Here is a 113,459-nt window from a genome sequence, read left to right as displayed (position 1 = left end):
ACATCCGATTTGGCGAGGATGTGGAGGTCCACCGGAGTCATCAGGCCGTGGCATGCAGGAAGAGATCCGCCGTAGAACTCGGGAAGCCCCGTTGTGCTCCTGGCGTGGATATCCACGATCCAGGTGGGTCGTCGTAAGGCGATTAGATGCCCTCGGGGTGTCTTATCAGGCATAGTACTCAGAGGTAGGGAAAGCCTGCCACAAGGGGAAGGACCTGACGGAAGTACGTAGTCCGCAAAGGAAACTCGTACCGGACAAGTACCATGTAGGGCTGGATAATTCGAGCAAACCTCACTGCGGGGAATAGCAACTGGATCTTGTAACGGGTAACTGTGAAGATCCGCGCGGAAGCGAGTGCAACCGAAGAACCGGATGCGGGAAAACCGCACGTCCGGGTCTGTGTGGGGGGCGCCTGGCAACAGGTGTTCCTACCACGAGATTTTATTCCTGTATTTGAAAGATATGGGCTTTCATGGTAGGCAGCTTGTCGTTTTTGACCACAAGTTGAAAATGAAAAGGGCGTATACTCTTAAAATACAAGGAAACAGACGATGGGTATAAGATCATACATGAACAGTCTCTTCGCGTCCAATTCCCTGAGAGCGCCAACCCTTCGTGCGATGATTGAGACATTAAAGCTTCCTTCCGGGAGCAGGGGATTGGATGCGGGGTGTGGCGTCGGTCTTCAATGCATGCTGCTGGCCGAAGCGGTGGGACCCCATGGGCATGTCACCGGACTTGATGTTTCCACGGCGTTTTTGAATCGTGGTGAGGATCTTGTGAAGGCAGCCGGACTGTCGGAACGGATTGCATTCCTGAGAGGGAATGTTGGTGATCTCCCCTTTGAAAATAATGCCTTCGATTGGGCATGGAGCGCGGATTGTATTGGCTATGGTCCCTTGGAACCGCTGCCTTTGATTAAAGAACTGGCACGGGTGGTGAAGCCCGGTGGTATTGTAGCGATTTCAGGCTGGTCTTCTGAACATCTGCTCCCTGGATATCCTCGCTTGGAAGCGCGTTTGAAAGCGACGTCAGGAGGTCTTGCCCCATTTGTCCATGGAAAGAACCCGGAAACACATTTCCTCCGTGCATTGAGCTGGTTCCGCGAGGCAGGGACAGAGGCGCCCGATGCGAGAACCTTTGCCGATAGCTTCCATTCGCCCCTCAGTCCTGAAATCCGCGATGCCCTGATGGACCTTTTTATGATGCGCTGGCCCGATGGGGGGAGCGAACTGTCATCAGAGGACCAGGCCGAGTTCCGGCGGGTGTGCCAACCCCAGTCTCCTGAATTTATACTGAATCTTTCAGATTATTATGCATTTGTCACACAGACGCTATTCTGGGGTAAAATTCCCGGATAGGTCATCATGGACAGCAGATCCGCATAACCGTTTCCGCCGACATTCCTGCCCCGTTTATCGCCATTTCCAAAAAAAGGCCGGACAAACCCGTCAGGGCGTGATGTAGCGGTAGACCGTTTTCTTGACGAGGTTTGAGGGCTTCTGGGCAAGAAGCTCTCGAAGGGCCGCCTCGGACTGGGGATGGCCGTCCATGTTCTGCCCCAGGACCTTGACCAGGGATTCCTGATCCTGGCTTTCGTTGACCGTGAGCACCTCCCGGCCGGCCCAGGCGATGGATTCGCCGGTGGCGGGCATGGATTCCAGGATTTTGAGTGCGGAGGTCCGAACCTTCTGTGATGATTCGGCACTGTAATGGGTTTTGAAGGCATCGAAGGCCGTGTCACCGGGCATCCTTCGGATGGCCTCGTAGGCGGCGATGCGGACATGTTCGTCCGGACTCGTGAAATAGGGTTTGACCCCATCCATGGCATCGGCGCCGCCATAGTTTCCAATGGCCTGGAGGGTCATCACCTGGACGGACGGGTCGTCGGCCCGTTGCAGGTTGTCGACCAGGCTTTTCCCGATCACGGGTTTGAGAGCCTGGTTCAGCTTTTCATCACTGCCCAGGCTGCCGATGGCGTAAAGGCTCATGCTCCCCAGTTCCCGTGCGGTGTCATTCCCTTTGATCATATCCACTGAATTGTAGAAATGCCAAAGGCCGTCAGCCACAAAGGGTTGGGGATATTCAAAGTCATGGATGTAGGCAAGGGCCCGGATATGGGTCAGGTCGCTGTACGCCGTGTTGCCGATGGCTTCGAGCATGGCCCGCTGGGCATCGTCATGGCCGGCCTTGGTGATCAGCCGCCAGAGTTCGAGCTGCTCGTCGTGATCGAAACGGGATTGGCCGGCGTCCGCATCGATCATGCGGATCAGGTCGTAACAGGCCTCAGGGTTCTGTCTCAGGTAGTTGATCATGAATTTTTCCGCATTGAGCCGGTCGGCGGTGGTCAGGGATTCCCGCATGGCCCTGAAGGCGGCAAGGGCGGCGTCAAGGTCGAAATTGGCGGAAAGGGCGGACAGTTCTGGGTCGGTCTCTCTGTATTTTTCCTTGAGATAGGCGGGCGAGTAAAGGGTGGAAAGAGCCTCATCGAAGGTCCCGGCAAACGCCGACGCCGGAGCCTTGTCCCGGCGTTCGGCTGAAAACCGGGTGGTGCTCCGTCCGAGTTTTTTCGTTCCGGTCATGATGTCCGTGACCTCCATCTGCTCCGTGCCCGCAATCCAGGCCCCCGTGATGGGAAGACGCGTTACGATGCGGCTTGTTTCGATGCGCACCCCGGTGGGGGCAAGGCCTTCGGCCATGTCCACATCTTTGTTGAGAAGCAGGGTGTAGGCCGTTTTCTTTTTTTCCACCGTTACGGCGTTTTTTTCGTTTTCCCCATCCGTGAGACGGTATTCGGCCAGGTATTGACCGGATGCGTCGATTTCACGGGTCTGCCAGGTGGTTTTCTTTTCTTTGGGATAGACGGTCTGCATGGCGTAAAGAATCGTTTTGATCATGATCGCCGCTTGTTCGGGAACGCCGGCGGTAAAGACGAAATCGTTCAGGTATCCCTTGGCGTCCATCTGGACGGCAAAGGGGAAGGCCAGGGCCTTGGCGTAATCGGGTGTTTTGTCGTTCAAGGTGAGCCGGACGTCCTCGATGATGCAGGCGACGTTCAGATCCTCACCCGGCCTTTTTGGGTGATAGAACTTCAAAAACAGGTTTCCCGATGTGTTTAACATCAGGTGGACAAAGTCGTCCCTGGAAGATGACGGGGCCTTGGGATCGCTGATCGAAAAAAGATCCGACGCAAGCTCTGTATCTGATTTCAGGACAAATCGGTAAGACAGAACCTCGCCCGGGGCCGGTGAAAAGTCAAACGCAAGATCCTTCGAGAAGGACAGGGAAGGTAGGGCCTTTTCAGGGGCCATCGCTGCGGTATCTCCCGATCCGGCAGGGTTGGATTTGGTGTTTTGCAGATGACTGAAAACCCAGATAAACAGAATGACGGTCGCAACGAAGGCAACCACGGCGGCTAAGGTTCGTTTTTTCATGGTCGGTAGCATCCTTTATAGCTTTTCATTCATGCAGAGTACGAACCGGCTTTGCAGACAGGGAAGATGGGGGTGGTCATCATCAGCCTGCCCATTTCCCATGGCCGTCGTTTTTTCGGTTAAACGTGATGATCTCGTAAAAAGTAAGTTTTTTGACGGCTTCGTCAAACGTGGCTGACGTCAACACCCATGGGCCGGGGCCTGGAAAAAGGCCCCGACGCCACAGGTGATGTGCTGCCTCTACCCGTTGAAATGAAAAACGGGTTATTTATACCGATAGTATGAGAAATCCAATTCGGCCAGGCCACCCCCTTCCGAATGACGGACCTTAATGGAATGGGGGCCTTTTTTCAAGACGACATCAAAAGAATAATTTCCCCATCCACTATGATGCACATGGACATTGTCGATCCAGACATGGAGGTCATCATCCTTGAAGCCCACGAAGCGATACGTCCCATCGGACAAAAAGTCAAAAACTCCAGTCCAGACAACCATAAAATTATCAACGTTTCCTGCGGGCGCACTGCCTTCCCAGTCGTAATCAAGATAATACGTGGATGGTGCAACGAGGCTCCACTGGGCATCCTGGTGCTTGTGATCAAACTTCTTCCCGTAGAAAATATTCGGTTGGAGTTTATCCCAGGATACCTTGCACCAGGCAATGCCTCCCCAATCATCATGGATAACCTTCACACGATGGGTTCCGGGGTTCATGGCTATGGCGTTGTAGTCATAGACATTCCAATCTCTCCAAGTCCCTTCGACCACAAAGGTATTGTCGAGGTAAACCCTCACCCGGTTGTCACCACCGGATCTGAACCGGTAGGGGGCTGCGTCAAAATCAAAATCCCCTTCCCAGATCACCTGGAAACCGGGCCCGAGGGACCAGTCCCCCTGGGGTCCGGAACTGCCCCAGTCCTGCTCCATGTTGGTTCGTCGGTTGATCAGCTGAACAATCAGATTACCTGACGAGTCAACACTTTTTCCGGCATATTCGGTGATGATGCCCTTTTGCCTTTTACCCCACTTGAGAACGGCCGCGGCAAATTCATTTTCTTCCGTATACGCCATGCGGATGATGTGCCAGCCCTGGGGAATATCGGTTGTGACGAGTTCCGACCGGTTGTATTCGGTGTAGGATCCGATCAGTTTTTCATCCACCCATACGGATAACTCGTTGTTATGGGCCATGACAAAGTCGTAGGTGCCGCCATCGAAATAAAAGGCGCCTTCCCAGCGTGCGGAAAAGTAGTCGTAGTTGACATTGGGGTCGTTTGCGGGTCTGCCCCATCCGAAATCGGCCTGGAAATAGTGCTCCCACAGACCGGGGTCCGCCTTGAGGTAGCCGCCGTCATCGCTGATTCGAACCGGGTCGTACTTGAATTGCCGGTTGTTGAAATAGGAGCCCACAAAGGTATTCATGGGAGCCCAGTCCACCTTGAGGTCGGCACCACCCCAATACTCCACATATTCCACCCGGACCTTGTGCGTTCCGGCGGTCACATAGGCGGCAGCAGCGTGGGGCTGGTACCAGACGCCGTTGTTGTTGAGGACCAGCACATCGTCCACATAGATCCGGACCACGTCGTCGCCTTTGGCCGTGAACGCGTAGTTGGTCGATATGGGGAAGGAAAAATCCCCTTCGTATTTGATACTGAAATTATCCGCGTTGACCAGCCCGGGTTTGGGGCTTTTGTCCCCCAGCTTCCAGTTGATCTTGTCCGTGACCTGGTACAGCACAGGATCGCCGGACATATCCGTGTTGTTGTAGTAGAAGGCGGCAAACTGGTCGGGCGAGGTCCAGTACAGACTCAAATGGGCCGGCGAGTGCAGTTCCCTGTAATAGACGGTGAGCTTGTGGAACCCTTCGGTTACGGACTTGGTGAACTGGGTTTCGCCGAAGTTATCGGTCAGGATGTCCTCATCATCCATTTTGATGGTCAGATAGTCGTCGCTGTTTACATAGAAGATGTAGTCTCCGCCCTGGCCGCTTTTTTCTCCCCAGATGAACTTGTCCGCAGCGGAAAATTCAAAGTACCCTTCGTAAATCGCGGAAAAATAATCCACCTGCCCGTTCAGCTCGGACGGGCCGCCGTACCCCCAGTCGGTGGACAGAAACCCGGTCCGTTCCCCGGCCACGGCAGTGCCTGTAAAGTTGTTTTGGGTGTAATAACTGGTGTTGTAGAGATTGGTGGCCCCAAAACCCCTGTACCAGATGGGAAACAGGTTGACCTCCCAGCTGTAGCCGTTCCACGCAATGAGGTAATGCTTGTATTTCCAGAAAAGCGCTCTGGCAAACCCGTAGGCATGCCCGTTCAGCGTGGTCAGGACAACCGGCGCCTTGAGTTCGAAAATGGCAATGGGAACTTCGGGCTTGACCATCATGGAGGGGTTCAATTTCAGCATGATATCGATCAGGGTCAATTCAATCCCCACGCCCACATTGAATCCGGGAGCGCCTACGGACGCTTCCAGAAACCCCACAAGTGAGGCGTAGGGCCCGGCTTCAAGATTCAGTTTGTTGCCTGCCTGGAAGGTGATGGCGCCCCTTATGCCGATCTCACCCACCACGCCCCCTTCAACGGTCAGGGGAATCACGCCCACCATAAAGGTTTTGTGCTTTTTCTTTTCCTTGCGTTTGCAGTATTTTTCGTTTCCGCTGTTGTCCTTGCTGTCCCAGAGTGTGAGGTAACCCATGACACGGAATTCACTGGGCATGGTGTGTCTGTAACCAAAGACCCTGAGCCCGAAGGTCCATATGCCGTAATCGAAATAAGAGTTTTTAAGGCCTGTCTCCGTGAAATCGAAGTCAAATTTCGGTCCGGCTTCAAGGGGCGTGATATCAAGGCCGAAAAGCGTTGCCGTCACTTTTCCGGTTCCGTTGAAATCGACCGCATAGGGTGACTCGTAACCCTCGAAGGTGACGTACATATAGTCAATTTTAGGCCCGATTTCATAACCGATGCCGAAATCATCGTTGCCGTAATTGTTCCCTCCGCGCAGATCGAACAGGTTGCTCTTGGTCGATCCGGGCAGGGCGGTCATCTTGGATGACTTGGCTTCGGGCTCGGGAGCCAGGAACATGATGGGCAGGGTGATGGTGTTGTCGGCCAGGTTGTCGTTGTACTCCTCGACGGTGAGGTCCGGGTCCACTTTAACGGTCAGGTAGCACAGGGTGTCCTCGGACAGGCCCGACAGGGCGTCGTAAGCCTCGGCATTCATATGCAGGCTGTAGGTCTTGCCGGTTTGCTCCTGGCGGTACAGGGAGGCGCAGCGGTCGCCTGCGGGGTACCCGTCCCGGTCTTCGGGGCGGCAGGTGACGGCGTAAGTCTCCTTGTCTTTTTTAAGGAGTACGTTGTATTCGTTGGGCTCGGCCAGGGTCATGGGGTAGGATGTCCCGCCGATCACAAGGTCAAAGGTGATGTCAACCGGCAGCGTGGTGTCCTGGGCCATGGATTCGACTTCGAGGTTCAGGCTCAGGTCGTACTGTTCGGGCACCACGTCGGGATCGGGTTCGGATGCGGGCAGCTCGAAGCTGTTGGTGTAGAGCTCGTAGGACAGAATTCGAAGGTTGGGCAATGTCGGGTTGCCGATGATGGTGGACGCCGAGGCCACCATGAAGTTGTCGGAAAGGTCGCCGTCCGATTCGCCCTGGAGGGCGTCGTCTTCTGCGGTGACATCGTAGGTGTTGATGGCGAACACGGCCGTGTACACGCCGTCGGCGATGCCCTGGGGCACGAGGAACGTGTGTTCCACATAGGCCTTTTTGTTGCCCGTGTCCGGATAATACGTGACCGAGGTGGTGGTGTCTTTCTGCTGTTTGACCATCGGCCCGTCAACCGTTCCCCGGAACCCGAGTCTGTCGATGACGAGGCTTGTGAGTTCGTAATCCGCCACAAAGATGTCGTCCACCACGAAATCCCCGGGGTTTCCGGCCTTGAGGTAAACGCTCACATAGGTGTTGTACTTGGGCACCGTGGCTTCGATGTCGAAGTGGATGGTGGAGGAGAGGCCCGCCTGGGCCGTGTCCTCGATCCAGACTTCGGTGAATTTCAGGTTGCCGGCTTCGAAATCCGGCACGTAGGTGTCATCGCCCACATCGTCGGTGACAATGGACAGATCGGCGGTCAGCGATTCGAAGGAGATGCCCAGCTGGGAGCCCTGGGGCACCGTCAGCGTGAAGTTGCCGTCTCCGTCGGTGACGGCTGTGCCGATCAGACGGCCGGTCTTGTCGTAGGCCCGGATTTCCTCGTCCGCCATCCGGTTGCCGTCCGCATCGGTCACGTAGCCGCTCTGGTCGTAGCCCGTGGTCACGGTGTAGGAGTTGGTGTCGGTTTCGTCGCGCTGATAGATATAGATATCCCAGCCGCCCTCGCCGCCGGGGCGGTCGGATTCGAACACGATGTACTGGGCGTTGGGCGTGGCCTGCATGCCCCAGTCGTTATAGGCCGTGTTGAGGCCCGGCAGGTAGATGAACTCGCCTGAACTGAGTTCCATCAGTTTGATGTAGTCGGTGGTGTCTTCGTAGTAGGTGCACAGCACGAACCGCCCGTCCACCCCGATCATCCCGTCGTTCCAGTATTCTTCGTTCACGCCTTCCGGCAGTTCGAGCAGACGGCCGATGGACAGATCGCAGACGAACATGTCCGAGCTGCCGATAGAATCCGGACGGTCATAGGCCACGAACGAGAGCAGGGAGGCGTCATGGGACAGGACCGGAGCCTCTTCGTCCGCTTCGGTGTTGACCCAGTTGTTGGTGATGGGGGCCATGGCAAGGTCGGTGATGCTGTATAGATAGATGTCCCAGCTTTCCCCCACGCTGTCCGGCCGCCGGCTTTTGAAGGCGATCATGGTGCCGTCGGCGCTGATGGAGGCCTGGCGTTCCTCGTATTCGGTGTTGAGGTCCGGCAGATCGATAAAATCCCCCGCCTCGATGTCGTAAAGATAAATATCCGGGTTGCCGGAACGGTTCGAATGGAACACGACCAGCCGACCGTCCCCGCTGATTGAGGGATGCTCGTCCTCGAAGGCGCTGTTGAGGCCGGGCAGGTCGATCAGGCCCTGGCCGATCTTGTAGACGAACACGTCCTTGTCCCCGTTTCGGGTGCTCTGGAAGGCGATGGTCTGGCCGTCGATGCTGACGGTGGGGTAATCGTCGTCGCTTGAGCTGTTGAGTCCCGGCAGGGCGATGTAGTTGCGGCCTTTGGTCAGGTAGTCGCCCTGGAGGGCCGGAATGTCCTTCACGTGAAGCAGGGCCGGGTAGCCGCAGGGGCCCCCGAACTGGTAGTCGACGGAGGCGAACCCCACGACGAAGCTGTCCATCCAGCGGTCGGCGGAAAGCACCGCCTGGCAATGCTGTTCCGATAGATCGGTCACGAGGATTTTGTCGACGGGGTAAGCCCCCATCTCGACGGGGAGAATGTAAACGTCACCCGCAAAGAAAAGGCCGACCTCGGAGGTTTGCCCCCATCCGATGATTTCCGAATACCCGAGGCTGCGGGCGGTTTCGTAGTCCAGGATCAGGGTGTCGTTGAGTGTCGTGCTGAGCATGACCAGGTTGCCGTCACCGCTTGTTTGTCCCGTGTCGGTTCTGGCGATGAAGGTCACATCCATGTTGGTGTAGCTCTTGCCGACCGGGTCGATGGGATCGGTCACGCCGTCCAGGTAGGTCTCGAACACGTATTCGCCCTGCCCGCGGGCGAGGGAGGTCAGCGGGGTTCGGCCGATGGTCAGGCCGGGAGTGAGCGACAGGCCCAGGTCTTCGCCATCGATGAAGCAAAACTCGATAAACAGCATTTTCGGGTTGAATTCGTTCTGGATATTGCCTCTGAATCCGATCACCCCGTCCACGACGGGCAGGTCGGACCGGCCGACCAGGGCGTTGTAATCACTCTGGCGTGGGATGACGGGGGCCGTCGTTTGCGCAGTCTCTCCGCCCACGGTGATTGCCGTGCAGATCTGCTCGGCGGCGTTGAGGGTGCCGTAGGGCAGGGTGACGGATGTGGGGCCGTTGCAGCGGTTGCCTGTGGGGGCCCGGTCCGCGAACAGGATCATCCCGGACACCCCCGTGTCCAGAAGAAGGGTCAGCTCGGTGCCGTCGTCCGTGGTGACGGCTATGGTATAGGTCCCCGAGGCTTCATCGCGGGTAAGGGGGAGGCTCTGTTCGGGCAGGTCTTCGGGTGCCGGGGTCTCCTGGTGTTGGGCATCGGCCGACAGGGTATAGGCATAGATGTCCGATCCGCCCAGGCCGCCGGGCCTGCTGGAATGGAACAGGATGCCCCGGCTGTTGCCGGTGAAGCAGAGCCCCTCTTCGTCGAATTCGGAATTGAGACCGGAGAACAGCTCCAGCCGTCCGGTCTCCCGGTTGTAGATCAGGAAATTCCGGTCATAGAGTTCCATGGCCGGATTGTGGCGGTTGGTGTGGAAGGTGAGGTAGGTGCCGCCGGGACTGATCACGGCATCCATGTCCCAGGAGTCCCCGTTGATGTCTGAAAGAGAATCGAGGGTGTGGGTTGCGACATTGTACAAAAACACGTCCGAATCGTAGTTGCCGCCCACATAGGTGTCGCGGTCGAAGGCGATGAGGGTGCCGTCTTCGTTCAGCACCGGATCGAACTCGCCGTCGCTGGTGTTGAGACCGGGCAACGGCACCAGAGACTCGGTCACCCGATCGTACAGGTAGATGTCCGATCCGCCCTCGCCGCCGTCGCGCTCGGACCGGAACGCGATGAAACGCCCGTCGGTGCTCATGGTGGGTGTCCGGTCAAGACCCAGGGCGTTCAGGCCCGGGGTGTCGACAAACACGCGGTTTTCAATATCATACAGATAGATGTCCCAGTCGCCGCTGCGGTTGGAGTAGAACGCCAGGTAACGGCCGTCTCCGGAAAGGGACGGGTCGGCGTCATCGCCCGTGCTGTTCAGGTTGGGGTAGGTGAGGAGCCCCTCGCCTTTGCGCCACAGGTAGATGTCCCAGCCGCCCATGCCGCCGGGGCGGTTGCTTTGGAAGGCGACAAGGTCGCCGGTCTGGTCGGCGGTGGGGAACTGATCGTCCCCGATGGAGTTGAGCCCGGAAAGATCCTGGTAGTTGAGGGGGACTCCGGGCCGGGTCTGCCGGTAGGCTTCGGCCAGGTTGGGCCGGAACAGCATGAGGATGGTTCCGTCGGGGCCTCCGCTCTGGTAGTCCAGAGAGGAGAAGCCCACCACGTAATGCTGCCAGCGGTCAATGCCCAGAACGGCCTCGTAGGTCACGCCCATCCGGCTCAGGGGCGCCACGCTGATTTCGGAGACCTTGAACTTGGGATAGATGGTGATGGTGCTTCCCGCGCCCACCAGGTTGAACTCGATGTCCTCGTCGTCGCCGATGTTCCAGGTCCGGGTGAATGAATCGTAGCCCAGGGCCTTGGCCACCTCGGTGTCGAGAACCAGCTTGCTGACTGCGCCGCTGTCGAACAGGACGTCAAGCTCGCCGGTGTTGGCCTCGCCGAACCGGCTCTTGGCCCGGAACGGCGCCTGGAAGTCGGCGTAACTGGCCTCGGCCGGTCGTTCGGGATCGAGGAAGGTGTAGGTTTTGGCCTTGAACACGTACTGGGGCTTGGCCCGGTCCAGGGTGGCCATGTGGCCGAAGGATACCGACGCCGGCCCCGTGGGGGGGAGGTTCAGCTCGAACCTGTTGACGGCGGGCGAAAGGGTCTTGAGCGGGGCGTCCGGATAGTCGGTGCCGCTGCTGATCGATACCCCCTGGGTCCGCCTGAGGCCGATGATGCCGTCCGCCTCCTTGGCCGTGAGCGAGGGATCGTTCGACGACGTGGGGGACGTGACCACCATGATGGTCATGTCCGGATCGGAATACGCCCCCACGCGAACGGCGGCCTGGGCCAGGAACCCTTGCCGGGTGGTGCTGGCGTAACTTTTGGTGAAGGGGGTGGCCGAGACCTCGACCGTGGTGTCGACGGACAGTCTGTCCGCAAAGACCAGAAGGGCGTCCGAGCCGGTGTCCACCAAAAGGTTCAGGGTCTGGTTGCCCACGTCCACGGGGATCAGGAACTGGTTGTTGCTCTTGCGGATCAGGGGAATGGTGGTCTCGGTGCCTTTGTAATGGCTGCTGCATCCTTCGTCGACGAGGCCGTTCTGGTCGTTGTCCACGCCGTCGCCGCAGATCTCCCGGGAATCCGGGTAGATGGTGGCGTTGGTGTCGTCGGGGTCCGTGCTGTCGGCCACATAGCCGTCGGGGCGGCTGTAGGCCTCGGTGGTCTGTTCCTCATCACCGAATCCGTCGCCGTCCGCATCCCGGTACCAGGTGAAGATATCCGGCGTCAGGCTGGAAAGATAATTGCGCCAGTTTTCGAGGTTTTCGATTTCGTCGTTCACCTCCGGGGGAAGGAAGTAGGAACCGTGATCGACCCAGGCCCGTCCCCTGACCGATGAGCCCAGGGGGTATTCGGTATCGCCCGTCGCCCTGGCCCTGACGGAGGAATCGTCTTCCGCGAACACGGTGACGGCATCGAGGGTGTCGTTGATGTCGGCCAGGATTTGTGAGGCGGCTCCGATATCGTTGTCCGTTCCATAGCTGAAGACACCGCCCAGCCAGATGCCGGCATAGCGGGCCCCGGTTGTCGATGTGAAGAACCGTCCGGCATCACGGATCAGCGTGTTGCGGACACTGGCAAGGCGCGTCGCGTTCTGGCCCGGTGTGGACACCTTGGGCGCCGTGAACCGTTTGTAGGCGAGAAACACGTCGATCCAGTCAATCATTTCCCGGTAGAGCGCATGGTAGGCGGCCTCATCCATGAGGGCAGGGTCCACCTGATCGAGGGCATTCTGGAAAAACGTCTGGGGCGGGGTGCATCCCAGTTTGAGCACCCGGTAGGCGATGGTGGGGAAATAATAGGCCCCTTCCGCATCGGGTTGACCCAGGATCGGCGCGCTGATGGCCGACTCGATGTCCGCCCCCTGGCGGGCGATGTAGTCCGTAAGCCTGGCCACGGTCAGGCGTTCGTAGGGGACGTTGGCCACCCGGTAGAGGGCCTGCATCACCCGGCTTCTGATCCGGAAGTATTCGTCGTGGGCGTTCACCGGAGTCTGGCTGTACCACCGTTGCGTGAAGGTGTGGCCGTCTAAGGCCGCAAGACCGTCCCGATCGGTGACCGGCAGGGCCATGAACGAGGCCAGGGCCTTGCCTGCAAGAACGGTGAGGTAGGCGATGCAGGTGTCTGTATCCCCGGCCAGATGTTCGAGGGCGGCAAGATGCCCCGGATCGGACAGGGTGTCGGCCATCTGCCGGGCAAAGGCGAAGGCCCGGGCGCTGTCGGTCAGAAGATCCGACGCCGTGATCGTCGAGCCTGTGGTGTAGGACGGCGCATCGGGAAGAACGCCGATGAGGACGGGGGAGAATCCGTCGAGGGTGAAGGTCATGCGGTTGGTCAAAGGATCATAGCTGTCCGGAAAAAGGATCTGTTCGACCTTGGTGGCTCCGTTGATGTGGATCAGAACCGTTTTGTCCGGGTCCAGGGCCACGGCCGGATGGTAGATCACCGTGACCGGCGCACTGGGTTCCAGCGTCAGCCGGATGTCGAAGGCCGCGGCGATGGTGATGCCTGAAAGGGCCGTTCCGGCAAGGCCGTCGTGATCGAGAACGGTGATGTCCATGCGTGAGGCCGAATCAAAAGACCGGGCTCCGGGCCGTATGGTCAGATCCCCCAGCGTCTCGGACGCGGTGCTGCCGGCCGGGAAACTGTGCCGGTAGGTCGCAAGGACGCCTGCCGTGTTGATCGGAAGGGTCAGGTCCTGTGACATCCCGCCCAGGGAAAGCCCGATGACGGCCTGGCCCTGGACGTCGGCGGCTCCGGAGACGACCGTTATCGTGTTACCGCTCACGGTCACGCTGTCGGGACCGTCAAAGGACGTCACCGACACGGCGACCCCTGCTTCCGTCAATTCTTCGGGCAGGGGGATGGTGGTGGTCGATCCTTCCGTGAACACCACCGGCCAGTGAACCGAGAGGATGCGGGCGAACAGGGCGAGGGTGTATGCCGAACCGGGTTCCGCGTCCGGGTCCGTAAAGTGTTCTTTGATAAAGGCTGCCAAGGCGTCCACCGCATCGTTCCCCGTGGACCGGGGCAGTCCCGCCCGGGTAACCCGGATCGATCGTTTCATGAAGGAAAGGGGGCTTGTTTCGGGGTCTTCGGTACGGGCCACGGCGTAAGCCGCTTCGGTGTAGGGACTGACGGCGGTAAGGGCGGAGGCATAGGTGCCGCCTGCCGCCAGCATGTCCGCCCCGGAGATCAGGGAGCGGAGGGTCAGGCCGGTGTCCGGGTGGGTGGCCGTGAGCACATAAAGGCTGTCAGAGGAAATCATCGTTCGGCCGACGGACAGGGTGAAGGTGCCAGAGGCGCCGCAGGTGGCCGAGGCAAGGACCGTATCGTCACCGTCCTTTCTGAGGACCACGTCTGCTCCGGGAATGTCCTGGTCATTGACCCGCCCGGCCACGGAAATCGTGGGGGTCTGAGTCTGTCCGCCGCCCCCGTCGCTGCATCCGGTTGCCCAGACAAACATCAACATCATCGCAGCACAGATCCCCTGCGTCGTCCATCGGTTCATAAACGCCTCCCACCTTGCTGGTTTGAAACACGGTTGACGGCTTCGTAAAACGTCCGATATCTGCGTTACGCGTCAGCCCTCGTCACTGCGGCGTACCCTAAGTACGCCTCATTCCTCGGGCTTCGCAAGCCTTGATCTCGAACATTTTACAAAGCCGTCCAAAAATTGACTTTTTACGAGACCATCACGGTTATTGCCTGAAATCCCCTTGGTTACGATTCCTGACGCCGGTGAAGGCGGCTTGCCATCGCGTGTTTCACACGTCCTTCAAGGCGAGAACGCTGTTGAACCGGGCGGCGTCTGTTGACACAGAACACCGGCAAGGCCGGATGACAAGCCCGGTTCGTCCCACCCGGACGGGGTTCCGGATGGACTATGAAACGCTGTTTTACTTTTTTCGGCTCGCTTTCTGAAAACCTTGACGAAAAAAAATGACGGCTCCGTAAAAAGTCCGATATCTGCGTTACGCGTCATCCCTCGTCACTGCGGCGTACCCTAAGTACGCCTCATTCCTCGGGATTCGCAAGCCTTGATCTCGAACATTTTACGAAGCCGTCTGAAATTCGACTTTTTACGAGTGCATCAAAATTGACCCCGGGTTTTTTTCATTTCCGGCTTCTACCGTCAATTTTCCGGCTTCTGCCGTTAGACAAGTCTAATTTTATCGATTATAACAAACTTTCTTTTCGACCTTAGTGAAAGGAGCATCCATGGGAACGATCGATGAGGATCTGAAAAAGCTTGCCGGAGGTGTCCGGCGGATTCACGACGATGTGGATCATCTGGAGATGGATCTCGACACCCTGGCCGACGATGCCGATATCGATCCGGATCAGATTCCGGCGCTTGCGGAGCTGAGGGATCATGTGAACGATCTCGATGACCGGGTCCGCGAGATGCTTCGTCGGTACGGGAGCCGCGAGGACGGAAAGCCGGTCCGGAGGGCCTCGCTGTGAGGACCGGACCTGACAGGGGAAACGCGTGTGCGGGGATGCCCCCGGCACGTTTTCTGTCCGCACCCGACGGTCGGGCGGCGGCAACAACCGACACACCGGAAACGACCATGACAACGACACAACCGAACCGAGACGAGACGCGCACCCTGCCCGGAGACCACGACCCCGTGATGGACAAGCTCTTCGGGCTTTACCGGGACCTCTTTTACCATGACGGGTACGGGACCATCCGGGTCGAGATGCGCTATCTCAAACGGGGGCAGAAGGAGATCCTTCTGATCTGCGGCAAGGAGTATCGCTTCGTCGTGGACGCCCCGGAGCGTCAAACCACGTAACACCCCGTAAACCCACTCCTTCCTTTTTCGTCCCCGCACCCTGCGGGGGCGGAAACGGGGCGGGTCAGGGGATGGGAAAAAATTAATCTGGTTATGCACGTCCCTCACGTTGGAGGTGAACTTTCTATTGTTAAACCACCCGTTCGCGTTGCTCACTGAAGGACACGAAGAGCACGAAGAAGGTTGTAGACACTGTGTTTTCTTCGTGAGCCTTCGTGCTCTTCAGTGAGCGTAGCGAACGGGTGGTCAATAAACGCTTTGCTTTGCTCAGCAACCGTACCGCGAGAATCTGTCAAATATAAGGGTATTGATTAAGCGCTTGAAGGGCCACTTGAGCCAAACGCATAACCAGAAAAAGAAAAATCATGCATCGCAGACCCCGTGGCGGGGTTGTGATCCGAAACCAAGGCAAGACGAGCCGTCGGCAGGCGGGGGATATGCCCCCCGTCCCGGTGCGCCGCTCCCTTCGGACCGCTCCCGCCAGGGTTCGTCCGTTGGGGGTAAACCCGCGTGCCCGCCTGCGGCCTGATCATGAACACCGGGCTTTCCCCGTTGGGGCGGCCCGTAATCAGGTACAGGTTTTTAACCCACAACGTATTTAAAAGGAGAAAAAAATGAAACGCTTCTTCAAACGCCTTTTCGCCCCCCTGCGGAAAAAAGTAAAGGAAAACAAAGGCTTCACCCTTCTCGAAATTCTGGTCGTCCTGACCATCATGGGCTTTTTGATCGCCATGGTGGCTCCCCGTCTGGCCGGCATCTCCGGCGGCGCCGTGGACACGGTGTGCGACAGCAACCAGAGTCGTATGATTCAGATGGTATCCGCCTTCTACGAACGAGCAGGTAAAGCTCCGAACAAGCTGACCAATATCGTTGTTCAGGACGTCACGGCTGGCACCTATGCAATACCGACCGTCAGCGACGGCAATGAGGACAACGGCCCTGAGACCTTGTCTGATGAATTTGCAGAACGCGTCGCCCCGGAAATTCATTACCTTACCGCTGCTGAAGTTGATGACTTGGCCGACATGGGTATCCGCCGGGTTTTCAATCTCAACTCCTATGACAATTCAGGTATTGCCGCGGCTGACCAGGGTACTCCGATGGCTGAAATGCCTCTGGCAGCTGGTATGGGTGTTATGATGTCCGGGATTGGAGCCGCTCTTGGTGCTGATTTCACCGCTCCGGCGGCAGATATTACCAATTACGGTGAGGGCGATTTCCTCGGACGTATTGTTTTCGGCTTTGGTCCCGAAAACAGCATTGTCACATCCGGCTTGGTCGCTAATGCAGCTCATTGCCCGGGTGGAATTCAGAATGCTGACAACGTGACCTACAACGACTACAACATAGTCCTTCCCCGTCTGCAGGGCACAGTTGATCGTAATGCAGCTCCTGCGATTCCCGATGCGGCTACAGGTATTTCCGGCTCACAATATCTTGCCTTTGGTTACACCGAAGATACCGCAAGCGGTACAGCCGCCACGGCTACGGTTGCAGCCAATGGCACTATCACAGGTATTTCAGCCGGTTTCAAGGCCCGTCTTTTCAGCTTTGAAGCCCAGGAAGCGTATGCATACGCCACCATGTGCCCCGAAGGCCATATGTTTCCGGCTGACGACTCAGACTTTTGGGCGGTTGATGTTGACGGTACCCTTGGTATCACCACGCCTTAACCGTATGTCATGACCGCTATAGTGAATGGCGGTATAGAGAAACCATTATCCCGGCGGGGCGCTTGCTTCGCCGGGATTTTTTCAAAAAATAATCTTATTTAAACCAGTTGCCCTGAGACGAGGGTGATGGAGCTTACATTCAACACCACCATAATGTATCCGATGGTGAAATAAATAACTAAAGAACTGACACGTTACACGCAGGAAGTCATGAAAACACAGCGGCCACTCCCCATCACAGGGTTCAATCCCCTTGCACCCCCAACCCATTTGCCCCGCTTTTTAAAAGCGGGCCGCCGGAGGCCCCTGTTTTTCATTTTTTCCATCTCTTTCAACAGCAACCCGTTTTTACCCTTCACCCCTCTCCGTGCCCTCCGTGTCTCCGTGGTGAACTCCAAAAACGGCTTCACCCTCCTCGAGGTCCTGATCGTCCTGTTCATCCTCGGCCTTCTGGCGGCCATGGCGGTCCCGGCCATGGGCATTCTGGACAATCGGGAGCGGGAGAGGATCACGTTGGAGCGCATGGACCTGATCCGGCGGGCCATCCTGGGGCCGCCGGATTGTTTCGACGATGCGGGGCGGCCGGTGATTGGGGGGTATGTGGGTGATATGAAGGCCTGGCCGGAGTTGTGGGAGGCTAAGGCGGAGATCCGGCCGGATTTTGCGGGTATCGGCTGGGAAAATCCCTCGGCCATGACGCCGGGCCTGGGCCAGGGACCCGATTATGCCGTGGACCCCGCGTTCGTATTTTTCCGCCCCTCGGGCACCTTTGAAAACAAACGGTTCCGCTGGAACCGGCCTTACCGGAAGCTGTACGACATGCCCACTCATCAGGACCACATCGGGGGCCTTGAAACGGAAAACGAGGGCCAGCCCCGGGGCCTCTGGACCCGCTACCCCGAAGACCTGCCCTTTGATCTGCCCGGCCATCCCATGCCGGGGGCGGATCTGGGGGAGGGGTGGAAGGGGCCTTACCTGCCGGTCCCCCGGGACATGGTTCTGTCGGATTCCCAGTCCTGGGCCGAATCCGACGGGCAGTACGATATGCTGGAGCCCGTCTTTCACCTTTCCGGGCCCCACGCGAATCATGAAACCTGGGAAGACGGAAACAACGCCCCCCTTGCGGAACTGGGCGAGCATTTCGATGAAAAGGAATCCTTCCGGATGCTTGAAACCGACGGCCGCCTCAGCGACGGCTGGGGCCGGGCCCTGCGGTTTTTTATCACGGCGGACCGGGACGCGCCGGGGCAAACCGTGTTCTGGATTATCTCCGAAGGCCCGGACGCCGAGGGCAGCTACCCGTCCAAGGGCACCTGCACCAGCCACGTCTGGACCGTGGATGCCGCCGACACCATGGGACAAGCCTACGACGCGGATGACGAAAGGAACCGGGACAACCTGGTTATGAAACTCTACTCCCGGGATTTTGCGGCCCTTTTGGGCGAGGAGGAAAAACGGAAGATCCGGGACACCGAACACATTCTGGACACCCTCGTCATGGCCCTGGCCGGAGACAGCCCCGCAGGCGACAACACCGGTTTCACCGGCAATCTGTGCCGCCGGCCCCGTCTTTTTCAATGGGAGGATAACGGAACCCCGGACCCCACGGATGACCACTGGGACGACCGCGACGTCAGTGACGCGGCCTACACCAGGGGTCAGCCGGTGGAACTCTGGACCCGCACCCCGAACAGCGCCGATCCGTCGGATGACGTTTCATCGTCCCTCTGGGGCCTGGGCTTTCGGTACCGCCATCTCCCGGCGCCGTCAGGCACCGGAGGCGGCGCTGTGCTGCGGGATGCCTGGGGCCGGGAGATTCTGTGCTTTTCCCATACGGGAGACGGGGCCTTTTTTATTCTGTCGACGGGTCCGGACGGACGCTATGATTTCGGCGATCCTTCCGACCCGACCTTCGACCTGTCGGCGGTGACGTACGACCCTGCGGCGGCGGACAACGCGGACAATATCGTCCGGATTCTGAACGACGAGGTGATGGGCCCCGGGTTCTTCCGCCTGGACCGGCTGGTGGTGCTGAACGCCGTGGCCGGGGTGACCAGAAGCCGGTTTTTTCGAAGCGACGAGGCACCGGTGGCCGGGGTGGACCTTCTCACGTGCTCGGCACTGATCGACCATGACGGCGATACGGTGGCCGACGACTGGGTGGCGGGGGACGGCAGTCCCTTAAACCCGGCCTTCCGGTACGATGACACCACCGCCGTTTCCGCCAAAGCCGGGGCCCGGTATCTCGTTATCTGGAACGATACGGATGGAAACGACCAGATCGACACCGGGGAATATTATACCCATGTGATTTACACCGTCGGTGTTCGGGCCACGGGCGGGCAGGTCGGGACGTTGACGGTGGATACGGCGGATTTTGAGGCGTATTGACGGGGAATACATATGGGAACGTTGATTTATTAATAAGGATGGGGGCCGGATTGGTGGGCGCAGCCCACCCTACGAAGCGCGCCTTTCCCTGCGCAAACCTGTCGTAGGGCGGGCTGTGCCCGCCGAATGGCCCGACTCCTTATGACATGCGACGCCGCCCGCCATGAAAAAGGCGATACGCTGAGCATAAAAAGACATAACCATTGGCCGGGCGGTCCGGCAATGCAGACGCGGGATAGAAGCAGGGCAATCGAAAGTATGATTTTTAAAACACATAGGCCCCTTCCTGCGGGACGGAGTCATGCCGTTCACGTTCACGAGCACGAGCACGTTCACGATGGTGGTCGAACATGTCTCGGCCTACCGTACTCGTGCTCGTGAACGTGAACATGCACGTGAACGAATGCTACATGCAGCTGCCCTGGTCCCACCACCCCGTCCGATTGCGGGGGGTCGTTTACTAATAAGGAAATAACCATTGGCCGGGTGGCCCGGCAATGCAGACAAGGGATGGACGATATTCTCCTCTCCGGTTTGGGTTGCCCGGCAATGAATCATGGCCTTGAAACCGGAGATTGTTTTTTAAGAAATGGTAAAGACCATGTGGGCGGGACTCAAACAAACACTGCTGGCCGTGGAGGTGTCCGGAGACATCATCCGGGCGGCCCTCGTGGAAAAACGGGGTCGGCGTTTTGACGTCATCGACGTGGCGGCCATGTCCCGGCCCGATCCCCGGGATGACCTGCCGTCGGTGGATGCGGTCAAGGCCCTGGCCGAGCGTCTCCAGCACACCATGGGAAAGGTGGTCTTCGTCACCCCCATGGCCCGGACCTTCGACCTTGTCATGGACCGGGACAAGGTCAAGGACCTGTCCGCCGCCCAGCTGAAAGAAGCGGTCAAATGGGAGGTGGAACCCTACACCGGCATCACCGGCACCAACGCGCTCATCGGGGTGGAGCCGGTGAAGACGGCAAAAACCTCCCACGATGAACTGAATGTTCTCGACGAGGACATTCCGGTGTCCGTGAGCGTGTCCGCCATGGAACGCAACGTGTACCGGGCGCTCAAGGCCCGGTTCAAGGTGGCGGGGTTCCGTCTTGTCCGAGTGTATCCGCCGGACGTGACCTTCTTCATGGTGCCTGCCGTTGACGGAACGGATTCTCCCCGGGCCGTGCTCGAAATCGGCGAGGATTATTCGAACTTCGCCCTTCTGGACGGCCGGGTTCCCAAGCAGATCAGCACCCTGTCGTTGAGCCGGGAGTCCATTGCCGCCCATGTGCACGGCGAGATGGCGAGCGTGGAGCTGGAAGAATCCCTGCGGTTCATGGCCCGTCAGATTCCCGGGCCCGAGCCCCTCATCGTCACCGGCGTGGGGGCCGGGGACAAAGACGTGGTCGATTTCGTGGCCTCGTTCTGTCCGGGCGGGGCCGTCCCCCTTGTCCTTGCGCGGAAGGCCCAGTTGACAGGAGACCGGGACAACCCCTCGAACGCGGCCTATGCCGGGACCGCCGGGGCGGCCGTCCGGGAACTACTGGGACGGCGCGAACGGTCCCTGGGCATCGACGACCGGGAAGACCCCGTCCAGAAACTCAAGAAAAGCGCCTACATCATCCCCCTGGCCACCTCCCTTTTCATGGCAGTTCTGCTTTTTGTCCATTACGGCTACATGAAGCACAAGGAGGATGTGTACGAAACGCAGATCAAGACCCTGAAGGCCCAGCTTTCCGAGCGCAAGGCCGCCGTGGCCGAATACCAGGCCCTGCTCAGGGAGGACCGCGAGCTTGAAGAACAAATCGAGTTTATGGAGCGGAAACTGGCCTTTGTCCGGGGCAAGGCCGACGACGATGTCAGCGACCTGATCGACAGCCTGGACGGCATGGCCGACGCCGTGACCCGCCAGGTGATGCTGGCGGGCATTGTCCAGAACTCGCCCACCGAATTTACGGTCACCGGCTCGACCTTCGACCTGTCGGGGATCAGCGGGTATACGGCGGAACTCCAGAAACGTCCCTGGTGTGTGGCCGCCGAACTGGTCAGCCTCAAGGCCGCCGACGGCGGGCGGCACAGCTTCGAACTGAAGGTCACCACCGGGAAAAAAGAGGGCGCATGAGAAAACTGTCACAATTCGAAAAACTGGGCCTGGTGGCGGCGGTGATCGTGGCCTGCACCTATTTCTACATGAAGCGGGTCTACGAACCCCAGGAAAAGGTGCTGAAAAAGACCGTGGCCACTCTGAACGGGGTGATCAAGGAATTCAACGCCCTTGCCGAGGTGCCGCCGGTCCATGCCGTGAAGGCCCGGATCAAGAAAAGGAAGGAAGAACTTGCGGAACGGGAGCAGAGCCTTGAAGGGATGACGGTCCAGACCGGGGCCCAGCGGGAGGTGACCGAACTTCTGGGCCAGATCGTGGACCTGATCCGTGCGCGCAACCTGACGGTGAAGGCCCTCGCACCCGCCAGGGAAAAGCTTAAGGAACCGCTGTACGAATGGAACGTTTTTTCCGTGGACATGGAAGGAGATTTCGGAAAATTCACCGATCTTCTGGCCCGGCTCCGGAATCTGAATGATCCGGTGAAGATTGACAAGGTGGCGATCGGACGGGGCGAGGGCCGCGATCTTTCGATCCGTTTTAACGTGATGATATGACCAGGGATAAGACCATGAAACGAACCAGAATGACGGCAGGCCTTTTAATGCTTCTCGTCTTTTCGATGACGGGGGCGGGGGGCGGCCTGGCCGATACCGGACGGAACCCCTTTGAGGAGCCCTCCAAACGGGAAAGCCTCTACAATTATTCCAGCGCATTTCGGAATCTGTCCCTTTCGGGCATCCTTCGCTTCGAGGAGACGGACCGGTGCATTGTCAGGGTGGCCACCACGGGACGGCTTTCCGTCCTGGGGACAGGCGACGAGGTGAGGGTGCGGCTGGGCGGGCTGACCCACACCTTCAGTGTCACGGACATCCGGGAGAAAACCGTGACCTTCACGGATAAAAACCAGCGCAGGTACGAGGTGGAGATACCATGAAATGCATGAATTTTTTGTGGATTCCGGTGATCGCCCTGTGTGTGGGCACAGCCGGATGCGTGACGGGAAAAGCCAAGGACATTCCGTCCATGAGAGATGCGTTCAAGACCCGGGCCGAACAATCCGGCGTTGCCGGGCCGGAAACCGACGCAGGCACCATGGATCCCGAACGGCCCATTGTCCGGATCATCACGGGTCAGGTGATCGAGAGCCCGGAGGAGGCGGCCCGGCTTCTGGAACAGACGGGTGAACGCTCCCCGGCCGGACCCATGACCCGGCTGAGGTCCGTGATTCTGCGCAAGGTGCCGGTCCGTGTGATCGCCGAGCTTCTGACCGACCTGTCCGGCGTGAACGTGGTGGCCACCCGCGGCGTTTCGGACCGGCCGGTGTCCCTGTATCTGAAGGACCTCTCCGTGGGTGAAGCCCTGGATGCCCTCTGCCGCCTCAACGACATCTGGTACCGTCAGGACCGGGGGGTAATGACCCTGATGAGCCGGGAGGAGTTTGTCAGCGACACGGAAAACCGCCAGAGCGACCAGACCCGGGCCTTTTTCATCCGATACACCAACGCGGCGGACATGGCCAAGGTGATTCAGAGCGCCATGGGGGACCAGGTGCATCTGGCCGTCATCGACGATGAAAAGATTTACGGCCACATCGACCCCGAGGAAAAGGCCGAAGTGGGCGGGTCATCGGACGAGGATCTGGCCCTGAAAGGAAAGGCCGCCCTCGACGGGTCCATCGCCTCCGGCAACCCCCTTCTTTCGGTTCAGCCCTTGTCCGCAGCAGCCGCGCCAGCCGGTGACACGGAGCGGGACAAGCCCCTTCTGGCCATCCTGACGGTGTTCAAACGAAACAACTGCATTCTGGCCCGGTCCCTGGACGTCCGGTTGCTCGATGAGATGGAAAAGATCGTCGAAACCCTGGACACCCCCACCAGCCAGGTGCTTCTGGAGATCAAGATCCTCCAGCTGACCCTGGATGACGGGTTCGAGAGTTTTTTTGAATTTTCGAATACCGACACCGGCGGTTCGGGCTGGTTCGGTGCCTACCAGTCGACCATCGGCATGGGCGGCAGCAGCGTCATGGGGGCGAACACCCTGTCCATGGTCCTCAACAGCGATCACCTGAACGCGAGGATCCGGTACTTCAAAACCGAAGGGAGGGCCGAGACCGTGTCCACGCCCTTTCTGATGGCGGCCAACAACAGCAAGGTGGAGTTCTTCGTGGGCGAGGAAACCCCCCTGCGGGACGACGTGACCACCTCCACCGTGTCCTTGGGTGAAAACAACGTGGTCACCACCTTCGAGGTCGAGATCGTGCGGGAGGAACTGGGCACCGACGTCGAAATGACCACCTTCATCAACGAGGACGGCACCGTGACCCTGGAATTCGAGGCGAAAATCGACAGCGCCATCCTCAATTACAGCACGGTGGGCGTGGTCAACGACCGGACCGGCGACGTTGTCCAGTTTCCCCTGGACGGCACCAGCAAGAGCGAGATCAAATCCATCCTCACGGCGGCCTCGGGCCAGTCCATCGCCATCGGCGGCATCATCAAGGAGACCCTCGATCTCACCGACAACAAGGTGCCCATCCTGGCCGACATCCCCCTTCTGGGATTTTTCTTCAAGGAGACCAAGAAGACCCGGAAGAAAACCGAAACCGTCATCGTGCTCACGCCCCATGTGATCGACCATCCGGCCCGGGGCGGACGGGTCACCGATGATTTCCTGGGGCGCAAGAGCTCCCACCAGACCATCACCCGAAACCGGGAAAACATCCTCGCGCCGTTGGACGCAGCCAGAGGGGAGGGCGGAACATGATGATCGAAGACGAGGCGACGTTTGAAACCCGTCGGCCGAACGACATGACGGACCTGTTCCGGGAAACTCTGAAGCGCAAGGCCTCGGACCTTCACCTGACCGCGGGCATGCCTCCGGTGTTCCGGATCAAGGGCGAGCTTTCCCCCATGGCCTGCCCGCCCTGCGCGCCGGAAGAGATCGAGACGCTGATCGGAAGCGTACTTACGACCCGCCACCGGGAGGTGCTTGCCCGGAACAAGAGCGTGGACTGTGCCGTGAGCGTGCCCGGTGTGGGTCGCTTCCGTATTGCGGCCTATTATCAGCGTGGCGCCCTGTCCGTGGCGGTCCGTCTGCTCCACAACGGCATCCCCACCTTCGAGAGCCTGGGCCTGCCCCCGAGTATCGCTCAACTGGCAAAGCTCCGGGACGGCCTGATCCTGATCACCGGGGTCACCGGTTCGGGCAAGAGTACCACGCTTGCGACCATTCTCGATGACATCAACGCCACCAGCCGTAGGAATATCATCACCATCGAGGACCCCATCGAGTACGTGCATCAGAATAATCTGTCCATCATCAACCAGCGGGAGCTTCACACCGACGTGCCCAGCTTCGCCGACGCCCTGCGGGATTCGTTGCGCGCCGATCCCGACGTGATCCTCGTGGGGGAAATGCGGGATCTTGAAACCATGCGCACGGCCATCGCCGCCGCCGAAACCGGCCACCTGGTTTTTTCCACCCTTCACTCCCGGGATACCATGTCCACCATCAACCGCCTGGTGGGGGCCTTTCCCGCCGGGGAGCAGGCCCAGATCCGCCAGCAGCTTTCCTCCACCTTGAAGGCGGTGGTATCCCAGCGCCTTCTGCCCACCGCCTCGGGCACGGGCCGGGTTCCGGCGGTGGAAATCATGCTCAGCACACCTGGCATCGCCAACCTGATCCGTCACGGCAAGGACGACATGATCTATTCGGCCGTGGAAACCGGGGTCCGCCAGGGCATGCAGACCATGGAACAGTGCCTGATCCGCCTGATCGAGGAAGGAAAGATCGGCCTGTCCACGGGCCTTGCCGCCGCCCGAAGCGAGGACGCCCTGAAAAAACGCCTGTACACCCGGGGCATCCGGGACACGGATATGGACACGGGGAGGGCGATGTGATTCCCCTTGACCGTTTCGGAGAGTTTCTGGTGAAAAAGGGGGCCATCACCCGGGAGGCCCTGTCCGGCCTGCTGTCGACCCAGCGCATGGTGCGGGAAAAGATCGGCACCATCGCCATGCGGGAAGGGCTGATCGGCGAGGAGGATCTGACCCGGTACCTGTCCGAGTATCTGGGCATTCCCCTGTTCCGGGAATCGGTGGAGACCATCGGCAAAGACGTGATCCGGATGATTCCCGCCAAGATGTGCCTCAAGGCCGATGTGCTTCCCGTGGGCATCGGCGCCCAGGGGGAACTTCTGCTGGCATGCAGCGGCCCCCTGCCCAAGACCATGCTCCAGACCCTGTCCCGGCTGTGCAAGCGTCAGGTGCGCCTGACCCTCACCTCGGCCCGGCAGCTCAAGAACCTCCAGAACCTGTTTTTCAGCCGTCAGTTCGATACCACCATCACGATCCGGCCCGCCGCCGAGGTGGAGGACAGTGCCTTTGTCATCGAGCTGTTCGAGAAAATCATGATCCGGGCCATCACCTCCGGGGTGTCGGACATCCATGTGGAACCGGAAAAGGACGAACTCTCGATCCGCTTCCGCCTGGACGGCATGATGCACAGAACCGAGCGGCTGCCCGCGGACCTGGCCGCCAAGGTGGTGGCGCGCATCAAGATCCTGGCGGGCCTGGACATCGCCGAGAGGCGCAAACCCCAGGACGGGTCCTTTTATTTCATGCCCCAGAGCCTGGATGTGTCGATCAACGGGGCAAACGTCCGGGTCAGCACCCTTCCCGTGGTCAACGGGGAAAAGGCGGTACTTCGGCTTCTGCCGCCCCACGACGAGCGGATTGACCTCGACACCCTGGGCATGGGCACGGACATGCTCGAGGGGTTCAAGTCACACCTCTCGATGCCCCACGGGATCATCCTGGTCACCGGGCCCACCGGGTCGGGCAAGTCCACCACCCTCTACGGTGCCCTCCAGATGCTCCGCGACGAGACCACCAACATCACCACCATCGAGGACCCGGTGGAACTGACCGTGCGGGGCGTCAACCAGACCCAGGTGGACAGCGGAGAGAAAATCTCCTTTGCCGGGGCCCTGCGGGCCATTCTCCGCCAGGACCCGGACATCATCATGGTGGGGGAAATCCGTGATGCGGAAACCCTGACCATTTCCCTTCGGGCCGCCATCACCGGGCACCTGGTGCTGACCACCCTTCATACCAACGACGCGCCCAGCGCCTTCAACCGCATGGCGGACATGGGGGCCGAACCCTTTCTCGTGGGGGCCTCGGTCCGGGCGGTGCTGGCCCAGCGTCTGGCCCGCATGGTCTGCCCCCACTGCGCCCGGACGGTGATGATCACGCCGGAGGAGATGGCCATTCTGCGGATCAAGGGCGATCCCTTTCCCATCAAACGCGGAGACGGCTGCGAACACTGCCGGAAAGGTTACCGGGGCCGCCTGGGGATTTTCGAACTTCTGGAGGTCGATGAAACGGTCCGGGGCATGATCGTTCGTCGTGAGCGGACGGAAACCATAAGGGACTATGCCCTCGAGCATCTTTCGTTCATCACCCTCCGCCGGGACGGCATCCTCAAGATGAGACAGGGCCTGACCACCCCCGAGGAAATCATCCGGGTCACCATGGAGTAGACGATGGCTGTTTTTCGATATAGCGCCGTGAATTCAAGCGGCGGAAAAGTCAGGGGAAAGACCGAGGCCTACGACGAAAACGCGGCCGTGGATCGTCTGAGGCGGACGGGGCTCACCGTCATCGACATCAAACGGGTCGAAGGCGGTGCGGGGGGGACGTCGATGCTTCATCGCCTGGGCTTTGTGAGAACCGCCGATGTGGTCTTGTTCTTCCGGATGTTCGCGGCCCTCATCGGGTCCCACATTCCGATTTCCGAGGCCATGGGCATTCTTCACGAGCAGTTCGAGTCCCGGAAGTTCAAGTGGGTGCTCGGTGAAATCAAAGCCTCCATCGAGGGCGGCGACCCCCTGTCCACGGCCATGGCTGCCCATCCCACGGTGTTCGACGATCTTCTGACCGGTATGATCCGGTCGGCGGAGCTGGGGGGCATGCTCGACGTGGTGCTCGAGCGCATCGCCGTCATGCTGGAAAATCGGGCGGCCCTCAAGCGGAAGCTGATCATCAGCATGATCTATCCCGGCGTGGTCGTGGTGGTGTCCCTGGGCGTGGTGATCTTTCTGGTGACCTTCGTGATCCCCAAGTTCTCGACGCTGATGGGCGGTCGGAAACTGCCCGCCAACACCCAGTTTCTGCTGGATACGTCGGATTTTATCGTCACCCACGGCCTGGCCCTGGGTATCGGGGCGGGCGGCCTTGCGGCTCTGCTGGTCCTTTGCCTGACCGTTCCCGAACTTCGGTTCTGGGTGGACCGTTACCGGATGCACATTCCCGTGATCGGGCCGGTGTTTCGCTTTGGTGTGGTGGTGCAGTTCGCCGAAAGCCTGGCCTCCCTCCTCAAAAGCGGCATCACCCTGGTCGACGCCCTGAGGGCCGGCGGCGATACGGTCAGCAACCTGGCCGTGAGGCGACATCTGGTCATGGTCAACGACAAGGTCCAGGCCGGGGAACCCTTGAGCGCGGTACTCGAAAATGACCCGTTCTTTCCGGTGATGGTGAGAAGCATGGTCAAAGTGGGCGAGCATTCGGGCCTGATGGACGAGGCCTTCGACACCGTGGCCCGCATCTTCGACAAACTCCTGGCCGACAAGATCGCCCGGATGAGCGCCATGCTCGAACCCGCGTTGATCATCGTGCTGGGCGGCGTGGTGGGCTACGTGGCCTGGGGCCTGGTGGCCGGGATGCTGGCCATGTATACGGCCGGATCGTGACGGGGATTGAAGGGCCTCGGGATTTTTGCCTCCGGCGGCCCTCCGGGGGCCAGGGTTTTGAAAACCCTGGACAAACAGATTGTGAGCGGTATGGCCGTCCATTACCGGCGACGGTTTATGACACAAAGAAAATAGGAGGAACATGACATGACAAAAAGAAAAACAGGGGCCTTTCTGGTGGGCCTTGTGCTGACGGGGTTCGTGTTGGGGTGCGGAATGTCGGATTCCGGCGGGTCCGTGGTGGCACGGTACAAGGGCGGGGTGCTGACGGCGGAGGACCTTGCCGCCCATCGGGAGATTCTGGAAAAACAGAAACAGTTCAGGGACAAACCTGAGCAGCTGACCCCTGAATTCGTGTTCGATCACGCCGTGAACATGGAAATGATCATCGCCAAGGGGCTCAAGGAAAACCTGCACCTCGACCCCCGGATCAGGGCCGAGCTTCATCGTCAGATGTCCGAGCTGTTTCTTAAGGTGATGCAGGACCGGCTGGTGGAAAAAATCGACCGGGACAGCCTGACCGACGAGATGGTCCGGGCTCACTACGACGAGCACATCGAGGCCTACACTACCCCGGAGACCTACGGCATCCGGCTGATCGCCCATGACGACCCGGCCTTTCTCGCGGATCTGAAGGCAAAGATCGAAGAAGGTGATGTGGCGTTCGACGACGCGGCCAGGACCCATTCCAGCGACGAGAAAACCCGGAGCAGGGGCGGTGATGCAGGGACAAGAGCGTTGTCGTCCTACCGTCCCGCCTGGCGGCCCGTCATCGAGGCCCTGTCCGTGGATGGCCTGTCCGACCCCTTTGCCTACGAGGATCGCTATTACCTGATTCAGCTCACCCGCAAGACCGAAAAACAGGTGCAATCCTTCGATGAGAAAAAGGAATACATCCGAAACGATCTTCTCTACGCCCGGTACCGGGAGGCCTGGCAGACCTGCTACGATGGGCTCAGGAAGGAATTCAGGCTGATGGTCGATGACCATGAACTCGGGCATTTCACCGACGGAAAATGCGCGGCTGACCACAAGGAGGAACACCATGACGACCCTCAGGCCTAACGCCTTTGTTTCATCCATGCTGTGCCTGCTTGTTCTGATTGCCTGCCTGCCGACGTCCGCCCTGGCCCACAGCACCAAGGGTCGGGTCAAGGTGCCCCTTTCTCTGGACCGGCCCGGAGTGGACGATGTGGCCTTTTACGTGGAATCCTGCGTCCACCGGACCCTTTATGACGACGGCACCGCCGGGACGAAAAACCGCTACGTGGTCGATCGTTTCCTTGGGGTGGACCAGGCCGGGGACCGGCTGACGGTGACCTTTGCGGTGCTGGACAAGAAAACCAACGGCACCGTTGACGGCGACCTCACCCTGTTGCGCGGCGAGGACGGGATCTGGCGTCATCGGCTGAAAGGCCGGGTCCTTCCCGTCGAGGTCCATACCTACGTGACCGCCGGAACCTATTACTGGAACGCCTACGGCAACGTGATCACCCTGATTCTCGGGGTGTCGGGCGTGGGCCTGGCGGCTCTTCTGGTCTATCGGAAATTCAGAGGGCTTCACCTTTCCAGGGCTGCCGAGGAATCGGTGGACGTGTGTTGAATGATACGGATCGGGCCTTAGTGGTGGGCACAGCCCACCAAATGCCCAGATTCCTTGTTTGAGTCGCGTGAAAGGATCACACCATGATCGACATCATACGCCGCCTGATCGTCTCGGGTCTCGCCCTGGGGGTCATTGCGGGCAACGCGGATCAGATCACCGAATTTTTTGACGACACCGTTTTGCAGGCACGCCTGCTGGCCACGGCGGCGGATCTGAGAAGCATCGGCCTGATGCTGGATCACCATTTCCTGAAGCGGGGGCGGTATCCCCGTGACGCGGATTTCCTGGCCTGGATGGCGAGGACCTTCAAGGAAAATCCGGTCCACACCCTGGGCCTCGATCACTGGGAAAGGCCCCTGATCTACGAAAACCGATTGTCGGGCAAGGGCTTCGTTCTGAAAAGCACCGGCCCGGACGGTCTTGCGGACACGTCGGACGACATGATCATTACCGGCCCGTAAACGGCGCCGGAAAAAGGAGAACACCATGGACATCTCTGTATCGGAAACCCGCGTTTCGAAGGTGGACGCCGCAACGCCGGAACGTATAAAACGTCGGCGTTATCTGGTGGACAAGCCCCTTCAATTGACTGTTGCCGCCAACATGCTTCTGATCATCGGTCTGTGTACGCTGGTCACGGCCATGGGAACGGCCTCGTTTTTTCTTTACGTCCTCACCGATCAGCTGGTCTGGAGCCTGGACCGGATTTATCTGGTCCGTGTGGGCATCATCCTTGTGTTCATGGCCGCCGGGGTCGTTGTCTGGACCGTTTTGAGGGTCCACAGCATAACCGGCCCAATTTACAAGACGCGGATGATTCTGAGAGACGCGGCCATGGGCCGTTTTCCGGCAAGGCCGGTCCGGTTCCGCAAAGGCGATGCGTTCATCGGTCTGGCCCGTGATCTCAATCTCTGTCTTGAGGTGATGCAGGCCGACCGTGAGGCTCTGGACCGGCAAGGGAAAAACGAGGGCGGGCCTCCCCCCGTCAGGACGAACGCATGCAGCGGAGGCCGGAAAGAAAAGAGGGCCTGAAACCTTTGGGGTGTTGTGTCAACCACCCGTTCGCTGGGCTCACTTAGGAATACGACGAGTATGAAGAAAAACAGTTTTTTATATAAACCGTCCGGAGTGAAATTCTGCGGACCGACAAAAAAGGGGAAACAGACGATGAAGAAAAAAGAACAACAATTCGCAGTTGGGGAAACGGCCCCCGGTGGGGCGAAAGGCTTCACCCTTCTTGAAATCCTTGTGGTTTTAACCATCATGGGATTTCTGATCGCCATGGTGGCGCCCCGGCTGGCCGGGGTGTCCTACGAGGCGTCGGAAACCGTGTGCGATTCGAACAAGAACCGGGCCAAAACCTTTGTATCGGCCTTTTACGAAAAATTCGGGCGCTATCCCAACGGCCTGACCAACCTGGTGATGACCGACGGCGCATCCCTTGCCGATGCCAATGCGGCTGCTGTCGGCTATCAGATTCCCTATTGCTCGGACGATGACCCGGACAACGGCCCGGAGGTGATTCATTCCAGTCACAACAAATCCTATAAATTCATGATTCATCGCTTGAACGCGGCAGAGGCGGCCGAATTGAAGGGCCTGGGCATCACCACCGTTTACAATCTCAACGATTACGCCGATAACGCGCAGGATCTGGGCGGGCTCGCCGCCGCAGGCCGGAGCGCCGCAAACACGGACGGTGACCGGGTGACCAACTGGGTCGGCATCACGGCCATCACCGTCAAACGTCCCCGGCTGGAACCCTGTCCCATCGAGGCCGGCGTGGGCGTGGCCATGGGCGGCGCGGGCATCGACCGGGCCGGAACGACCCTTCGCTATGTCCAGGTGGAACGGGGCTGGGCCGAGCCGGATTTGTTCGGCCGGATTATCTTCGGCCTGGGGCCCGAATCGGAACTGGTCAGCTCGGGCATCGTGTCCAACGCGGCCCATTCGCCGGGCTCGATCCAGAACAACGACAACTTCAGCTGGGGCGGGTATTTCCTGATTCTTCCCCGGCTGGCGGCGACGGCGGCGCGGTTTGCGGAAACGGGTCTGACCTACACGGCGTTGTGGGGTTCAGGCAACCTCAACTACGCCCGGCTGTCGGCGGACAATCTGGCGGCCCTGGCCTGGCACAAGGATAATGCGCCTGGGACAAATTACGATATGAATGCCAATAATGATCACTACCGGCACCGCACCAATCTCAAACTGGGCGACGCAATGGAACCCTGGGATTTCGACACCACGCGTCAGCGGTTCGACGATGTCTGGGGCATCGATCTGATGAACTCCAACAACGTGCTCAACGGCGGTTAGGCCGAGACGGGGCGGGAACGGGTGGGCCGTTCCCGCCTGCGTGTCGGCGGTGTTTACAGATTACGGTTATACACTTGACTCCATCGGCTCTTCAATCGCTTGGTGAATGCCATTAGCTTAAAAAAATCTCGTTGTCCAGTTGATGGCCACGCTTTGCTTTGTCCATTATGGTTTTAAATGAATGACATTGGGCTCACTCTGGATTTGATTTTGTCGAAGTGTCGATAAGGCGACAGGCTTTTCCTTGGGGAAAACAACACGTTTATTGACCACCCGTTCGCTTCGCTCACTGAAGAACTCGAAGGGGCACGAAGAAAAACACACTATTTACGCTCTGCTTCGTGCTCTTCGTGGCCTTCAGTGAGCAACGCGAACGGGTGGTTTAACAATAGGGCAAGGGGGCTAACCATATGTTTTTTGACCTGCTTCAACGGCACGAGAGGACATGATGAAAACACACACAGACAGTTGGTATGCGTCACTTTCAACACGTCAGAAAATCTGGCTGGCCGGCACCGTTTTGTTGATGGCGACGCTGGTCGCGGTCGGAATCGTCGTCGACCGGTCGTCCCGGTCAACAGTCATGGAGGCCCTTAGCGTCGACATGACGATCAGGGAGCTTGCCTCCCGGCTGGGCATGACCGGTCAGGGCCTGGCCCGGGATCTGGATCTTTCCCTTGCCGCTCCCAAAAACAGGCCCCTTGCAGAGCTTGGCGTCACCCAGGCTGATTTCGATCATGCCCGGGACCATATTCTGTCCCACACCGAGCGGCACCTGAAATATTTCGTGTTCGCGGCCCTGGTGCTTTTCGGGCTGGTTTTTCTTGCGGTACTCGGACGGCCCGAGGGCAGCCCTGTGAAGGACCGGGCGTCCTGGTACCCGAGGGCGCCGTACATCCTCTGCCTTCTTTTCGCCGTTCTTGGGGCGGGGTTCGCTCTGGGCAAGTCCCCCAATCCCATGGAGGGGGCAGTCAAGGTGTTCAAGTCCATGGTGGGCCTGTATCCCGATCCCTGGGTCAAGGCGGCGGCCCTTTTGTTTTTCCTGATCCTCGCCCTTGTCGGCAACAAACTGATCTGCGGCTGGGCCTGCCCCTTCGGAGCCCTTCAGGAGCTGATCTACAGCCTGCCTTTTTTCAAAAACATCAAAGCCCGGAAAATATCCTTTGTCCTGACCAACACCGTCCGGGCGTTTCTGTTCATCCTGATGTTGTTGGTTCTGTTCGGAATCCTGGGCGGGAAAAAAGGCTTCGTGCTGTATCACACCATCAACCCCTTCAACCTGTTCGAACCGGAATTCGAAAGCGCCGGGGTCATCGGTATCCTGATCCTGTCCCTTTTGGGGTCGCTGCTTGTTTACCGTCCTTTCTGCCTGTTTATCTGCCCCTTCGGTCTGTTGTCCTGGCTGGTGGAACGGTTCAGTCTCTATCGGATCACCATCGACCGATCGGCCTGCACCCGCTGCGGCGCCTGCGCCCGGGCCTGCCCCCTTTCCGCCGCCAAAGATCGGGTGAACGAATCCTTCATCCAGGCCGACTGCTTCAGTTGCGGCAGATGCCTGAACGCCTGCCCTCACGATGCGATAAACTACGAAAAAAAAAGATTGACAAACCGAGGGACGGAAGGGTATATGCCTCAAAGAAATAGACGCCTCTAACAAATAAAGATTAATCTTATTGAATTAAGGTTCTATTACAAAATGAAAGAAAGCAGGAATTGTATGGGTGTCCTGCCATTATATGATTCATAAAACCTGCGGCATGGTTCAGGATGCCGGGACACGGGGAGGAAAGATGGTACAGTTGGCGCGATGCATGGATGACGAAGCGGTCGATTGCGTGGAACGTGAGGTCTGCGAGAAGCCCTGCGGCTCCTCGGGGTTTCCCCTTGCGGAGGGCCTTCCCCTTCGTCTGGCCATGGAAGGCGATGTCGTGAAAATTGTCGGCATCGAAGGACGGCGGGGCTGTCACGACCGGCTGGCTGGCCTGGGTCTGGTGGTGGGTTCGGTCGTTCAGGTACTCAAGAACCCCATGTGCGGGAAAATGGTGATTCGTCATGATAACGTCCGTCTCTTCCTCGGGGGGGGGATGGCCCAGAAAATACAGGTAACGGCATTAGGGAAAGGAACGATATGAACGCGACACTTCGGGATATGGCCGTGGGCGAAACCGCGACGGTTTCCGGCTATGTCAAGGGCAGCACGGGTTACCGTGAAAGACTTCTGGCCATGGGGTTGACCAGGGGAACGGCCATTTCGGTCAGCCGCATCGCTCCCATGGGGGATCCGGTGGAAATCAGCGTGCGGGGATTTTCCTTGTCGCTTCGAAAAGACGAGGCTGCGGCCCTGTTGGTCGAGAGGGGGGTAAATCATGGCTGATCATGTGATTGCGGTGGTGGGGAACCCCAATTGCGGTAAAACGACACTGTTCAACGCCCTGACCGGGACCCGTCAGCGGGTGGGCAACTGGCCCGGCGTGACCGTGGACCGCAAGACCGGTGAATACAGACACGAGGGAAAGGCCATCGAGGTGGTGGACCTTCCGGGAATTTACTCCCTGTCCGCCGTGTCCCTGGATGAGGTGGTGGCGAGAAACTACATCCTTTCCGGGGAAGCCGAACTGATCGTCAACATTGTCGACGCCTCCAACCTGGAGCGGAACCTTTACCTGACGGTCCAGCTCCTGGAAATGCAGGTGCCCCTTCTGGTGGTGCTGAACATGATGGATGTGGCCAAAGAAAACCGGGTCCGGATCGATGTCGACGCCCTTTCCAAACGACTGGGCTGCGGGGTGGTTCCCATGGTGGCGTCCCAGAACAAGGGGCTCGATGAACTGCGGTCGCGGATCAACATCGCCGCGGCCCAAAAGAGGATTTCTTCGGTCGAGGTCGCTTACCCCGACACGATCCGCGAGGCCGTGGACGATCTGTCTGTCTCCATTCGTGAAAAGGCCCCGGCCATTACCTGCAACAGGCGTTACGCCGCGGTGAAGCTGCTGGAGGGAGACGCCGCCCTCGGCGAACTGGCCGGGCCGGATCTTCTGAACGAGCGCGATACGCTACTTGATGCCCTGGAGGAAAAACTCGGCGAGGAAGCCGACATTCTGATCGCCGATGCCCGGTACACCCTGATCGGCCGCCTGACCCAGGATGCGGTCAGGCGGGAAGGGCGCCTGGGCAAGAACCTGTCGGACAGAATCGACGACATTGTTCTTAACCGGGTGATGGGCATTCCGATTTTTCTTCTGGCCATGTACCTGATGTTCATGCTGACCATCAATGTGGGCGGGGCCTTCATCGACTTTTTCGATATCTTCACCGGTACGGTTTTTGTGGACGGGTTTGGTCACCTTCTGGGCCTCGCCGGTCTGCCCGAATGGCTGATCGTGATTCTGGCCGGCGGCATCGGCGGCGGTATTCAGACCATCGCCACCTTCATTCCGCCCATCGGATTCATGTTCCTCTGCCTCTGCTTTCTGGAGGATTCGGGATACATGGCACGGGCCGCCTTTGTCATGGACCGCTTCATGCGGGTCATCGGCCTGCCCGGTAAATCCTTCGTGCCCATGCTGGTGGGTTTCGGCTGCAACGTTCCGGCCATCCTGGCCACAAGGACCCTTGAAAACCAGCGGGACCGGACCCTGACCATCATGATGAACCCCTTCATGTCCTGCGGGGCCAGGCTCCCGGTATACGCCCTGTTCGCCGCGGCGTTTTTCCCGGTGGGCGGGCAGAACCTGGTGTTCGGGCTTTACCTGATCGGTATCGCCTTTGCCGTGCTGACCGGTCTGATTCTCAAAAACACCCTGCTCAAGGGCGAAATCACGCCCTTTGTCATGGAGCTGCCGCCCTACCATCTGCCGACGGTGCGGGGTGTGCTCATGCGGGCCTGGGACCGTCTCAAGAGCTTTATCTTCCGTGCGGGCAAGGTCATCGTTCCCGTGGTCATCGTGCTGAGCTTTCTCAATTCCCTGGGCACCGACGGGTCCTTCGGTCATGAGGACAGCGATTCCTCGGCCCTGTCCGTGGTCGGAAAAGCCATCACCCCGGTGTTCGCCCCCATGGGTCTTACCGAGGAGAACTGGCCGGCCACCGTGGGGATCTTCACCGGAATTTTCGCCAAGGAAGCGGTGGTGGGGACCCTGGACGCCCTGTATACCCAGATGACGGTGGCGGAAGAGGGCGCTGAAGCGGCCGGGGAAGGCGTTGACTTCTGGGGCGGCATCGTCGAATCCTTCGCCACCGTCCCCGAGAATCTTCTGGGCGTTCTGGGAACCCTGACCGATCCGCTGGGTCTGTCTGTGGGAGACATGAGCGACCAGGATGTCGCGGCTGAAGAGCAGGGCGTCAGTTCGGGCACCTTCGGCACCATGGTCCGGATGTTCGACGGGCGGATCGCGGCCTTCGCCTACCTGCTGTTTATTCTGCTTTATTTCCCCTGCGTGGCGGCCATCGCGGCGGTCTACCAGGAAACCGGCATAAGGTGGACCCTGTTCGCCGGAGCCTGGACCACGGGTCTGGCCTGGACGGCCTCGGTGATGTTCTATCAGATCGCCACCCTCGGCCGTCACCCCGTCACGTCCCTGGCCTGGATCATCGGGCTCGTCGCCGTTTTCGCGGCGGTGGTGATCGTGATGGGCCGCCTTGGCGGTCAGAAACCAAAAACGGTGACCGGTGTCCTGAAAAAGGCCGGAGTCTGAGGAGAAAGATAACGTGATGACTCTTTCCGACATAAAACAATACGTGATCGCCAACAGGCGGGTCAATCTGGACGATCTGGCCCTGCATTTCGATGCGGATCCCTCGGCCGTCGAGGGCATGATGGATGTCTGGGTCCGCAAGGGCCGGGTGTCCCGGTCGGACATCAAGCCTCTGTGCACGGGGGGCTGCTCCGCCTGCACCCAGTGCGGGAGCCGGTTTGTCATCTATGAATGGGTGCGTCCCGACTGAACGGTACGCCTTTCATCTCCATCGGTCCGGAGCCGGGGGTATCGACGATGCCTCTGACCCCGGACCACCCAACCTGCCCAACCGGCGATTGCTTTTTGATCGCAATTCCTTTACACTGTCCTCACATGTTTTTTCCCTGGTCCTAATTCGATTCTCAGAGCCAACAGTCCCTCCATGGAGCCATCGGCGATGCCGTCTGCGGTGGGACCACCATCATGACAGGTATTATGACATATACACCTGAACCCATTGTCCCCTCTGACGCGAGCCTGACCGACATCGTCCAGCATGTTATCGACCATGGCCATTTTGCCCATATCCGGTTGGACGCCCGCTTGCGGGTGATCCTGTGGAATGATTCCGCCCGGCGTTTCTGGGAGATAACCGAAGACGATGCCCTGGGCCGGGCCGTCACGGACGTCTTGACCGTGGACAACGCCGGGCTTGACCTTGGCAGTCTGCTGAGCGATTTTGCCGATCGGCCCCGGATCATTCTGGACAGCTCGGCATTCATCAAGGACGATACGGAAATCTTCTGCGAATGGCACTTTTTCCCCTTGTCGGAGCCGGGTGGCGCCCTCGCCGGGGTGATGATACTCGTTGAGGACCTGACCCCGTCCATGGAACTCCAGAACCGGATCGGCGAACTGGAGCGGTTGAACCTTAAAACGATTTTTCAGACGGCGCCCATCGGGATCTATCAGGCCGGCATGGACGGCGATTTCCTGCGCGTGAACCCCGTATTGGCCTGGATGATGGGCTACGAGTCCATCGACGAACTGATGGTCGAACGGCCGGGGATCGGCCAGGATTTTTTCGCGGATCCGAAAAAGCGCCGTGAATTCTTTTTTCACCTGATGGAAGCCGAACAGGTCCATCATTTCAGGGCCCGTGTCATCCGAAAGGACAACAGCGAATTCTGGGGGCTGTTCCATGCCCAGATCACCCTTGATGCCTCGGGTCGCCGGGACGGGTTCTACGGATTCATCACCGATATCACCGCCACGGTCCGCGCCGAAAAAGAACTTCAGAACGCCATCGAGGTGGCCGAATCCGCCACCCGCGCCAAAAGCGAGTTCCTGGCCAACATGAGCCATGAAATACGGACGCCGCTCAATGCCGTCATCGGGTTCACCGACCTGGTCCTCAAAACCCAGCTCAACGAGAAACAGCGGGACTATATCCGTAAAGTCAGCATTTCCGGCAAGACCCTTCTGGGCATCATCAACGACATCCTCGATTTTTCAAAGATCGAGGCGGGCAAAATGGAACTGGAGTCCAGGGATTTCTTTCTCTATGACGTGCTCAACAACCTGTCGGACATGTTCGCCAACATCGTCATGACCAAGGGCATCGACCTGATCATTTCCATGTCCCACAGCGTGCCCCAGGCCCTGGTGGGGGATTTTTTCCATCTGACCCAGATTATGATCAATCTGATCAACAACGCCGTCAAGTTTACGGAAAAGGGGGAGGTGGTGGTCTGGGTGTCCATGGTGGAGCAGACAGACACCCGGGTCAAACTTCAGTTCTCGGTCAGCGACACGGGCATCGGCATGACGCCCGTCCAGCTCGAAAAACTGTTTTCCTCGTTCAGTCAGGCGGATTCCTCCACGGTCAGAAAATACGGCGGAACGGGTCTGGGGCTGTCGATTTCCAAACGCCTGGTGGAACTGATGGGCGGGGAGGTCTGGGTCAAGAGCGAAAAGGACCACGGCAGTACCTTTGCCTTTAACGTGGTATTGGATCGTCGGCCCGAGGCGGACACGGCCCCGGGACAGGTTCCCGATGACATTCGGGATCGACGGATTCTGGTTCAGGACAGCAGTCCCGCCGGCCGTGAGGTGATCATGATGCTCCTCATGGGATACGGGTTCCGGGTGATGACCATCGACGCCAAAGACGATGCCCTGCTGGAGCTCGAACGGGCCAAAGACGCGGGGAACGCCTATGATCTGGTGTTTCTCAACTGGCACGGGGCGGCACGTCATGCGGTCAAGACCGCCCGGATGATCCGCAACTGGGAAAAAAAGCTCGAAGGGATGCCGGGGGCTGATCCGGTGAGGATTCCGATTGTCATGACCATGGGGTTCGGCCAGGAGGAGGACCGTCAGCGGGCCCTGTCCGCCGGTGCAACGGCCTTCGTGTTCAAACCCGTCAAGCAGACCGACCTGATTAACGTGATCATGACGGCCTGGGGTCATGATCCTCTCTACGACACGGACCCCGATACGGACGAACAGCTGGGCCAGGCCCTGCGGGAGAGGCTCCGGGATCTGTATATTCTGGTGGTTGACGACAATGAGATCAACCAGGAAGTGGCCCGGGAAACCCTCAAACGTCGGGGGATTCGGGTGGACACGGCCTCAGGGGGCGTTGAGGCCCTGGACATGATCCGAAAAAACGGTCTTGAAAAGGATGAAAAGGGCCGCCTGATCTACCCCTATGATCTGATTCTGATGGATATCCAGATGCCGGACATGGACGGCTACCAGACCACCTGCGCCATCCGGGCTCTTGAAAAAACATGGGTGGGCGATACCGGCGTGCCCGGGCTGATGCCGGTGATCGCCATGTCGGCCCACGCCTTGTCCTCGGAACTGGAAGCCAGTAGGGAATCGGGCATGAACGATTATGTGTCCAAACCCATCGACCCCGAAGCCCTGTTCGAAAAAATCGCCGAATGGGTCCGCCCGCCGTCGGAGCGTCCCCATCGGGGCGACTCCGTCGACGAGGTTATGGACGAACCGGTGACCCTTCTTCCCGACCATCTGCCGGGGATCGATACGGATCAGGGCCTGGCCCGGCTGGACGGCAACGCCTCCGTGTATCGCAAACTCCTGTTGAGCTTCTACCGGAACAACCGATCGGCCGTCGATGAGATCCGTGCGGCCCTGGACGCGGGTGACAATGAGCGCATCCGGCAGACGGCCCACATGATCAAGGGGGTTTCGGGTAACCTGGGGATGACCGATCTGTTTCTGGCCGCCGGGCATCTGGAAGAGGCGGTGAAACAGGGCGGCGGCACCGACCTCGACGGGCCTGTGGACCAGATCTGCCTTTGTTTGCATAAGGTTCTGTCCGGTCTGGAGGCCCTCGATGCGGCGGTCTCCTCGGAAACCGATCCCGCACCGCCGGATTCGGCCGCCTGCCCGGCCGCGGACGCCCAGACGATTCTCGTGGTCGACGATGTCCCCGAAAACGTGGATGTTCTGGTGACGCTCCTTAAGTCCGACCACGCGACGATGGCGGCCCATGACGGTGAACAGGCCCTTTCCATCGCCCGGAAGCGGCCCCGTCCGGATCTGATCCTCCTGGATGTCAACATGCCGGGTATGGACGGGTTCGAGGTCTGTCGTCAGTTGAAGGACGACGAGGCGACCTGCGATATCCCGGTCATCTTCATCACCGCCGAGTCTGAGGTTGCCGATCAGATCAAAGGGTTCGAGGCCGGGGCGGTGGACTATATTTCCAAACCGATCGTGCCGGTGATCGTGAAAATGCGGGTGAAAACCCAGCTCGAAATCAAACGGAACCGGGACAGACTGTCGGCCCTGTCCACCATCGACGGGCTCACGGGCATCCCAAACCGGAGACGCTTCGACGATATTCTCGATCGGGAGTGGAACCGCTGCATGCGAAGCGGCGCCTTTTTGTCCCTTATCCTGATGGATATCGATCATTTTAAATTGTACAACGATCATTACGGCCATCAGGCCGGCGACCTGTGCCTGAAAAAGGTGGCAAGCGCCCTCTCGGAAAGCTGTATGCGGGAGACCGACCTGGTGGCCCGATACGGCGGCGAAGAGTTCGTCGTGATCCTTCCGGAGACGGACCATCGCGGCGGGACCATCGTGGCGGATCGCATCCGAAACAACCTCACCGCCCTGTCCATCCCCCATGCCCATTCCTCCGCCGCAGACCACGTCACCATCAGCCAGGGCCTGGTCACCATGGTCCCCCACGACGATTCAACCCCCCATGCCCTTGTCGAAACGGCGGACCAGTGCCTCTACCAGGCCAAGGAGGGGGGACGAAACCGGGTGGTGGGGTTGACGCTGAGTTGAGACGGCGGCGTAAGACATCGTGAATGAAAAACCCCTGTCCCCCGGTAAGAAACCGGGAGACAGGGGTGGGGCTTGGGGGGGATCAGGCCAGAAGGCGCTTGACCGAAGCCACGATTTCGTCTGTGGCGTCGGGGCCCTTGGGAATGTAATCATCGGCTTCCATGTTCATGCCGTCCTGATGGGAATAGCGGGTCGAGGTCACATGGTCGGCCACGGCGGTCAGCATCAGGATGGGGATGTCTTCGTATTCCGGGTTCTTTTTGAGCTCGGAGCAGACCTGATACCCGTCCTTGTCGGGCATCATGACGTCGAGAACGATGGCGTCCGGCCTTCTTGCCGCGACTTTTTCCAGGCACTCGTTTCCGTCATAGGCCACGTCGGTGTCAAAGCCTTCTTTCTGGAATCGTTTTTTGAGGATTGAAACCAGATCGGGTTCGTCGTCTACCAAAAGTACTCTTTTTTTGTCGCTCATAACCATCTCCTTCATGTGTTGAAAAAAACCAGCGGTTGCGTGGTACCCGTCGTAAACGGAATCTATGTCAGTTTAGTGTCGGCCTGGGCCAGAGACCGGCCTGCTTCACGATTTCCGGAACCTTTTCCTCCCATTCGATGGCCATGATGTGAAAGCCCCGGACGCCTTCGACCTGCTTGAGGCGTTCGATGGATTCGATGCAGATCCTGATGCCTTCTTCGGCCTGTTTTTCCTTGGGGGTGTCGCTCATCCGTTTGACCACCTCGTCGGGGACGTCCATGCCGGGCACGCGGTTTTTCATATACTTGGCCATGCCGGCGTTCTTGAACGGGGTCAGCCCCGCCAGGATGTAGACCTTTTCATGGAGACCCCGGTCCCTGACCTGCTGCATCCAGCGTTCGAATTTGTCCAGGTTGTAGATGCACTGGGTCTGGATGAATTCGACCCCGGCCGCCACCTTTTTCGCCAGACGCGGCACCCGGATTTCAAAGGGATCGGCGAAGGGGTTGGCGGCGGCCCCCACAAACATCTTCGGGGGCCTCTTGATCTCGTCGCCGCCCAGGAATTTCCCCTCGTCCCGCATGTACCTGACCGTCTGGATCAGCTGCATGGAATCGAGGTCGTGGACGTTCTGACCCGTGGGGCAGTCTCCGAAACTCTGGTGGTCGCCGGACAGGCAGAGGATGTTGGTGATGTCGAAGGAGGCCGCGCCCAGGATGTCGCTCATCAGGGCGATGCGGTTCCGGTCCCGGGTGACCATTTGCAGCACCGGTTCCACCCCCATCTGTTTGAGACGGATGCAGGCGGCCAGACTGCACATCCGGGTCATGGAGGTCTGGTTGTCGGTGATGTTCACCACATCCACGTAATCTTTGATCATCTCGGCCTTGCGGGTGATGACCTCAGGGTCGGACCCCCGGGGAGGGCCGCATTCGGAGGTGACGGCCAGATGCCCTTCGGCGAGAATACGTTCAAGTTTGCTTTCTGTTTTGACCGGTCGTTTTTCGCTCATGCCTGGAGATCCTCCCTGATGTGCTTGCGCGGCCCCCCGGCCCTGTCCGCGGACCAGTCCTTGATGGGGGCCAGGGTTTCATACCGATCCATCTGACCCAGTGCGGTCAGCCTGTCGATGATCAACTGCCAGGCGCAGGGGACGTCCTTGTTGATTTCGCAGGATCCCTTGGTCGACCCGCCGCAGGGTCCGTTCATCAGCCGCTTGGCGCATCGGGCGATGGGACAGATTCCTGCGGTGACGCCCAGAAGGCAGTTGCCGCAGGCCTGGCAGCGTTCAGTCATGACCCCCAGGCTTTCGACGGCCCCGAGGAAGATGGTGTTGAGCCCGGGGTAGACGATGGTCTTCGAATATTTCTCGGCGATGAATTGAACCCCGATGCCGCAGGCCGTGGACAGGACGGCGCCGGCGTTATTCAGGCGTTCTTCCACCGGTTCGAAGAACTCATGCTCGCACTGGCGTTCGATGCCGCCGTGGGTGATGGTCATGGCCACCCCCTCCTGTTCGGCCTTGATGCGCAAAAGGGCGGCCAGGGTCTCGGCCTCCTTGTTGCCCCCTTCGTGGCAGACGGCCACGCAGGTGTTGCAGCCCAGGACGTGAATATCCGTGTGGGTGCGAACCATATCCCAGATTTCGTCAAGCGGTTTCTGTTTTCCCACGATCATTGGTTTATCGCTCCTTTTGTCTGTTCTTTCCGGTTCCGTATGGCCATTCTCACGGGAGAGGGTCCCAGGTCTCTGATCTTTTCGGTGAACTCACGGCAGATTTCAGCCCACCTTGGCCCCATGGCCGCAGAGAGGTTGTACATCGCAAGACGGTCGGGATCGATGCCCACCTCCTCAAGAAGGTGTTTGGTGTGTTTGACCCGTTTGGCGGCGTTGGTATTTCCTTCCAGGAAATGACACTGTCCCTCCAGTCAACCGGCCACGAAGATGCCGTCCACCCCCCGCTCGAAGGCCCGCAGGATATAGGACCGGTCCAGCTTGCCCGTGCAGGGCAGACGGATGACCCGGACGTTGGACGGATAGGACAGCCGCATGACCCCGGCCAGATCCGCCGCGGCAAAGGCGCAGTAATGGCAGGCAAAGGCCAGAATGGTCGGCTCCATCCCCTCGGGCCAAGCCGTTTTTTTCTCAATGGACGGAGGCGGGGTCGGGTCAAGGGATTTAACGGGTTCAGCCATCGATGTCCTCCATGGGTTAAACGGTTTTCAGGCGATATTCTCGGTCAGCGCGTCGATCATGGCCAGGATCTGATCATCCCGGAAATTGTTGACCTGGAACGCCTTGGCCGGGCAGATGCCGCTGCATATACCGCATCCCGTGCATTTGACCTCGTTGTGGCTGACCTTGCCGTCCTCGTCGATGTACGGCGAGCCGTAGGGGCAGACACGGAAACAGGCCAGGCAGGACATGCACAGGTCCCGGTTGTGTTTGGAAATGATGCCGGACACGGCCAGTCTGTCGTGGGACAGAAGCACCCCGGCCCGACCGGCGGCCGACAGGGCCTGGCTGATCGTTTCGGTGATGTTTTTCGGCGCGTGGGCCAGCCCCGCCACATAAAAACCTTCCGAGGGGAAATCCACGGGCCTCAGCTTGACATGGGCCTCGAGGAAAAATCCGTCGGCGTTGCGGGTCAGTTTGTACATTTTTCCGATCTCTTCGCTGCCGGGGTTGGGGCGAAGGCCCGTGGACAGCACCAGATAGTTGGCGTGGAAGGTCACGGGCCGGTTGATCATATCGTCGTGGGCGGTGACGGAAATGCCCCAGCCGGTGGCTTCCACCTGCGGTTTGTTGTCCGGTTCGTAGCGAACGAACAGCACGCCAAGGTCACGGGCCTTGCGGTAGTAGTCCTCGGAAAGGCCGTAGGTCCTCATGTCCCGATAGAGGATCACCACCTGGCAGCCCACGTTTTTTTCCTTGATGGCAACGGCATTTCTGACCGCATCCCTGCAGCAGATTCGGGAGCAGTAATTGAACGGCTCCTCCCGCGAGCCCACGCACTGGATCATCACATAGGTCGCTCCGGGTTCGGGGCCTTTGTCCTCGAGGGCGTTTTCCAGATCTCTCTGGGTGATGACCCACTGACTCTGTCCGTACAGGTATTCGTCGGGCCGGTATTCCATGCCGCCGGTGGCCACGATGACGGCGCCGTGGTCAAAGCGGTCGCCGTTGGTCAGCCGGGTGGTGAAATTGCCCACATAGCCTTCGGTGGCCGCCACCGTCGTTTTCATATGAACCGTAATGCCCGGATGGCTGGTCACCGCCTGGATCCGCTCTTTGAGAAAGGCCGCGACATCGCCGCCTTCCACGGTGTGACGGACCTTTCGGATCAAGCCGCCCAGGCGATCCTCCTGTTCGACCAGATGCACGGCAAAGCCTTGATCCCCCAGAGCCAGAGCCGAAGTCATGCCGGCAAGGCCGCCTCCGATGATCAGGGCCGACGGGGTCACCGGCACCGAATCGGTGAACAGGGGTTCGAACCGACCGACCTTGGCCACGTTCATCCGGACAATATCCATGGCCTTGTCCGTGGCCGTATCCCGCTCGCCCATGTGACACCAGGAACACTGCTCCCGGATATCGGCCAGTTCAAACAGGTATTTGTTCAGACCGGCCTGTCGGATGGTTTCCTGGAACAGGGGCTCGTGGGTCCGGGGTGTGCAGGAGGCCACCACCAGGCGGTTGAGGTTCTTTTCCCGGATCAGGTCCTTGATTTTGTCCTGGCTGTCCTGGGCGCAGGCGTACATCATGTCTTCGGAATGAACCACGAAGGGCAGGCGGGCGGTGGCATCGGCCACGGCCTTGACATCCACGGTCTGGGAAATGTTGATGCCGCAGTGGCAGACGATGACCCCGATGCGCGGCGGCTGGTCATGGATGTCCGATTCCGGGGGTAGTACCGCCTCGCTGACCTCACTGTGCCGGGCCTCGGCCAGCAGGGCCATGGTCGAACCGGCCACGGCGCTGCCCTGCATCACCGTTTCGGGGATGTCCTTGGGCGCCTGAAAGGTGCCGGTCACATAGATGCCGTCCCGGCCGCTGTTTACCGGGGCGAAGGGGGTTGTGTCGGGAAAGCCGTGCTCGTTCAGGGTGATGCCGAAGGTGCTTGCGAATTCCCGGATATGGCGATGGGGTTCAAGGCCGATCGACAGCACCAGCATGCCGAAGGATTCATAAACCAGCTTCCCGTCCGGCATGGCGTAGCGCACGATCAGATCCCCGGTTTTCGGGTCTTCCCGCACATCGGAAATCATGGCCCTGCGGTAGGTTACATGGTATTCGTTTTTGGCGCGGTCCACATATTTGTCGAAATCCTTGCCGTAGGCACGCATGTCCATATAGAAAATCGTGGGTTCGATGTTTTTGTCGTGCTCTTTGGCGATGACGGCCTGTTTAGTGGCATACATGCAGCAAACCGATGAACACCAGGGGTTGGCGTTATGGACGTCCCGCGAGCCCACGCACTGGAGCCAGGCGATTTTTTCTGGATGCTTGCCGTCACTGGGCCGTTTGATTTCGCCGGAAAAGGGCCCCGAAGCGGATAAAATCCGTTCGAATTGAAGGGAGGTGATCACGTTGTCCCACCTGCCGTAGCCCAGTTCCTGATGCAGCCAGGGGTTGTGCCGCGCAAGGCCGGGAGCGAGGATGACGGCCCCGGTCTTGAGTTCGTAAGTCTTTTCCGTATCCTCGAAATTGATGGCCCCGGCCGTACAGATTTTTTCACAGATCCGGCATTTGCCTTTGGTCAGGTACAGGCAGATTTCCGGGTCGATGGCCCGGGTGTTGGGCACGGCCTGGGAAAATTCCGAATAGATCGCCTTGCGTGTGGTCAGGTTCTGTTCGAATTCGCTGAATGTTTTGGTGGGGCATTTTTCTTCGCAGGCCCCGCAGCCGGTGCATTTGTCCGGGTCCACGTACCGGGGTTTCCGGCGGACGGAGAGGGTGAAATCACCGGCCTGCCCCGTGATGCCGGTCACCTCGGCCAGGGTGTGAATGTCGATGTCCGGATGCCGGGCCACCTCGACCATTTTCGGGGAAATCATGCACATGGAACAGTCGCCGGTGGGAAAGGTCTTGTCGAGCATCACCATGGTGCCGCCGATGGTGGATTCCTTCTGAATGATATGAACCTTGAACCCGCTGTCGGCCAGGTCAAGGGCCGACTGCATGCCGCCGATGCCGCCGCCGATGATGGCCACGGAGCCCCGTTTTCTGTTTGCCGTATCGCTCATATGAGATCAAGCTCCTTTACAAGCCCTAAGGTGTCGATAAAATGCCTGTGGCCGTTGAGTTCCTCCAAAGGAATACCCATGGCGACGCCGATCAGTTCCGTCAAAAAATAGACCGGCAGCCGTTTTTCGATGCCGAATTTTTTGCAGAACGCATTCTGGTAGGCGTCCATGTTCAGCTGACACATGGGGCAGGTGGTGACGATGCAGTTGAAGCCGCTTTCCACAGCGTTTTTCATGATTTTGCCCATCAGGTTGAGGGCGGTTTCCGTGTCGTTGATGGCGGCCGAAGCACCGCAGCAGGCGGTTTTGTAGCTCCAGTCACGGGTGCCGGCGCCGATCAGTTCCAGGATTTTTTCCATGCCCTGGGGATTTTCCACGTTGTCCGAGACCGGAACGTCGTAGGCGAACCGGGTCATGCAGCCGTAGTAACAGGCGGGCTTCATGCCCGTAAGGGGCCGGGTGATTTTGGAGTCGAACCTTCCCGTGGACGCGGCGTCGAGCAGCAGTTCGAGGATGGTCAGCAGCGTCAGGGTGTTGTCGACCTTCGCCGCCAGCTCGTTGTTTATTTCGGAAAGAAGCGCCTCGTTTCGGGCAAGACGCGTTTTTGCCATCAGGTGGCTGGAATAGCAGCCCGAGCAGGGGATCAGCATCCGGTCGAAACCGGACTGCTCGGCGATGCCCAGGTTGCGGGCTGGAAGGGCGACGGCGAGAAAATCATCGAATTTTCCTGCCGATGTGGCACCGCAGCAGCTCCAGTCGTTGATTTCGATCAGGGTGATGCCAAGCTCCTTGAAAATTCGCCGGGCCTGAAGATCGTAAAACTGCGATGACTGATGAAGCGAACATCCGGGATAATAGGCGACTTCCATGGTTACCTCGCGTCTGAGATTGAGCGTCAAAACAGAGTGATACGGATCAGACCTTTTTCGGGCGGGCGTGGATCTGCGCCTGCCGCTCTTTTTTCAGGTGAGCCTTTCGCTTGACGGCGATTTTATAGAAGGTCTTGACCTCTTTACGCCCCCGTGACGTATGGAGCTTCAGGTGCAGGCGCTTTTGCCGGATCATGTCCCGCCCTAAAGCGATCTGTCCGGCGATTTCCCGATAGGCCTTTTTGAACTGAAACGTCATCAGGTATTTTCCGATGTTTTTCAGTTCGTAGTACCCCATGAACTCCATTTCGTTGACCCGGCCCCAGCGCGTGCAGCCCTGCACAAAGGCGTCATGGAAATAGGCAATGGTCGGGTTCTGGGGAATCACGTCCTCTTCGCGGGACATTTTTTTCAGGGTTTCGGTGACGCGCCCGCACTGGATGGTGTTGGGGCAGCGTGTGCCGCAGGTGTAGCAGGACACGCACTGCCAGACCAGAGGGTTGTTGACGGCCTGGTCGCGATCGCCGAGAATCACCATGCGGATCAGGCGGTCCGGCGTGATGCCCGTTTCTTCGCCCACGGTACATCCCGAAGCGCAGCGTCGGCATTGATAGCAGGCGTAAAGGTTCTGCCCGGAACGTTCTACCACTTCATCGATAAACGATTGGGCGGATCGGGGGTTGTACGTGAGGGCGGGTAGCGTCATCGATACTCCTCATATCAGCGGGTTGAAACGGTAACACTCCGGAATAAAGGGCTTATCGGACGGCGAACGTCAGGCAAACGCCTTACTCCGGGTCATGAATGCACCCGTTTGACAAACACGAGACACGTCCGGAAACGCAATGTTTCCAGGACATCCGGCATATCAGATAAAACGTGAATCTACCGCAAAGACAGACAGCAACAACGTCGGTATGAACAATATTAACGAAAAGAATAGTTGTTTTTATTTTCTTAAACAATATTTGAGGATCATCGCTTAGTCAATAGCTCTTTTCAAAAAAATCAAAATCTTCAGGCCGCCCGTCGGGCGCCGGCAAGCCGACGGGCTTTGACGAATCAGGGAAATCGCGGCGTTTGTCAAAAGGTTCTGTTTCAATCACGTCATCCAAACCGGTATAGGAATCGTTCGTTTCTGTCGTCAGGGTTGATGTCGATTTGGAAGGCGACGAAAAGCGGGGTATTGTCCGGCCGCAAAATGTGTTATAGTCTTAACCCGATCAAGCTCCGCTAAAACTCTTGGGTTTCGGCCGAAGGGGCGTGGGCTTGTGATCCGTGAACAGCCGTTCGGATGGGTTTGTTGTCCGGCGTCGTCGAGTAACCTGTCAAGGTCTCCGGGCCTTTTCCCCATATGTTGTGACATCATCCCCCTCCGTTCTGAGGGCGGACGAGTGTTTCAGATGATCAGGGAGACGTGTACGATGAACCTGAATCAGATCAATCAGCGCAATGAAAAACGAAATCTGATCAAAGAATATTACAGTGTTGAAATCCAGATCGAGGGCAGCCGTCAGGTCAATCAGTTCGTGATCTACGATATGTCCGCATCGGGCCTTTGTCTCCTCGTTCAGGAGGATGCGCCCATCCTGAAGAAGATCCGGGTGGGTGAAAAGTACCGCATGAAATACTATCCGGTGAATCTTCTGGACAAGGTGACCTACATCGACACCCAGATCCGGCATATCACCAAATCGGAGAACATCAGCCTGTCCAAGCACTACCTGGTGGGGCTGTCCCTTGACAAATCCTGAACGGGACCGTGGGCCGTGCAGGGTGTAGGATGGGCAAAGCGAAGCGTGCCCATCATGATCGTAAACGGACGACAGCGGTTTACAAGACCGGACCCGTCATGTACAACGGGAAAGAAAGGCCATCATCCCGGCCATTCATCAACCCTGTCGGCCAAAAAAAGACACTTGTAAAAGGCATTCTATCGGGCTATACATTGGCTATACACACGGAGGCGCTGAGTGCTTGCAAAAATTCAAAAATGGGGAAACAGCCAAGGACTTCGACTTGCAAAGAATGTGCTCGCTGAAGCAAAGCTTGACATCGGTGATACGGTTGATATCAGCGTAAAAGACGGCATTATGCTTGTTACGCCTGCCAAAAGGATTCGCGGGAAGCATGATCTTGAGGATCTTGTATCACGTATTCCTGAAAATTATCAAGCCGGTGAAATTGACTGGGGAAAACCCGTCGGCAGGGAGGCCTGGTAAGTGGAGGCCTACATTCCCCGGCAGGGGGATATCATTGCGATTACATTTGACCCGCAATCAGGCCATGAGCAAGAAGGCAGGCGACCCGCTTTTGTTGTCAGCAAGGATTTATTTAACCGAAGTACAGGTTCGGCTATCGTCTGTCCAATTACAAACACGGATCGCGGGTTTCCCTTTCACATACCCATTCCGGAAGACAGTACGTTGACAGGTTTTATTATGGTCGAACAAGTCAAGTCGGTCGATTTTCGGTCCCGGCGTGCTGAACGGATAGAACGGAGTAACGACGGGCTGCTGTCTGAAGTGCTTTCCATTTTAGATGCATGTATCTATTAATCAATTAAAGGAAAACATCCATGTGCGAATCCAACGTGTATATCCGGAAAAATGACAAGGAAGAACTGGTGATGGAAAACGTCGCGGCGATCAAACCCCTGGGAGACGGGCGTTTCCTGCTCAAAGGCCTTCTGGGCGACAGTACGGAAATCAAAGGCAGGCTGGACGATATCAATCTGATGGCCCACAAGATCATTTTTGTATGAGGACGTAGATGACACCTGGTCCTTCACGCGGCGGTTTTTTTGACGACCTGGCCCGGCAGAACGATCTGCCCGGATTCCGGCAGTGGTTTTTCTATTCGGGCATGCTGTTCGGCGGCGACGAAAAATGGTGGGGCAAGGGCGGCACGCGACCGGACCCTCACGAAGGCCTGGATATCTGTTATTACCTGGACGATGACGGAAAACGGCGGGCGCTTCAAAACCCCATCGTCATTCCCGCTGCGGATGACGGCGTCGTTTTTGCCGTCAGCGATGACGACTACCTGGGCAAATCCATCTTTGTTCGGCACACGGCGAAAGACTCAAGCGGCATGACGCTTCATTCGGTGTACGCCCACGCCGTCCCGTCTCCGGGGCTATGTGCGGGAAGTGCCGTGGCCCGGGGCGAAATCGTCGCGACCATGGCGGATATCAGGGACAGGGGCCTTTCCGTTCCCGGTCACATTCATCTGTCCATGGTCTTTCTGGCCGAAGATTATCCGCTCGACATGCTCAGGTGGCAGATTCTCAGCCTGACCTACCAGGCCCGGCTGGTGGACCCCATGGCCTATCTTGCCTGTGACTTTTCGGTGGCCCCCTATGAACCCTGAATTCTTTCCGCAGACCTGACAGGTACCCGCCATGACCGATTCCCCACACCCGAAACACTGGGTTCTGACCGTTGATGTGACGGCCCCTGACCTTTCCGACAACACGGCCGATGCCGAACGCCTGGCCGCCGCCCTCAAGCCTCTTTTGAAGGCCCCCTATACGCACATGGATCTTGCCGTACTCAGAAAGATTCCCCGGATCCTCCGGGCCGCCCGGTACCGGGTGACCTGTCTGGTGTTTCAAGACAGGGACCGGTGGATCCTGGTGGATCTCAAGGCCGCCGATGATCCCGCCCCCTTTCTGGGACTGGCGGTGGATCTGGGCACCACCCGGGTGGTCTTTCGGCTGATCGACCTGGAAAGGGGGGAACGTCTTGGCGAATCGTCCTTTGACAATCCCCAGATCGCCGTCGGCCCCGACATCCTCGCTCGGATTCATTATGCGGATCGCCAGGGCGGGCTCGATCATATCCAGGGTCTTATCATCGAGGCGTTCAACCGGGAAATTGCGGCGCTTTCCGAGCAGGCCGGTGTATCCCCACAATCCATCGGTCTTCTTGCCGTGGCCGGGAACACCGCCATGACACATCTGTTTCTCGGGATCACCCCCCATTTTATCATCCGCGAACCCTACATTCCCGGCGTCAACCGTCCGGGTCTGCACCGGGCCGCAGACCTCGGCCTTGCCGTGAATCAAAACGCCCGGGTCTTTGTTTTCCCCAATATCGGCAGTTATTTTGGCGGCGATCTCATTGCCGGGATTCTTTTTTCAGGACTGAACGAGAGTGAGGAGTTGTCGATTCTCGTGGACGTGGGCACCAACGCCGAGGTGGTGCTGGGCAATAAGGATTTCCTGATCGCCTGCGCCGGCGCCGCCGGACCGGCACTGGAAGGCGGCGTTTCGACGATCGGCATGATGGCAGGGCCCGGCGTCATCGACACGGTGAGTCTGGACGAACAGGGGGGGCTTGTCGTTCACACCATCGGCGACAAACCGCCCATCGGCATCTGCGGATCGGGCTTCATCGACCTGGCCGCCATGCTGTTTTCCTCAGGGGCCATGGACATCCGGGGACGCATCGTTCCCGAACGGCTGGGCGACCGCCTTCGGGTCATTGACGAGATGAATCATGTCGTTTTGGTGCCCAAAGAGCAGTCCGGAACAGGGGAGGATATCTGCATCAGCCAAGCCGGCCTGGACAGTCTGATCCGGTCCAAGGCCGCCATGTACACCATCCTCGAAACCATCGCCATGAACGTTGGCCTCACCCTGAATGACCTGGCGGTCTTTTATGTGGCCGGTACCTTCGGCTCGTTCATCAACCCCCGTTCGGCCATCACCATCGGCATGATTCCCGACCTGCCCCTGTCCACCTATAGGACTCTGGGCAACAGCTCCCTGGGCGGTGCCTCCATGATCCTCGAGTCGCCCGACGCCCTCGCTCGGGTGGATACCATCCGGGACGCCGTCACCTATATCGAACTCAACGTGGATCAGGGCTTCATGAATCGCTTCAGCGGCGCCAAATTCATTCCCCACACCCACCCGGAGCTCTTCCCTTCGGTCCGGATTCCGGGCAGGGAGAATGGTTTCGTACAAAGTCGCGTTTGATGAACCCGTCAGTTTTCTTTCGTGCCTTTTTGCATGACCTCTCTCGTCCCGGTGGCCTCAAGAAAGCATCCTCCGCTGCTTCCGCCTTCGTTGCAGTCCGGTGTTCCGTCGCCATCGGAGTCGGTATCCGGCGTGCCGCAGCCGCATACTCCCGGTGCCGTCTTTCCGGCATCGTTCGGGCAGCCGTCGTTATCGTCAGCTGTTCCGTCATTGTCGGTATCCTGTGACACAATGGTGCGTTCAGATTCACAGGCGAAACACGTTTGGCAGGCGGGAACCCTGCCGTATTCAATCAGAACGGTCACTTCCGTTCCAGGCACGAAAACGCTTTCGTCATAGACCAGTGAGGGCAGATTGATATAAAACTTTTGACGGTTTGCGTTAATGTCTGAATCCGTGATCGTTCTGATGTTGGACGCCTGAATTCGAACGATTCTTTCCATGGGTAAAACGGTGGGACCGGTACTGCTGGTCTGGAATTCATAGGAGGGGCATTGGGCTTCTCCGCACCAGTTGCCGATCACCGTTCCGTCATTCGAAATCTCGTCGGACATTCCCGCAAGCATGCCGCTTGCATCCACTGTCGTTCTGATTATCGTACCGTCTTCGAGCGTATAGGTGTATACGACATCGTTGACGACCCGACCGGACCCGTCTGCCGGGAAAGACGCAGCACAATCCTCGCCGCCGGGCACATAATCCTTCAGCTCCGTTTGAATTGCATCGCTGCCGTTTGCCTCACTATAGTAATTTCCGGCATTGTCGACGTCATCTGCGTCAAGGCCGTTCGTCCATGCCCAGTATACCCCGGGCGTGAGGACGGTCAGGCGTGCCGGAACCTTATCGCCGCTGAAAAATGACCCTTGAGTGCAGTCAGACAGAGTGACTATCATTCTGTTTCCGTGGTCATAGGCATCGACATAGCCGTTGCCTGATTCATAATCGAATGGTGAGCCGGATATGGCCCCGGGAGGCGGCGAACCCGGGCACGTCTCGGAAGATGCCGTCATTTCAGCGGCATCGACCACAAACCCGCCGCCGATTAGAATGAGTATCACAAGGATCATACCAAGGCTTTTTTTCATGTTGCACCCCGTTTGAAATCCCGACCGGCTGGTGTGGATCTTTCCTTTTTGATGGGTCAGGGTTTTTGTTTCATCGTTTCAAAAAAACCGCGTGTCACGGTGTCACGGGTGAGCCGTCGACGCGACACTGAGTGCGGTGACGGTCACCAGAATCAGCCCCATGCCGACGATCTGCAGGCCCGTCAGGGTTTCATTCAACATAACGACGCCGAACAAGGACGCCGTGACGGGTTCGATCATGGCCACAATGGACGCCGTGGTCGGCGCGGTATGCCTCAGGCCGACGATATAAAAAAAGAACGACACCCCCGCACCCAAAACGCCCAGTATCAGAAACAGCGGCCAGGCCGTCGTGGTCACGGCGGCAACGATTTGGCCGGCATCACTGGGCCAGATGAGGAGGAAAACGAAGACCGTGAACGCGATCACGAGAATTTCCTGGGGGCTGCCGTACCGCGCCGCATAGGAGAATCCGAAAATGAAGATCCCGTAAGACAGGCCCGCAAGTAGACCCGTACCCATGCCGACAGGCGTGACACTCCTCGCGCCCGCATCGTACAGCCCTGTCAGTAAAACAATCCCGAGAATCACCACACCGATGGCCGCCCACTTGAGCGGGGTGGGGCGCTCGAGCTTGAGTCCGAAGGATACCATGTAAACGAACACCGGGGCGCAGTACATCAGTGTGGCTGCAACGGCAACGCCGCCCTCCCTGATGCTCAGGAAATAAAAAGAGAAATTACCGGCCACGCCGAGACCGGCCACCGCCGACCAGAACCATAACCGGGGGTTTTTCAATCCGCCCGTTCTCCGGCTCAGGAAAAGCCAGACAAGCAGAACCATCAGTCCGATCGCCCCTCTTACAAACGACACCGTGAACGCATCCCAGCCGTCGGCCAAAAGGATGCCGGCGATGCCGCCCGAGACCCCCCAGCACAGCGCCGCCAGCGCCACGAATGCCGAACCCTTTATCGAAATCTGAGCGTGTTTTTGCATCATGTGTGTCCGTCATTCAACCGGCAGCAGTGTCAGGGTCCGCGTGTAGTGTTTCGACACGTTGGCCTCCTGAAGGGGAAAGGGCTGGTAACGGCCGTCCAAAAATTCGTGGATGCCGTCGTCGTAATGGGGGCTCGCCGGGTTGCCGGACTGTCCGCTGCTGTTGATGCCGATCATGGGTTCCTCGCGGCTGAAATCGACGATGATCCGCATGGCAGGGATCAGCCAGGTGTCGAAGTCCTTGCCCGGATGATACGCCGAAACGTTTAAGGTATTGTGATCGCCGGGAGCGGGGAAGGGGCCCCGGTTGAAATAATCGCTCAAAAATTTCATGCCGCTGCGTTCGATGAAACCCAAATGATCCGCCATTTTGGAGGCCTCGATGTCCCAGCGATAGGTATGAAGCCGTCCCCAGGTCCAGGTGTCCCGGTTGTTGCCCAGTTCTTCTTCAAGAAAGGAAACGGCATCGGCCAGGGACAGGGCAAGGATTTCTTCGCGCGTCTCCGTTTTTTCCGTTTGGATTTTGTCCCAGAAGGGGCTTTTTCGGCATCTCTCGGTCATGTGATCGGGAAGGGCGGAATAAGACAGAAGGTGGGTGTCCAGAAACGCATTCCAGGAGTCGCTGCCCTCAGGCCCCAGTTCATCGAGAAAGATGTTTTTCAGAAGTTCCGAAGAAAAAACGGCGAAAAAGGCGGCCGCCTTTGAATCCGCGGTCATGTTGCCGTCGAACTGCCGGAGCAGCGCAAGGCCTTCGCGGGCGTTGGCCCGCCGGGTTTCGGAAAGGGCGTCGATAAACCCGTTGACGGCGGCAAGGGTGTCCAGATCAAACAGGGTCCTCTTGAATTTTTCCGCAGAAAGACTCACGGTGTCGGTTTGCATGGTTTGGGCGGTTTTCAGGGTGTAGACGGATTCTGTTTCGATCATCTGAGCGATGCGCTCCGAGCGTTCCGGATAATACCAGGACGAGGACAGCCGGTGGGGATAATCGGCCGGAACCGTCCGGTGGTTGGCGCTCTGGCAATAGCCCCGTTCAGGGTTGATTTCCCGGGGGAAACGTTCCGTATCGAGAAAGCCGGTCCAGTCATAGTCTCCGGTCCATCCGGGGGAGGGGAAAAGTCCCGTGCCGTTTTTTCGGAGCGGGTAGCGGCCGGTGACCAGCCATGCAATGTTGTCTTTGTCGGCCGCCACCATGTTGAGGGGAATGCCCGTGATGTTTTTCATGGTAGCCACGGCCTGGTCCAGGTTTTCGGCCCGGGCGATGCCGAAAAAGGCGTCCATGGTGGCGTCGGGTTCGAAGGCGGCCCAGCTCAGGGCAAAGCCGAAGGGGAATCGGGCCGGCTGCGGCGCGATGGCATTTAAGGGCGCATTTTCAAGAAGACCGTTCAAGAGGGGACCGTGCACCGTTTCGTAGATGATCCGCGTCACCGGTTTTTCCCCTTTGATCTTGAAGATTTCCTCCCGTTCGGCGGCCTTTTTCCATTGGCCCTGGTACAGGTAGTGGAGCGCTCCGTCTTCGGTTTTCAGTTTTTCAATAAAAAGGTCCTGATTGTCGGCCATGACCATGGTCATGCCCCAGGCGACGTGGCCGTTGAATCCGGCGACGATTCCGGGAAGCCCGGCCAGGGCGATGCCCGCGCCCCGATATCCGGGACAGGCCAGGCTGGTCATGTTCCAGATGGACGGCATGGAAAGGGGCAGGTGGGTGTCGTTGGCCAGAAGGCTTGCGCCGCCCGGAGTTCGTTTCCCCGACACGACCCAGTTGTTGGAGGCCGCCGTGTGAAGAAACGCAAGATCCGCCGCCCTGCTGCCGACGGCAAAGAGTTTTTTCAGATCGTCCGCGCTGCCCGACAGATCGATCTCTTTGAGCTTGTTCATCTCCGCAAAGGGCAGGGGCTCGTCCGGATAAACCGGAATCAGCCAGGCCATGTTCTCCGCACCGACCTTGGAGAGCATGTTCAGGATGTCGATTTCCTCGTGAAGGTTCTGGGCGAGGCCCAGGGTCAAAAACACAAAGACCGACGCCGAATCGACGGGCTTCCATGCTTCGGGTGTGTAACCGCTGATATCGATGTTGATGGGCAGGCGCTTTTGCTCGTCCATGTAGGCGTTCACGCCGTCGCAATAGATCTGGAGAAGTCGTTTGAGTTCGGGCGATGAGGCATCGAGCATGAGAAGGGCCCCTTTTTTGATATCCAGGGCGCGCAGAAAGTAATCCAGTTCAAGCCCGCTTTTCCCGCTCATTTCGGCAAGGCGTCCCTGGGCCGCCAGCCGGAACTCGATCATCTGGGCCAGCCGGTCCATGGCCGAGATATACCCGCTCGCAAACACCAGGTCTTCCACGGTTTCCGCCTGGATATGGGGAATCCCCAGATTGTCCCGACTCACGCGGACCGGTTTTTCAAGGCCCGCAAGACGGTGTTCGCCCTCGGCCGGTTCGAGCGTGCCGGCATAGCGGGAATCGAGATAGCGGTAAACCATGCCGGAACAGCCGAAGGCCGCCGCCATGAGACACACTGAAAGGACAAGGAAAGCACATCGCCGGATAAGACCGTTCATCATGGGTTGCTCCATTGTGTTGAGAGATCACTATGTAATGGTTTGAAGAGCCATTGTCATTGCACAACACAGGTACCACGATTGGCCCGGAACGTTCAACCCTAACGTGTCATCCGATCAGGGCAATCGCATGAACATTCGTTCACGTGCATGGTCTTGTTATCTCTGTGACTTTGTGTCTCCGTGAGAAATCAAAAAGACCGGCTCCCCTTCGGGGAAGCCGGTCGGGGGTCTCTCACTGAGGCACAGAGAAACAGAGAAACGCCGGACATGCCGGGGGGCATGTCGCACGGTTATTATGTCACTTGAAGACTATGAGGCGCTTGAAGAGACAGCCTATTTATTAAGATCTCCGAAGAACGCCAAACGGTTACTGGAGTCAATCGCCCAGCTTGAACATGGCAAAGGACATGAAAAGGAGCTTATCGAGTGAGGCTCATCTTTTCAGACAATGCATGGGATGATTATATTTTCTGGCAAAAAACCGACAAAAAAATTTTACATCGAATCAATACGCTTATAAAAGATACAACGCGGAATCCATTTGAGGGCATTGGTAAGCCTGAGCCTTTGAAACACGCGCTTTCCGGTTACTGGTCAAGGCGAATCACCGATGAGCACAGATTCATTTACAAAGTATCTGAAGATGCCCTTGAAATGGCTCAACTCAGATACCATTATTGAAACCTGTCTTTGCAGTCCGCCTCCTATCCATGGTAAAGGGATCCTTGCTATGGATACGCCTCAAATCATACAACGCGGACTCGACCTGACAGGCCGGATCGTCCACACCCTGGAAGGACCAAGGGTCTGGCAGGTGGTTACGGATGGCGGCCCTGTGCAGATGACGGTGCTGTTTCTGCTGGCGTCCATGCTGATGATCTGGCGGCTGAATGCCGTGGAGAAAAAAGGATTTGAAGGCACCATGATGGGCACGCTGGTGATGCCCTACTGCTCGGGATTCGCCAACCTGGCCTTTGCCTTTGTGATGGGACGAAGCGGCGGGGACGGCCGTCTGGTGCTGGAGAACTGCATTGTCAACAACGCGACCAACCTGACCCTGGTTCTGGGAATTCCCGCCATGATCTGGGGGATGGGGCTTCACCGAAAATCCAAGGGTCTGGAGGGCCGGATCAGCTGGTTTTCCCTGATCCTGACCCTGATCGCCCTGATCTTTTTTACAGGAGCGGTGTGGACCCTGGCGCGGGACGGCCGCCTGGACGTCTCGGACGGGCTCATGCTCTGCGGTCTGTTTTTATTCTGGCAGGTGATCCACGTTATTGAGGTGATGAAGCACAACGTCCGGAAGAAACAGCCCTTCCGGTATTCCATTCTCTTTGACTTTTTTCTGGCCGGTCTTGGGGCCTGGGCCTGTTTTTACAGCATCGAGGAACTGGTCTCCTGGGTCACCCTTTACGGAAAAGGGGTTTTGTCCTTAAAAAATCTGGGCCTGCTCTCGGGTCTTCTCATGGTGGTTCCCAACGCCCTTTTAGCCTTTTACTATTCGGCGCGGGGCCGCGCAGACGTGGCCTACTCCTCCCAGATCGGGGACTGCCATATCTGCATTCCCCTGTGCATCGGACTTTATGCCCTTTTTACCCCCATCGATCTGCCCCGGAGCTTTGACGCGGGCATTCTGACCATTCTCGGGGCAGGTCTTACCCATCTGCTGCTCACCATCCTGGCGGGCCGCATCCCCCGGATTGTCGGGGGCGCGCTCACCGCCGGGTATGCTGTTTTTATCATCAGAGGAATATTGTAGGGTCAGCTGCGGTGACGAACGGTCCGGTTCCGGCCCGCTTCCTTGGCCCGGTAAAGGGCCTGATCCGCCTCGCTGATCCAGCGGTCCCGGTCCTTGTCCTCGTCGGGGCGATGCTCGGCAAGCCCAAAGGACACCGTAATCGCAAGGTGCTTGTCAGGATCGGGTTTTCCCGATTCGTCAATGCGCGTGAAGTGTGTTCCGGCGATTTTTTCACGGATCCTTTCAACGACATCAACGGCGGTGTCGATATCGGTCTCATCGAAAATGATCAGAAACTCCTCGCCGCCGTAACGGCCTGCGACGTCAAAATTACTGCGCAGGGAGGATTTGAGAAGATGCCCCACCTCCTTGAGTACCCGGTCGCCCTGGAGGTGACCGAAGGTGTCGTTCACCTTCTTGAAGTGGTCGATGTCGCACAGGGCAATCACCGCATGGGTTTTTGTCTTTCGTGTATACCTGCCGCAGACCCGGTCCAGTTCCTCCCGGATCTTTCGTGCGTTGAAAAGTCCTGTCAGATTATCGTTGACCGCAAGTTCCTCAAGCTGCCCCTTGATCAGTATGGTGGACAGGTAATGACACATGATCTCGCAGACACTGGCTTCATAGTCCTTGACCCCGGCCTCTTTCCCCGTAAAATCGCCGCCGAACAGGTATCCGCCGCCAAAGGCTTCGGGAAGATAGATAAAGCCCATGATATCGCACCCGCATCCGGGCACGTTGATGGAAGACACGGCCCGGTTTTGAAACGCCTTGACCTCGTTGACAAACCGGGGATCGGGATGGGAAAGGGAGAGTTCCAGCATCAGGCCTTCGAACAGATCCGGCCGGAACCCCTTGGGATCGGAGACCTTAACGGTTTTCAGCATCAGGGCATCGTCCACCGCATTGGTGATCTCGTAAAGCACGCTCACATCAAAGGACATGGCCTTTTGCATGATCTCAAGGGGCTTGTCAAAACAGCGCGTAGGATCAGCAGAGTACCCCGGCTCCGCAAGAATGGAGGACAGTTCCCGAAGCTGGTTCAGGACAAGTTTGGCATCGGTTTCGAGTTTATCCATAAATATCAATGACGATCTCGTAAAAAGTAGAATTTCAGACGGCTTCGTAAAATGTTCGAGATCAAGGCTTGCGAGGCCCGAGGAATGAGGCGTACTAAAGGGTACGCCGCAGTGACGAGGGCTGACGCGTAACGCAGAGATCGGACATTTTACGAAGCCGTCATATTATTGATGCAGTTCAGAGTTAATCCGCTCCGATAAAAAAATCTTTAACAGCGACTGATAGGGAACATCCTTTTTGTTGGCTAATAATTTTAAATCTTCAATCATCGATTCAGGCAACCTGATGGAGATTTTGCGCGTTGACGGTTTTAAATTTGAAAAAATCACATCCTCGGCATCCGACCAGTCCATATAGTCTGATGAATCGTTTTTTTCCCAAAAGGTTCGTTCTTCATCCTCGCTATTGAATGTTGGTAGTTTCTTTTTCATCTCAGATACCTTTCCATTTCCGAAGCGGTCATGTCACGTGCGGAAATGACACTGATTTTATCATTTCGAATGGTAAAGACGGCAAAAAGGAAACGATCCATATCTGTTCGGCCAAGCACGTAAAAACGATTTTCACCAATGGCGTGTTCTTTGTCTCGCTTCAAGATAAGCGGTTTGTTAAAGAAGATTTGTTCACACTCCCAAGATGTTACGTCGTGCCTATCCCGGTTCTTTGTATCGTTTCCTTGCTCCCACTCAAAACCGGTGCAGGTTGATATTGTTTTATTGGGCTTGACCATGGGAGGTGTATACCATGATTATATACGAAGGGCAACGGTTTGGAGTGGGTGGGGCAGGGCAATCGCATGTAACATTCGTTCACGTGCACGGCAGGCCGAGACCGGTTCGACCGTTTTGTCCCACGCCGGTTGAACCATCTGACGACGGCTACCATCGTGACCGTAAACGTGAATGGGCATGAATCCGTTCCGCAGGAAAGAGATCACACATGCGATTGCCCGTGATTTGAACCTGAACCAGCCAGCTTTTTTGGAAACGGTCAGGGAGGATATTTTCGAGGCCCTTACGTTTGATTCTTCCGCCAGACCTCTTCAGCGGTAACCTCATTCAGTTCAACGGTTTCCCGGCAGTGTTCGCAACACATGACCGGCGTCAGGATATGCCCGCATGGGGTGTGCTTCAGGATAAGCGGCGGACCTGACTCATCGGCCAGCCACCGGTCTCCCCACTTGATAAAGGCAAGAATGACGGGCAACAGATCCCGGCCTTTTTCAGTGAGCAGGTACTTTTTCCGGCGGGCATCTTTTTTATCTTTCTGCGTTTCAAAGATGTCGTTCTCGACCAGCCATTTAAGACGGTCTGTCAATACGTTGGTGGCGATGCCCAGATTGGAAAGAAACACGTCATAATATTTGACACCGAAAAACGCTTCCCGGATGATGAAAATAATCCAGCGGTCTCCGAGTATTTCCATTGAACGACCCACGGAGCAGACTCGTGGATCTGCGGGTTTGTTTAATTTTTTCATCTGGTATCCCTCGCTGAACAAAGATGGTCTCGTAAAAAGCCACGTTTCAGACGGCTTCGGAAAAGGTTCGAGGTCAAGGCTTGCGAATCCCGAGGAATGAGGCGTACTTAAGGTACGCCGCAGTGACGAGGGATGAAGCGAAAGCGCAGAGATCGGACTTTTTACGAAGCCGTCCAAAAGAGTGTTCCGTCTGTATCAGAACTATCCTGACATTTTAAATCAAAAAAGACCATAAAATTAACTTGCAAAAAGCAAGGTGTTTTTGTAATGAATTAGCTTGTTATTTGCAAGCTAAATCGCGCGGATTATAATGGTCGTCATAAGGAGCGGGTCAAGATGCCGGAAGTCAAAGAAAAAGTCATTGATTTATGTAACAAAATCAGCAAGGTGAGGCGAGGGGCGGCGAATGAAATCACACCGGATGACCCGGAATACAAGCTGCTTGAATGTGTTGTGACCGATGACATGGCGGATGCGGCTTTGTGCCTGAAATTCCGCACCCCCCGGAGTGCCGAAGAGGTGGCCCCCATGCTCGGAAGATCCGTTAAAGAGACCGAACAGCTTCTGCTGCAATGCGGCGATGCAGGGGCGGCCATGTACAATGAAGAAGACGGGGTCAACAAGTACTGGCTGGAACTGTGGGTCCCCGGCCATATGGAGATGGTGGTCAACAACAGGGAAAACTATAAAAAATATCCGCAGATCGGTTATGCCTTCGATGCCTACGGTAAGAAGATGGCCCCCCTCGTCAACGGAAATTTTCCCGTGGGGACCGGCACCATGCGGACCATTCCCATTGAAAGAGCCCTTGACGGGGGGAGTCGAAAAGCCTCTTACGAAGAGATCTCGGGATACATCAACTCGGCGACCTGGATTTCCGTTTCAGACTGCTCCTGCAGGACGGCCCGCGAAGTCATGGGAGAAGGCTGCGGACACCTGAAAGAGGATATGTGCATCCAGCTGAATTATGCGGCCGAATATTACATTCGGTCGGGAAAAGGCCGCCAAATCACCAAGGACGAAGCCTTTGAGATCATCCGGAGAGCCGAAGACAACGGTCTCATGCACAGCATACCCAACGTTGAAGGCCCCGGCCATACACACGCCATTTGCAACTGTTGCGGATGCGGGTGTTTTGCGGTGCGGAACGCTGCCATGTACCGCAATACCGATTTCAGCGCGTCCAACTATCAGGCACGCGTGGATGTTGATAAATGCGTGGCTTGCGGTGAATGTGTTGAAACCTGTCCCACCAACGCGTTGACTCTGGGCCAGAAGGTGTGCGGCGGCGCCCTGAAACCGAAGAAACGGGATCTTCCGCACAATACCGAATGGACGAAAGAGCACTGGAATGTGGATTACCGCACCAACCGCGCCGTGGTTGACGCGTCCGGCACCAGCCCCTGCAAGGCGGAATGCCCCGCCCACATCGGTATCCAGGGGTACCTGAAGCTGGCGTCCCAGGGCCGCTACACGGAAGCTCTCGAACTGATCAAGAACGAAAATCCGTTCCCGGCCGTGTGCGGCCGGATCTGTCCCCGCAAATGTGAATCCGCCTGTACCCGGGGCGACCTGGACGATCCCATCGCCATCGATGACATCAAGAAATTCATTGCCCAGAAAGACCTGGACGCCGAAACCCGTTTCATTCCAAAAAAGAAAAACGATTACGGCAAAAAAATCGCCATTGTCGGAGCCGGTCCGGCCGGACTTTCCTGCGCCTATTATCTGGCCGTGGACGGTTACAAGGTGACGGTTTTTGAGCGGGAAAAAGCTCTGGGCGGCATGCTGACCCTTGGAATTCCATCCTACCGCCTGGAAAAAGAGGTGGTGTATGCCGAGATCGATATCCTGAAAGAAATGGGGGTTGAATTTAAAACCGGCATTGATGTGGGCAAAGACGTCACCCTTTCCGATCTCCGGAAAGACGGTTTTGAGGCCTTCTATCTGGCCATCGGCGCCCAGTCCGGTCGGAATCTCGGCATTGACGGCGAGGATACGGACGGTGTCATGACCGGGGTGGACTTCCTTAGAAAGGTGAATCTCGGGGAAGAGATCACACTCGACGGTAAGACCCTGGTTCTCGGCGGAGGCAATGTGGCCATTGACGTTGCCCGGACCGCCACACGGGTGGGCGCATCGTCCGTTGCCATGTACTGCCTTGAAAGCCGCAGTGAGATGCCGGCCCTTGATGAAGAGATCAATGAAGCAACGGAAGAAGGCATCGTTATCACCAATTCCTGGGGACCCAAGCGCATCATCGCCGAAAACGGACGGGTCAAAGGGGTTGAATTCAGAAAGTGCGTTTCCGTCTATGATGAAAACGGCCGGTTCAGTCCGATTTACGATGAAAACGAAACCATGGTGGTTCACGCAGATCACGTCCTTGTTTCCGTGGGCCAGTCCATGGACTGGGGCAACCTCATCGCGGGCAGCAAAATTGAACTCAATCCCAACCAGACCGTCAAAGCGGATGAGCTGACATTCCAGACCGGTGAACCCGACGTCTTTGTCGGCGGCGATGCCCTGACCGGACCCAGCTTTGCCATTGACGCCATTGCCATGGGAAAGGAGGGAGCCATCTCCATTCACCGGTATGTGCATCCCGGCCAAAGCCTTGTTCTCGGCCGAACCCGAAGGGACTATGTTTCATTCGATAAAAACAAACTCAACCTCAGGGGATACGACCGCGTCCCCCGTGAAAAAACAGCCCACGTGGAGGGCGGCAAGGCCAAAACAACCTTTAAGGATTTGCGGGGCTTTTTTACCGAAGAGCAGGTTCAAAAAGAGACCGAACGCTGCCTCGGCTGCGGCGCCACGGTGGTGGACACGTCCATGTGTATCGGCTGCGGTGTGTGTACCACCCGGTGTAAATTCGACGCCATCGGACTTGTCCGGGTTTATGACGAGCCGGGTGTGGAATTACATGACCTGAAAAAAACCATCGTCAGGCATGTGGTGAAACGAAAAGTCAGGATCGCCCTGGCCAAACCGTGGAAGACACTTAAAAAAGCATTTTCCCTGCTGGGATAAGAAAAAGGGAGCCGAACCCATGGATAACTACAAAATTATCGAAATCAAAGAGAGTGTTTTTGAAAACAACGACCGGCGGGCCGAACTTCTCCGGGAAGAACTGAAACAACAGAAGACGTTTCTTCTGAACCTGATGTCGTCACCCGGTTCGGGCAAGACAACCACCCTGGTCCGGACCATTGAAGCCCTGAAAGATGAGATGTCCATCGGTATCATGGAGGCGGACATCGATTCGGATGTGGATGCCAAAACCATCTCCAAAACCGGCGCCAAAGTGATTCAGCTCCACACCGGAGGCATGTGCCACCTGGATGCGGAAATGACCCGGCAGGGGCTCGAAGGCCTTGATACGAAAGGCATAGACCTTGCCATTCTTGAAAATGTGGGAAACCTGGTCTGCCCTGCGGAGTTCGATACCGGGGCGTCAAAAAACGCCATGATCCTGAGTGTGCCCGAAGGGGATGACAAGCCCCTCAAGTACCCCCTGATGTTCTCCATCGTCGATGTGCTTCTGATCAATAAAATCGATGCCATGGGTTTCTTTGATTTTGACCTGGAAGCGGTCAGGGAACGGGTCGCCAAACTCAACCCCAACATCCGGGTGATCCCCATCTCCGCCAAAACCGGGGAAGGAATTGAGCAATGGGCGGACTGGCTTCGTACTGAAGTGAAAAAATGGAATAATTCTTAAGGGAACGGGAGCCTCCGGCGGCCCTCCCGGGGGGGCAGCTTTTAAAAAGCTGGACAAATGGGCAGGGACGCAACCTTGCAGGGCCGCTGGAGGCGACCAGACAACCATTTTACGAGGTAAACCCGTTGCATGAACTCGGTGTTGTGATCAAGGTTGTGAAAACCGTTGAGGTCTTTGCACAAGAAAACGGCCTGACAAAAATCGAGACCCTGGTTCTTCAAATCGGCGCGTTGTCCCAGGTGATTCCGCGTTATGTGGAGGAGATTTATCCCATGGCGGTCAAGGACACCCTGCTCAAAGAAACACGGCTTAAGATCGAGGTCCTTCCCGCCAATGCACGATGCCGGACGTGCGGCAAGGTCTTTGACGTCCTTGAAAACAAGGGTGTCTGCCCCTTTTGTCACAGCAAAAAACCGGAAATGATCAGCGGCAACGAGTTTATGATCAAAGAGATTGTGGCCTGCTGACGCGCCGCTGTGGGCTTTCAAGGGGGTGTATGCGTTGCTTCAGCATGCAGATTTAATCCTAATGCGCCGATAATTTTGAGGATTGTATCAAATCCTGGCGCACGTTCCCCAGAAAGAGCCTTATATAGGCTTTCTCGAGACAGGCCCGCATCACGGGCAACTTGAGTCATGCCTTTTGCTCTGGCAATATCACCCAGTGCTTTTGCAATAAATGCGGCATCTCCATGTGCTTCTTCCATAGAAGCTTCAAGATATTCCGCCATTTCTTCAGGTGTGCGGAGATGTTCAGCGACGTCATATTTACTTGTTTTCGTTTTTGTCATGATTTTCACCTACATATTGTCTGCAAGTCGCAAAGCGGTTTTGATATCCTTGCTCTGACTATGTTTGTCGCCGCCTGCTAAAAGAATAACAACACCCTGACCGATCTTTTTAAAGTAGACTCGATAACAAGGGCCATAGTCAATACGTAATTCAGATACACCTTCTCCTACAGGTTTTACGTCTCCGGGATTGCCAGCCGCATCGGGTATACAAGCGCTTTCAATCGTCGTCATAACAGGAGCGGGCATTTGTACCAGGGGCGGTATAAATCCTATCTGATCGATGCCGACAGTTATTTGAAAGAAGTATCCCGGTATATTCATTTGAACCCGGTCAGAATCAAAGCCCTCTCCGGCATGGAAACGGATCAGCGAATCAGGATGCTGAATCAATTCAGTTACAGCAGTTTCTCTGGATACACGAATACGAAAAAGCGACATGATTTTGTGCATTACCAGACGGTGCTCGACTATTTCGGAGGGGATACGAAAGAGGGGAGGGCGGCATACCGGCAGTTTGTCTTTCGTGGTCTGAACAAAGGCGAATCCAGCCCCCTTGATATTGGTAAGGGCAATGGAATTATCGGTTCCGATGACTTTATCCGTCGCATCAAAGAAAACTATCTGACGACACTGGCAAAGGCCTCCGGACGGGAACAGCCCCATTTAAAGGAAATCCGTTCATCGTTCAGCCCTGAAACCCTGATTGAAGCCTTTTGCACGCGAACCGGAACGAACCGGGATGAGATCTGCCGACGGGGAAAAAACTCAATTGAACGATCGATGCTGTTGGAGCTTCTTTATCGCCTCTGCAACATCAAACAACCCGACATCGGCAAATACCTCGGCCATATCGATTACAGCTCCGTCAGCATTTCAAGGAAGCGATTGCGGTCGAAATGGAAAAAGATTTGGATTAAGGCACCGATTTGAAGGGCTTTTGGAGGATTTGTCAAGAATAAAGATTTGACCCTAAGTCACTGACCCTAAGTCACTCATGCGATTGCCCTTGATTTGAACCTGAACCAGCAGATTTGTATGTTGCCCGAACCCGCCACGGTGCTGTTCCGGCGACCGCCCATCGTAGGGTGGGTTTCACCCACCAAATGCCCGTCATCCTCATAAAATTTAATAACTTCCGCAAAAATAATTCACCACGGAGACACGGAGAGCACGGAGAAAGCCACGGACAAATGATCCACAGATGACGCAGATGAACGCAGATGATTCCAAATCACACCACCGCCCCGCAAAAACGACCGCCTGGCGTAGGTTGGGTTGAGGCACGAAACCCAACAAATGGGCTTTTATTATCAATGCATTCGGTTTCTATTGTGCTAATTTGTCAAGATTAAAGATGTGACCCCAAATTGTTGATGACCCCAAATTGTGATGACCCCAAATTGTGACCCCAAATTGTTCAGAAAAATCGTTGAGAAAACAACCTTGCTTTTACTGGATCTTCTTGGTGACATGTAGCCGTCATGGACTATGACGTTGACACGAATGAACCCGCACTGCCCCGTCCACATCTTCGTTACGGTCGTGCCGGACGATGACACGGCGACCAGGGCCTACCTGGTCGCTTTTTACATGTATGGGAATGACTCCGGCATCCGTTGTTTTTCAGATTAACAGGTTGCTGTGTCATAAATGACAGGGAATGATATTTTATGTAAGGCAAACACAAATCCCAACATATATTGACCGCTTATAAGCCATCGACCATAATATACTGATTTTTAATTGACATACGCCCCTCTTGGCTTTATAATTTTTCATCAAAAAACGCACTGTCACAAAAAAACAATCTATATAATTAGCAGGTTGGCTGGAAACAAAAAAACAATTCAGTCTCCACGTCAAATAACGGATGATTCATGGAGCCAACCCTTCCACAAAAAATGATAACGCGTCACCAAAAGGTTTCTCTATGATATCACCCAATCATTCCCATGATTCAGATTCCTTTGAAACAACCCTGGTTGCCATTGGCTCATCTGCAGGTGGGATTGAAGCCTTGCGGGAAATTTTGCCCGGTATTCTTCCAGGAAACAACCTGGCCGCAGTGATCCTGCAGCACCATGACCCCGATCATTACCACCTGCTGATGACAATTCTGGAAGAAAGTTCGAACTGTCCTGTAACCATCATCGAAGAGGGTGAAACGATCCAACCGGATCGCATCTATATCCCCCCTGCCAACAAAAATGTCAGTATCGATCATGATATTTTCAGGTTGCAGGCTATTCCAGACCAACAGGCAACGGCACCTTCCATAGATCTTTTTATGATATCGCTTTCCAAAGCCAAACAATTCAGGGGGATTGGTATCATCCTCTCCGGAAATGGCTCTGATGGTGCCTGCGGGATTCGCGAGTTAAAGTCTGTCGGTGGTATTATCATTGCGCAGACACCGCAAAGCGCCAAATTCCAGGACATGCCACGAACCGCCCTGGCAACGGGATGTGTCGATCTTGTTCTAGAACCCCAGCAAATCGAAACTGAACTCTCGGAAATCTCCAAAAACGGTCTTCAATTGATCACGGAGGTTGACTTGGAAACGTCATCTGATGAGATCGACCGTATTCTGGGATTGCTTTACGAAAGAACGGGCTGCGATTTTTCCGATTACAAACTCACCACCATCAACCGGCGCATAGGTCGGCGCATGTCGCTGAATAAAATGGTGGACCTTAAAATCTATGCCGATCACCTCAATTCTTCTGATGATGAAATAAACCTTCTATTCAAAGACTTATTGATATCTGTAACCAGCTTTTTCAGAGATCCGGATGCCTTCGGTTCCCTTGAAAAAGTGTTTCAAAGTATCATTGAACACCGCCAGGACTCCGATAAAACCATTCGAATCTGGGTTCCCGGTTGTGCCACAGGGGAAGAGGTCTATTCCATTGCAATTACATTAGCCAGAGTCCTGGGTGATCAAATAGGCAAATTCAAGATCCAAATTTTTGCCACCGACGTGGACCCTTCGGCCGTGGCCATGGCTCGCAAAGGAATTTATCCAAAAGCCGCCTTGGCAGGAATCAATGATACCCTTTTAAAACAGTACATTGTCCAAAACAACGGACTGTTTCAATTGTCCGAAGCCATCCGCAACATGATTATCTTTTCTCATCATGACCTGCTCAAAGACCCGCCCTTTTCCCGGATTGATCTCATCAGTTGCCGTAATGTCCTGATCTATTTCAACACCCACTTGCAAAAACGGGTCATGTCCATTTTTCATTACGCGCTGAACGCCAATGGTTATCTCTTTCTGGGGAAATCGGAATCAGGCAGCCAAATATCGGATTTGTTCGTCCCGGTGGATACCCGCCAGAAAATTTTTCAAAGACGTAGCGTGTATAGGCGTCCACCCATACATGTTCAAAATCGCAGAACAATCGGATACGCTAAAACCGACGCAATGGGGATGGAACGAAAATCCGATTTTTCCGCCAAAGAGACGCTTGAAAATCTCTTGCTTAAACTCTATGGACACAGCAGCGTTCTGGTTAATGACCACATGGACATCATCTATGTGCATGGAGATGTAAGCCCTTTTCTGGGTTTCTCACCAGGAACCGCTGACTTAAACATCCTGTCCCTGGCCAAGGGCAACCTTGGCATCGATCTGCGCATCATTATCAACAAGTCCCTCAGGGAAAACAAGGTTGTTCACAGCAACCCCATTGCCATGCCTGATACCAATGGGGGGCGTCTTGTACGCTTAACCGCCTCTCCGGTTCCCGCCATAGCAGGTGAAGAGCGGTTGATCATGGTTGTTTTCGAACGCATTCCGGAAGTATTCAAATCCGTTATAAAACCGGTTGTGGTAGAAAGCGTTTCCGACCAGGAATTGCGCATTGCCGAACTTGATCAGGAATTGACCGCAACCAAAGAATACCTGCAGACCACCATCGAAGAACTTGAAAATACAAATCAGGACTTGCTTTCCCTTAATGAGGAGTTGCAATCCACCAATGAAGAACTGCAATCAACAAACGAAGAACTGGAAACATCCAATGAAGAGATGCAGGCGGCCAATGAAGAGTTGATTACCCTCAATGAAGAACTGGAAATAAAAACGAATGAACTGGCCAGGGCCAATGCCTCTATCAAGGAAAACGAAAATCGTCTGCGCACGTTGTACGAAAGCATACCCGTGGGAATTGGAGTCAGCCGCGAGGACGGCATGATCCTCGCTTTCAATGATGCCTACGAGAAGCTCTTTGGTTATACTGCCGAGGAGTTGCGCGGCATAAATGCCGTGAGGCTTTATAAAAACAGCCTGGAACGTCATGCCATTGTCACAAGCATCAAAAATAAAAAATCGATTCAGAACCTTGAAGTCGAACTGGTCCGCAAAAACGGGAACACGTTTACGGCCAACCTGACGGTGGCCCCATTTGCCTTCAACGGAACGACGGCATTGCTCGCAGTTATCCAGGATATCACGGATCGCAAGAAGGCTGATGCCGATTTGAAAAATAGCCAGAGTGCCTTGAAAGAGGCGCAACGTATTGCCCACTTGGGGAGTTGGGAATGGCAGGTTGGCAGTGAGTCCATCATCTGGTCTGAAGAAGTCTTTCGGATTTTTGGACTGACACCCTTTTCGTTTACCCCTACGTTTGCTGCGATCCTTAAATTTGTCCACGCGGAAGATCGGGATCAGGTGGCTCTTGCTCTGGAAGAAGCCCAACTTAAAGGCACCCCATTTTGCCTTGAATATCGTATTGTAACCCATACATCGGTTTTACGTACAATCCAGGTTATTGGTGCAACAGATAGGGAGACCAATGGCACGGTGAACCGGATTTTTGGCACGGTTCAGGATATCACCGAACGCAAACGTGCCGAAGATGAAAAGATTCATCTTGAGAAGCAACTCCAGCAGGCCCATAAAATGGAGGCCATCGGCACCCTTGCAGGCGGCATTGCCCACGATTTCAACAACATCCTTACAATTATCATGGCCAACACGGAATTGATCCTCGCCAACCCGGATGTCAACGAAAACACACAGACCCATCTGGAACAAATCAACATTGCCAGTTTAAGGGCCAGGGACCTTATTCAACAATTACTCAACTACAGTCGCAAATCCGATCTTTTACAAAAACCGATCAATATGGCAACCGTGGTCAAAGAATCGCTGCGATTCCTGCGTGCCTCAATTCCCAAGTCCATCGATATTACCGAAAACATTATGGACAGCACCGGTACGATCGTTGCCGACCCCACCCAGATTCATCAGGTGATGCTCAATCTGTGTTCCAATGCCGCAGACGCGATGCAGGAAACAGGAGGATCTCTTTCGGTGGAACTCGCAGCAGTCTACCTGGATGGTGAGCAAATGGAAAGGTATCCGGGACTCAACCCCGGTCCTCATATTCGTTTATGTGTGAAAGATACGGGCTCAGGCATCCCGCTTGATATACAGAAACGAATTTTTGAACCTTTTTATACGACAAAGGAAACAGGCAAAGGAACCGGCATGGGGCTTGCCATGGTGCATGGCATCGTTAAAAACCATATGGGACATATTAACGTGCAAAGCCGTTTGGGCATTGGTACTCTTTTTGAAATTCTTTTGCCGAAAATGGATATCCAGGAGGAAGCGCCTCAGGTCATTATTAAACCGATGCCTAAAGGTGACAACGAACATATCCTGTATATAGATGACGAGGACATGGTGTTGAGTGTGGGGACCAAGATATTACGATCACTGGGTTACAAGGTGACGCCTATCAGCAGTGGCACAGAGGCCATTGAGGTTTTAGCAGCTGCCCCCCAAGACTTCGATATCGTAATCACTGATTATACGATGCCCAAGATCACAGGTTTAGAGCTTGCAAAAAAACTGTCAACTATTCGAAATAATATTCCAATTCTACTTTGCACCGGTTTAAGCGGCACGGTACCCGACCATAAAATAAAAGAGTCGGGCATTACCGACGTTCTTTATAAACCCTTTATGAAAAGCGAAGTTGCCGTAGCACTCAGGAATATTTTGACTGAACGGTTCACTCTCTGATCAGACCCAAGTTTCCTTTCTTATCGGCAGGCAGCGCTTCGTTCAAAGCAATAAAACCAAAGCATCACGTTTCTTTTTAATGTTGGAAAACAAACATACCGCTAATCAGAAACCATGCCGCATCGCAATCTTCTTGAACATCATGGCCAGGCCTTCACTCATGGTATAGATGGATTCGATGTCAAGATTGGCATCCGATGACGCATCAAAATAAATGTAAAGATCGGACTCAAGGCCATCTTCCGGTTTCCAGTAGCAGACCATCACCGGGAAAAGCGGCATGGGATACAGCACAATGGAGATATCGGAATCAATATGGCTGCTTATTTCCTTGCCATCGAAAATGTCCAGCATATCCTTGAAAAGGTCCGTATACGTATCGGCAACCGGTTTTAACGGGATTTCACAACATCGCTGGAAGTGCGAATCGGTGTCAAATCTTTACTCTTGAAAAATCATTAAATATTTCATAATTTCAGCCCCATGGCGAGACAACTAAGAATTCAATATGACGGCGCATGTTATCATGTCACCGGTCGGGGGAACGAGCGGCGGGATATTTACGGGGACCATGACGATTATCTGATGTTCCTTGAGAAACTGTCGGATTCCCTTGAGGTGTATAACGTTTCCTTGCTGGGCTATGTCTGCATGACCAATCATTATCATCTTCTGGTGACGACACCTGCGGGGAATCTGTCGAGCTTCATGCGTCATTTCAATATCGCGTATACAAGCGCCTTCAATCGTCGTCATGACAGGAGCGGGCATTTGTACCAGGGGCGGTATAAATCCTATCTGATCGATGCCGACAGTTATTTGAAAGAAGTATCCCGGTATATTCATTACGGGAACAGCCCCATTTAAAGGAAATCCGTTCATCGTCCAGCCCTGAAACCCTGATTGAAGCCTTTTGCAGGCGAACCGGAACGAACCGGAATGAGATCTGCCGACGGGGAAAAAACTCAATTGAACGATCGATGCTGATGGAGCTTCTTTATCGCCTCTGCAACATCAAACAACCCGACATCGGCAAATACATCGGCCATATCGATTACAGCTCCGTCAGCATTTCAAGGAAGCGATTGCGGTTGAAAATGGAAAAAGAGTTGGAATTAAGGCACCGATTTGAAGGGCTTTTGGAGGATTTGTCAAAAATAAAGATTTGACCCAAAGTCACCTGCCTGGATTTATGGGGCCGGTCAAGACCTTGGAATGAAGGGAACGGCAAAAAAATGCCCTGTATCACGGGCGTGAAACAGGGCATGGATCAGGGGCTACATGTTGTTCATCAGGTTGTCGATGACCTCGGTGAAGCCCGGATTGGGGCCGTCCAAAGCTTCGAGCTGCTCTTTGCATTCACGGCAGCTGATCTCACCGTCCTCGACAAGGTGAAAAATCCAGAACGATGCTCGGATAATCTCTGCGGCGCCCCACACCTCTTTTTCTCCGATTTCAACAACATAATCGCCCACATTGCCATTGGGCTCCCAGATGTAAATTCTGTAAAGGCCCGCTTTGTTCACGACGATATCGAGGTTGTTCTGGTCGTAGTATGATTTATAGGTGTAACTCTCATACCAGGCCTCACCCTGTTCGGGATTGGTCAGAAGGGCCATGCCTTCGCTGCCGCACATCCGAAAAGGCAGGCCCTCGGTGCGTTCAGGTTTGGGAAGGTTTTCCTGGGCCGGCCCCACAACGGCCACCATGGGGCGCACATCGGAATAGGCGTCACATGCCGGAACCATGGTGCCTAAATACAATTTTCGGCCGGTGACGCCATGGTCATCGGTCACGATTTCAGCGATATCATTACCCAGAGCGTCCGGGTCAAGATCCTTTTCATCCAAAATAAAATAAAGCAGGTCCTTATCCCGTGAGGTTTCAAAGGTCATGTAATAGGCAACGGATTTTTCAATGGGCGTATTGATGTTTGCCGCCCAGCGGTCCGATGTGTGGACATACGGCACATGGGCGTAGGTCAGGGTGCTCGTTGCGAAAAGAACGCCTAAAACCAGTGTTGATGTGATGACGTGTTTCATGGCTCCTCCTTAAAGCAAATGAAGGTTTAGTGTTGACGGCGTACCGGCGTTTTATGTGTACCGTCAAGGACGATTGTTAAGGACGTTTTTTTATCAAACTCAGCACGAATTTGTCCGAAGGAACAAGCGGGATGTTTTCACGTAACAGACGCATGGCGTCAATGGACTGGAATTGCATTTCAGAATATGTTTAACGTCATAGCCGGAAATCAAACATAGATCAAGCTTCATTTTTTCTTGTGACTTTGAGCGGGCCACTTGATTGGAGGTTTCATTTTATTCTGGAACTGTCAAACTGTTAGTGTCCACCGGCAGAGCCGGGGGTTTTCCCAAATGAATAAAACCTGTACATTGGCCTTCAAGCCCTCTCTTGACAGTGTGGCCCTGTTTATGTACACTTGAATGTACATTTAATCAGAGGAGGCACGATATGAAGACAATCTCATTCACAGATTTCAGAAAAAAGGCTTCAAACTTTATAACTGAGGTTGAGCATGGAGAGACCCTTATTCTTCTTAGGCGGGGAAAACCTATTGCGGAGATAATTCCATTTACTGACAATATACCCCAAATACCGTCATGGAAACGTAAGAGTACTCGCTTACAAATTAAAGGGAGCGACCTTTCGTCTGCAATACTTGAAGAACGTGAGTCTGAATCATGAAAGTTCTAATTGATTCATCTGCACTTGCCAAAAGATATGTCTTGGAAGTAGGTAGTGATGAAATAGATCGACTCTTACAGAATGCTTCACAACTGGGTCTATGTACCATTCTAATCCCTGAAGTAGTATCGGGGTTAAATAGACGACGACGTGAAAACAATCTTTCTGATGACGATTATAGGGCTATTAAAACCCAATTGATGAAAGATGTCCATGATGCTGTAATTATTCAGATTACCCCGGCTGTCATTTCGCATTCGATCAAGCTTTTAGAGTCGAATGTATTGAGGGCGATGGATGCTTTGCATATAGCATGTGCGTTGGAATGGAAAGCAGAACTTTTTATAACTGCAGATAGAAGACAATATAATGCTGCGATAAATGCTGGGCTTCTCTCTGAATTCATCGGCCAACAATTGTTTCCAGGCGACGGCTAAACGCCGCGCCTGAAGCGTGCGTTGTTCATCCACTCTGCATCAGTCATAATCATGGCGAGTTTTATCTATGAGTATAACGTCAGGGTCATGCCTTTGCGGTGAGGTCACGTCCGAAATAGAAGGTGATTTTGATAATTTTTACCTTTGTTATTGTAGCCGGTGTCGATAAGGTCACGAATTTTACATTTCCTTCAACACAACAAATCATTTTGCTCAATTTGTGGATCGGCACTCAATGTCATGAACTTAAGACCCTGATGGGCACGCTGCGCTTTGCCCATCCTACGGGCGACACAAGGTAGGATGGGCAAAGCAACGCGTGCCCATCATGTGAAACAACGAAATCACTCGTTAAGTTGATGACATTGGATCGGCACTTCCAAAAAAACATTGACGAGGAGGGTGACACATGGAAAGAACCATTGAGCACAAGGTAACGGGGTTTCGAACACAGGATGGAGCAGGGGTCAACCTGGTCAGGGTTTTAGGTAACAAGACCGTTGACGCATTCGATCCGATATTAATGCTGGATTCCTTTGACAGCAAAAATCCCGATGATTATACAGCGGGGTTTCCGCTCCACCCACACAGAGGCATCGAAACGATCAGTTATGTGTACCATGGCTATATGACTCATAAGGACAGTCTGGGCAATGAGGATACCATTGGTGACGGGGAAGTCCAGTGGATGACAGCAGGTTCCGGTATTCTACACGAAGAAAAACTCCCCGCAGCAGAAAGACTGCTCGGTGTTCAGCTTTGGCTGAATCTTCCTGCAAAGGATAAAATGGTTGTTCCGGCTTATCACAGTATCAAAACCACAGAGATTGAAGAAATAGAGTTGGAAAATGGAAAATTGCGATTGCTCGCAGGGGAATATGAAGGAAGAAAAGGGTATGCCGGCAGACATCTTCCCCTGGATTATTACGATATCCATCTCAATGCACATGCCTCTGTTGTCGTGAAAACGGATACGACACGATCTGTCATGGTGTTCACGCTTCTTGGAGACGCATATATCGGGGACGAATTAGTCAAAGAAAAAACGGCGGTAAAACTTACCATGGGTGACTGTGTCAAGATAAAAGCATCAGACAAACAGGCCCAGGTTCTGTTTATGAGTTCATACGCTCTATCTGAACCGATCGTCTGGGGCGGACCGATTGTCATGAACACAAGGGAAGAATTGAATAAAGCCTTTGACGATTTGGAGAGGGGCACATTTTTACATAGCAAAATTGCTTACTGAGAAAAAAGAAAAGAAGACAGGTGAAAATCAACACGTGATACCACATTGCTATTCTATGTCATTGACTTAAGACCCTGATGGGCACGCTGCGCTTTGCCCATCCTACGGTCGAACAAGGTAGATGGGCCAAGCAACGCGTGCCCATTTCGATTGTGAATCAGGGTCATGTGACAGACGGCGCATGCTGTCATGTCATCGGTCGAGGGGACGAGCGGCGGGACATTTACAAGGATCATGACGATTATCTGCTGTTACTTGAAAAACCGTCGGATTCCCTTGAGGTGTACAACGTTTCATCGCTGGGATTCGACATTAACGCATCGATTTGATGTGATTTTCGATGATTTGTAAAGGATAGAAATTTGACCTGACGTGGCCGTATTATTAAGGATGAGCCTATGTGTCGGGTTTCGTGCCTCAACCCGACGATGGGCGGTCGCTTTGGGCGGGATGGGGTCGGCATCATTTGCGTGTTTCACGGGCCTTGCCCCGTGACGACCTGTTTTTCTCTGCGCCTTCGTGTCTTTGCGAGAGACCCCAAAAACCCGTTTGTCCGCCTTTTCAAAAGGCGGGCTCCCGGCAGGGCCGCCGGAGGCCATTGGGCGGTCGCAGACCGCCCCTACCTCCCTGTCTCCTTGGTGAATCCGTTTTGTCTGACGATGATCAACAGAGCCATCTTTTTCTTTGACTTGAGTTCCCCCTCAAACGTATGATGGACAAAAAACGACCGATTGGGGCAGGCTTTGGAAAAGAATAAACTGACATCCATGATATCCATTCTTTCGAAAACGTTTGTCGAACGTAAGATACCGGTCTGCCTCATCGGTGCCTTTGCGCTTGGTTTTTTCGGTCTTCCTCGGCATACCGTGGATATTGATTTCATGGCCGATGCGACCCATTGGGACCGGATCCATGAGGTTATGGCCGGAGCGGGTTATACGTGTTTTCAAAAAACAGGGTCCTTTGCACAATTCGATTCCGACTATGACATCTTCGGCAAGGTCGATTTCATGCTTGTCGGCACACAGGACGGTCGGGACATGTTAAATCGCAGCGCCCTGATCGATGCTGAGATCATAGGAGAAATTCGCGTCATTCAGCCTTCGGACTACATTGTTCTCAAGCTGCTTGCCATCGCCAACAACAAGGAGCGACAGCTGAAAGACGAGTCGGACATTGCGGAATTCTTCAAAAGCGTTTCGGAGTTCGGTTTGTCCGATAAATTTGAACCCCTGAATGTAGAGCGGATTCGTTTGTTTGGAGACTCGTTCGGACAGGGTGACCTTATCAGAAAGTACACAGGCTGAAACCCATGGATCGGAATGATGATCACACATACCTGCCGGGCTCCAACGATCGGATTCGGGTGTTCAACCTGATTGATCGGACCTTCGAACTTTCCGTCCGGAAAGGCCCCCACCCCTTCGACATCAACTGCCCCTGCCTCGCCTGCATGACCAAACGGAAAAAGCGACTCTATCCCATGACTACCTTCTGGACGTATACCCTTTAACGATTTGGGTACGCCCTGTTTTTTCTCTGCGCCTTTGTGTCTCCGTGAGAGACCCCAAAAACCCGTTTGTCCGCCTTTTCAAAAGGCGGGCCCCCGGCAGGGTCGCCGAAGGCAAAGGGCGCACATTGTGCGCCCCTCTATGTTCATACACAAATTTTAACGTTTATTTGACCGGGGTGCCGGGTTTGATCGGGGCGTCGAAGGAGGCGACGGTGAAGCCTTTTTTGTCTGCGGCGGCCAGGATCATGCCTTCGGAGAGTTGACCCATCAGTTTGGCGGGTTTGAGGTTGGCCACGATGATCACCTGTTTGCCGGTCAGCTGGTCCGGGGTATAGCTTTTGGAGATGCCGGCCACCACGGTGCGTTCCCGCCCTTCACCCATGTCCACCGTGACCTTGAGCAGCTTGTCCGCCTTGGGGATGGCTTCGGCCCGGATGACCGTGCCCACGCGCAGGTCCAGTTTCTGGAATTCCTCGAAGGAGATTTCCGGTTTCAGTTCCGGTTTCAGCGTCGGGGCCTGTGCTGCGGCCGGTTCGGCCTTGGGTTTGACCTCGATGCGGGGGAAGAGGCCTTTGATTTTTTTCAAGGGAGAACCCGGGGGCAGACTTCGCCAGGCCTTGAGTTTATCCAGAAGGAAAAACGACGGATCCTCGGCGATGCCCAGGTGATTTTGCATGGTTTTGGCCGTATCGGGCATGACCGGGTAGAGCAGGCCCGAGGTGACCCGAAGGCCTTCGAGCAGGTTGTACATCACCGCCTGCAGACGGGGGGTGAGGGCCGGATCCTTGGCCAGGTCCCAGGGGGCGGTTTCATCGACGTATTTGTTCATGCGGCTGATCAGCTTGAATACCGCGGCAAGGCCTTTGTGGAAGGCGAAGGTTTCCATGGCCTCGGAAAAATCGGTGATCGCCTCCATGGCGTCGGCCTCGAGGCTGAGACCCGCCTCCGTTTCCACGGCGGGATCGCAGGGGGGGACCAGGCCGTCGAAGTATTTGAAGCTCATGGCCAGAACACGGGAGAAGAGATTGCCCAGATCGTTGGCCAGATCGGTGTTGATACGCTGCACGATGGCCTCTTCGGAAAAATTCGAATCCAGACCGAAAACCATGTCCCGCATCAGAAAAAACCGGTAGGCATCCACCCCGTAGGTGTCTTTGAGGGTCAGGGGGTTGGCCACGTTGCCCAGGCTTTTGGACATCTTGCTGTCGCCCATGTTCCAGAAACCGTGGACGTTCAGGGACTGAAACAGCGGCATGCCTGCGGCCTTGAGCATGGTGGGCCAGTAGATGGCATGGGTTTTCAGGATATCCTTGGCGATCAGGTGCTGGACGTGGGGCCAGAAGGTCTTGTAGGTTTCCCCGTCGGGATAGCCCAGGGCCGAGGCGTAATTGAGCAGGGCGTCGAACCAGACATAGGTGACGAACCGGTCGTCGAAGGGAAGGTCGATGCCCCAGGTCAGACGGGTCTTGGGCCGTGAAATGCACAGATCTTCCAGGGGTTCCTTGAGAAAAGACAACACCTCGGTCCGGTACTGTCTGGGGCGGATGAAATCCGGATTGTTGGTGATGTGGTCGATCAGCCAGTCCTGATAGGCGCTCATTTTGAAGAAGTAGTTGGATTCCTTGATGCGCTGGGGTTCGACTTTGTGGTCCGGGCATTTGCCGTCGACCAGTTCCCGTTCCTGGTAGAAACGTTCGCAGCCCACGCAGTAGAGGCCTTCGTACTCGGAATAGTAGATCTCGCCCTTGTCGTAGATGGCCATCAATACCTTGGCCACCACGGCTTTATGGCGCTCTTCGGTGGTCCGTATGAAATCATCGTTTGAAATATTCAGTTGGGGCCAGAGGTCCCTGAACAGCCCGCTGATCCGGTCGGCGTATTCCCCGGGGCTGGTGTTTCCCTTTTTGGCGGCTTCGGCAATTTTGTCCCCGTGCTCATCGGTGCCGGTCAGGAAATAGGTGGGGACATTCTTCATGGTATGGAAACGCCGGGCCACATCGGCGGCGATGGTGGTGTAGGCATGGCCCAGGTGGGGCCGGGCGTTTACGTAATAGATCGGTGTGGTGATGTAAAATGGGGTGTGGTTGCTCGTTGTCACGCTGATTCGTTTCCTTTTCAAGCAGGCGGCGGGCTCCGTTCAGGAAGCCCGCCGGTTCAGATCTGATCCGGGGTATCGTCGGTGCCCGGCGTTTGCACGTCGGGTTTTGCGGCCCGGGTGCCGTCCTCGGACAAAGGCTGGATGTCTCTGAGCTTCAGCTCGCATTCGGTGTTGTCTTCCAGTTTGACCGTCAGGCGGCTGCAGATCACGTTATGCCGGATCACCTTGCCCTTGCCCTTGGGCGTGGTCACGACCTTCCCGATTTTCGGGAAATCCTTTTTCAAGGCCTTGTAGGTCTCGTTTTCAAAGGTCAGGCAGCACATCAGCCGGCCGCACAATCCGGAAATTTTGGTGGGGTTCAGGGACAGACCCTGTTCCTTGGCCATGCGTATGGACACGGGATCGAATTTTTCGATGTAGGAGGAACAGCAGATCTCCCGGCCGCAGCGGCCCAGGCCCCCGCACATTTTGGCCTGGTTGCGGATTCCAACCTGACGCATTTCGATGCGGACCCGGAACTGCTTGACCAGGTTCTTGACCAGCTGGCGGAAATCCACCCGGCCCTCGGCCGTGAAGAAAAAGGTCAGTTTGCTGGTGTCGAAGGTGCTTTCCACGGAAAACAGGTGCATGTCCAGCTTGAGTTCGGCCACCTGTTTCTGGCAGTACTCGTAGGCCTCGTTTTCAAGCTGAATGTTTTTTTCCCGCTGGTCGGTATCGGCCTCGGTGGCCAGGCGGAACACCTTTTTCAGGGGACTTCGGGAGGTTCGCTCCGACAGGGGAACCGGCGCAGTCGCCACCACCCCGTAACCCAGGCCCTGCTCGGTGGTGACGATGACCTTGTCCCCCACCTCCAGGACGAAGGGTCCGCAACTGAAATCGTATATTTTGCCCGAAGGCTTGAATCTGACGCCCACTACTTTATGCATATCATACCCGCGATAGATTGAAGGCCATGGCTTCAAGGCTGAGCCTCAGAGCCGCATTGGCCAGGATGTCTTTGTGCGCCCGCTGAATGTGGGCGTTCATGGAAAGAAGGCTTGGAATGGAAAAACGCCTGGAAAGTCCGTCGATGACGGATACAAGATCCCGGTTGAGGATTTTGTCCGGCGAGATTTTGTAGATGACCAGATCCCGGATCAGAGCGGTCATAAACTCCAGGGATTGAAGTGCATCGTCTTTTTTTGACGCAAGCTTTTCCGCAAACAGAAGGCCGGTGAGAACCGACCCCCCGGCCAGGGCGTCGAGTTCGCCGGCAATCCACTGCCGATTCCTCGAAAAGGCTCCGCCGCGTGCATCCGCCCGGGACAGGGCCATGGCCCTGCCGAGGCTGCCGTCGGCCATGGCTGCCAAGGCGGTGGCCCGGTCGGGCGTCATGCCCTTTTCGATCAGACACGTTTCGATGCTCCGTCGCGTAATCGGATTGAATGTGACCTGCTGACACCGGGAAAGGATGGTGGGCAAAAGGTCCGAGGCCTGATGGGTAATCAGAACGAACATGGTGCCTGCCGGAGGCTCTTCCAGGGATTTGAGCAGGGCGTTGGCCGATTCGGGGTTCATGGTGTGGGCGTCGTCGATGATGACCACCCGCATGCGGGCTTCGTTGGGTCTGATTAAAAGCCGTGTGCCCAGTTCCCGGATCTGGGCGATCTTGATCAGGTTGCCCGACGGGGCGACATGAAGGATGTCCGGATGGACCCCCGTCGTAATTTTACGACAGGACCGGCACCCACCGCAGGGAAAAAGAGACGGGATCGTTGTCGGACCGGCCGTCTGTTCCCTGGCCGCGATGGACCTTGGGCAGTTCAGCGTCATGGCCAGCGCATGGGCCGCCGTCTTTTTACCGATGCCGTCGATGCCGGTGAACAAAAGGGCATGGGGCATGGTGTCCTTCCGGAACAGGGTAAGGAGACGGGTGAGGGCTTGGTCCTGATCGATGATCTGTTCAAACATAAAACCGATTTCCAAACTCGTGTGATCCCAAAAGGATCGTGTCTGGGCCGAACGTCGAGCAAAACGGCGTTTGGAACAAAAACCCCTTAAAAGTTCCGCAGAGCTTTTAAGGGGGTGATGATCCGGGAACGTGACGGGGCCGGACAGAGCCGCCGTACACCGGGGCTACTTGTAGTCCACGCGTTCCTTCAGCTCCTTGCCGCATTTGAAAAAGGGCAGCTTTTTGGGCTTGATGGTCACTTTTTCGCCGGTTTTCGGGTTGCGTCCCGTGTAGCTTTTGTATTCCTTGACAAAAAAACTGCAAAGTCCCCGGATTTCAACCCGGTCGCCCTTGACCAGCGCGTCTGTCATCGAATCAAAGAAAATCTGAACCACTTCCGCCGCTTCGGCCTTGGAAATATCTGCGTCGTTCTTGAGAGCGGAGATCAACTCCAACTTATTCATATAGCCTCCTTCATCGAATGCGAAAACGTCCGGGTTATCTCCGGCTTAAACAAGAGAAATTAATAAACATAATTTGATAGTAAGTCAAGCACTTATACATAATTTATAAAATCCGTTCGATATCTTCCTCGTCGACTTCCACCGAGGCGGACTGGCCGAGGATGTCAATGAAGACAAGGACCCGTCCCGTTCCCCGGTACGCGGAAAAGATTCCGGTGACGCCGGTGAAGGGCCCCCGGACGACCATGACCTTCTGACCTTTCCGGAACAGGTTTTCGGTCAGGATTGACTGTCCGGAGCGGACCATGATCCGGAGGGAATCCACAATGGGCGTGTCCACCGACACGGGTCCTTCCTTGTTTCCGATGATTTTCACGGCACCGGGGGTCTTGAGGATCGACAGGTAGCGATCGGCCTGAAGGTCGGTCTTGACGAAGACATAGCCGGGAAAAAGGGGCAGATCCAGCATCACGCGGCGGTCTTTGCGTTTGCTTGGAACCCTGGCCGTGGGCAGGAAGGCCTCGATGGATTTCTTGACCAGGACGTCGTGGACGACCTTTTCGGCCCGGCTTTTGGTATGGAGTACATACCAGAGGGGGGGCAGGGTTTTGATCAACGGCTCGTTCATAATCGTGACTCGTCTTTTATTAAGGTACGATGACGCACCGGTCTTCGGGCATCATCGGGCATCATTCGGCCTGGTCGGCGCTGAAACTGCTTCCGAATTCTCCCAGGCCGCTGAGGTTGAAGGTCATGGTGTATCGCTTGTCGCCCGGTTCATGGGTGTAATCGAATGTAACACCCCAGCACTGGGAGGTGTAAATCACGCCGGCGCTGCTTTTCAGGTCTTCCCGATCCAAAAGGTTCCGCTCGTTCTCTCCGTAGACGGCCAGCTGGTCGGTGAGGACGACGTGGGCGAAGGTTCTCAGGTATTTCACGCCGTCATCGACCGCCGCGGTGACATCATCCCTTGTGTAGCGGTGCTCCACGCTGAGCCGGTCGCCCCGGCGGTCATGGATCGATGCCGTGAGGTTCCCTTCGGTCAGGTGGCGGTCGTAGTGGGACCAGCTTGCGTCGGCCGACAGGTTCAGATAGTCCCGGGGTGAAAACAGAATTTCTCCGTAAAGGGGAAGAAAGGGCTCCCGGGATTCTTTGTTTCTCAACTGGGCGACGTCCCGCTCACGGGCTTCGTTCATATCATAAACCTGTTCGAGTTTGAAACGGCAAAATTGGCGGTAACCGTATTTGGGTTTTGCGGCGGGTTTTTCCGGATCATCGTCCCGGAACCGGCTGGTCAGGATGTTGTTCAAAGACAGTGTGAGGGTGCTTTCGGGTTCAATCCGGTCGAGGGCGGTGAAATAGGGGTAGTCGGTCTGGTCCTTGTCCGGCGTGTAGGCGTATACCAGTTTGGGGGTGATGCTGTGCTTGATCCGGTCCGTCCGGTCGCCGTCGATCCGGAAAATCCGGTAGAAATCCGTGGACAGGTCGAAGGACAGATCATAGATGCTGCGGAAATGAGACCCGTTCAGGTCCGCCTGGGTTTCGTCTTCGTCGTCGATATTCCAATACGTGTTGCGGACACCCACGGTGGATTCCAGGGAAAACAGGTTTTTCGCCCTCATGGGCAGGATCAGCCGGGGGTAGACATCGGCCCGACGGCCGGTTCTCAGGCGTTCGGTGGTGTCCTGCCTGAAAAAATAGGTGTATTCCGAGTCCAGGTCGTAATAGAGGGGCGTGGTCCACAGCCTGCGCCGGGAGGCAAGAAAATCAAGGGTCGGCAGTTTCTGGAGGGTGGTGTCGTCCCTGCCTGTCCTGCGGTTGACCACATGATCGTACCAGTAGGTGCTCGCACTGAAATTGAAGGACGTCCAGCGCTTGTTGTAGATCAGGCTGTTGGTCCTGATATAGTCGTCGTCCTCTTCCAGGTCACGGCCGAAGGTGTCTGTGAACACGTCCTTTGCGGCCTCGAACCCGTTTTTCATGGCGGAGAATTCCCGCAGATAGTCCTGGTCGCTGACGATGTCCGTATCGAGTTTGATCGTGGATCCGTCGGGCAGGGTCTGGTTCTGTTTGGTTCTGATCCAGTACCGTTTGGTGTTGGGCCGGTTCACGCTGTCGTCATAGCCCCAGAGCCGGGTTGATTCCTCGCTGCCGTCGTCCGTGCGCCGGTCGGTCAGGTAATCGGCCATCAGGGTGCCCAGGGAGGTGTCGCTCTGCATGTACCGGTATTCCAGACCTTTCATGACGCCCCGCCTGGACATGGATCGCAGATAAAACGTGGCGTCGCTGTTATCGTTGACGGCCCAGTAGTACGGCTGGAGATAATCGGTGCCTTTCCGTTCGGACTGGGAGATTTCCGGAGGCAGAAGACCGGACTGGCGTTTGATTTTCACGGGGAAGACGAGAAAGGGCGAATACAGAAGGGGCAGTCGCTTTGCCCAGAAGGCCGCATGGAAAACCTGCCCGTAGCCTTCGATGGTCACGGTCATGTCATAGCCGGTGAACTGCCAGTCCGGTCGGTCCCCGTCACAGGAGGTGATGCTGACCTTTTCGGCGGCATAGGTCGTCTCTCCGGTTTTCCGGATGCGTTCTCCCCGGATGTACACATGGTTTTCGGCAAGGAAGATGCTGCCCTCGTATAAGGTCCCCTGGTCGGTGTTCAGATTGAGCAGCAGCCGGTCCGCCGAGGCCCGGTCGCCGTCCCGTGATGTCAGCACCACGTGGCCCCGGGCAAAGGTCGCGCCGGCCATTCGGTCGTATTCCAGATAATCCGCGTCGATGGTCTGGTTGTCCCGGCTGATGGTCACATGGCCGTCGGCGGTGTAGATGCCGGTTTCCCGGTCGTAGTCAAGGCGGTCGGCCACGATCTGCCAGGGCCCTTCGCCCATGTCCTTGTCCAGAGCCCGGACCGGTGGGGCGGTCATCGGCAGGATCACCGAAAGACAGACGATGAGAACCCGGGCAAGAAACCGTCTCCGCCCGAAGACGGACGGGCACGCCGGGAGGGTACTGCCAGGCCTTCTTAAGGAAAAACGCATAAAGGTTTGCCGGTCTCGGGTTGACGGATGATTGAAAACAGTTTTAATTCCATGGGTTATCCAAAGACCTGTTTTCAATCGACCACGGGGTGATTGCAATGGACGTTAAAAAAGCCGTACCATCTGATAACAGCTTGAATACGGCAGAGAAAAACAGTATAAAGCCAAAAAAAGATTAAAAGTCAAGCTATTGTTGACCGTTGACCAATAATCCGTCACCTGAATCAGGCGGGGCGTTTTTTATGTTCATTACATTTGAAGGCATCGAGGGATCGGGCAAGACCACCCAGATCGGGAATACGGTCCGGTTCCTCGAAGGGCAGGGGATGTCCTGTCTGGTTACCCGTGAACCGGGGGACACGCGCATCGGAAAGAAAATCAGGCAGATCCTCCTTGATCCGGAAAACCGGGAGCTGGAACCCCAGGCCGAACTGTTTCTGTATGCCGCCGATCGGGCCCAGCACCTCCGTGAGCGTATCCTTCCCGCCCTTTCGGCGGGGCGGGCGGTGGTCTGTGACCGTTTTTTCGACGCCACCACCGCCTACCAGGGCTATGCCCGGGGCATCGATCTTTCGATGATCGAGGGCATTCATCGCCAGGTTCTCGGAGATCTGAGGCCGGATCTGACCGTGCTGTTCGACCTCGATCCCCGCATCGGACTCGACCGGGCCTGGAAAGAGATTGACTGCGGCGGCCGGTCCGGCGATGAAACCCGTTTCGAGCATGAAACCCTGGCCTTCCATGAACGGGTCCGCCAGGGCTATCTGGAACTGGCCGCCCGGGAACCCTCCCGGATCACGGTCATCGACGCATCCCAGAGCGAGGAGGCGGTCCGGCAGGCCATCATCCGCATCCTCGTGTCCCGTTTTTCCCTCTCAAAGACCGTGCAGGCGATTTCATGAGCACAAGCATCCTCGATACCATCGGCAACACCCCCCTGGTGGAAATCCGAAAACTCAATCCCAATCCGGCCGTGAGGATTCTGGCCAAACTGGAATATTTCAACCCCGGAGGCTCCATCAAGGACAGGCCCGCCCTGGCCATGATCGAAGACGGCGAGCGTACCGGTGAGCTGACCCATGACAAGACGGTGATCGAGGCCACCAGCGGCAACACCGGCATCGGCCTGGCCCTGGTCTGTTCGGTCAAGGGCTATCGCCTGAAGCTGGCCATGAGCGAGGCCGTGAGCATGGAGCGACGGAAGATCCTCCAGGCCCGGGGCGCAGAAATCATCCTGACGCCCGGCCATCTGGGCACCGACGGGGCCATCGACGAAGTCAAGCGGCTTTACCGGGAAAACCCCGGCGCCTATTTTATGAGCAACCAGTACAACAACCCGGCCAACTGGCGATCCCACTATTATGGAACCGCCGAGGAAATCTGGGCCCAGACCCGGGGCGAGGTCCGGGTGGTTGTGGCCACGATGGGCACCACCGGAACCCTGATGGGACTGTCCCGGCGGTTCAGGGAACTGAATCCGGATATCCGCATCATCGGTGTCGAGCCCTACCTGGGGCACAAGATCCAGGGCCTGAAGAACATGAAAGAGGCCCATGAGCCGGAAATTTATGAACGCTTCCGTCTCGATGAGAAAGTCAACATCGAGGACGACGCCGCCTTTGACATGACCCGGCGGCTGGCCCGGGAAGAGGGGCTTTTCGTGGGCATGAGCAGCGGAGCGGCTCTGGCCGTGGCCCTGCGTCATGCGGAAACCATGGACGGGGGCACCCTGGTGGTGATTTTCCCCGACGGCGGGGAGCGATACCTGAGCACGCCGGTGTTCGCGGTTCAGGATATTCCCGGCCCCATGCTGTACAACACCATCAGTCACTGCGAAGAGCAGTTCGTGTCGGCACGGCCCGGAAGGGCGGCCATGTACTCCTGCGGTCCCACGGTTCACGAACGCATGCATCTGGGCGTCTGCCGCCGCTTCGTCTTTGCCGATCTTCTGGTCCGCTACCTGAAATTCCGGGGTTTTGAGGTCAACCACATCATCAACGTCACGGATCTGGACGACAAAACCATCAAGGGCGCGGAGGATGCGGGGGAAGATCTTAAAACCTTTACAGATACCTATCTTGATCTGTTTCATCGGGACCTTGATGTTCTGGGGGTTCTCCCGGCAAACGCCTACCCGCGGGTCAGCGAGCACCTGGGCGAGATGATCCGGTTGGGCAGGGATCTGGAGGCCCTGGGCATGGCTTATGAAAAACAGCAGTCCCTGTATTTCGACATCGCACGGCTCGAGGATTACGGCAGCCTGTCCGGGGTGGATCTGGACAAGATCCGGCTGGGGCTCACCGTGGACCTGTCGGAATATGAAAAGGAGAATCCGAAGGATTTCACCCTGTTCAAGAAAAGCCCCGAGCATGAGATCGAAAAAGGCCTGGCCGTGTCCACGCCCTGGGGGATGGTCCGGCCGTCGCTTCACATTCAGTGCGCCGCCATTTCCATGAAATACCTGGGGCAGAGTTTCGACATCCATACCAGCAGCCGGGAGCTGGTCTTTCCCCACCATGAAAACGAGCAGGCCATCTGCCGTGCCCTTTACGGCAAACCCCTGGCCAACTACTGGATCCACTGCGACCGGGTGCTGGCCGGAGGGAAAAAGGTCGATGAAAAGGATAATCGCATCACCCTGGAGCAGGTGCTTGACATGGGATTCGCCGGCCGTGAGATCCGTTTCTGGATGCTGGGGACCCATTACCGCAAGGTGCTCCATTTTTCCGAAGACCGGCTGCTCGAGGCGAGGCGGTCTCTGCGCCGGGTGGATGCCTGCATCCAGGCCCTGTTGAACGTCAAGGAAGGCAGGCCCTATCCGGATCTGGACCAGATCGTCTACGACATCAAGCACGGCTTCATTCACGCCATGAATGAGGATCTGAACATCTCGGCGGCCATGGCCGCGATTCTTTCCGCCGTGCGCAAGCTGAACCTTCTGGTGCAGGAGAAAAACATCGATGAAGACGGCGCCCGGGAGGTGGTCAAGGTCTTCCGGGACATCGACGCGGTGTTCAATGTTTTCGACTTCCACGATGTCTTTGCCGATGAACAGGTGGTCCGGCTGATGGAAAAGCGCGAACAGGCCCGTGCCGACAGAAACTGGGAGCAGGCCGACCGCATCAGGCGCAGGCTCGAGGAGCTGGGCGTCAGCGTCCGGGACGACAAGATCTAAAAGGAAGGATATAATGACCCATCCCCTGTTTTTTCCCTTTACCGTTGTACCGCCCCGGGTGGCTGAGGTGATTGTGGGCTGTTTCGGAGCCCTTGACGTGCTCAGTCCTCTGGAAACGACCCATGCCGGTGACGCGCCCGGAATCCGGCGTATCGTTCCCGTGATTGGGGACGAGGACCGGTTGACGCTTTTTATTGAAGAATACCGGCGCTTTGCCGCGGTGAACCGTGAAAAGGCCTCGGCCTTTCTGATGGGATCGGGCGAGCCGTCACCCCGTGATACCGATTCGGCCTCAGGGATCCGGTCGGACATCCTTGCCCGGGCCGAGGGCCGTCTGACTGCCCGGCCGGAAACGGCAGACGACGGGGAGGCTCACAAACAATTCCTGGCCAGGGCCTTTCTGCAGATTGCCCAGGACTGGGACGAGGCGAATGCGGCCATCGATTCGGAACTGGACGCGGTGGTCCGGCGTGAACGGCAACTGCTTGAACAGCTTAAAGGCGATGATGACGAGGCCCTGGAAGGGCTTGGCCTGCCGAAGGGCCCCACCGGAACCTCGCCTGAATCCCGGATTCCCCTTCGCCTGGCCGCATGGGCACGGCTGTTTCTCTCGGCCCCGTCCGATACCGGAACGCGGGGCCCGGCCTTTTTTCTTACCCACAGCCCCGACGTGATCGCCCATCTGGAGGAATGCACCTGCCCCCTTGATCATGTGAGCGACCTGGACCTGTCCGCGGCAGACAGGGAGCAGGCGCTTCAAACCATCACGGCGATTCAGGACGGAACGGCCACCGCGGACCGCCCATGTGCTGCGGCAGGCCCCGTTACCTTGTCGCTTTACCGTGCCGCCGGGATTTCTCCCGATGTGTTCTTCTCGCGTCCGGCCGGTCTTTCCGAGGCGGCGTTACGATCTGAGTGCGGATCGGAGAACACCGTTATCGGGCTGATCACGGTTCGACAACATTCAATAATAATGCCAAAATGATTGAAAACACTGTTGTTCGGCATTTTTAAGACCCGGATCAAATTAATGAAAAACCATGTTGACAGGGTGAAAAAAATATATATAAGAATAAATCGATTTGTGGAAACGCTGTGAGGAAAACGGTTTTGCAAATCCCGACCCATTGGGTTATGTAAATATTTCAATTATTTTAAGGAGGCTTGAAAATGGGTTTTACACCGACGGTTGATGCCGACAAATGCACAGGTTGTGAAGAATGTGTTGACGTATGTCCCGTGGAAGTATTTGAAATGAAAGACGGCAAATCCTTCGTGGCCAACGGCGAAGAATGCCTCGGCTGCGAAAGCTGTGTCGAAGTCTGTGAATCAGACGCCGTGACCGTTGAGGAAGACTAAGGTTTGTAAGTTACGTTCTCCGGCCTAAGCTGTGGCATGGCCGGAGAATTTTCCCCCCATCCTTCCTGGTTCGTTTCACCGTTCGATATTCCATATAAAAACGTATTTCCCTTCCGAAGAGGACTGTATTCCGTATATTGGATGCCCAAGGAACTCTCTCGGGCGGCAGAGGGAATGGGCAAAACCCCTTGTGCCCATCAGGTGAACAGGGTAGAAGATCGGAACCGTCCCGGCCTCTCGTGCTCGTGGACGAATGTTACATGCGATTGCCCTGGTTGTCCCGAACAACCGCCTTGCCTGCATACACGAAATATGGTAATGGCTTTGAGTTATGAAACAATATGTTATTGATGAACTCAGAGACGAGGACTACCGGAAGGTCAAGGCCTGGCTGGACGAGCATTGCAGGGCGGCGGGTATTTCCGGTGTTTACTGGCTGACACTGCCCGAGTCGGTGCTGACCGATCTCCAACGGTCGCACACGGACTGCAAACCTTATTATCTTGGGCTGGAGCTGGACGAGAATGCGTTGTCCTGCGGACTGCTGGTCCGGGCCACGGGCAACATCAGATGCCACTGCATCGGTTACGCCACTAGGGACCAGCTCATCTGGCTGATTGAGACGATCGATGCGATGACGGCGTCCATCGGTGTGATTGTCTGACCGGTCCGGGTGTTGAAACATATTCGATTTTCACCTTATTATACAGGGATCTTGGCGGATGCTGAAAATTATACCACTGGGCGGTCTGGGTGAAATCGGCCTCAACATGATGGTCATCGAGTGCGACGGTGTCGGGCTGATCATCGATGCCGGACTGATGTTTCCCGAAGATTACATGCTCGGGATCGATATCGTGATTCCGGTGATGGACTATATCCGCCAGACCGACGCGATCATATCCGGCGTCTTTCTGACCCACGCCCATGAAGATCATATCGGCGCCCTTCCTTATTTATTGCGTGAAACCCATATCCCCGTTTACGGAACGGCCTTCACCCTGGGCGTGGTCAAACACAAGCTCGAGGAGCACGGTTTTTTCGATGTGGATTTTGTGACCGTCTCTCCGGATAAAAACGTCGTCCTCGGGCCCTTTGACCTGTCGTTTATCCGCGTCAGCCATTCGACGGTGGACGGCGTGGGGATCGTCGTGAAAACCCCCGAGGGGACCTTGATCCATACCGGGGATTTCAAAATCGGGCACGGCGGTTCCGAAACCATGATGACCGACGTGAACGCCTTCGCCCAGTGCGGTGCCGACGGGGTTCTGGCCCTGATGTCGGATTCGACCAATGTGGAAACCGAAGGCTACACCATCTCCGATCAGGCCGTGGCCGATTCCCTCCAGTCGGTGTTCAACGCAAGCACCGGCCGCGTGATCGTGGCCCTGTTCGCCTCCAACGTCTCCCGTATCCAGCAGATCATCCGCATTGCGGAAAAACGCGGCAGCAAGCTGATTTTCAGCGGTCGAAGTCTGGAAATGACCGTCGAGATCGCCAAGAAACTGGGCTTTCTCCATGTTCCCGACAACATGGAGATCGACGTCAAGGATGTGGATCTCTACCCGCCCCGCAAGATCGTCATGCTGACCACCGGCAGCCAGGGCGAACCCATGTCGGCTCTGGCAAGGATCGCCGCGGGTACCCATCGCCATATCAAGATCGAACCGGACGATACGGTGATCCTGTCGTCCAAGATGATTCCCGGCAATGAAAAAGCCATTTCGAACATCATCAACAGCCTGTACAGACTCGGGGCCAATGTGGTGTATGAGCGCACCTCCCATGTCCATGTGTCCGGGCATGCCTACCAGGAAGAACTGAAGATGATGATCCGGCTGACCCGTCCCGATTATTTCATTCCCATCCACGGGGAGTACCGCCATCTGGTGCATCATGCCCGGCTGGCCCAGTCGGTGGGCATTGCCCGGGATCATATCATCCTGGCCGAGAACGGGCAGGTGATCGGCTTTGAAAACAAGACGGGTAAAATCATCGGCAAGGTGCCCACGGGGCGGGTCCTGGTTGACGGCAAAGGTGTGGGCGACGTGGGTCGCAGCGTACTCAAGGAACGGCAGATGCTGTCCGAGGACGGCCTGGTGGTGGTGACCATCGTCTTTGACGAGGAAACGGGCATCATCATGTACGGGCCGGAGATCGTGTCCCGGGGCTTTGTGTTCTGGACGGCCACGGGTCATCTGCTCGACGACGCCCAGTGCGTGATCCTGGAGGTGATCGAAGAGGTGGGGCCCGACGCGCCCCGTCGCATCGATGTCATAAGGTCCCGGATCCAGAAGGCCCTGCGCCAGTATTTCAACTTTACCATCAAGCGGCGGCCGATTATCGTTCCCGTCATCATGGAACTATGACGGCTTCGAAAAACGTCCGATCTCTGCGTTACGCGTCATCCCTCGTCACTGCGGCGTACCCAAAAGTACGCCTCATTCCTCGGGATTCGCACGCCTTGACATCGAACGCTTTACGAAGCCGTCTAAACATTGACTTTTTATGAGGTCATCACTAATAAAAGACGAAACGCCCCCCGGGGTAAAACGGCCAACGCGAATACGGATAAAAAAACATGCGTGACATGCGTAAGGAAATCGTCGGTACGGTGTTGTTCTTCCTGGTGATTCTGACACTGGTCAGTCTCCTGTCCTACAGCCCGGATGACCCGTCCTTTCTCCATGCACGGGCGCCAGGCCGGATCCAGAACCTGTTTGGGCTGGTGGGGGCTTATTTTTCAAGCCTCCTGGTGGGACTGTTCGGTATCGGGTCGTTCTGGTTACCCGTTCTTTTGATGCTGGCCAGCGTGCGCTTTCTGGGTCGTCAGCAGAAACGGGGGCTCGCGCTTCTGGTCGGCGGGGGCATTCTTCTGGTGGTGGCCACCGGCGCCCTGATGTCCATGGTCTCGGCGGACAACGCCTGCACCCTGTTCGGCCACCGGTTTTCATCGGGCGGGCTGATAGGCATTCCCCTGAAATCCTTTCTTTTGCGCTATACCAACCCCACCGGCAGCATGATCATTATTTTTGTGGTGATGTTGATCGGTCTGATCCTGGCCACCCGGTTTTCCATCGTGCTTTTTGCCCGGAAATGCTGGGCCTTGTGCAAGGCCTTGGCGGCCCTGATCAAACGGATCAGGGCCGCCGTTGCGGCCTGGCGCGAGGCGCGGAAAATCCGGAAAGCCGAGCGGGAAAAGGCCAAGGCGGATCGGGAGACCGTCAAGTTGAACCGGCGGGTCGAGGAAAAGAAGCGGCCTGATCCGGAAATCAAGATCCAGGCGGCCAAACCCAAGACGGCCAAGGTGCCGGTGGTGGTTCATCAGGAGGAGTTTTCCTTCATGAACAGCGGCAAGAACTTCAAGCTTCCGGGGATCGGCTTCCTGAACAACCCCGAGAAACGGCCGTCCAACGTGGACGATGAAAACCTGCGCATGCGGTCCCGGCTTCTTGAAAAAAAGCTTGAGGATTTCGGGGTCATGGGCAACGTCTCGGCGGTGTCCCCCGGACCGGTGATCACCACCTTTGAATACAAGCCGGCGCCGGGCGTGAAAATCAACAAGATCGTCAACCTGTCCGATGACCTGGCCCTGGCCCTTAGGGCCATCAGCATCCGCATCATCGCCCCCATTCCGGGCAAGGACGCCATCGGTATCGAGATCCCCAACGACACCCGGGAGTCGGTCTGCTTCAAGGAAATCGTTACGTCCAGCTCCTACATCAACTCCAAGTCCCCCCTCAACATGTGTCTGGGGCACGACATCGTGGGCAACCCGGTCAGCGCCGAACTCGACAAAATGCCTCACCTCCTGATCGCCGGAGCCACCGGCGCGGGCAAGAGCGTAGGGCTCAACGTGATGATATCGAGCATTCTGTTCCGGGCCACGCCCGAGGATGTCCGCATGATCATGATCGACCCCAAGCGCATCGAGCTGTCCGTGTATGACGGCATCCCCCATCTGATCACACCGGTGGTCACCGACATGAAAAAAGCCACCAACGCCCTGTTCTGGGCGGTGCGTGAGATGGAAAACCGCTACGAGCTTCTGGCGGAACTGAAATGCCGGAACATCGGCCAGTACAACAAGAAGGTCGAAAAGGATTTCCCCGAGCAGAAGGAAACCGGCGAAAGCCCCAGCCGTCACAAAAAACTGCCCTACATCGTGATCATCATCGACGAATTGGCCGATCTGATGATGGTGGCCTCACGGGATGTGGAAGTGTCTCTGACCCGGCTGGCCCAGATGGCCCGGGCCTGCGGCATTCATATCATTCTGGCCACCCAGCGTCCCTCGGTGGACGTTCTGACCGGCATCATCAAGGCCAACTTCCCCACGCGCATCTCGTTCCAGGTCTCGTCGAAAACCGACTCCCGGACCATCATCGACGCCAACGGAGCCGAAACCCTCCTGGGCATGGGCGACATGCTCTACCTGCCGCCGGGAACGGCCAAGCTCCAGCGTATCCACGGCGCCTTCATTTCCGACGAGGAACTCACCCAGCTGATCGAGTTCTGGAAAAACCAGAAAGCCCCGGATTACGATGAATCCATCCTTCAGGCCCCGCCGGAGAAAAGCGAGGACGGCGGAGGGGACGACGACTACGATGAAAAATACGACGAAGCCGTGGCCCTGGTCACCAAAACCCGCCAGGCCTCGATCTCCAGCGTCCAGCGCCATCTGAGGATCGGTTACAACCGGGCGGCCCGGATCATCGAAACCATGGAACGGGAAGGCCTTATCGGCCCTGCGGAAGGTGCGAAGCCGAGGGAGATACTGGGCGCCAACTACGACAATATTCCATGATGACCAGCGACAGGAAATGTCAGCTTACGGCCCAGACCGGCGTTCTCGGGATTTTTAGATCCTCGACGTAGCGCTGCTACGCCTCCGGTCTAAAAATCCCTGCGGCCTTGGTCTGAACCGCAATCTGCCATTCCCAGGGGGGGGATAACGGTGGTTTCGTGTAGGTTGGGTTGAGGAACGAAACCCAACATCATTGCCTCAACCCGCTTTACCTCTTTCTTGCAATCTCACCAGATTCCGAATCCCCGTCCCATTAAAAAGTCTCTCGTTGGCACATCCCTTATGTGTGGAACACAACCAAATACGGCAGGGTTTACTTTATATTGAAAAACGGTTTGATGTTTAACGACGGCCAAAAAAAACTTGACAATCATCCGATCAATTTATAAATAATTCCTTCGATACTATCGAGGTGATAGTTTACCTGCTGGTTCCATCGCCGGGTAAAAGAGACGTTGCCCGGAAAGTGTTGTTTCTCTCCATAACGTTATTACCGCGAATCGAAACATGATTTTCATTTCAATGAAAATCACCTGCATTGCCCGTTGTCTCACAAAAATAATGTATGTTCTTCCGTCGTGGATACATGGCCACGTGGGTTGAGTTGTATTTAAAACGGGTCTGGCCTGTCACTGCATGAATTGTTTGTTGAGGGTTTGATGAAAAAATCAGTGTTGTTGGTGCTTTTCACCGTCGTTTTGATTGCCGGGAATGCCTGGGCTGATTTTTCAGGCCAGCGTTTCGTGATTCAGGATAATTCAGATATTGCCCTCTGGCCGCCTTCGGACGCGTCAGCCGCGAGCCACGCCCTGGGCTTCGATGTCCTTTCCATTCAGAATAACGGCTTGTCAAGTCACATTGCCTCCCTCTTGTTTCAAACCGACAGTCGTGACCTCGGGAGCACGTGGTACCAAGCCGGTCGAATCGCATTGCTTCGAACCGACAATGCGGGATCAAGCTTTGGGTTTGGGTTGAGGTCGGGCAACAGAATGAATGAGGTCATGAGGATGCTCAGTAGCGGCAACGTTGGCATCGGCACCACAGCCCCAACGTGCAAACTCGACGTCAAGGGCACAATCCGCGCGGAAGAAATCAAGGTCGAAACCGTTGCGGCCAACGCCATCACCCTCAAAAACGAATCCTGGGCCGACTATGTGTTCAAAGACGGTTACATCTTGAAGCCCCTTGCCGAGGTTGAGACCTTCATCAACGAAAACAAGCACCTTCCCGAAGTGCCGCCGGCGGATGAGATCCAGAAAAACGGCCTGAACATGGCCGATATGATGGCGATTCAGATGAAGAAGATCGAGGAGTTGACCTTGCATATGATTGAGCAGGAAAAACGGGTTATGACGATGAAAAAGGAAAACGATGAATTGAAATCACGTCTGATTGCACTTGAGACGAAACAGTCTTCGAGGGAATTGAATCACGGCAGTGTAGGGGCGAATCAATGAAAAAAATCAAATTGTTTTGGTGGGTTTGTATAGGTTTGTTTTCGGTTGTGCAAATCGGATGGGCTGAATTAGATACTGTTCTTACAGCGGAAAAAATATTTGTCATTCGTATGATGCATGGCGCCGACAGAATTTCGAACGAAAAAATCGACATCTGTTTTCCTGAGAATGAACGGTTTTGGGGCTCTCTGATCATCGAGGTTACAGGTGGTTTTAATTACCAGAATACGTCAGGCAAATACACCAAAGAATATGGATTGGGGCTCAACCAGAATGGCTTGATCTATTCAAATGAAACCCAGGTGACATCAAACCTCGGACCGATTACCGATAATGTCTACCTGACTCCCGTCAAATGGGATCCTGATAAAAAACGTTATTTCATTACATTCGTCCACCAGGTGCCAACCTCCAATCGATGGGTGGTCAAGATCAAAGCCATGGCTTTTTCGGAAGAATTCATTAACAACTTCAATAACATGACATTATCCGAATATTACACCACAGACAGCACGAGCTATCCTGACGATCAATGGAACGTCAATGAAAACACCCTGGTTGTCAATAAAGAAAAAAAATCGGTCGGCATCGGAACCACAGACCCCGGCCCCTACAGGCTTGCCGTTGAAGGTAAAATCGGTGCCCGTGAAATCGTTGTCACCGATGTGAACCCCTGGGCCGACTATGTCTTCAAAGACGATTATATCTTGAGGCCCCTTGCCGAGGTGGAGTCGTTTATCAGGGAAAACAAGCACCTTCCCGAAGTGCCGTCGGCGGAAGAGATTAAGGATAAGGGGCTGAATATGTCCGAGATGATGGCGATTCAGATGAAGAAGATCGAGGAGTTGACCTTGCATGTGATTGAGCAGGAGAAGGGCATGACTATGCTTCGTTTAGAAAATGAAGGTTTGAAAGATCGTTTGATGGCCGTGGAAAACGGATTGACACGAGCTGAATAGACCGTTTGAAATCCATTCACATAGAGGTGAAAGCATGAAAAGGGCAATGCTTGTATTGAGTTTTTTAGCTTTGTCAGTCAATGGCTGGTCGGAAGGGATCGGGTATTTTCAATATGATATTGGTGGGATGCACCTGGACAGTGTCGCCAACCAATCGACAAACGGCTATGTCAGGTCATCCATTTTATCTTCACGTAATGCCGATCTGAAATGGGATCGCATTGCTCAGCTTTGGACGCTCGGAAACGATGTGTTCAACGACTTTACTGCAATTTTGCATGCGTATCCCGGTAAAATCATCATGCTGTCCGGAACGAACACGGACTTTCGTGATCGTGCCGCTAATGATAATGGAACGATTTCATCGATGCCAAACAACGATTTTGCCGAAGCGTTCACACGTGTCATGATTCTTGGAAACGGAAACGTCGGCATAGGAACCACAGCCCCAACCTGTAAACTCGACGTCAACGGCAAAATACGTGCGGAAGAAATCAAGGTTGAAACCGTTGCAGCCGATACCGTCACCCTCAAAAACGAATCCTGGGCTGATTACGTGTTCAAGGACGACTACATCTTGAAACCCCTTGCCGAGGTGGAGTCGTTTATCAGGGAAAACAAGCACCTTCCCGAAGTGCCGTCGGCGGAAGAGATTAAAGACAAGGGGCTGAATATGTCGGAGATGATGGCGATTCAGATGAAGAAGATCGAGGAGTTGACCTTGCATGTGATTGAGCAGGAGAAGCGGATGGCGAATATGAAACAGGCTTTCGAACGAGATCGCCAACGTTTCAGTGAAGAAATATATGATTTGAAGAAACGATTGATCCAGTAAATTTTACGCGTACATATCGGAACAGGGGATTGATGATGAGACGAATTATTCTTGATGTAACATTCACGGCGTTGTTGTTTTTAGGGTTCATGCAACCCGCATGGGCCGCGTGGACCTATGGTCCGAAAGTTGTGACTGGGACCCTCGACGGTCAAACCGTAGAATGTTCAGGTTTGCTGACGACAAATGGAACCACCACAGTCAGCACCGGGGCGAATGCGACGCTGAAATCAGTCACAAAAATAATTTTCAAACCCGGTTTTCATGCGAAAAACGGGAGCACCTTTTCAGCAGAAATAAGGTGTGCATGTCCGACGAAGGTGTGGGATGGGGATTATACGATTGCAAGTCAGGCAGATCTTGAAGCCTTGGGCCAATATACGAAGATAAATGGTAACTTGAAGGTTAAATCAACAGGGTCGACAGCGTTGAATGGATTGGAGTGCCTTTCTGAAATCACTGGTAACCTTTCAATTAATAATACACACGAAGGACCTCGTCCTTTATTGATGATTTCCAGTATTGAAACAATTGATGGTTTGTCTAATCTTCGGACCATAGGGGGGGGGCTGTCGTTTAATAGGACGAGAATTAAAAATTTTAATGGATTAAGAAGGTTAGAAGCTATTGGTGGTAGTTTTTATATTTCAGATGCCTATGAATTGAAAGCTTTGTCTGGTTTTAATCGTTTAATATCCATTGGCCAAAATTTTCGGTTATCTAATTCTGGTTATGTATCATCAGTTTCAGGATTTAATGCCCTTTCAACAATTGGTAACGATGTTACGTTATTCGCTTTAGGCTCCTTAACGTCGATTAACGGCTTTGATAAATGGGACGGTGTAATTAACGGCAATTTCACAATATCGCGAACAAGATTGGAGAATCTAAAGCAATTTTCAAATTTAACAATGTGCATAGGGGATATGATGATTTCAAATAATTCGTTTTTGACCAATTTGAATTTAGATAGCCTTTGTTCAGTTGGTGCGAATAGCATTATCGAAAATAATGAAAATTTATGCCCTGTTTTGTGCGAGGATCTTCGGTTGCAGGTTGCTGCGTGCAGCGGATCGACATTTATCATTAAATCAAACGATTCTCGCTGTGACAATGATGATGATGGCATGTCGGATCAATGGGAATTGGATCATGGGTTAGATATTTATGGCGATGATTCTCAGCTTGATAATGATGGGGATGGGTTTGTGAATAGCGTCGAGTATGTCATCGGCACTCAACCAGGTAATTCTCAGGATAAACCTAATCCGGGTAATTATTATCAGTATGATGCGTTGGGAAGAATTACGAATATCGTTAGAATTCAGTAGTCTGATAGAATCATTACTGTATGTTTTTTCGCCAAAACGAGGTGGAGGCATTTCATGAATTTATATAAAAAACCGTTATCTATCAATTTAATATCAATTGCCATAACCATCCTTACGGTGTGTTTACCGGAGCCAAGCACCGCAATTGAGGTTTATGTGTCAGAGTCTTCAGGTTCGGCAATTACGCAGGTTCCTATCGAAGTCCCGTCGGGGAGAAATGGTCTCCAACCTAAAGTGACTCTGTCATATACAAGTAGCGGTGGAAATAACTGGCTTGGGGTTGGTTGGGATATTGAAACTATGGACATTCAACGATCAACCAAACGAGGGATTGATTATTCATCGCATGATTATATAGCAAATGGCCGCGAATTGGTGCCGGTTTCGGTAGATACTTCAGGTAATGGTGAATATGCAGAAAGAGTCGAATCTTCATTCACGAAATATGAATTCAATGAATTCACTGGTTGGATTGCTACCACAACAGGAGGAACAAAATATTACTACGGTACGAGCCAAGCGTCTCAGCAAGTTTATTACGGTTCATCTGGTACAGCCCCACATGATATAGTGAATGTTTTTAAATGGTGTCTCAATAAAGTTGAAGATACAAATAATAATTCAATAATTTTTAATTATACAAAGCATCAAAATGAAATCTATCTCGATAGAATTGATTATAATGGTCATTATGTAAAGTTCTATCTTGAAGATCGGTTAGATGTTTCTGATAGTATGGCGACTCGCTACAATGTAAGAATGTCAAAACGGCTTAAATCAATCGATGTTCACTCCTGTTCAGGGCGTGTTCGAAGTTATGAGGTCAGTTATGGTAAAGAAGAAAGTACCGGCCGTTCACTTCTTACATCAATAAGAATATTTGGGGCCGATTCAACAGTAGATTCGTTTGGGGCAATCACAAGCGGTTCCATCATAAATACAATAACATGTGATTGGCCTAGTGGGAATGTATTTGATTTTACGAGTGTTTATTCGGACAACGGTATTGGTGGACATCCTATAAATAATAAAAGTGATAGGATACTTCCTTTTGATTATAATGGAGATGGGTTTCAAGATTTATTCATATATCGGCCCGGCTCTGACAACAATAGTATCGTAAATTCAAAAGAGAATGAAAATTTTAACAATCTTTGGGGTAGAACTACAATCTATATCGGCGCGAATGATAAGGTGTTTTCATTTGATTACAATGGTGACGGTGATGAAGATTTATTCTTCTATAGGCCTGGTTCAGGAAAAGTCATTATAGCCCATTCAAACGGCGATGGTTCGTTCAATAATGTTTATTCAAGTGAAAATTCCGGTATTGCTGGTTACAACTTGGATAATGTAAATGATATTGTGTTTCCATTTGATTACAACGGAGACGGCCTTCAGGATTTATTCCTTTACAGGCCTGGCACAGGTAAGGTGTCTGTTGCACGTTCCAATGGTAACGGAACATATACGGCTGTATATGCAAATAATAACTCAGGCATTGCAGGCTTTGATCTCAAAAATGTTAATGATTCAGTCTTTCCTTTTGATTATAATGGAGACGGCCATCAGGATTTATTCCTATACAGGCCTGGTGTTGGTAAGGTGTCTATTGCACGTTCAAATGGCAACGGTTCTTTTACCTCGGTATATTCAAATGCCAACTCAGGTATCGCTGGTTTCGATTTTAAAAATACAAATGATAAGGCTTATGCATTCGATTATAATGGAGATGGCCTTCAGGATTTATTCTTTATCAGGCCAGGTGCAATAGCGCGTGTTGCATGTTCTGTAGGCGATGGATTTTTTTTGAATACCTACCAAAATAAAAACTATATGAATAGTTATGGGTTTAGTAAAGTTTCGCTACTCGATTATAATGGTGACGGCCTTGGAGATGTGTTACTATATAATCCAGGGTCAGGGAAAGCGATGGTTCTTCGATCATGCGGATCTTTCTTTTATACGATTTTATTTGAAGATGGTTTTGATCAGTTTGATCTTTCAGATATAAATGACCAAATCTTGACATTTGATTATAATGGGAATGGGATTGACGATTTATTATTATACAGGCCAGGCAGTGGTCTTGTTTCTGTTGTACGTTCATTTGGAACAGAGCGGTCCGATTTGATATCAGAAATCAATTTACGCAGCGGAGCACGATATCAATTCAATTATCGGCCATCTTCTTTCTATTCAAACAAAAAGCTCCCTTTTATCATTCAGACCGTATCCTCATTGGTTGCCGATGATGGCGACGGATTGAATCCTCCTATTACCAGAGAGTTTAGTTATGCTGGTGGTGACTATGATTATATTGAAAAGCGTTTCCTTGGTTTCGAAACTGTAACTTGTAAAACACTGAACCCAAACACTACCACTCTGGGAACTAAGATCGAGACCACGTATCACCAAGAGAAAAATCTGGTTGGTTTGGAAAAAAGAATTGAAGCCTTTCCTCATAATGGGGGCAACCAGCTTAGTTCAATTACGAAAAACTGGGACGACAGTGAATCGCTGAATGCCGATTCTGAACGTGTATTTGTCAAACTTACATCAAAAACAATAACAACTTATGAAAACGGGGGCGAGACAACAACACGTCACGGTTATACCTATGATAACACAAATGGGTTTATTTTGACGGAATCCACGTCTGGTGATGGTGCTGACGATGTCGTTGAAAAAAAAGAATACGAAAACTTTGGTGATTGGGCATGGCGGCTGGTCAAAGAAACTCTGGAAGATCAGACGGGAACCATCTTCCGACAAGTGGACTACGATTATTTCATGACTACCGGAAATAAACATTGGCAAAAAGCATGGCTTGATGGAGCGTCGGAAGCGGATCAACCCACTGTTTCATTCGGATATGATTTATATGGCAACATAACCACCTTGACCGATGCCATGGGCAATACCACGTTCACCGAATATGACAGCACAACAAATACGTTTCCGGTTAAGATTATATCCCCAACAACAGGCAATGGCGTCAATCATGTGGTTGAGTATTTAGATTATGATTACCGTTTTGGTAAGCCGACCAAAATAAAAGATGAAAACGGCAATGTCAGCGAGTTCTTTTTTGATGAGTTTGGGCGAACCACTCGTGTGGATGCACCAGACGGCGGACAGGTTGTCACGATTTTTTATGATGATCTTTTCCCCAGAAAAGTCATCACCATGGTTAATGAAAAAGACACAGGAGCCAATAAATGGACTGAAGGGTATGACGGGCAGGACGGTTATGAAGGGTGTATTGGTCGGGGCCGTGATAGTTACACCTATTTTGACGGTCTCGACCGGGTGATCCAGAATACCACCATCGGGGAAAATGGCCAACCTGTGATTGTTAAAACTTTATACAATCATATGGGGCAGGCGTATAAATCCGTGGGGCCTTTTTTCGGTACAAGTACGGATTATTATCCCGGTGATGGCCCTTCTGATTGTCCTTATACACAAACAGTTTTTGATAATCGCGGACGAGTTGTATCAATGACCAGCCCGGATACAACATATGGCACTGTAACAGCCCTCATGGAATACAATGGTTTATCCATTACATCCGTTGATCCTGATGGAAAACGGAAAACAGAAAAGAAAAACTATTTAGGGCAGTTGGTCGAGGTGATAGAACATGGCTTGAACAACATCCAATTCCATACGTATTATAACTACAATATTGCTGGTGATCTTTTGAGCGTTGTAGACCACTTGGGTCATGTGACTTCCATCACCTACGACAGTCTGGGCAGGAAAACCAGTATGACCGATCCTAATATGGGCTATTGGCAATATCCGGAATATGATAAAAATGGTAACCTCAAGCAGCAAATCGATGCCAATGAAACCGTCATCACCATGGACTATGATGAACTGAACCGGCTTATACGGAAATCTTATTCTACCTCTCAACATCCGGTAGGCTATACCTATGATACCGCAATAGAAAACGGTATCGGGCGACTCCATTCGATTGATAACGGTAATACTGTTATCAGGTCCAATTCATATGATTCGATGGGTAGGTTGATAAGCCAAACAAAAGTCATCAATGGAACGGACTATACCACGCAGTTTTCCTTTGACCTCGCCGGAAAAACCAAAACCATGGTTTATCCTGATAACTATATTCTGTCGTATCAATATGATGAACAGAACGGTCTTCTGCGAAATACCTTTGGCATTTCCGATTTCAAAAATTATGCAGCGTTTTTGGATTACAACGCTGCCGGTCAGGTGGGGAAGGTAACCTATGGCAACGACACGTCGACCCGATACACCTATGATCCGAAATCACAGAAACTAGTAGGCTATCATAATGGATTTTTCGACATTGATACACCGGCAAACAATCGCGACTATCAATATAAGGAATATACATACTCCCCCGCCGGAGATATCCTCTCGATCGATGATAAATTAAAGTCGAATATAAAAGGATATACCTATGACAATCTTCATAGGCTGACCGGAGAAAAACTCCCGGGGGCACAAACCACACACCAGGATGTCTTATCATACACCTATGATACGAATCGCCCCCATGCCGTATCACAAATCATAAAAAACGGAACGCCTTACGATTTTATTTATGATAACAATGGGTCCATGACAAACGGTTATGATTTTTCGAAACCCAATGATGTCGCCCCAAGGTCTATTGTTTACAATGCCGAAAACATGCCGGTGAGTATTCTCCGAAACGATGTTGAAACCATTTTGGAGTACGATGGCATCGGATCGCGGACCAAAAAAACATCAGGCGGTAATTCAACCTTATACATAGGAGATCATTACGAAGTCCGGAACGGGACCCCGATAAAATATATTTTCGGCGGGGGCCAGCGGATTGCTAAAGTAGTGTCAGATACTGTTTTTTATTATCATAAGGATCATCTTGGAAGTTCCGTTCTACTCACTGATGAAAACGGGCAGGCTGTGTCCAATTCAGCGTCAGGTTACACACCCTTTGGAATGGACCGTGAGCCTATGGGGTTTGATGTCAAGAGTCATAAATTCACCGATCAGGAATACGATTCGGAGGCAGGGCTCTACAATTATAATGCCAGGCTCTATGACCCAGCAATTGGAGTTTTTATTTCGGCGGATACGATGGTGCCGAATTTTGCAAATCCTCAAAACCTTAATCGGTACACGTATTGTAACAATAATCCGTTGATATATACTGATCCGACGGGACATTGGAGTTTGAAAAGGACGTGGCGTCGTATAGAAAAAGAATTTAAGCGATCACTAAGAAAAGCGAATGATGAAATTGATAGATTTTGTAAAAAATACAACGTTGAAATTAATGCTTATGCAGAAGGGTCTGTTGACTTTGGTGAAGGATCGGGTGGTAATCGTTCGCATGGTTCATCTAATGGGGGAAGTGAAGATGCTTATGTTTTAGGCGAAATTTATCTACCATCGCTTAGTCTTGTTTCTGCATGCAATTATGATGCTGCTATAGCGTATTTAAATTATATTGATGGGCTTAGGTCGAGAGGATTTATTATCAATTCAGATCCTTATACAGGTGGATTTGTTGCTTATAATTCTGTGTATTTAAGCGCTTCTGCTCTTGGTTTTGGATTTGGTGGCGATGCGTATTTGATATATGGTATCGGTGGAACAATAGGTGCTACCAGTCAGCGGTATTGGGGTTCTGGTTTTGATGGAGGTGAGATGGTAACTTCATTTCAGGGCCCATTAGCTATTGGTCGTGGCTTTGCTGCAACTGGATTTATAGTTGCAACTTTGAGCCCAAAAGGTGATAAAAGTGTAATTACTGGTGCTTCAACGACAATTGGTGTATCTGGTGGTCCATACCTCCAAAAATTTGGTGTATCACTGGATTTCCCACACACTGGAAGAGGTTTCTGGGACAGTGTAATAAATGTAAGTATTTCTGTTTCATGGGGGTTTGGCTTTGGTCAGACTGCATATGCGACTACATCATATGCTGTTGGCGAACCGCGTTAATTAACAACTTCTGGATGTCAGGTTGAATTATAATATTACTAATTTTGTAACTACTCACACCATTTAAGAAAAAAGTGAGAAAATAACCAAAAAAAGCTTGACAGGTTTTTAAGGCAAAAAATTTAATTTTGTAAAGTTGAGACAATTAACGCCATATTGCTTTCAGAGGCTGCTTTATAACCGAAAATGCCGATTGGTTGTGGGGTTGAGCAATGGAAATTTTCAATACGGATCAAGGGCGCCAATTTACAAGCGGAGCATTCACAAATGTTTTAAAAACAAACGGCATCAAAATCAGTATGGATGGCCGTAGTCGTTGCATGGACAATATTTTCATTGAACGATTCTGGTGGACAGTGAAATACCATTATCTCAACCTGCATTCATTTGAAAACGCTCTTGAAATGAGAAAAGGTTTGAGAACCTGGTTCGAATACTATAACCGTGAGAGAACGCATCAGTCACTGGATAGTATGACCCCGGCTGAATGTTATTTTGTTATTTCAAAGCAAAGATCAAAAAGAACTGGCGGCCTGATAAGGCCCCAGCCGTGCCAACTCCAGTCGCCCTCCGGGCTCCTTCCGTTGGCACGGCTGAAAGACGAAACACTTAAGTAGGTTGAATGTTTATTAACCGTCTCAGAGCTAATTTTGCACATAAAGCTGTCTAAACGATAGGGTCCACCGCATATCTTACTAAAGTAAAATATCCGAATTCCGGCCTAACTGGATTTTAGAGAATTGAATATGGGAAAAATGAATTCTATCAGTTGTTTTGAGTTGGATTCTGAAAATTCAGAGTTAAATTTACCGCTTTTTTCTTCCGTTGCAATTTATCCTGTTTACCTATCGGCAGTGATTGCTGATTATTTAAAATACAATCCGGATTTGGTAGAGTTAGTGGTACACTTGATTATTATTTTCGTAGCTGAATGGCTAATTCGTCAATTCGTTTTATACCAAAGGCCAGGCTACGTTTGTATTGAGAACAATAAAATAACTTTATGGTATTTCAACGGTTTTTTAAAAATTATATATTATATTTCTAGATATAAATTGATTGAACCTTTAGATGACGAATATTTTAGAATAAGGATTCGGAATAGAATATTGCCTCTTAAGCTAAAAAAAAGTAGGTATTATCAATATAATGAAAAACCGAATTTATTAGAAATTATTAAAATAATCCGAACATAGTCAGTAATCTGCGGTGGTCCCTAACATGCTGCGGTGGTCTCTGCGGTGGTCTGGGTATGGGGTCGGGCCGCAGTAAGTATTTGGAATCATGATAAATGAACTCAAAAAAAGGCCTAAAAATGGCCTTAGACGTGCAATTTTGACCCCGAAATTGGCGGTTTAAGGATTGTGAGGTATTTGAGGCACCATGGGTCTTGATTTTTATGATTGAACCGATATAATCTAGACAGTCCGGCTATTTAATAAAAAGTCAAGGTGCAAGGTGAACGTATGGAACATTGGCAGTTGCAGCATGCAAAAAACAGATTCAGCGAAGTTGTGGAGAAGGCTTTAAATGTGGGGCCTCAGATTGTAACACGTCGAGGTGTGGAGACGGTCATCGTCATGTCCGTTGCGGAATACAGGAAATTGACGAAACCGAAAACATCGTTGGTGGATTTTTTTAAACAATCTCCATTGCACGGCCTTGATATTGACCTTGAAAGGCGCAAGGACTCAGGAAGGGATATCGACCTGTGAATTATATCCTCGATACGTGCGTGATATCGGAACTGATCAAGCCCAAGGCCGATCCCCAGGTTTGCTCTTGGGTCGATGAACAGGACGACAACCATTTGTATTTATCCGTGATCACGTTGGGTGAGATCCAAAAAGGGGTTTCAAAGCTCGAAGAAGGCGTCAAAAAGTCGAAATTGCAAGCCTGGCTGGATACGGACCTGGCTCTTCGGTTTGAGGGCAGGATTCTGGATATTGATGATCATGTATGTAAAATGTGGGGTAAGATTCTGGCCCAGTCCGAACAACACGGCAAATCGCTTCCCGTGATCGATGCCCTGATTGCAGCGACAGCCCTGGTCCATAACATGGGCGTCCTCACCCGAAATATAAATGATATGACGGTTCCGGACTTAATGGTCATAAATCCCTGGGGATAGTGCGTTGGGCTGAGGCCACGAAACCGGACATCACCGACAAAAAACGGCCCCAAGACGTTTTTGTATTGGGGCCGTGTGAATAGGGATCAATCAAATCTTTAGTCTTGACAAATGGGGTTTTGGAATCATGTGAAATCACTCAAATGGGGTCGGGCCGCATCAAGTATTTGGAATCATGGTAAATGACCTCAAAAAAAGGCCCAAAAATGGCCTTAGACGTGCAATTTTGACCCCGAAATTGGCGGTTTAAGAAATGTGATCGATTTTTTATGTATGGATTGTATCAATGGCCCAGCCAAGCGTCATTATCTACCCGGTCATGTGTGGCACATGCTTGACATGTATTTATGAATATGCAACAATTTGTGCCAAAGTGACACATTAAAAAGGGAGGTCATTTATGCCGTCTACTTTACCACGAATTACCGCACGCGTTGACGATCAGACTCAAAAACTATTGTCGCAAGCCGCTGCAATAATAGGCATGCCAAGCATTAATGCTTTTGTTTTAAGCGCTGCGGTTGAAAAAGCAAAGATGATTATGGAACGTGAAAATTCATTAAAGCTTAGCCAACGGGATGCCATCCTGCTTGTAAATGCTGTCGATGCGCCTGCAAAATCTCATTCACGTCTTCAGCAAGCGTCTAAAGACTATAAAAGTAAAACACAGTCATGATGTCATGATGATTACCGAGCCCTTAGATAAAGACAAACATGACCGTGCTTATTTTGATTGTGGTGTTGAAGCTTTGAATAATTATTTGAGGCTTATGGCAAATCAACAGTCAAATAAGGATAACACTCGAACATTTGTGCTAATTGATGAAGAAAATAATAGGGTTATAATTGGTTATTACACATTGACCATGACCTTGATAAATCTTGGAGCCTTACCACCTAAATTACAGAAGAAGCACTCGAATGCATCAGCAGGCGGCTTGATTGCCCGTTTAGCTGTTGATAAACGTTTTACGAAAAGAGGATTCGGAGAGTGGTTGCTAATTGATGCCTTAAGGAAATTGCTTGTGGCCAGCGAAACAGTCGCTTTCCCCTTGATTATTGTAGATGCGAAAGAAGGCGCCATTGAATTTTATAAAAAATTTGGATTCACCCCCTTTTTTGATATGCCAAATAAATTATTTATTACAGTAGCAGATGTTCGCAAAAGCATAGAATAAAAGGGAAATTCAAAGGTGTTGGGTCGGGCCGCAATAACGTGCAGAAATCATGCGAAATGACCTCAAAAAAAGGCCCGAAAACGGCCTTAAACGTTCAATTTTGCCCCCGATAATGGCGGTTTAAGGAATGTGGGGTGCATTTCAAATAGGACAATTTGTCGGGTTTCGTACCTCAACCCGACCTACGATGGGGTGGTGCATTGAATGTCGGCGAGGGGGTTTGGGGTGATAATTGGTGTGTCGGTTTGATGGGATGCCATGATGTGATAACGGTGGTTTCGTGTAGAAGCGCTCCAACCTCGGAATCATGGGAACAAGGGATCTTGTGTGTTTTCAAACACCACGAACGTGGGATATTTGGTAAAGGTAAGGGTTTAATGTGAAACGATTCTTTTTGGTTCTTATCATTTTGACAAGTTCCTCAAGTGTTTTTGGTCAGACTCAATATTTCAATGGGAAAATTGAACGGATCGAAGTCTGCAAAAGCAATGGAGGGTCTGTTACCCTGTTTTTTGATGTCGCTAATGGTACTGCTCCGGCAGTTACAAACGGATGTTCTAACGATGTTGCGTTTCCATACGTTAGAGTGAATCATGATAAGGGTATTATATCGGATTTTGATAGAACGATTGTTTCAACAGCCTTATCCGCCCAAATGGCAGATAGATCCTTACGGGTTCGATACGATGATCAATCGATGATTGTTGAATCTTTAGCGGTTGATTGATCGTGTTGTCTGCATAAATTGGGGTCTGGTCGTTGATGGAAAGACTATTATAGATTTTCGGTTTTGAAAGAGGATAATTATGTTTATGAAAGTTGGTATTATTTTATCAGTCATATTGACTGCTTCCTCAGCCTATGCCAAAAATTCATGGAAATACGGTCATGTTACCCATATTCAGACGTTGGGATCTGATGGTAGCTTTATGGTTTATATGGACAACGAAACTGTGAAAGCTGTGTGTCAATATCAAAGGGTTTATTTCAGAGTGTCGGATATGGGAGTTGAGCGGACAAAGCTCGCATATTCGATGGCATTATCTGCATATTTATCTGGCAAACGGTGGGGGGTTGTAATTGATTTACCAACAGAAATTCCTGATGATTACATGCAATCTTGTGATGCATCAAGTACTGCAAGCCAAGGCGCAGGTATTACCGATTAAATCATTTCAAATGGGGTCGTTGTTGTTGCAAATGTATGCGTAGTGGCCTATAGCCGCATCTATACCAAATGATCTCAAAAAAAGGCACAAAAACGGTCTTAAACGTTCAAATTTGTACCTGAGTTGTACCTGAGTTGCTGGTTTTAGACCATTGTCGTGTTTCGTAACTCAACCCGATGGGGTGATCTAAGATTCGTTTTGACAAACATTGAGATTATATGTACAGTATATCTGTACATATAATCTGGAGGTCAATATGACAATACAAACGACATACACCAATGCACGGGCGAATTTGGCGTCACTGTTGGATGATGTGACCAAAAAACGTGAAATCGTTATTATTCAAAGACGTGGTAGTGAAGATGTTGCATTGATTACAGCCGATGAGCTTGCCGGACTCCTTGAATCAGCACATCTGCTCCGGTCGCCAAACAATGCAAAACGCTTACTTGAAACATTGGATAGGGTGAAAAAAGACTCCGGCACACCTCAGACCATCGATGAACTTCGAAATGAGGTTGGTTTTGAGTAAGCGGAAACAGGCTGGGAATATCAAAAAACAAAGAGAGTCCGTGTTTCAACCGGAATTCAGGGAAGACCTGAAATATTGGGTTGAAACAGATCGAAAAACAGCTTTACGCATATTCCAACTCATCGAAGAAATTATTCGAGATCCTTTTCAAGGAATCGGCAAACCAGAACCCTTAAAGTTTCTTGGATCTGGCGTTTGGTCTCGACGTATTACACAGGAACACCGGTTGGTTTATGTTGTCGGGCATGAAAGGATCGATTTTGTTCAGGCTCGTTATCACTATTGATTTTTTGTGCGTAACGGGGGGCAGTCCGTATTCCGTTGGGTTGAGGAACGAAACCCAACAGCAGCGTTCCAAACACCGGGACCCTATGTACCATGCATGAGGACCATGTGAATGTATTGTTGAACAAGCCCTTGGCTGTTATGACCGTGATCACCATGTGATTTGTGTATGTGTGGCATGGTGATGTGTGTTGGATTTATCATTTTTTGACCGATGACGCTTTTTCTAAGGATGCGGGCCATTTTGTCGGGTTTCGTACCTCAACCCGACCTACGATGGGGTGGTTCATTGAATGTCGGCGAGGGGGTTTGGGGTGAAAATGACGTGTATGTGCGCGGGATGATGCGTTGGAATCATGCGGTATCGATGTCTTATCGTGTGGTTGAATTCAGAGATTTTCAGATGGCTGCACCGAAAGACATATAACACGATAGCTGGGTTTATATACCGTTCTGGTAAATGTTAGTGACTGAAAATTTGGAGTGAGCATGAAAATTTATTTGATTATTGTTGTTACGTTATTTTGTTTATCATCTTCTTCTCTTGCTTATGGCAATTCTTTTGAATGTCTCGCAACAATTGACGCCGTATTACTTTATGCAAATGGGAATATCAATGTCAAACACTCCGGCCGGGGTAACTACACCGTCATCTGTAATGTAAATGCCGAACGTGATGGCGTAAGCCCCACGACATGCGCGCTTTGGGCCAGTATGCTCTTGCGCTTGAAAAGTGAGGGTAAACCGGCTCATTTTTACTATAAAGCAACCGAAGAATATGATTCATGTGAAGAACTTCCCACGTATGGGTCTGCACCGTCGCCTGTTTATATCGGGCCGATTAATTCCAATTGATTATTAGAGATTATTACAGTGCTACTCCATTGCGCCAAACTACGAACAAAGTGCGGCTGTCGCATTATCCGCGTTGATTTCCGGTAAGCGCGTCAGGTTGCACATCGATGGTCGGTCCCAGTCACGTGGGTGTCAATCCCAGGGGCATATCAAAATCTCTCACATACAAATCCTTGCCGATTGATCAGGCCCAATGGGAGCGTACATGGGAAAAACGGTTATTTTGTTGTTTGTGGTGTTGATCATGTCATCGAATGCATTTGCCGGGGACTTCACGCCGTGGGCAATGCCAACACATATTGAATATGTCAACAAAGGGATTCTGGTGTTTGGTGCGTTTGGTAATGTGAACGAATGCAAGGATGCCAATGGGATACCTCGACCGGACAGGGTTTTCGTCAAACCGACACCGGATGATCCGGAGGTGTTCAAAACAATGTCCGCCATGATTATTTCTGCATTTTCTTCAAACAGGCCCATTCAGTTTTACTCGAAAGAATGCGGGGAGGTGTCGTTTCATTATTCAGGGTCGGCGGTCAACATTGCACACACAAATGGACTGAAGGTCAGGCAGTGATATATGTTTTGCTTCAGGGCATTAACCGTTTAATTTTATACAAGGGGTAAAGATGTATGCGGAGAACGGGCGCCATTATTTTTTTCGTGCAAGGCTGAAGGCCTTATTGTCACTTGGGATCGTTTTTCTTGTCGTTATGGGTACTGATGTTTATGCCCAGTGGACCGATGCGGGTACCACATCCAACCTTAGAATATTTACAACAGGTGATCAGGTCAGTTTTGTTCTTGCAAGCTTGTCATCGCTTTCGAGTGAGGTCAATCAATCGGTTTGCGGCAACATAGACAATCCGGGTCAATTCAGCATGCCTTTGGATAAACCCTATTCAGATGCGCTTTTGACCCTGCTGATATCCTCCGAATTGGCCGGACGCTCGATCAAGGTATTTTTAACAGGGGCTTGTTTTGGGAACAGGCCTGAGATTAATGGGGTTCAGATTGTTGACCAGGAATAGTCCAATTGACGGGTTTCGTGTCTCGTCCAGACTGCAAAGGGCTGATTCATGGCAGCGATTTGGTGCGGTTTTGGTAAAGATGGTCTTGACCCGTTTGACGTGCACGGCTCAGTGTCGTGTCGTTCAGATGATTTTATAAACATGAGGAAACGAACAATGAAACAATCAAAAACATGGATATGGGCGGGGTTTTTTATCGTCTTATGTGCGTTTTCGGCCTACGCCGAACCGCGCGTCGTGGTACTTGAGAAATGTCCCTGTTCATCGGACCAGGCCAGTCGTAACAAAACCGTGTTGACCAATGCAATCGGTTCCAACGTGGTGGTTCAATTGCCTGAAGGAAATTTTAGCAGCAATCCCATCGCCATCGACGGCGTCAGCAACCTGACGATCAAAGGCCAGGCCGATGCGTCGGATGCCATTCAGACACGACTGAAAATTCTCTCTTCCACCGGCATGAGCCTGACCAATGTGACCAACATGCGTTTGGAAGACCTTGAGATCCAGGGCAACGCGACATCCAACCTGGTGGTTTTGTCCGAGGCCGGTGGCTTGACCGCCGACAACCTCAAGTTGACCACAGGGTCCCCGGAGATTTTTACGGAATGTCTCAAGCCGAATCTGGATTGGCTTGTTCCGGTGATATCACTGATATTGAATTGATGGGGGCAGAACATTCATGAAAATAATTCTTCTA

Annotated in this window: 97 protein-coding genes and 1 pseudogene; 71 read left to right on the top strand and 27 right to left on the bottom strand. The window is 54.2% G+C overall.

Going from position 1 to position 113,459, the window contains the following annotated elements; all coding sequences use genetic code 11:
- Positions 1–551 precede the first annotated feature (551 nt).
- On the top strand, positions 552–1,361 hold the full coding sequence (locus ACYQ11_RS12370; RefSeq protein WP_459924097.1) for a class I SAM-dependent methyltransferase: 810 nt from the start codon (positions 552–554) through the stop codon (positions 1,359–1,361).
- Between the two features lie 90 nt (positions 1,362–1,451).
- Here ACYQ11_RS12370 and ACYQ11_RS12365 read toward each other — a convergent pair whose 3' ends face one another.
- Together ACYQ11_RS12365 and ACYQ11_RS12360 are read right to left on the bottom strand one after the other, a co-directional pair.
- The gene (locus tag ACYQ11_RS12365) at positions 1,452–3,434 is read right to left on the bottom strand and encodes a HEAT repeat domain-containing protein (RefSeq protein WP_459924096.1); all 1,983 of its coding nucleotides are present in this window, start codon (positions 3,432–3,434) and stop codon (positions 1,452–1,454) included.
- A 264-nt stretch (positions 3,435–3,698) separates the two neighbouring features.
- The gene (locus tag ACYQ11_RS12360) at positions 3,699–14,033 is read right to left on the bottom strand and encodes a PA14 domain-containing protein (protein WP_459924095.1); all 10,335 of its coding nucleotides are present in this window, start codon (positions 14,031–14,033) and stop codon (positions 3,699–3,701) included.
- A gap of 710 nt (positions 14,034–14,743) precedes the next feature.
- Here ACYQ11_RS12360 and ACYQ11_RS12355 point away from each other — a divergent pair.
- The 22 genes from ACYQ11_RS12355 (at position 14,744) to ACYQ11_RS12250 (ending at position 41,164) form a co-directional block, all read left to right on the top strand.
- Complete coding sequence (locus tag ACYQ11_RS12355; protein ID WP_459924094.1) at positions 14,744–14,989, top strand: hypothetical protein; 246 nt, start codon at positions 14,744–14,746, stop codon at positions 14,987–14,989.
- Positions 14,990–15,096: 107 nt separating this feature from the next.
- A complete protein-coding gene (locus ACYQ11_RS12350; RefSeq protein WP_459924093.1) occupies positions 15,097–15,324 on the top strand; it encodes a hypothetical protein in 228 nt (75 codons plus the stop codon).
- 614 nt (positions 15,325–15,938) lie between these two features.
- Positions 15,939–16,997 carry a type II secretion system protein gene (locus tag ACYQ11_RS12345; protein ID WP_459924092.1) on the top strand — a complete coding sequence of 353 codons (1,059 nt, stop codon included), beginning with the start codon at positions 15,939–15,941 and terminating at the stop codon, positions 16,995–16,997.
- 384 nt (positions 16,998–17,381) lie between these two features.
- On the top strand, positions 17,382–19,388 hold the full coding sequence (locus ACYQ11_RS12340; RefSeq protein ID WP_459924091.1) for a prepilin-type N-terminal cleavage/methylation domain-containing protein: 2,007 nt from the start codon (positions 17,382–17,384) through the stop codon (positions 19,386–19,388).
- A 589-nt stretch (positions 19,389–19,977) separates the two neighbouring features.
- Positions 19,978–21,498 carry a hypothetical protein gene (locus tag ACYQ11_RS12335; RefSeq protein WP_459924090.1) on the top strand — a complete coding sequence of 507 codons (1,521 nt, stop codon included), beginning with the start codon at positions 19,978–19,980 and terminating at the stop codon, positions 21,496–21,498.
- Positions 21,495–22,034, top strand: a complete 540-nt coding sequence (gene pilO, locus ACYQ11_RS12330) for a type 4a pilus biogenesis protein PilO (protein WP_459924089.1) — start codon at positions 21,495–21,497, stop codon at positions 22,032–22,034. The genes ACYQ11_RS12335 and pilO overlap by 4 nt, the downstream gene beginning before the upstream one ends.
- 14 nt (positions 22,035–22,048) lie before the next feature.
- Positions 22,049–22,414 carry a hypothetical protein gene (locus tag ACYQ11_RS12325; RefSeq protein ID WP_459924088.1) on the top strand — a complete coding sequence of 122 codons (366 nt, stop codon included), beginning with the start codon at positions 22,049–22,051 and terminating at the stop codon, positions 22,412–22,414.
- Positions 22,411–24,240 (top strand): type II secretion system protein GspD, encoded by a 1,830-nt coding sequence (locus ACYQ11_RS12320; RefSeq protein ID WP_459924087.1) that lies wholly within the window; start codon positions 22,411–22,413, stop codon positions 24,238–24,240. The genes ACYQ11_RS12325 and ACYQ11_RS12320 overlap by 4 nt, the downstream gene beginning before the upstream one ends.
- Positions 24,237–25,376, top strand: coding sequence for a type IV pilus twitching motility protein PilT (locus ACYQ11_RS12315; protein ID WP_459924086.1), 1,140 nt, complete (start codon positions 24,237–24,239; stop codon positions 25,374–25,376). Before ACYQ11_RS12320 ends, ACYQ11_RS12315 begins: the two co-directional genes overlap by 4 nt.
- Entirely contained in the window at positions 25,373–27,019 is a 1,647-nt protein-coding gene (locus ACYQ11_RS12310; protein WP_459924085.1) for a GspE/PulE family protein, read from the top strand. The genes ACYQ11_RS12315 and ACYQ11_RS12310 overlap by 4 nt, the downstream gene beginning before the upstream one ends.
- Before the next feature lie 3 nt (positions 27,020–27,022).
- Complete coding sequence (locus ACYQ11_RS12305; protein ID WP_459924084.1) at positions 27,023–28,228, top strand: type II secretion system F family protein; 1,206 nt, start codon at positions 27,023–27,025, stop codon at positions 28,226–28,228.
- Between the two features lie 147 nt (positions 28,229–28,375).
- On the top strand, positions 28,376–29,293 hold the full coding sequence (locus tag ACYQ11_RS12300; protein ID WP_459924083.1) for a peptidylprolyl isomerase: 918 nt from the start codon (positions 28,376–28,378) through the stop codon (positions 29,291–29,293).
- Positions 29,274–29,831, top strand: coding sequence for a hypothetical protein (locus tag ACYQ11_RS12295; protein ID WP_459924082.1), 558 nt, complete (start codon positions 29,274–29,276; stop codon positions 29,829–29,831). The genes ACYQ11_RS12300 and ACYQ11_RS12295 overlap by 20 nt, the downstream gene beginning before the upstream one ends.
- A gap of 83 nt (positions 29,832–29,914) precedes the next feature.
- A complete protein-coding gene (locus ACYQ11_RS12290) occupies positions 29,915–30,295 on the top strand; it encodes a type II secretion system protein GspG (RefSeq protein WP_459924081.1) in 381 nt (126 codons plus the stop codon).
- A gap of 25 nt (positions 30,296–30,320) precedes the next feature.
- Entirely contained in the window at positions 30,321–30,866 is a 546-nt protein-coding gene (locus ACYQ11_RS12285; protein WP_459924080.1) for a hypothetical protein, read from the top strand.
- Positions 30,867–31,001: 135 nt separating this feature from the next.
- Entirely contained in the window at positions 31,002–32,153 is a 1,152-nt protein-coding gene (locus tag ACYQ11_RS12280) for a type II secretion system protein (RefSeq protein ID WP_459924079.1), read from the top strand.
- A gap of 445 nt (positions 32,154–32,598) precedes the next feature.
- Positions 32,599–33,807, top strand: coding sequence for a 4Fe-4S binding protein (locus ACYQ11_RS12275; RefSeq protein WP_459924078.1), 1,209 nt, complete (start codon positions 32,599–32,601; stop codon positions 33,805–33,807).
- Positions 33,808–33,943: 136 nt separating this feature from the next.
- Positions 33,944–34,285 (top strand): FeoA family protein, encoded by a 342-nt coding sequence (locus tag ACYQ11_RS12270; protein WP_459924077.1) that lies wholly within the window; start codon positions 33,944–33,946, stop codon positions 34,283–34,285.
- Complete coding sequence (locus tag ACYQ11_RS12265; RefSeq protein WP_459924076.1) at positions 34,282–34,527, top strand: FeoA family protein; 246 nt, start codon at positions 34,282–34,284, stop codon at positions 34,525–34,527. The genes ACYQ11_RS12270 and ACYQ11_RS12265 overlap by 4 nt, the downstream gene beginning before the upstream one ends.
- Complete coding sequence (gene feoB, locus ACYQ11_RS12260; protein ID WP_459924075.1) at positions 34,520–36,847, top strand: Fe(2+) transporter permease subunit FeoB; 2,328 nt, start codon at positions 34,520–34,522, stop codon at positions 36,845–36,847. Before ACYQ11_RS12265 ends, feoB begins: the two co-directional genes overlap by 8 nt.
- 16 nt (positions 36,848–36,863) lie before the next feature.
- A complete protein-coding gene (locus ACYQ11_RS12255; protein ID WP_459924074.1) occupies positions 36,864–37,097 on the top strand; it encodes a FeoC-like transcriptional regulator in 234 nt (77 codons plus the stop codon).
- A gap of 227 nt (positions 37,098–37,324) precedes the next feature.
- Positions 37,325–41,164, top strand: a complete 3,840-nt coding sequence (locus ACYQ11_RS12250) for a response regulator (protein WP_459924073.1) — start codon at positions 37,325–37,327, stop codon at positions 41,162–41,164.
- Positions 41,165–41,246: 82 nt separating this feature from the next.
- Here ACYQ11_RS12250 and ACYQ11_RS12245 read toward each other — a convergent pair whose 3' ends face one another.
- From ACYQ11_RS12245 to ACYQ11_RS12210, 8 genes are all read right to left on the bottom strand, one after another.
- Positions 41,247–41,636: a response regulator transcription factor gene (locus tag ACYQ11_RS12245; protein ID WP_459924072.1), complete on the bottom strand. Its 390-nt coding sequence runs from the start codon at positions 41,634–41,636 to the stop codon at positions 41,247–41,249.
- A 67-nt stretch (positions 41,637–41,703) separates the two neighbouring features.
- Complete coding sequence (locus tag ACYQ11_RS12240) at positions 41,704–42,648, bottom strand: methylenetetrahydrofolate reductase (RefSeq protein WP_459924071.1); 945 nt, start codon at positions 42,646–42,648, stop codon at positions 41,704–41,706.
- Complete coding sequence (locus tag ACYQ11_RS12235) at positions 42,645–43,313, bottom strand: methylenetetrahydrofolate reductase C-terminal domain-containing protein (protein WP_459924070.1); 669 nt, start codon at positions 43,311–43,313, stop codon at positions 42,645–42,647. Before ACYQ11_RS12235 ends, ACYQ11_RS12240 begins: the two co-directional genes overlap by 4 nt.
- Positions 43,310–43,756 (bottom strand): hydrogenase iron-sulfur subunit, encoded by a 447-nt coding sequence (locus tag ACYQ11_RS12230; protein ID WP_459924102.1) that lies wholly within the window; start codon positions 43,754–43,756, stop codon positions 43,310–43,312. Before ACYQ11_RS12230 ends, ACYQ11_RS12235 begins: the two co-directional genes overlap by 4 nt.
- Positions 43,757–43,858: 102 nt before the next feature.
- Positions 43,859–46,882, bottom strand: coding sequence for an FAD-dependent oxidoreductase (locus ACYQ11_RS12225; RefSeq protein WP_459924069.1), 3,024 nt, complete (start codon positions 46,880–46,882; stop codon positions 43,859–43,861).
- Positions 46,879–47,751: a CoB--CoM heterodisulfide reductase iron-sulfur subunit B family protein gene (locus tag ACYQ11_RS12220; protein WP_459924068.1), complete on the bottom strand. Its 873-nt coding sequence runs from the start codon at positions 47,749–47,751 to the stop codon at positions 46,879–46,881. The genes ACYQ11_RS12225 and ACYQ11_RS12220 overlap by 4 nt, the downstream gene beginning before the upstream one ends.
- 46 nt (positions 47,752–47,797) lie before the next feature.
- Positions 47,798–48,457, bottom strand: coding sequence for a 4Fe-4S dicluster domain-containing protein (locus tag ACYQ11_RS12215; protein WP_459924067.1), 660 nt, complete (start codon positions 48,455–48,457; stop codon positions 47,798–47,800).
- 280 nt (positions 48,458–48,737) lie between these two features.
- Complete coding sequence (locus ACYQ11_RS12210) at positions 48,738–48,866, bottom strand: hypothetical protein (protein ID WP_459924066.1); 129 nt, start codon at positions 48,864–48,866, stop codon at positions 48,738–48,740.
- Between the two features lie 309 nt (positions 48,867–49,175).
- On the opposite strand from ACYQ11_RS12210, the gene ACYQ11_RS12205 reads away from it, so the two are divergent.
- From ACYQ11_RS12205 to ACYQ11_RS12180, 6 genes are all read left to right on the top strand, one after another.
- The gene (locus ACYQ11_RS12205) at positions 49,176–49,505 is read left to right on the top strand and encodes a PilZ domain-containing protein (protein ID WP_459924065.1); all 330 of its coding nucleotides are present in this window, start codon (positions 49,176–49,178) and stop codon (positions 49,503–49,505) included.
- A gap of 219 nt (positions 49,506–49,724) precedes the next feature.
- Positions 49,725–49,973, top strand: a complete 249-nt coding sequence (locus tag ACYQ11_RS12200) for an AbrB/MazE/SpoVT family DNA-binding domain-containing protein (protein ID WP_459924064.1) — start codon at positions 49,725–49,727, stop codon at positions 49,971–49,973.
- On the top strand, positions 49,974–50,309 hold the full coding sequence (locus ACYQ11_RS12195; RefSeq protein ID WP_459924063.1) for a type II toxin-antitoxin system PemK/MazF family toxin: 336 nt from the start codon (positions 49,974–49,976) through the stop codon (positions 50,307–50,309).
- Between the two features lie 20 nt (positions 50,310–50,329).
- Entirely contained in the window at positions 50,330–50,515 is a 186-nt protein-coding gene (locus ACYQ11_RS12190) for a CooT family nickel-binding protein (protein ID WP_459924062.1), read from the top strand.
- An 8-nt stretch (positions 50,516–50,523) separates the two neighbouring features.
- Positions 50,524–51,123: a M23 family metallopeptidase gene (locus ACYQ11_RS12185; protein ID WP_459924061.1), complete on the top strand. Its 600-nt coding sequence runs from the start codon at positions 50,524–50,526 to the stop codon at positions 51,121–51,123.
- Positions 51,124–51,154: 31 nt separating this feature from the next.
- Positions 51,155–52,735 (top strand): ASKHA domain-containing protein, encoded by a 1,581-nt coding sequence (locus ACYQ11_RS12180; protein WP_459924060.1) that lies wholly within the window; start codon positions 51,155–51,157, stop codon positions 52,733–52,735.
- A gap of 8 nt (positions 52,736–52,743) precedes the next feature.
- Here ACYQ11_RS12180 and ACYQ11_RS12175 read toward each other — a convergent pair whose 3' ends face one another.
- The 3 genes from ACYQ11_RS12175 to ACYQ11_RS12165 all read right to left on the bottom strand — a co-directional run bounded on the left by ACYQ11_RS12175 (position 52,744) and on the right by ACYQ11_RS12165 (position 57,375).
- Positions 52,744–53,820, bottom strand: coding sequence for a hypothetical protein (locus tag ACYQ11_RS12175; RefSeq protein WP_459924059.1), 1,077 nt, complete (start codon positions 53,818–53,820; stop codon positions 52,744–52,746).
- A gap of 102 nt (positions 53,821–53,922) precedes the next feature.
- Positions 53,923–54,819 carry a DMT family transporter gene (locus ACYQ11_RS12170; RefSeq protein ID WP_459924058.1) on the bottom strand — a complete coding sequence of 299 codons (897 nt, stop codon included), beginning with the start codon at positions 54,817–54,819 and terminating at the stop codon, positions 53,923–53,925.
- 9 nt (positions 54,820–54,828) lie between these two features.
- The gene (locus ACYQ11_RS12165) at positions 54,829–57,375 is read right to left on the bottom strand and encodes a penicillin acylase family protein (RefSeq protein ID WP_459924057.1); all 2,547 of its coding nucleotides are present in this window, start codon (positions 57,373–57,375) and stop codon (positions 54,829–54,831) included.
- Between the two features lie 187 nt (positions 57,376–57,562).
- Here ACYQ11_RS12165 and ACYQ11_RS12160 point away from each other — a divergent pair, with 187 nt between their 5' ends.
- The 3 genes from ACYQ11_RS12160 to ACYQ11_RS12150 are packed head-to-tail and all read left to right on the top strand — an operon-like array spanning position 57,563 to position 59,134.
- Entirely contained in the window at positions 57,563–57,805 is a 243-nt protein-coding gene (locus tag ACYQ11_RS12160; protein WP_459924101.1) for a type II toxin-antitoxin system Phd/YefM family antitoxin, read from the top strand.
- Positions 57,802–58,056, top strand: coding sequence for a Txe/YoeB family addiction module toxin (locus ACYQ11_RS12155; protein WP_459924056.1), 255 nt, complete (start codon positions 57,802–57,804; stop codon positions 58,054–58,056). Before ACYQ11_RS12160 ends, ACYQ11_RS12155 begins: the two co-directional genes overlap by 4 nt.
- Before the next feature lie 49 nt (positions 58,057–58,105).
- Positions 58,106–59,134 (top strand): hypothetical protein, encoded by a 1,029-nt coding sequence (locus ACYQ11_RS12150; RefSeq protein ID WP_459924055.1) that lies wholly within the window; start codon positions 58,106–58,108, stop codon positions 59,132–59,134.
- Between the two features lie 2 nt (positions 59,135–59,136).
- Here ACYQ11_RS12150 and ACYQ11_RS12145 read toward each other — a convergent pair whose 3' ends face one another.
- The 4 genes from ACYQ11_RS12145 to ACYQ11_RS12130 form a co-directional block, all read right to left on the bottom strand.
- Positions 59,137–60,192 carry a GGDEF domain-containing protein gene (locus ACYQ11_RS12145; protein WP_459924054.1) on the bottom strand — a complete coding sequence of 352 codons (1,056 nt, stop codon included), beginning with the start codon at positions 60,190–60,192 and terminating at the stop codon, positions 59,137–59,139.
- Positions 60,193–60,357: 165 nt separating this feature from the next.
- Positions 60,358–60,624: a BrnA antitoxin family protein gene (locus tag ACYQ11_RS12140; protein ID WP_459924053.1), complete on the bottom strand. Its 267-nt coding sequence runs from the start codon at positions 60,622–60,624 to the stop codon at positions 60,358–60,360.
- The gene (locus ACYQ11_RS12135) at positions 60,621–60,923 is read right to left on the bottom strand and encodes a BrnT family toxin (protein ID WP_459924052.1); all 303 of its coding nucleotides are present in this window, start codon (positions 60,921–60,923) and stop codon (positions 60,621–60,623) included. The genes ACYQ11_RS12140 and ACYQ11_RS12135 overlap by 4 nt, the downstream gene beginning before the upstream one ends.
- A gap of 284 nt (positions 60,924–61,207) precedes the next feature.
- The gene (locus ACYQ11_RS12130; RefSeq protein ID WP_459924051.1) at positions 61,208–61,849 is read right to left on the bottom strand and encodes a winged helix-turn-helix transcriptional regulator; all 642 of its coding nucleotides are present in this window, start codon (positions 61,847–61,849) and stop codon (positions 61,208–61,210) included.
- A 159-nt stretch (positions 61,850–62,008) separates the two neighbouring features.
- On the opposite strand from ACYQ11_RS12130, the gene ACYQ11_RS12125 reads away from it, so the two are divergent.
- From ACYQ11_RS12125 to ACYQ11_RS12115, 3 genes are all read left to right on the top strand, one after another.
- Complete coding sequence (locus ACYQ11_RS12125) at positions 62,009–64,705, top strand: FAD-dependent oxidoreductase (RefSeq protein ID WP_459924050.1); 2,697 nt, start codon at positions 62,009–62,011, stop codon at positions 64,703–64,705.
- A 19-nt stretch (positions 64,706–64,724) separates the two neighbouring features.
- Positions 64,725–65,396, top strand: coding sequence for a hydrogenase nickel incorporation protein HypB (gene hypB, locus ACYQ11_RS12120; RefSeq protein ID WP_459924049.1), 672 nt, complete (start codon positions 64,725–64,727; stop codon positions 65,394–65,396).
- 125 nt (positions 65,397–65,521) lie between these two features.
- Complete coding sequence (locus ACYQ11_RS12115; protein WP_459924048.1) at positions 65,522–65,863, top strand: hydrogenase maturation nickel metallochaperone HypA/HybF; 342 nt, start codon at positions 65,522–65,524, stop codon at positions 65,861–65,863.
- A 17-nt stretch (positions 65,864–65,880) separates the two neighbouring features.
- On the opposite strand, the gene ACYQ11_RS12110 is transcribed toward ACYQ11_RS12115, so the two are convergent.
- Entirely contained in the window at positions 65,881–66,186 is a 306-nt protein-coding gene (locus ACYQ11_RS12110; RefSeq protein ID WP_459924047.1) for an addiction module antidote protein, read from the bottom strand.
- Between the two features lie 9 nt (positions 66,187–66,195).
- A complete protein-coding gene (locus ACYQ11_RS12105; RefSeq protein WP_459924046.1) occupies positions 66,196–66,639 on the bottom strand; it encodes a type II toxin-antitoxin system RelE/ParE family toxin in 444 nt (147 codons plus the stop codon).
- On the opposite strand from ACYQ11_RS12105, the gene ACYQ11_RS12100 reads away from it, so the two are divergent.
- Positions 66,634–67,119, top strand: coding sequence for a hypothetical protein (locus ACYQ11_RS12100; RefSeq protein ID WP_459924045.1), 486 nt, complete (start codon positions 66,634–66,636; stop codon positions 67,117–67,119). The two genes, ACYQ11_RS12105 and ACYQ11_RS12100, sit on opposite strands and share 6 nt — an antisense overlap.
- 1,000 nt (positions 67,120–68,119) lie before the next feature.
- Positions 68,120–72,226, top strand: coding sequence for a CheR family methyltransferase (locus tag ACYQ11_RS12095; protein ID WP_459924044.1), 4,107 nt, complete (start codon positions 68,120–68,122; stop codon positions 72,224–72,226).
- A 105-nt stretch (positions 72,227–72,331) separates the two neighbouring features.
- Here ACYQ11_RS12095 and ACYQ11_RS12090 read toward each other — a convergent pair whose 3' ends face one another.
- Positions 72,332–72,628 carry a DUF3786 domain-containing protein gene (locus ACYQ11_RS12090; RefSeq protein ID WP_459924100.1) on the bottom strand — a complete coding sequence of 99 codons (297 nt, stop codon included), beginning with the start codon at positions 72,626–72,628 and terminating at the stop codon, positions 72,332–72,334.
- Positions 72,629–72,709: 81 nt separating this feature from the next.
- On the opposite strand from ACYQ11_RS12090, the gene ACYQ11_RS12085 reads away from it, so the two are divergent.
- Complete coding sequence (locus ACYQ11_RS12085; protein ID WP_459924043.1) at positions 72,710–73,093, top strand: transposase; 384 nt, start codon at positions 72,710–72,712, stop codon at positions 73,091–73,093.
- A 410-nt stretch (positions 73,094–73,503) separates the two neighbouring features.
- Here ACYQ11_RS12085 and ACYQ11_RS12080 read toward each other — a convergent pair whose 3' ends face one another.
- Complete coding sequence (locus ACYQ11_RS12080; protein WP_459924042.1) at positions 73,504–74,268, bottom strand: hypothetical protein; 765 nt, start codon at positions 74,266–74,268, stop codon at positions 73,504–73,506.
- A gap of 430 nt (positions 74,269–74,698) precedes the next feature.
- Between ACYQ11_RS12080 and ACYQ11_RS12075 the strand changes: the two genes are divergently transcribed.
- From ACYQ11_RS12075 to ACYQ11_RS12045, 7 genes are all read left to right on the top strand, one after another.
- Positions 74,699–74,932, top strand: coding sequence for a type II toxin-antitoxin system Phd/YefM family antitoxin (locus tag ACYQ11_RS12075; protein ID WP_459924041.1), 234 nt, complete (start codon positions 74,699–74,701; stop codon positions 74,930–74,932).
- A complete protein-coding gene (locus ACYQ11_RS12070; protein WP_459924040.1) occupies positions 74,929–75,369 on the top strand; it encodes a type II toxin-antitoxin system VapC family toxin in 441 nt (146 codons plus the stop codon). Before ACYQ11_RS12075 ends, ACYQ11_RS12070 begins: the two co-directional genes overlap by 4 nt.
- A gap of 67 nt (positions 75,370–75,436) precedes the next feature.
- Positions 75,437–75,538 (top strand): GFA family protein, encoded by a 102-nt coding sequence (locus ACYQ11_RS12065; protein WP_459924039.1) that lies wholly within the window; start codon positions 75,437–75,439, stop codon positions 75,536–75,538.
- A gap of 240 nt (positions 75,539–75,778) precedes the next feature.
- Complete coding sequence (locus ACYQ11_RS12060; protein WP_459924038.1) at positions 75,779–76,618, top strand: pirin family protein; 840 nt, start codon at positions 75,779–75,781, stop codon at positions 76,616–76,618.
- 77 nt (positions 76,619–76,695) lie between these two features.
- Positions 76,696–76,947 (top strand): hypothetical protein, encoded by a 252-nt coding sequence (locus ACYQ11_RS12055; RefSeq protein WP_459924037.1) that lies wholly within the window; start codon positions 76,696–76,698, stop codon positions 76,945–76,947.
- A 552-nt stretch (positions 76,948–77,499) separates the two neighbouring features.
- Positions 77,500–77,925, top strand: a complete 426-nt coding sequence (locus ACYQ11_RS12050) for a hypothetical protein (RefSeq protein WP_459924036.1) — start codon at positions 77,500–77,502, stop codon at positions 77,923–77,925.
- A 5-nt stretch (positions 77,926–77,930) separates the two neighbouring features.
- Positions 77,931–78,131, top strand: a complete 201-nt coding sequence (locus ACYQ11_RS12045) for a hypothetical protein (protein WP_459924035.1) — start codon at positions 77,931–77,933, stop codon at positions 78,129–78,131.
- A 163-nt stretch (positions 78,132–78,294) separates the two neighbouring features.
- Here ACYQ11_RS12045 and metG read toward each other — a convergent pair whose 3' ends face one another.
- From metG to ACYQ11_RS12015, 6 genes are all read right to left on the bottom strand, one after another.
- Entirely contained in the window at positions 78,295–80,229 is a 1,935-nt protein-coding gene (metG, locus tag ACYQ11_RS12040; RefSeq protein ID WP_459924034.1) for a methionine--tRNA ligase, read from the bottom strand.
- A gap of 56 nt (positions 80,230–80,285) precedes the next feature.
- Positions 80,286–81,155 carry a PSP1 domain-containing protein gene (locus ACYQ11_RS12035; RefSeq protein ID WP_459924033.1) on the bottom strand — a complete coding sequence of 290 codons (870 nt, stop codon included), beginning with the start codon at positions 81,153–81,155 and terminating at the stop codon, positions 80,286–80,288.
- 1 nt (position 81,156) lies between these two features.
- The gene (gene holB, locus ACYQ11_RS12030; protein ID WP_459924032.1) at positions 81,157–82,179 is read right to left on the bottom strand and encodes a DNA polymerase III subunit delta'; all 1,023 of its coding nucleotides are present in this window, start codon (positions 82,177–82,179) and stop codon (positions 81,157–81,159) included.
- Positions 82,180–82,344: 165 nt separating this feature from the next.
- A complete protein-coding gene (locus ACYQ11_RS12025; protein WP_459924031.1) occupies positions 82,345–82,623 on the bottom strand; it encodes an HU family DNA-binding protein in 279 nt (92 codons plus the stop codon).
- 103 nt (positions 82,624–82,726) lie between these two features.
- A complete protein-coding gene (gene nusG / locus ACYQ11_RS12020) occupies positions 82,727–83,251 on the bottom strand; it encodes a transcription termination/antitermination protein NusG (protein ID WP_459924030.1) in 525 nt (174 codons plus the stop codon).
- Positions 83,252–83,312: 61 nt separating this feature from the next.
- Positions 83,313–85,547, bottom strand: coding sequence for an LPS-assembly protein LptD (locus tag ACYQ11_RS12015; protein WP_459924029.1), 2,235 nt, complete (start codon positions 85,545–85,547; stop codon positions 83,313–83,315).
- A gap of 356 nt (positions 85,548–85,903) precedes the next feature.
- Here ACYQ11_RS12015 and tmk point away from each other — a divergent pair, with 356 nt between their 5' ends.
- The 26 genes and pseudogenes from tmk to ACYQ11_RS11885 all read left to right on the top strand — a co-directional run bounded on the left by tmk (position 85,904) and on the right by ACYQ11_RS11885 (position 113,425).
- The gene (tmk, locus tag ACYQ11_RS12010; protein WP_459924028.1) at positions 85,904–86,563 is read left to right on the top strand and encodes a dTMP kinase; all 660 of its coding nucleotides are present in this window, start codon (positions 85,904–85,906) and stop codon (positions 86,561–86,563) included.
- Positions 86,560–88,836 (top strand): cysteine synthase, encoded by a 2,277-nt coding sequence (locus ACYQ11_RS12005; RefSeq protein WP_459924027.1) that lies wholly within the window; start codon positions 86,560–86,562, stop codon positions 88,834–88,836. Before tmk ends, ACYQ11_RS12005 begins: the two co-directional genes overlap by 4 nt.
- Positions 88,837–88,849: 13 nt before the next feature.
- The gene (locus ACYQ11_RS12000; protein ID WP_459924026.1) at positions 88,850–89,821 is read left to right on the top strand and encodes a hypothetical protein; all 972 of its coding nucleotides are present in this window, start codon (positions 88,850–88,852) and stop codon (positions 89,819–89,821) included.
- A gap of 185 nt (positions 89,822–90,006) precedes the next feature.
- Complete coding sequence (locus ACYQ11_RS11995; RefSeq protein WP_459924099.1) at positions 90,007–90,195, top strand: ferredoxin; 189 nt, start codon at positions 90,007–90,009, stop codon at positions 90,193–90,195.
- Positions 90,196–90,526: 331 nt separating this feature from the next.
- Positions 90,527–90,859 (top strand): hypothetical protein, encoded by a 333-nt coding sequence (locus ACYQ11_RS11990; RefSeq protein WP_459924025.1) that lies wholly within the window; start codon positions 90,527–90,529, stop codon positions 90,857–90,859.
- A gap of 58 nt (positions 90,860–90,917) precedes the next feature.
- Positions 90,918–92,564 (top strand): ribonuclease J, encoded by a 1,647-nt coding sequence (locus ACYQ11_RS11985; protein WP_459924024.1) that lies wholly within the window; start codon positions 90,918–90,920, stop codon positions 92,562–92,564.
- Between the two features lie 221 nt (positions 92,565–92,785).
- A complete protein-coding gene (locus tag ACYQ11_RS11980; protein WP_459924098.1) occupies positions 92,786–95,002 on the top strand; it encodes a DNA translocase FtsK in 2,217 nt (738 codons plus the stop codon).
- Positions 95,003–95,661: 659 nt separating this feature from the next.
- On the top strand, positions 95,662–96,459 hold the full coding sequence (locus tag ACYQ11_RS11975) for a hypothetical protein (RefSeq protein ID WP_459924023.1): 798 nt from the start codon (positions 95,662–95,664) through the stop codon (positions 96,457–96,459).
- Complete coding sequence (locus ACYQ11_RS11970) at positions 96,456–97,418, top strand: hypothetical protein (protein ID WP_459924022.1); 963 nt, start codon at positions 96,456–96,458, stop codon at positions 97,416–97,418. The genes ACYQ11_RS11975 and ACYQ11_RS11970 overlap by 4 nt, the downstream gene beginning before the upstream one ends.
- Positions 97,419–97,452: 34 nt before the next feature.
- Positions 97,453–98,253 (top strand): hypothetical protein, encoded by an 801-nt coding sequence (locus ACYQ11_RS11965; protein ID WP_459924021.1) that lies wholly within the window; start codon positions 97,453–97,455, stop codon positions 98,251–98,253.
- A 32-nt stretch (positions 98,254–98,285) separates the two neighbouring features.
- Positions 98,286–99,584: a 3-coathanger stack domain-containing protein gene (locus ACYQ11_RS11960; RefSeq protein WP_459924020.1), complete on the top strand. Its 1,299-nt coding sequence runs from the start codon at positions 98,286–98,288 to the stop codon at positions 99,582–99,584.
- Positions 99,585–99,638: 54 nt separating this feature from the next.
- On the top strand, positions 99,639–105,578 hold the full coding sequence (locus tag ACYQ11_RS11955; RefSeq protein WP_459924019.1) for an FG-GAP-like repeat-containing protein: 5,940 nt from the start codon (positions 99,639–99,641) through the stop codon (positions 105,576–105,578).
- Between the two features lie 215 nt (positions 105,579–105,793).
- A pseudogene (locus ACYQ11_RS11950) lies at positions 105,794–106,195 on the top strand (transposase); the annotation flags it as partial.
- A 138-nt stretch (positions 106,196–106,333) separates the two neighbouring features.
- Positions 106,334–106,774, top strand: coding sequence for a hypothetical protein (locus ACYQ11_RS11945; protein ID WP_459924018.1), 441 nt, complete (start codon positions 106,334–106,336; stop codon positions 106,772–106,774).
- A gap of 270 nt (positions 106,775–107,044) precedes the next feature.
- Positions 107,045–107,293, top strand: coding sequence for a type II toxin-antitoxin system Phd/YefM family antitoxin (locus tag ACYQ11_RS11940; protein ID WP_459924017.1), 249 nt, complete (start codon positions 107,045–107,047; stop codon positions 107,291–107,293).
- Positions 107,290–107,709: a type II toxin-antitoxin system VapC family toxin gene (locus tag ACYQ11_RS11935; RefSeq protein WP_459924016.1), complete on the top strand. Its 420-nt coding sequence runs from the start codon at positions 107,290–107,292 to the stop codon at positions 107,707–107,709. Before ACYQ11_RS11940 ends, ACYQ11_RS11935 begins: the two co-directional genes overlap by 4 nt.
- A gap of 400 nt (positions 107,710–108,109) precedes the next feature.
- Positions 108,110–108,385, top strand: coding sequence for a type II toxin-antitoxin system TacA family antitoxin (locus ACYQ11_RS11930; RefSeq protein WP_459924015.1), 276 nt, complete (start codon positions 108,110–108,112; stop codon positions 108,383–108,385).
- Positions 108,386–108,389: 4 nt separating this feature from the next.
- On the top strand, positions 108,390–108,887 hold the full coding sequence (locus ACYQ11_RS11925; protein WP_459924014.1) for a GNAT family N-acetyltransferase: 498 nt from the start codon (positions 108,390–108,392) through the stop codon (positions 108,885–108,887).
- Positions 108,888–109,266: 379 nt separating this feature from the next.
- Positions 109,267–109,614, top strand: coding sequence for a hypothetical protein (locus ACYQ11_RS11920; protein WP_459924013.1), 348 nt, complete (start codon positions 109,267–109,269; stop codon positions 109,612–109,614).
- Between the two features lie 85 nt (positions 109,615–109,699).
- Positions 109,700–110,056: a hypothetical protein gene (locus tag ACYQ11_RS11915; protein ID WP_459924012.1), complete on the top strand. Its 357-nt coding sequence runs from the start codon at positions 109,700–109,702 to the stop codon at positions 110,054–110,056.
- Positions 110,057–110,312: 256 nt separating this feature from the next.
- Positions 110,313–110,591, top strand: a complete 279-nt coding sequence (locus ACYQ11_RS11910; RefSeq protein WP_459924011.1) for a type II toxin-antitoxin system Phd/YefM family antitoxin — start codon at positions 110,313–110,315, stop codon at positions 110,589–110,591.
- Positions 110,584–110,877, top strand: coding sequence for a Txe/YoeB family addiction module toxin (locus ACYQ11_RS11905; RefSeq protein WP_459924010.1), 294 nt, complete (start codon positions 110,584–110,586; stop codon positions 110,875–110,877). The genes ACYQ11_RS11910 and ACYQ11_RS11905 overlap by 8 nt, the downstream gene beginning before the upstream one ends.
- Positions 110,878–111,365: 488 nt before the next feature.
- The gene (locus ACYQ11_RS11900) at positions 111,366–111,731 is read left to right on the top strand and encodes a hypothetical protein (protein ID WP_459924009.1); all 366 of its coding nucleotides are present in this window, start codon (positions 111,366–111,368) and stop codon (positions 111,729–111,731) included.
- A gap of 205 nt (positions 111,732–111,936) precedes the next feature.
- Complete coding sequence (locus ACYQ11_RS11895) at positions 111,937–112,308, top strand: hypothetical protein (RefSeq protein WP_459924008.1); 372 nt, start codon at positions 111,937–111,939, stop codon at positions 112,306–112,308.
- A 52-nt stretch (positions 112,309–112,360) separates the two neighbouring features.
- Positions 112,361–112,762, top strand: coding sequence for a hypothetical protein (locus ACYQ11_RS11890; RefSeq protein WP_459924007.1), 402 nt, complete (start codon positions 112,361–112,363; stop codon positions 112,760–112,762).
- Positions 112,763–112,918: 156 nt separating this feature from the next.
- Positions 112,919–113,425: a hypothetical protein gene (locus ACYQ11_RS11885; protein ID WP_459924006.1), complete on the top strand. Its 507-nt coding sequence runs from the start codon at positions 112,919–112,921 to the stop codon at positions 113,423–113,425.
- Positions 113,426–113,459 lie beyond the last annotated feature (34 nt).

Source organism: Desulfatiferula olefinivorans (assembly GCF_054657895.1).
Note: the sequence above shows the minus strand (reverse complement) of the source record. Positions and strands in the feature narration are given on the sequence as shown.

Bases quoted from the DNA above. Each gene is read 5' to 3' on its own strand.
- ACYQ11_RS12370 (WP_459924097.1), top strand. From the start codon at position 552: ATGGGTATAAGATCATACATGAACAGTCTCTTCGCGTCCAATTCCCTG.
- ACYQ11_RS12365 (WP_459924096.1), bottom strand. From the start codon at position 3,434: ATGAAAAAACGAACCTTAGCCGCCGTGGTTGCCTTCGTTGCGACCGTC.
- ACYQ11_RS12360 (WP_459924095.1), bottom strand. From the start codon at position 14,033: ATGAACCGATGGACGACGCAGGGGATCTGTGCTGCGATGATGTTGATG.
- ACYQ11_RS12355 (WP_459924094.1), top strand. From the start codon at position 14,744: ATGGGAACGATCGATGAGGATCTGAAAAAGCTTGCCGGAGGTGTCCGG.
- ACYQ11_RS12350 (WP_459924093.1), top strand. From the start codon at position 15,097: ATGACAACGACACAACCGAACCGAGACGAGACGCGCACCCTGCCCGGA.
- ACYQ11_RS12345 (WP_459924092.1), top strand. From the start codon at position 15,939: ATGAAACGCTTCTTCAAACGCCTTTTCGCCCCCCTGCGGAAAAAAGTA.
- ACYQ11_RS12335 (WP_459924090.1), top strand. From the start codon at position 19,978: ATGGTAAAGACCATGTGGGCGGGACTCAAACAAACACTGCTGGCCGTG.
- pilO (WP_459924089.1), top strand. From the start codon at position 21,495: ATGAGAAAACTGTCACAATTCGAAAAACTGGGCCTGGTGGCGGCGGTG.
- ACYQ11_RS12325 (WP_459924088.1), top strand. From the start codon at position 22,049: ATGAAACGAACCAGAATGACGGCAGGCCTTTTAATGCTTCTCGTCTTT.
- ACYQ11_RS12320 (WP_459924087.1), top strand. From the start codon at position 22,411: ATGAAATGCATGAATTTTTTGTGGATTCCGGTGATCGCCCTGTGTGTG.
- ACYQ11_RS12315 (WP_459924086.1), top strand. From the start codon at position 24,237: ATGATGATCGAAGACGAGGCGACGTTTGAAACCCGTCGGCCGAACGAC.
- ACYQ11_RS12305 (WP_459924084.1), top strand. From the start codon at position 27,023: ATGGCTGTTTTTCGATATAGCGCCGTGAATTCAAGCGGCGGAAAAGTC.
- ACYQ11_RS12300 (WP_459924083.1), top strand. From the start codon at position 28,376: ATGACAAAAAGAAAAACAGGGGCCTTTCTGGTGGGCCTTGTGCTGACG.
- ACYQ11_RS12295 (WP_459924082.1), top strand. From the start codon at position 29,274: ATGACGACCCTCAGGCCTAACGCCTTTGTTTCATCCATGCTGTGCCTG.
- ACYQ11_RS12290 (WP_459924081.1), top strand. From the start codon at position 29,915: ATGATCGACATCATACGCCGCCTGATCGTCTCGGGTCTCGCCCTGGGG.
- ACYQ11_RS12285 (WP_459924080.1), top strand. From the start codon at position 30,321: ATGGACATCTCTGTATCGGAAACCCGCGTTTCGAAGGTGGACGCCGCA.
- ACYQ11_RS12280 (WP_459924079.1), top strand. From the start codon at position 31,002: ATGAAGAAAAAAGAACAACAATTCGCAGTTGGGGAAACGGCCCCCGGT.
- ACYQ11_RS12275 (WP_459924078.1), top strand. From the start codon at position 32,599: ATGATGAAAACACACACAGACAGTTGGTATGCGTCACTTTCAACACGT.
- ACYQ11_RS12270 (WP_459924077.1), top strand. From the start codon at position 33,944: ATGGTACAGTTGGCGCGATGCATGGATGACGAAGCGGTCGATTGCGTG.
- ACYQ11_RS12265 (WP_459924076.1), top strand. From the start codon at position 34,282: ATGAACGCGACACTTCGGGATATGGCCGTGGGCGAAACCGCGACGGTT.
- feoB (WP_459924075.1), top strand. From the start codon at position 34,520: ATGGCTGATCATGTGATTGCGGTGGTGGGGAACCCCAATTGCGGTAAA.
- ACYQ11_RS12255 (WP_459924074.1), top strand. From the start codon at position 36,864: ATGACTCTTTCCGACATAAAACAATACGTGATCGCCAACAGGCGGGTC.
- ACYQ11_RS12250 (WP_459924073.1), top strand. From the start codon at position 37,325: ATGACATATACACCTGAACCCATTGTCCCCTCTGACGCGAGCCTGACC.
- ACYQ11_RS12245 (WP_459924072.1), bottom strand. From the start codon at position 41,636: ATGAGCGACAAAAAAAGAGTACTTTTGGTAGACGACGAACCCGATCTG.
- ACYQ11_RS12240 (WP_459924071.1), bottom strand. From the start codon at position 42,648: ATGAGCGAAAAACGACCGGTCAAAACAGAAAGCAAACTTGAACGTATT.
- ACYQ11_RS12235 (WP_459924070.1), bottom strand. From the start codon at position 43,313: ATGATCGTGGGAAAACAGAAACCGCTTGACGAAATCTGGGATATGGTT.
- ACYQ11_RS12225 (WP_459924069.1), bottom strand. From the start codon at position 46,882: ATGAGCGATACGGCAAACAGAAAACGGGGCTCCGTGGCCATCATCGGC.
- ACYQ11_RS12220 (WP_459924068.1), bottom strand. From the start codon at position 47,751: ATGGAAGTCGCCTATTATCCCGGATGTTCGCTTCATCAGTCATCGCAG.
- ACYQ11_RS12215 (WP_459924067.1), bottom strand. From the start codon at position 48,457: ATGACGCTACCCGCCCTCACGTACAACCCCCGATCCGCCCAATCGTTT.
- ACYQ11_RS12205 (WP_459924065.1), top strand. From the start codon at position 49,176: ATGAACCTGAATCAGATCAATCAGCGCAATGAAAAACGAAATCTGATC.
- ACYQ11_RS12190 (WP_459924062.1), top strand. From the start codon at position 50,330: ATGTGCGAATCCAACGTGTATATCCGGAAAAATGACAAGGAAGAACTG.
- ACYQ11_RS12185 (WP_459924061.1), top strand. From the start codon at position 50,524: ATGACACCTGGTCCTTCACGCGGCGGTTTTTTTGACGACCTGGCCCGG.
- ACYQ11_RS12180 (WP_459924060.1), top strand. From the start codon at position 51,155: ATGACCGATTCCCCACACCCGAAACACTGGGTTCTGACCGTTGATGTG.
- ACYQ11_RS12175 (WP_459924059.1), bottom strand. From the start codon at position 53,820: ATGAAAAAAAGCCTTGGTATGATCCTTGTGATACTCATTCTAATCGGC.
- ACYQ11_RS12170 (WP_459924058.1), bottom strand. From the start codon at position 54,819: ATGATGCAAAAACACGCTCAGATTTCGATAAAGGGTTCGGCATTCGTG.
- ACYQ11_RS12165 (WP_459924057.1), bottom strand. From the start codon at position 57,375: ATGATGAACGGTCTTATCCGGCGATGTGCTTTCCTTGTCCTTTCAGTG.
- ACYQ11_RS12150 (WP_459924055.1), top strand. From the start codon at position 58,106: ATGGATACGCCTCAAATCATACAACGCGGACTCGACCTGACAGGCCGG.
- ACYQ11_RS12145 (WP_459924054.1), bottom strand. From the start codon at position 60,192: ATGGATAAACTCGAAACCGATGCCAAACTTGTCCTGAACCAGCTTCGG.
- ACYQ11_RS12140 (WP_459924053.1), bottom strand. From the start codon at position 60,624: ATGAAAAAGAAACTACCAACATTCAATAGCGAGGATGAAGAACGAACC.
- ACYQ11_RS12135 (WP_459924052.1), bottom strand. From the start codon at position 60,923: ATGGTCAAGCCCAATAAAACAATATCAACCTGCACCGGTTTTGAGTGG.
- ACYQ11_RS12125 (WP_459924050.1), top strand. From the start codon at position 62,009: ATGCCGGAAGTCAAAGAAAAAGTCATTGATTTATGTAACAAAATCAGC.
- hypB (WP_459924049.1), top strand. From the start codon at position 64,725: ATGGATAACTACAAAATTATCGAAATCAAAGAGAGTGTTTTTGAAAAC.
- ACYQ11_RS12110 (WP_459924047.1), bottom strand. From the start codon at position 66,186: ATGACAAAAACGAAAACAAGTAAATATGACGTCGCTGAACATCTCCGC.
- ACYQ11_RS12105 (WP_459924046.1), bottom strand. From the start codon at position 66,639: ATGCACAAAATCATGTCGCTTTTTCGTATTCGTGTATCCAGAGAAACT.
- ACYQ11_RS12095 (WP_459924044.1), top strand. From the start codon at position 68,120: ATGATATCACCCAATCATTCCCATGATTCAGATTCCTTTGAAACAACC.
- ACYQ11_RS12085 (WP_459924043.1), top strand. From the start codon at position 72,710: ATGGCGAGACAACTAAGAATTCAATATGACGGCGCATGTTATCATGTC.
- ACYQ11_RS12080 (WP_459924042.1), bottom strand. From the start codon at position 74,268: ATGAAACACGTCATCACATCAACACTGGTTTTAGGCGTTCTTTTCGCA.
- ACYQ11_RS12075 (WP_459924041.1), top strand. From the start codon at position 74,699: ATGAAGACAATCTCATTCACAGATTTCAGAAAAAAGGCTTCAAACTTT.
- ACYQ11_RS12070 (WP_459924040.1), top strand. From the start codon at position 74,929: ATGAAAGTTCTAATTGATTCATCTGCACTTGCCAAAAGATATGTCTTG.
- ACYQ11_RS12065 (WP_459924039.1), top strand. From the start codon at position 75,437: ATGAGTATAACGTCAGGGTCATGCCTTTGCGGTGAGGTCACGTCCGAA.
- ACYQ11_RS12060 (WP_459924038.1), top strand. From the start codon at position 75,779: ATGGAAAGAACCATTGAGCACAAGGTAACGGGGTTTCGAACACAGGAT.
- ACYQ11_RS12055 (WP_459924037.1), top strand. From the start codon at position 76,696: ATGGGCACGCTGCGCTTTGCCCATCCTACGGTCGAACAAGGTAGATGG.
- ACYQ11_RS12050 (WP_459924036.1), top strand. From the start codon at position 77,500: ATGGCCGATGCGACCCATTGGGACCGGATCCATGAGGTTATGGCCGGA.
- ACYQ11_RS12045 (WP_459924035.1), top strand. From the start codon at position 77,931: ATGGATCGGAATGATGATCACACATACCTGCCGGGCTCCAACGATCGG.
- ACYQ11_RS12035 (WP_459924033.1), bottom strand. From the start codon at position 81,155: ATGCATAAAGTAGTGGGCGTCAGATTCAAGCCTTCGGGCAAAATATAC.
- holB (WP_459924032.1), bottom strand. From the start codon at position 82,179: ATGTTTGAACAGATCATCGATCAGGACCAAGCCCTCACCCGTCTCCTT.
- ACYQ11_RS12025 (WP_459924031.1), bottom strand. From the start codon at position 82,623: ATGAATAAGTTGGAGTTGATCTCCGCTCTCAAGAACGACGCAGATATT.
- nusG (WP_459924030.1), bottom strand. From the start codon at position 83,251: ATGAACGAGCCGTTGATCAAAACCCTGCCCCCCCTCTGGTATGTACTC.
- ACYQ11_RS12015 (WP_459924029.1), bottom strand. From the start codon at position 85,547: ATGACCGCCCCACCGGTCCGGGCTCTGGACAAGGACATGGGCGAAGGG.
- tmk (WP_459924028.1), top strand. From the start codon at position 85,904: ATGTTCATTACATTTGAAGGCATCGAGGGATCGGGCAAGACCACCCAG.
- ACYQ11_RS12005 (WP_459924027.1), top strand. From the start codon at position 86,560: ATGAGCACAAGCATCCTCGATACCATCGGCAACACCCCCCTGGTGGAA.
- ACYQ11_RS12000 (WP_459924026.1), top strand. From the start codon at position 88,850: ATGACCCATCCCCTGTTTTTTCCCTTTACCGTTGTACCGCCCCGGGTG.
- ACYQ11_RS11995 (WP_459924099.1), top strand. From the start codon at position 90,007: ATGGGTTTTACACCGACGGTTGATGCCGACAAATGCACAGGTTGTGAA.
- ACYQ11_RS11990 (WP_459924025.1), top strand. From the start codon at position 90,527: ATGAAACAATATGTTATTGATGAACTCAGAGACGAGGACTACCGGAAG.
- ACYQ11_RS11985 (WP_459924024.1), top strand. From the start codon at position 90,918: ATGCTGAAAATTATACCACTGGGCGGTCTGGGTGAAATCGGCCTCAAC.
- ACYQ11_RS11980 (WP_459924098.1), top strand. From the start codon at position 92,786: ATGCGTAAGGAAATCGTCGGTACGGTGTTGTTCTTCCTGGTGATTCTG.
- ACYQ11_RS11975 (WP_459924023.1), top strand. From the start codon at position 95,662: ATGAAAAAATCAGTGTTGTTGGTGCTTTTCACCGTCGTTTTGATTGCC.
- ACYQ11_RS11970 (WP_459924022.1), top strand. From the start codon at position 96,456: ATGAAAAAAATCAAATTGTTTTGGTGGGTTTGTATAGGTTTGTTTTCG.
- ACYQ11_RS11965 (WP_459924021.1), top strand. From the start codon at position 97,453: ATGAAAAGGGCAATGCTTGTATTGAGTTTTTTAGCTTTGTCAGTCAAT.
- ACYQ11_RS11960 (WP_459924020.1), top strand. From the start codon at position 98,286: ATGATGAGACGAATTATTCTTGATGTAACATTCACGGCGTTGTTGTTT.
- ACYQ11_RS11955 (WP_459924019.1), top strand. From the start codon at position 99,639: ATGAATTTATATAAAAAACCGTTATCTATCAATTTAATATCAATTGCC.
- ACYQ11_RS11945 (WP_459924018.1), top strand. From the start codon at position 106,334: ATGAATTCTATCAGTTGTTTTGAGTTGGATTCTGAAAATTCAGAGTTA.
- ACYQ11_RS11940 (WP_459924017.1), top strand. From the start codon at position 107,045: ATGGAACATTGGCAGTTGCAGCATGCAAAAAACAGATTCAGCGAAGTT.
- ACYQ11_RS11930 (WP_459924015.1), top strand. From the start codon at position 108,110: ATGCCGTCTACTTTACCACGAATTACCGCACGCGTTGACGATCAGACT.
- ACYQ11_RS11925 (WP_459924014.1), top strand. From the start codon at position 108,390: ATGATGATTACCGAGCCCTTAGATAAAGACAAACATGACCGTGCTTAT.
- ACYQ11_RS11915 (WP_459924012.1), top strand. From the start codon at position 109,700: ATGAAAGTTGGTATTATTTTATCAGTCATATTGACTGCTTCCTCAGCC.
- ACYQ11_RS11910 (WP_459924011.1), top strand. From the start codon at position 110,313: ATGACAATACAAACGACATACACCAATGCACGGGCGAATTTGGCGTCA.
- ACYQ11_RS11900 (WP_459924009.1), top strand. From the start codon at position 111,366: ATGAAAATTTATTTGATTATTGTTGTTACGTTATTTTGTTTATCATCT.
- ACYQ11_RS11895 (WP_459924008.1), top strand. From the start codon at position 111,937: ATGGGAAAAACGGTTATTTTGTTGTTTGTGGTGTTGATCATGTCATCG.
- ACYQ11_RS11890 (WP_459924007.1), top strand. From the start codon at position 112,361: ATGTATGCGGAGAACGGGCGCCATTATTTTTTTCGTGCAAGGCTGAAG.
- ACYQ11_RS11885 (WP_459924006.1), top strand. From the start codon at position 112,919: ATGAAACAATCAAAAACATGGATATGGGCGGGGTTTTTTATCGTCTTA.